General features: G+C 56.7%; 79 protein-coding genes and 1 pseudogene. 33 read left to right on the top strand and 47 right to left on the bottom strand.

Going from position 1 to position 101,243, the window contains the following annotated elements; all coding sequences use genetic code 11:
• Positions 1-202: 202 nt before the first annotated feature.
• From HY868_11205 to HY868_11080, 26 genes are all read right to left on the bottom strand, one after another.
• Positions 203-991 carry an endonuclease/exonuclease/phosphatase family protein gene (locus HY868_11205; protein MBI5302696.1) on the bottom strand — a complete coding sequence of 263 codons (789 nt, stop codon included), beginning with the start codon at positions 989-991 and terminating at the stop codon, positions 203-205.
• Positions 992-1,021: 30 nt separating this feature from the next.
• The gene (locus HY868_11200) at positions 1,022-1,813 is read right to left on the bottom strand and encodes an ABC-2 family transporter protein (GenBank protein ID MBI5302695.1); all 792 of its coding nucleotides are present in this window, start codon (positions 1,811-1,813) and stop codon (positions 1,022-1,024) included.
• A 2-nt stretch (positions 1,814-1,815) separates the two neighbouring features.
• A complete protein-coding gene (locus HY868_11195) occupies positions 1,816-2,628 on the bottom strand; it encodes an ABC-2 family transporter protein (protein MBI5302694.1) in 813 nt (270 codons plus the stop codon).
• Positions 2,625-3,653 (bottom strand): ATP-binding cassette domain-containing protein, encoded by a 1,029-nt coding sequence (locus tag HY868_11190; protein MBI5302693.1) that lies wholly within the window; start codon positions 3,651-3,653, stop codon positions 2,625-2,627. The genes HY868_11195 and HY868_11190 overlap by 4 nt, the downstream gene beginning before the upstream one ends.
• Positions 3,654-3,664: 11 nt before the next feature.
• Positions 3,665-5,581: an alpha-glucuronidase gene (locus tag HY868_11185; protein ID MBI5302692.1), complete on the bottom strand. Its 1,917-nt coding sequence runs from the start codon at positions 5,579-5,581 to the stop codon at positions 3,665-3,667.
• 242 nt (positions 5,582-5,823) lie between these two features.
• Positions 5,824-6,402, bottom strand: a complete 579-nt coding sequence (locus HY868_11180) for a DJ-1/PfpI family protein (protein ID MBI5302691.1) — start codon at positions 6,400-6,402, stop codon at positions 5,824-5,826.
• A gap of 63 nt (positions 6,403-6,465) precedes the next feature.
• Positions 6,466-7,245 (bottom strand): class I SAM-dependent methyltransferase, encoded by a 780-nt coding sequence (locus HY868_11175; protein MBI5302690.1) that lies wholly within the window; start codon positions 7,243-7,245, stop codon positions 6,466-6,468.
• A 115-nt stretch (positions 7,246-7,360) separates the two neighbouring features.
• On the bottom strand, positions 7,361-9,172 hold the full coding sequence (locus HY868_11170; protein ID MBI5302689.1) for a hypothetical protein: 1,812 nt from the start codon (positions 9,170-9,172) through the stop codon (positions 7,361-7,363).
• Positions 9,173-9,219: 47 nt separating this feature from the next.
• Entirely contained in the window at positions 9,220-10,050 is an 831-nt protein-coding gene (locus HY868_11165; GenBank protein MBI5302688.1) for a fumarylacetoacetate hydrolase family protein, read from the bottom strand.
• A gap of 161 nt (positions 10,051-10,211) precedes the next feature.
• On the bottom strand, positions 10,212-12,182 hold the full coding sequence (locus tag HY868_11160) for a YjhG/YagF family D-xylonate dehydratase (GenBank protein MBI5302687.1): 1,971 nt from the start codon (positions 12,180-12,182) through the stop codon (positions 10,212-10,214).
• Position 12,183: 1 nt separating this feature from the next.
• The gene (locus HY868_11155) at positions 12,184-13,221 is read right to left on the bottom strand and encodes a GNAT family N-acetyltransferase (protein ID MBI5302686.1); all 1,038 of its coding nucleotides are present in this window, start codon (positions 13,219-13,221) and stop codon (positions 12,184-12,186) included.
• A gap of 42 nt (positions 13,222-13,263) precedes the next feature.
• Positions 13,264-14,103, bottom strand: a complete 840-nt coding sequence (locus HY868_11150) for an amidohydrolase family protein (protein ID MBI5302685.1) — start codon at positions 14,101-14,103, stop codon at positions 13,264-13,266.
• 36 nt (positions 14,104-14,139) lie between these two features.
• On the bottom strand, positions 14,140-16,779 hold the full coding sequence (locus HY868_11145; GenBank protein ID MBI5302684.1) for a hypothetical protein: 2,640 nt from the start codon (positions 16,777-16,779) through the stop codon (positions 14,140-14,142).
• Positions 16,780-16,851: 72 nt separating this feature from the next.
• Complete coding sequence (locus HY868_11140; protein MBI5302683.1) at positions 16,852-18,012, bottom strand: aldo/keto reductase; 1,161 nt, start codon at positions 18,010-18,012, stop codon at positions 16,852-16,854.
• 201 nt (positions 18,013-18,213) lie between these two features.
• Positions 18,214-19,953 carry a radical SAM protein gene (locus tag HY868_11135; protein MBI5302682.1) on the bottom strand — a complete coding sequence of 580 codons (1,740 nt, stop codon included), beginning with the start codon at positions 19,951-19,953 and terminating at the stop codon, positions 18,214-18,216.
• A gap of 15 nt (positions 19,954-19,968) precedes the next feature.
• On the bottom strand, positions 19,969-21,648 hold the full coding sequence (locus tag HY868_11130) for a hypothetical protein (protein MBI5302681.1): 1,680 nt from the start codon (positions 21,646-21,648) through the stop codon (positions 19,969-19,971).
• 138 nt (positions 21,649-21,786) lie between these two features.
• Positions 21,787-22,446, bottom strand: a complete 660-nt coding sequence (locus HY868_11125; protein ID MBI5302680.1) for a hypothetical protein — start codon at positions 22,444-22,446, stop codon at positions 21,787-21,789.
• Positions 22,447-22,606: 160 nt separating this feature from the next.
• On the bottom strand, positions 22,607-25,180 hold the full coding sequence (locus HY868_11120; protein ID MBI5302679.1) for a hypothetical protein: 2,574 nt from the start codon (positions 25,178-25,180) through the stop codon (positions 22,607-22,609).
• Between the two features lie 23 nt (positions 25,181-25,203).
• Positions 25,204-25,647 carry a hypothetical protein gene (locus HY868_11115; protein ID MBI5302678.1) on the bottom strand — a complete coding sequence of 148 codons (444 nt, stop codon included), beginning with the start codon at positions 25,645-25,647 and terminating at the stop codon, positions 25,204-25,206.
• Positions 25,648-25,791: 144 nt separating this feature from the next.
• Positions 25,792-26,826, bottom strand: a complete 1,035-nt coding sequence (locus HY868_11110; GenBank protein MBI5302677.1) for an ABC transporter ATP-binding protein — start codon at positions 26,824-26,826, stop codon at positions 25,792-25,794.
• Positions 26,827-26,923: 97 nt separating this feature from the next.
• A complete protein-coding gene (locus HY868_11105) occupies positions 26,924-28,090 on the bottom strand; it encodes an ABC transporter permease (GenBank protein MBI5302676.1) in 1,167 nt (388 codons plus the stop codon).
• A 3-nt stretch (positions 28,091-28,093) separates the two neighbouring features.
• Entirely contained in the window at positions 28,094-29,083 is a 990-nt protein-coding gene (locus HY868_11100; GenBank protein MBI5302675.1) for an ABC transporter permease, read from the bottom strand.
• 78 nt (positions 29,084-29,161) lie between these two features.
• On the bottom strand, positions 29,162-31,255 hold the full coding sequence (locus HY868_11095) for an ABC transporter substrate-binding protein (protein MBI5302674.1): 2,094 nt from the start codon (positions 31,253-31,255) through the stop codon (positions 29,162-29,164).
• Positions 31,256-31,386: 131 nt separating this feature from the next.
• Complete coding sequence (locus HY868_11090) at positions 31,387-32,409, bottom strand: dipeptide ABC transporter ATP-binding protein (GenBank protein ID MBI5302673.1); 1,023 nt, start codon at positions 32,407-32,409, stop codon at positions 31,387-31,389.
• Positions 32,410-32,428: 19 nt separating this feature from the next.
• Positions 32,429-32,809: a hypothetical protein gene (locus tag HY868_11085; GenBank protein ID MBI5302672.1), complete on the bottom strand. Its 381-nt coding sequence runs from the start codon at positions 32,807-32,809 to the stop codon at positions 32,429-32,431.
• A gap of 326 nt (positions 32,810-33,135) precedes the next feature.
• Positions 33,136-36,759 carry a substrate-binding domain-containing protein gene (locus HY868_11080; GenBank protein MBI5302671.1) on the bottom strand — a complete coding sequence of 1,208 codons (3,624 nt, stop codon included), beginning with the start codon at positions 36,757-36,759 and terminating at the stop codon, positions 33,136-33,138.
• Positions 36,760-36,982: 223 nt separating this feature from the next.
• Here HY868_11080 and HY868_11075 point away from each other — a divergent pair, with 223 nt between their 5' ends.
• The 7 genes from HY868_11075 to xylB all read left to right on the top strand — a co-directional run bounded on the left by HY868_11075 (position 36,983) and on the right by xylB (position 46,981).
• Positions 36,983-38,437, top strand: coding sequence for a hypothetical protein (locus tag HY868_11075; GenBank protein ID MBI5302670.1), 1,455 nt, complete (start codon positions 36,983-36,985; stop codon positions 38,435-38,437).
• Between the two features lie 111 nt (positions 38,438-38,548).
• Entirely contained in the window at positions 38,549-39,883 is a 1,335-nt protein-coding gene (locus HY868_11070; protein ID MBI5302669.1) for an alpha-glucosidase/alpha-galactosidase, read from the top strand.
• A 138-nt stretch (positions 39,884-40,021) separates the two neighbouring features.
• Entirely contained in the window at positions 40,022-41,047 is a 1,026-nt protein-coding gene (locus HY868_11065; GenBank protein MBI5302668.1) for a Gfo/Idh/MocA family oxidoreductase, read from the top strand.
• Between the two features lie 65 nt (positions 41,048-41,112).
• Positions 41,113-42,312 carry a Gfo/Idh/MocA family oxidoreductase gene (locus tag HY868_11060; GenBank protein ID MBI5302667.1) on the top strand — a complete coding sequence of 400 codons (1,200 nt, stop codon included), beginning with the start codon at positions 41,113-41,115 and terminating at the stop codon, positions 42,310-42,312.
• The gene (locus tag HY868_11055) at positions 42,287-42,904 is read left to right on the top strand and encodes an HAD family phosphatase (GenBank protein ID MBI5302666.1); all 618 of its coding nucleotides are present in this window, start codon (positions 42,287-42,289) and stop codon (positions 42,902-42,904) included. Before HY868_11060 ends, HY868_11055 begins: the two co-directional genes overlap by 26 nt.
• Before the next feature lie 149 nt (positions 42,905-43,053).
• Positions 43,054-45,327 (top strand): glycoside hydrolase family 3 C-terminal domain-containing protein, encoded by a 2,274-nt coding sequence (locus tag HY868_11050; protein ID MBI5302665.1) that lies wholly within the window; start codon positions 43,054-43,056, stop codon positions 45,325-45,327.
• Positions 45,328-45,439: 112 nt separating this feature from the next.
• On the top strand, positions 45,440-46,981 hold the full coding sequence (gene xylB, locus HY868_11045) for a xylulokinase (GenBank protein ID MBI5302664.1): 1,542 nt from the start codon (positions 45,440-45,442) through the stop codon (positions 46,979-46,981).
• A 303-nt stretch (positions 46,982-47,284) separates the two neighbouring features.
• On the opposite strand, the gene HY868_11040 is transcribed toward xylB, so the two are convergent.
• On the bottom strand, positions 47,285-47,608 hold the full coding sequence (locus HY868_11040) for an L-rhamnose mutarotase (GenBank protein MBI5302663.1): 324 nt from the start codon (positions 47,606-47,608) through the stop codon (positions 47,285-47,287).
• Between the two features lie 323 nt (positions 47,609-47,931).
• Between HY868_11040 and HY868_11035 the strand changes: the two genes are divergently transcribed.
• The 9 genes from HY868_11035 (at position 47,932) to HY868_10995 (ending at position 57,908) form a co-directional block, all read left to right on the top strand.
• Positions 47,932-48,675 (top strand): Crp/Fnr family transcriptional regulator, encoded by a 744-nt coding sequence (locus tag HY868_11035; GenBank protein ID MBI5302662.1) that lies wholly within the window; start codon positions 47,932-47,934, stop codon positions 48,673-48,675.
• 578 nt (positions 48,676-49,253) lie between these two features.
• Positions 49,254-50,750, top strand: a complete 1,497-nt coding sequence (locus HY868_11030) for an anion permease (protein MBI5302661.1) — start codon at positions 49,254-49,256, stop codon at positions 50,748-50,750.
• A 155-nt stretch (positions 50,751-50,905) separates the two neighbouring features.
• Positions 50,906-52,660, top strand: coding sequence for an adenylyl-sulfate reductase subunit alpha (locus tag HY868_11025; protein ID MBI5302660.1), 1,755 nt, complete (start codon positions 50,906-50,908; stop codon positions 52,658-52,660).
• 64 nt (positions 52,661-52,724) lie between these two features.
• Positions 52,725-53,051, top strand: coding sequence for a 4Fe-4S binding protein (locus tag HY868_11020; protein MBI5302659.1), 327 nt, complete (start codon positions 52,725-52,727; stop codon positions 53,049-53,051).
• Between the two features lie 157 nt (positions 53,052-53,208).
• Positions 53,209-55,542, top strand: coding sequence for a hydrogenase iron-sulfur subunit (locus tag HY868_11015; protein ID MBI5302658.1), 2,334 nt, complete (start codon positions 53,209-53,211; stop codon positions 55,540-55,542).
• Positions 55,542-56,054, top strand: a complete 513-nt coding sequence (locus HY868_11010) for a 4Fe-4S dicluster domain-containing protein (protein MBI5302657.1) — start codon at positions 55,542-55,544, stop codon at positions 56,052-56,054. The genes HY868_11015 and HY868_11010 overlap by 1 nt, the downstream gene beginning before the upstream one ends.
• Complete coding sequence (locus tag HY868_11005) at positions 56,051-56,857, top strand: CoB--CoM heterodisulfide reductase iron-sulfur subunit B family protein (GenBank protein MBI5302656.1); 807 nt, start codon at positions 56,051-56,053, stop codon at positions 56,855-56,857. Before HY868_11010 ends, HY868_11005 begins: the two co-directional genes overlap by 4 nt.
• Positions 56,854-57,393: a chromate transporter gene (locus HY868_11000; protein MBI5302655.1), complete on the top strand. Its 540-nt coding sequence runs from the start codon at positions 56,854-56,856 to the stop codon at positions 57,391-57,393. The genes HY868_11005 and HY868_11000 overlap by 4 nt, the downstream gene beginning before the upstream one ends.
• Complete coding sequence (locus tag HY868_10995; GenBank protein MBI5302654.1) at positions 57,378-57,908, top strand: chromate transporter; 531 nt, start codon at positions 57,378-57,380, stop codon at positions 57,906-57,908. The genes HY868_11000 and HY868_10995 overlap by 16 nt, the downstream gene beginning before the upstream one ends.
• 240 nt (positions 57,909-58,148) lie before the next feature.
• On the opposite strand, the gene HY868_10990 is transcribed toward HY868_10995, so the two are convergent.
• The 8 genes from HY868_10990 to HY868_10955 all read right to left on the bottom strand — a co-directional run bounded on the left by HY868_10990 (position 58,149) and on the right by HY868_10955 (position 66,802).
• Positions 58,149-59,138: an MBL fold metallo-hydrolase gene (locus HY868_10990; GenBank protein ID MBI5302653.1), complete on the bottom strand. Its 990-nt coding sequence runs from the start codon at positions 59,136-59,138 to the stop codon at positions 58,149-58,151.
• Positions 59,139-59,387: 249 nt separating this feature from the next.
• Positions 59,388-60,275 (bottom strand): ABC transporter permease, encoded by an 888-nt coding sequence (locus HY868_10985; GenBank protein MBI5302652.1) that lies wholly within the window; start codon positions 60,273-60,275, stop codon positions 59,388-59,390.
• A gap of 2 nt (positions 60,276-60,277) precedes the next feature.
• Positions 60,278-61,204: an ABC transporter permease gene (locus HY868_10980; protein MBI5302651.1), complete on the bottom strand. Its 927-nt coding sequence runs from the start codon at positions 61,202-61,204 to the stop codon at positions 60,278-60,280.
• Between the two features lie 51 nt (positions 61,205-61,255).
• On the bottom strand, positions 61,256-62,980 hold the full coding sequence (locus tag HY868_10975; protein MBI5302650.1) for an ABC transporter substrate-binding protein: 1,725 nt from the start codon (positions 62,978-62,980) through the stop codon (positions 61,256-61,258).
• A gap of 169 nt (positions 62,981-63,149) precedes the next feature.
• The gene (locus tag HY868_10970) at positions 63,150-63,941 is read right to left on the bottom strand and encodes an amidohydrolase (protein MBI5302649.1); all 792 of its coding nucleotides are present in this window, start codon (positions 63,939-63,941) and stop codon (positions 63,150-63,152) included.
• A 3-nt stretch (positions 63,942-63,944) separates the two neighbouring features.
• Positions 63,945-65,228, bottom strand: a complete 1,284-nt coding sequence (locus tag HY868_10965; GenBank protein MBI5302648.1) for an aspartate aminotransferase family protein — start codon at positions 65,226-65,228, stop codon at positions 63,945-63,947.
• Between the two features lie 13 nt (positions 65,229-65,241).
• On the bottom strand, positions 65,242-65,985 hold the full coding sequence (locus HY868_10960) for a creatininase family protein (protein MBI5302647.1): 744 nt from the start codon (positions 65,983-65,985) through the stop codon (positions 65,242-65,244).
• Positions 65,986-66,013: 28 nt separating this feature from the next.
• On the bottom strand, positions 66,014-66,802 hold the full coding sequence (locus HY868_10955; GenBank protein MBI5302646.1) for a GntR family transcriptional regulator: 789 nt from the start codon (positions 66,800-66,802) through the stop codon (positions 66,014-66,016).
• Between the two features lie 241 nt (positions 66,803-67,043).
• Here HY868_10955 and hutU point away from each other — a divergent pair, with 241 nt between their 5' ends.
• From hutU to HY868_10930, 5 genes are all read left to right on the top strand, one after another.
• Positions 67,044-68,687: a urocanate hydratase gene (hutU, locus tag HY868_10950; protein ID MBI5302645.1), complete on the top strand. Its 1,644-nt coding sequence runs from the start codon at positions 67,044-67,046 to the stop codon at positions 68,685-68,687.
• Between the two features lie 116 nt (positions 68,688-68,803).
• A complete protein-coding gene (gene ftcD / locus HY868_10945; GenBank protein MBI5302644.1) occupies positions 68,804-69,700 on the top strand; it encodes a glutamate formimidoyltransferase in 897 nt (298 codons plus the stop codon).
• Positions 69,701-69,807: 107 nt separating this feature from the next.
• A complete protein-coding gene (locus tag HY868_10940; protein ID MBI5302643.1) occupies positions 69,808-70,434 on the top strand; it encodes a cyclodeaminase/cyclohydrolase family protein in 627 nt (208 codons plus the stop codon).
• Between the two features lie 45 nt (positions 70,435-70,479).
• Positions 70,480-72,714, top strand: a complete 2,235-nt coding sequence (locus tag HY868_10935) for an ATP-dependent RecD-like DNA helicase (GenBank protein MBI5302642.1) — start codon at positions 70,480-70,482, stop codon at positions 72,712-72,714.
• 286 nt (positions 72,715-73,000) lie between these two features.
• The gene (locus HY868_10930; protein ID MBI5302641.1) at positions 73,001-73,672 is read left to right on the top strand and encodes an SOS response-associated peptidase; all 672 of its coding nucleotides are present in this window, start codon (positions 73,001-73,003) and stop codon (positions 73,670-73,672) included.
• Positions 73,673-73,915: 243 nt separating this feature from the next.
• On the opposite strand, the gene HY868_10925 is transcribed toward HY868_10930, so the two are convergent.
• The 9 genes from HY868_10925 to HY868_10885 all read right to left on the bottom strand — a co-directional run bounded on the left by HY868_10925 (position 73,916) and on the right by HY868_10885 (position 83,267).
• Entirely contained in the window at positions 73,916-74,962 is a 1,047-nt protein-coding gene (locus tag HY868_10925; protein MBI5302640.1) for a PD40 domain-containing protein, read from the bottom strand.
• A gap of 195 nt (positions 74,963-75,157) precedes the next feature.
• The gene (locus HY868_10920; GenBank protein MBI5302639.1) at positions 75,158-76,354 is read right to left on the bottom strand and encodes a VWA domain-containing protein; all 1,197 of its coding nucleotides are present in this window, start codon (positions 76,352-76,354) and stop codon (positions 75,158-75,160) included.
• A 37-nt stretch (positions 76,355-76,391) separates the two neighbouring features.
• The gene (locus tag HY868_10915; protein MBI5302638.1) at positions 76,392-77,252 is read right to left on the bottom strand and encodes an FHA domain-containing protein; all 861 of its coding nucleotides are present in this window, start codon (positions 77,250-77,252) and stop codon (positions 76,392-76,394) included.
• 47 nt (positions 77,253-77,299) lie between these two features.
• Positions 77,300-77,956: a Mov34/MPN/PAD-1 family protein gene (locus tag HY868_10910; GenBank protein MBI5302637.1), complete on the bottom strand. Its 657-nt coding sequence runs from the start codon at positions 77,954-77,956 to the stop codon at positions 77,300-77,302.
• Positions 77,957-77,974: 18 nt separating this feature from the next.
• A complete protein-coding gene (locus tag HY868_10905; GenBank protein MBI5302636.1) occupies positions 77,975-79,093 on the bottom strand; it encodes a Mov34/MPN/PAD-1 family protein in 1,119 nt (372 codons plus the stop codon).
• 112 nt (positions 79,094-79,205) lie between these two features.
• Positions 79,206-79,472: an EsaB/YukD family protein gene (locus HY868_10900; protein MBI5302635.1), complete on the bottom strand. Its 267-nt coding sequence runs from the start codon at positions 79,470-79,472 to the stop codon at positions 79,206-79,208.
• A gap of 123 nt (positions 79,473-79,595) precedes the next feature.
• Entirely contained in the window at positions 79,596-80,459 is an 864-nt protein-coding gene (locus tag HY868_10895) for a hypothetical protein (protein MBI5302634.1), read from the bottom strand.
• A 108-nt stretch (positions 80,460-80,567) separates the two neighbouring features.
• Positions 80,568-81,497: a hypothetical protein gene (locus HY868_10890; protein MBI5302633.1), complete on the bottom strand. Its 930-nt coding sequence runs from the start codon at positions 81,495-81,497 to the stop codon at positions 80,568-80,570.
• Positions 81,498-81,599: 102 nt separating this feature from the next.
• Positions 81,600-83,267, bottom strand: a complete 1,668-nt coding sequence (locus tag HY868_10885; protein MBI5302632.1) for a ThiF family adenylyltransferase — start codon at positions 83,265-83,267, stop codon at positions 81,600-81,602.
• Between the two features lie 320 nt (positions 83,268-83,587).
• On the opposite strand from HY868_10885, the gene HY868_10880 reads away from it, so the two are divergent.
• The 12 genes and pseudogenes from HY868_10880 (at position 83,588) to HY868_10825 (ending at position 98,496) form a co-directional block, all read left to right on the top strand.
• A complete protein-coding gene (locus HY868_10880) occupies positions 83,588-84,664 on the top strand; it encodes a LacI family DNA-binding transcriptional regulator (GenBank protein MBI5302631.1) in 1,077 nt (358 codons plus the stop codon).
• Between the two features lie 62 nt (positions 84,665-84,726).
• Positions 84,727-86,415 carry an extracellular solute-binding protein gene (locus HY868_10875; GenBank protein ID MBI5302630.1) on the top strand — a complete coding sequence of 563 codons (1,689 nt, stop codon included), beginning with the start codon at positions 84,727-84,729 and terminating at the stop codon, positions 86,413-86,415.
• A 209-nt stretch (positions 86,416-86,624) separates the two neighbouring features.
• Positions 86,625-87,587, top strand: coding sequence for a sugar ABC transporter permease (locus HY868_10870; GenBank protein ID MBI5302629.1), 963 nt, complete (start codon positions 86,625-86,627; stop codon positions 87,585-87,587).
• 101 nt (positions 87,588-87,688) lie between these two features.
• Positions 87,689-88,576 (top strand): carbohydrate ABC transporter permease, encoded by an 888-nt coding sequence (locus tag HY868_10865; GenBank protein MBI5302628.1) that lies wholly within the window; start codon positions 87,689-87,691, stop codon positions 88,574-88,576.
• Positions 88,577-88,669: 93 nt separating this feature from the next.
• A complete protein-coding gene (locus HY868_10860) occupies positions 88,670-90,433 on the top strand; it encodes a hypothetical protein (GenBank protein MBI5302627.1) in 1,764 nt (587 codons plus the stop codon).
• A 59-nt stretch (positions 90,434-90,492) separates the two neighbouring features.
• Positions 90,493-91,263: a sugar phosphate isomerase/epimerase gene (locus HY868_10855; GenBank protein MBI5302626.1), complete on the top strand. Its 771-nt coding sequence runs from the start codon at positions 90,493-90,495 to the stop codon at positions 91,261-91,263.
• A 1-nt stretch (position 91,264) separates the two neighbouring features.
• Positions 91,265-92,368: a Gfo/Idh/MocA family oxidoreductase gene (locus HY868_10850; GenBank protein ID MBI5302625.1), complete on the top strand. Its 1,104-nt coding sequence runs from the start codon at positions 91,265-91,267 to the stop codon at positions 92,366-92,368.
• Positions 92,365-93,446: pseudogene (locus HY868_10845) on the top strand (alginate lyase family protein). Before HY868_10850 ends, HY868_10845 begins: the two are co-directional and overlap by 4 nt.
• Before the next feature lie 10 nt (positions 93,447-93,456).
• A complete protein-coding gene (locus tag HY868_10840) occupies positions 93,457-94,563 on the top strand; it encodes a glycoside hydrolase family 88 protein (protein ID MBI5302624.1) in 1,107 nt (368 codons plus the stop codon).
• A gap of 92 nt (positions 94,564-94,655) precedes the next feature.
• Positions 94,656-95,936 (top strand): alpha-L-fucosidase, encoded by a 1,281-nt coding sequence (locus HY868_10835; GenBank protein MBI5302623.1) that lies wholly within the window; start codon positions 94,656-94,658, stop codon positions 95,934-95,936.
• A 181-nt stretch (positions 95,937-96,117) separates the two neighbouring features.
• Positions 96,118-96,942 (top strand): class II aldolase/adducin family protein, encoded by an 825-nt coding sequence (locus HY868_10830; GenBank protein MBI5302622.1) that lies wholly within the window; start codon positions 96,118-96,120, stop codon positions 96,940-96,942.
• Positions 96,943-97,032: 90 nt separating this feature from the next.
• Positions 97,033-98,496 (top strand): rhamnulokinase, encoded by a 1,464-nt coding sequence (locus tag HY868_10825; GenBank protein MBI5302621.1) that lies wholly within the window; start codon positions 97,033-97,035, stop codon positions 98,494-98,496.
• A 53-nt stretch (positions 98,497-98,549) separates the two neighbouring features.
• On the opposite strand, the gene HY868_10820 is transcribed toward HY868_10825, so the two are convergent.
• The 3 genes from HY868_10820 to HY868_10810 form a co-directional block, all read right to left on the bottom strand.
• Positions 98,550-99,629, bottom strand: coding sequence for a PAS domain S-box protein (locus tag HY868_10820; protein MBI5302620.1), 1,080 nt, complete (start codon positions 99,627-99,629; stop codon positions 98,550-98,552).
• Entirely contained in the window at positions 99,613-100,533 is a 921-nt protein-coding gene (locus tag HY868_10815; protein MBI5302619.1) for an iron-containing alcohol dehydrogenase, read from the bottom strand. The genes HY868_10820 and HY868_10815 overlap by 17 nt, the downstream gene beginning before the upstream one ends.
• A 228-nt stretch (positions 100,534-100,761) precedes the next feature.
• Positions 100,762-101,028, bottom strand: a complete 267-nt coding sequence (locus tag HY868_10810; protein ID MBI5302618.1) for an iron-containing alcohol dehydrogenase — start codon at positions 101,026-101,028, stop codon at positions 100,762-100,764.
• Positions 101,029-101,243: the final 215 nt, after the last annotated feature.

The raw sequence follows: 101,243 nt of genomic DNA, 5'->3' as shown, positions 1-101,243 counted from the left end.
GTAGCACCGTTACTGATACGTCGGAAATTTTACCGCCGAGGCGCGGAGCACGCTGAGAACGCAGAGTTCTTTTGATTTTTCTCTGCGCCCTCTGCGTCTCGGCGGTAAACACCAAATTCGCAGTAGCAATGCTACAGTCTCTAAAATTTTCCTGTTTTTCTTTGTGCCCTTGGTGTCCTTCGTGGAAAAATCTATTGACTTTTTATTTGCAGAATTGCAACACCGCCGTGAGCGGAAAGTGATCGGAGGGATACAAACCGCGCTCGCAGAATCGGTCAATCTCAGCGGCGATGGTTTCGAATTGGTGCGATGCCAAAAGCCAGTCAATCGCCGCTTGTGCGCCGGGCTTGCCATAGCCGTGATAAGTTTCTTCCTGGTTTCTGCCTGCGTGTGCTTTGCGATACACATCGTAGAGCACGTCGCCGTTCACCAGACACTCATAGGCAAGGGTATCTTTGCCGGTGTTGAAATCGCCGGTCACAATCACCGCGTGTTGCGCGGCGAATTGTTGCGCCCACTTGCAAACGAGAGCAGCGGACTGCTCTTGCGCGGTTACGGAGCGGTGATCGAAATGCGCGTTTAGGAACACGACCGAGTGAGTGGAGTTTTTGCATTGCAGTTTCGTCCACGTTACCGTGCGCGGAAAGAGACTGCCCCAGCCCTTGCTTCCCGGCACATCGGGCGTTTCGCTCAACCAGAAATTTCCACGCGCGATTTCTGCGAATACCGTTTTCTTGTAGAGGATGGGCGTCATTTCCAGCGTGGTCTCGCTGTTGCCGCCGCGCCGCACGCCGATAAATTCATAGTTGGGCAAACTGTTTTTCACGTACGCGGCTTGCGCGTCGTCCCGACATTCTTGAAGACCGACCAAATCCGGATCGAACGATTGGATTCGGCGAATCACCATCTCTTTGCGATTCTCCCACCGATGTTCGCCATCATCGGCAGTGCCGTACCGAATATTGAAACTCATCACTTTCACTAGAGACATTCTTTCCAACAGAATCCGACGTTGCTTGATCTAGGATCCCGTACTCTGATAATGCCGAATCGCTACCCGCCAAACCAACAACGATAATCCCAAAAAGAGCCAGCCCATCAGCGGCGCGAGCAAACCATAGAACTGATACTCGTCGCCGCGCAGTAGAAAAGCCGCCGGATAAAAACCCATCATGGCATAAGGCACGATCCAGGTAAAAAGAAATTGCAGTGGCAGACCAAAGATATTCACCGGGAACCGCCCGAACTGATTCATCCAACCCATCGTCTGCATCAGCGAGAAGGTACTGACATACCAAAAGCTCAGGCAAGCCATAAGCAGTTGCACACTGAACATGATGAGCGTACCACTAAGGATGGCGAGCAACAAATAGTACATTCCCCACCAGGGCAGTGGAGTGGGTAACGCCGCCAGAGCCGTCGCGATGGCGGCTACTCCGACCAATACTCGTCCCAGGGCTGGCAAAGTGATCCCGCCCTCGCCGGCAATTTGAAAGAGCGGCGCGGGCGGGCGGACTAGCAAACGATCCAACTCACCGCTTTGGATGTAATACAGAATCCGGTGTGGTACATCGAGAACGCCATTCGCCACATTGGTGCCCGCCGTTATCAGACCCCAAATGAGTAGCACTTCGTGAAAAGACCATCCCTCGAGTTGGCGAATACTGGCGAAGATAATCGTCAGAAAGACCAAGCTTGATCCGGTGTGGAGAATCGAAGACACAAACGTGATCGCAAAATCGGCGCGGTATTGCGACCAGGCTTTGAAGAGACATCGAACATAGACCACATAGAGTTCCGCATAGTAAGCCATCGTCAGCCCCCCTGGATCTCCATGCGCTGTTTAGCCTTCAGCCAGATCAACCGCGTGAGCAGGACCAAGCCCACACCCCAGGCGAACTGATTCAGGATACTCGTCCAAATCGCGCTCCCCTGGATCGCGCCAACGTAAATCGCCAGCGGCGTGTACGCCATACCCTGGAATGGCAGAGCCAGGGCAATGCCGCGCAGCCAATCGGGAAAGAGACTCAACGGAACCATGGTCCCGGCGAGTATATCCAGCACCGCGATCTTGGCATAAGCCAACCCCCAAATACTATAGGTCCAGAAAGCCATCAGTCCGATCAAAAAATCAACCGAACAGACCAGGAAGAATGCGCCAAAGAGACTGACGATAAAACCCAGCGCGGCTTGCGGCGAAGCCGGCGGGTTGATGCCAAAGAAAAGAAATGCCAATAGATAAGAAGGCAACGAGACCAAGAGTGTCTCCACGACATACGCGCCCAAGGTATCCGAAAAGGTAAGCAGTTGATAATCGGTCGGTCGAACCAAATCAATCAACACATCGCCACTGCGAATGCCGCCGCCGATTCGCGTGATGATCCGCCGTTGACCGGGACGCGCAAAACTGAACGCCTGCCCCAGACAAACGTAGGTGATCAACGCCGGATAGGACATTTCGATTGACGTGGCGTTGTGATAAATCGCCGTCCAGAGATAGTAGAGTAATGCCATCATCAGCAAAGCACCCAGAATGGCAGTAAAGGATTCGAAACGGTAAGCGAGTTCTTGCTTGATCGCCGCCGCGACAACGCCGATCTGCCGATTGAATGCTTCGTAGATTTTCATCGGGTTGTCCCTTGCTGATAAATCTCTCGAATGATCGCCTCTAAATCTGCTTCTTCAACCGACAGATCATTGACCGGAAAGTTGTTGACGATATGCCGGGTGATTGTCGTCGCGGCAACTTGCTGTGGATCGAAACTGACAACCACACTGCCATCATCCCTGGTTTGTATTCGCAAACCAGGGCCGATCTGTTCCAACGATGCCATCAAATCATCGGGCTTGGCGCCATCACTCAAGGAAAAAACCACTCGCCGCAATCGCCCATAGCGCCGCTTGATCTCCGCGAGTGTGCCATCGTAGATGAGCCGTCCTTTGTCAATGATGATGACGCGTTTGCAGAGTCGCTCGATGTCGTTGATGTCATGTGTCGTCAGAATGATCGTCGTCTCACGCTCTCGATTTAGATGCAGGATAAATTCGCGAATGCGCTCCTTGGCGACAACATCCAAACCGATCGTCGGCTCGTCCAGATAGACGATCTTGGGATCGTGCAGCAGCGAAGCCACCAGCTCACAGCGCATCCGCTGACCCAACGACAATTGTCGCACCGGTCGCTTCAAAAAACTTCCCAGCTCGAGCAGTTCGACAAACTGCTTCAGATTGGCTTGATACCGCGCCGTCGGAATGGCGTACATCTTGCGCATCAACTCAAAACTGTCACTGGCGGGAATATCCCACATCAGTTGTTTGCGCTGACCAAAGATAACCCCGATCTTTTTGCTGTTACGCACACGCTCACGCTGCGGGACCAGACCATCTACCACGACCTCGCCCGCCGTCGGGTGGAGAATGCCGGTAAGCATTTTGATCGTGGTAGATTTGCCCGCGCCGTTTGGTCCGATGTAACCAACCAGTTCGCCGGGTGCGATGTCGAAGGAGATGTTGTTTACCGCTTTGATCTCTTCATAGTCGGTCGAGAACAGGTTCTGAATTGCGCCAACAAACCCTGGCTTGCGTTTCAACGTCCGAAAGGTTTTGTAGAGATCGGTTACGCGAATAATCGGCGCTGCCAATGGCGGTGCCATTGAGTTTGAGATCATGGGGTTTGGTTGTCTCCTTCCCCAAAAACCCTGGGCTGAAATCTCAAATTTGCAAACCGACTGAAATAACCAAGGCACACCTCGCGCCACTCGCGTGCGTTTTCGAGCTGATGAGCGAGCCGCGCGGCAACGTGCGCGTGCCGCGCCGGATCAATCTTGGGTTGCAAACTCTGCCATGCGTCGCGCATCGTTTCGACAAAGGCGACGCCCGCATCGTACCGCTGTTGTAACTCTTGCCACAACGTTCTACCGGACGCGAGGAGATGATCCCAGGATGCGTGATGAAACCACAGCAAGAATTTTTCCGGGCACGTGTCGAGATTGTCGAACTGCTCGCGCAACGGGCTGTGATACTGACTGACGTTGTTACTGCCGGCGCGCGTGCGATCAAAGCCCAGCCCGTGCGCATCCGCGCGATGATAGTACACGCTGTTCCAGTCCGCGCGCGGCGCGCCGTCGAATCCTGGGTCGGGTCCATAGTGATGTCCCTCTTGCATCAAGTGATGCAGACCCAGCGGCGTCATGTAATTGATGCACGCTTCCCACGAGCCGAGCATCATCGTCTTGAGCGCGTCCACGACGCGCGGCGCGTTCGACCAGGTCATCCGAATCCATTCATCCGCGATGATCCCCGCGCTCAAAGTGTGATCCCAGGTGAGTCGTCCGAACGCGTACCAGTTCGCTTGCGAAAAATGATGCCCGCACCAGTTGCGCTCCGTGCCGGTATTCGCTACGCCGACGACGCACGAGTTGGCTGGCTCGCTAACAATCTTCGCAACCGTCATGCCCGCGCCGTTCGCGTACGTGTCCGAATCCAAAACCTCTTGCCACATACCGCCGAGGTAAACCAGGTGCTTGGATTGCCCCAGATATTCCTGCGTGATTTGCAATTCGAGCGCGAGCGCAGTTCGCGGCGCCGCGCCGAAGAGCGGGTGAAACGGTTCGCGCGGCTGGAAATCAATCGCGCCATTTTTCACTTGCACGACCACGTTCGCGCGAAACTTGCCATCGAGCGGCACAAACTCCTTGTTCGCACAGTTCGCGCGGTCGGCGTCAACAGTTGTATCATACACAAATGCGCGCCACAGCACAATGCCGCCATGCGGCGCGAACGCGTCGGCGAGCATGTTCGCGCCATCGTCATGATTCGCGCCGTTGTCTTGCGGTCCGGGTTGTCCTTCGGAATTTGCCTTGACCTGGAATCCGCCAAAATCCGGAATCAGCCGGTAAATCTCGTCCACCTTTTGCTGCCACCACGCGGCGACACCTGGGTCGCGCGGGTCGCTCGTTGTCAATCCGCCAAGTCGCATCGGCGCGGAAAAATTCGGCGACAGGTAAACGCGAATGCCGTACGGTCGAAACACGTCCGCGAGTGCGGCAGTTTTTTCGAGATACGCGGTCGTCAGACTCGTCGCGCTCGCGTTGACGTTGTTGAGACACGTGCCGTTGATGCCGATGGACGCGCACGCGCGCGCGTAATCGTGATAGCGCGGATCAATCTTGGGTAACTCGTCCCAATTCCACAACGAACGCCCCGCATAGCCGCGTTCAATCGAGCCATCCAAATTGTCCCAGTGCGCGAGGATGCGATGCCGAATCCTGGGACGACCCGTGACATCGAGCACGCGAATGTCTTGGTGCGTTTGAAGCAAGCGCAGGAAATGAAACGCGCCGATCAAAACAGCAGGCGCGGAGTTCGCGGTGATGAGAATGCAATTGTTTTCTGTCATTGCGAGGGCGTTCTGTGCCCGAAGCAATCCCCAATCCGATGTTGGGGATTGCTTCGCTCCTTCGTCGCTCGCAATGACAGAGTAAGAGCGAATCAAAAATCCATCACTCCCCAAATTACGACAATCATTCTGCGGAATGGACACGTCAATTGTTTTGAGTTCGTCAACCGTGCCGACAATCATCGCGTTGCCCGTAGAGACATTGCACGCTTCGCGAACGTCTCTACGATCTTCCAAAATCGGCACCGCGCGGTCGAGTAACGCCGGCAATGCGCGCGCGAGTTCGCTCTTGATGATCGCGGCGGTGGCGTCCGCGCCGAGCACGACGACACTGTTAATCGCGTCGCGATACTGCGCCAAGCGTTCCGCGTCATCCACGCGGCGATAGCGCAACCAGAGTTCGTAGCCGTCTTCGGCTTGCATGTTCATGTTTTCCTGTTGACGATATCCTGAAATAGGCGCAGTTGTTCCTGTGGATTCGCTTCATAAATGTGAAGATATGTGAAAATCTCAAATGCAAAATCAACAAAAGCCCGACCTTGTGCGGTGATGACATGTCCATCTCGAACGACGCGTTGGTCAAGATAATTTTGTCGGGGAAATGGATCACTGACTTGAAGTTCAGCAATCTTTTCGGGAGAACACGACGTGGTGAATTTGCGATGCGTGAGAATGCCGGCGCGCCCCAAGTATTGCGGACCGTTACAAATTGCCGCGAGTAATTTTTTCTCTGCATCCAGTTTCCGGATAATGTCCGTCAGCGCCGGTTCTTGAGAGTGAATGGGTCCGCCTGGGATGAGCAGACCTTGGATATGGTCAAGCTGGAATGCCTCTGCCAAAGTGATATCCGGGAGATACCGTAATCCTGACTCGCTACAAATCGGATCAAGCGTGTACCCAACGGCGACGATGTCTCGTCTACCGATATTCTTTAATTTATGGAGCACAAGCGTAATTTCAAAATCAGCCATATCCTCAGAAATAAAACATAGGATTTTGCTCATGCGATTCCCTCTCTCAAATCGCTAGTCAAGACTTAATCAGACGATGTTTGGTTTGCACAAAACCTACGAACGATAGACCGCCCAAACAGTTAGCCAGGGTGGCGCAATCGCAGTAAAGTGTTCCCAGGTTCCGGGCGCGGCGTTCGCATCGGGAGAGAAATCGGTCGAGTCCGAAACGTGGCGAATCACGAAACCTTGCTCGATCAATCCGTTGATCAACGTGCTCAAGGTGTGCCGATATTCGCGCGGCATGGGAACCGCCGCGCCCGATTCGTAAACCCAGGACGAGTCCGCATAAGTGATTGCAACGCCTTCAAGATAGGGTTGTTTCAGCGGATAGCCCACGCCGTTCCAATCATGCTCGGTGAGTCCACTGACGAATGGATTCGCGCAGTTGAAACGATAAACGCCATCGCGCCGCAAGACGCGCGCGACCTGGGCGAACACCTGGCGCGCATCGGGCACAAAGTTGATCGAGTACGGTTGCCAAACGATGTCAAAGCAATCGGCATCCAGGAATGACAAATCGCGCATATCGCCTTGATGCGTTTGGAGGTTGACTTGATAATGCGCGGCGGCTTGGCGATCCTTTTGCAATTGCTCTTCCGACAGGTCAACGACGGTGACCGCCGCACCCAACAAGCTGAAGCAAGCCGATTGTTGCCCGCCGCCGCCGGCGAGACACAAGACGGATTTGCCGGTAAGCTCGCCCAACCATCCATCGGGATCAATCCTGGCGCGCGCAGAAGCCGCGTCCAGATTCAAATACGGACGCGTGAAAAGCGCGTTGGCTTGGGCGAGCGCCTGCCAACGTGCGATGTTGTACCGCGCGATTTCATCCATGGTGGTGGGTTCTCAATTGATTCGCGTTATTTACGCGGCGATAACGCAACCAGAGTTCATAGCCGTCTTCGTTTGGTGGATTCATTAATATGTTTCGTTGTTCTTCTCGCTACACTCACTTCGCTTGGTTTGACGGTCTAAAGAGTTGCCCTTGTTTGAGGATTGCAAATGTATGTTCGATTTCTTTGGCAATAGCATCAAGCAGAGCGTCCATAACAGTGCCCCAACCGGTTGCAGTCAAAGCTGGATCAACATTCAAAACTTTCAAAGCATCGCTAACTCTCTTTTGATGACTTTCATTGCCGCGATGACTTCTGACAATTCGCAAATCGTGAAGTGTCGCTAAGACTGGGAGTTGGACTATGCGCGCCGGTTGGGGCGTACGCGCATGTATCTCTTGGAAATCTGACCCTAGCCATAACCCAGATTGATTAGCCACAGTTGATAGTTCTAGAAGTCGACCCAAAAGCCTAATAGACTTGTATTGGAGAATATCTTTGTCACCTTCACCGAGCCCGAGTAAAATCTCGCGTAATATGCGTTCTTGGAGTCCCTCTACAACAAGTTGGTCCAAGGACTCGCATCGCGCGAGGAAATCGTCTTTGCTCATACTCAAAGGGATAGTACGTGTTACCGGTTCGACGATAGGATCATTCCACCAGCCACGATAGTTCATCTCTTGGCGAGACAGACCAACTATTTCCTTCGAGTTAAGAGCCCGTTGGAATACTTCAGTAGCCATTTTCGCAAGAGCTTCACCTACCGAGACTAAGGCGTATGTAATTCGCTTGGCACGTGTTGCTACATTAGGAGTTTGTCGCAGTCTGTCCAGATTTTCGGCTGAAGGTAATACCGCATACCGGTGCCAATAGTGAACCACATTAGGAGGACATCCTTCATAGAGTTTCTTGAGTTCGACTAAAATTAGGTCCCTACCTACCCTTTGTGTATTTCCAGTACTCCATTGATTTCCATAACTCACATTCCCAGACTCCGGATGGATTTGAAACTGAGGATTGCCCTCGTAATGTGCCAGAACAGCATCTGAGACGAACGCCACAAGCAACATGGATGGTAGAGCGCGCTCATTTGTGACCGGATCCTGTATGCCGGGCCACACCAGTTCACCGTATTGCCATCTTCCTGCTATCACGGGAGAATCGTTGGGCTCGATCAGTGCTCTTGTCCCCCATACTTTTGCCAAATGGCTGGGTCGAGAATTTGACATGTTGCGAATCTCAATCAGTCTACCTGGAAAAGTGAACTCGCGTGCTTCACGTCCAGCGAGAAGAGAAACAATATTGGAAGATGGTTCCCCCCATCTCTCAGCATAATAAACCTGGATAATATGGCAATCGCGAATAGTAGCGTAATCATGCAAATAGTCGCGTTGAATTGTAACGAAGGCACGAGTGTAGTTAGGAAAATCATATACTGAGACATTGCGCGACACAACGACATCATGCTTTGGTACCGATGGATCATCCCAATGTAACTCAGGTCCTGTTTCAGTAGTCACTATTCGTGGAATAAGACCATAAGTCATTAGGAAACCCTGATCTGGGGCAATAAAGTTCTGATTAGCCGAACGCCAAGAAATAACGAGTGGTTCTAGCCCCTCGGGAACTACTTCGGCTGCAAACACCCAAAACCTGGGCACGTAGTTGGAATCTCGCTGAGATGATGAGATATCCGGGTGTGGACCAGTTGTGGAAATTTCGTGACCTATTCCGCCAGGATATTCAAGTAGTTTTGATACTGTTTCAGATGGGGCTAACGCTGAGTAAAGGTGACGATAGCTACGTGGTCCCCAAGGGTGACCAATCTCAGCGACTAAAACCTGCTCATGGTCGAGTGGTCTTTCAGCTAAAATAGGTCGAAGTAATTCTGGCCACCAATCATTTGGCACTTCCTGAGTTTGCACCATTTCATTTCTCCAATATATTTACTTAATCTGCAAGCTATTTTGATGGATCACACATTACTCGTATAACTTGCCACTCTATTCTCCATCCTCACCTCCCCCACCTGAATCCGCACCACATCCTCCGGCTGCAACGAAAAATTATCGCCGGGCACAACGCACGTCCCAGTCATCAGAAAAACGCCGTGCGGAAAAGCGAGTTCGCGCGTCAAGTACTCTGCCAACTCGGAGAGCGTGCGCTTCATCATCGCCGTCGTCGCCTCGCCCGCAAATAATTTTGCGCCGCCACGTTCGATTTGAATTCGCACCGGCACGTTGACGATTTCGTTGGCGTCACACAGCACGATTCCGTGTCCTAGCGCACACGAGCCAGTGTACACTTTTGCCTGCGGCAAGTAAAGCGGGTTCTCGCCTTCAATGTCACGCGACGACACATCGTTCCCCGCGCAATAGCCGACAATCTCGCGGTGACGATTGATCACGATGACCAATTCCGGCTCCGGCACATTCCAGCGGCTGTCCGCGCGAATGCGAATCGGCATTCCCGTTCCAACGACGCGCCAGCCCGCCGCTTTGAAAAACAGTTCGGGACGCGCCGCATCGTAGACGCGCTCGTACACGTCCGCGACCTGGGATTCGGCGCGGCGCGCATCGCGGCTACGCAAGTACGTGACGCCCGCCGCCCACACTTCTTGCAGCGCATCAATCGGCGCGAGCAATGCGTCGTTCGCGGATTCGTCGCGCGGCAACGTCGCCAACAATTGCATCATTGCATCGCGGCGCAATTCGAGGAGCGCGCTCAGCGCGAAACTCGGCGGCAGAAAAAATCCATCCATCGCCCAGCGCGCGCCAGAGTTCGTTTGATGTCGTGTTAGTTTCATCGTTTACCTTATCAAAAAAATTGAACCGCAAAGGCGCAAAGAGCGCGAAGAAAGAATTCAATGATATTTGGTGTCATTTCGAGCGAAGCGAGAAATCTCTACATTCGGATAGATTTCTCGTCGCTCCGCTCCTCGAAATGACAGATGGCGCACAGACTCAATTATAAAATCTTGGCGTCCTTTGCGCCTTCGCGGTTAGATTCATTCAACCGTTTGATGATCTTGTCCACGTCGTACACACAGCCGCCCCAGGTTCCGCCGCCGACATTTTGAAGCGCCGCCCACAAGCGCGTGTCGTCCGGCAAATCGGCGTGGCGTTGCAAATCGGGATGCGGCGGACGCGTCGCCAACACATCATCGCCGCCGAGCAAATCAATTCGCCCGACCAGGTTGACGCGGTCCACGATGATTTGAATCGTGTCGCCATCGCGCACGCGACCGAGCGGACCACCGGCGAGCGCCTCGGGTCCAACGTGCCCGATGCACGCGCCGGTGCTCACGCCGCTGAATCGCGCATCGGTGATTAACGCGATCTGTTTGCCTTCGGGCAAATGACGCAACGCCGCAGTTAGTTGGTATGTCTCTTCCATACCCGTGCCCATCGGACCCGCGCCCATCAACACGATAATGTCGCCCGCCTTGACCGGTCGCGCGCTCGTGCCCTTGACCGCGGCAATTGCATCGCGCTCCAATGTGAACACGCGCGCGGAACCGACCTTGCGATAAACGCCATCCGCATCCACGACACTGGGATCAATCGCGGTGCTCTTGATCACCGCGCCTTGCGGCGCGAGATTGCCGGTCAGAAATGTGATCGTGCTCGTCAGTCCGCGTTCGCGCGCCTTGTGCGGATTCATAATCACATCGTCGGGATCAACGCCGTCGAGCGATTGCAATCGCGCGCGCACTTTTTGACGCCGCTCGCTCTGCGCCCACGCATCAAGCGCCTCGCCCAGCGTGCATCCGTTCACCGTGCGCGCGTTCAAGCGCAACAATCCCAGGTCGCGCAGATGCAACATTACTTCGGGCACGCCGCCCGCGAGAAAAACCTGGACGGTGCCAAACCCCGTCGGTCCATTTGGTAGAACGTCCACGAGGCGCGGCGTCTGCCGATTGATGCGCGTCCAATCCTCAATGGTCGGGCGCGCCAGACGCGCGGCGTGCGCAATCGCGGGAATGTGCAACAATAAATTCGTACTGCCGCCGAACGCCGCGTGCGTCACCATCGCGTTGTGAATCGAATCCTGGGTCAGAATATCGCGCGTCGTGACGCCTTGCGCTTCGAGCGCGATCAATGCGCGCACCGAACGCCGCGCCATATCGAGCCAGATCGGTTGACCCGATGGCGATAGCGCGGAATGCGTGACCGCGAGTCCCAACGCTTCGGCGACGACCTGGCTCGTCGCCGCCGTGCCGAGGAATTGGCAGCCGCCGCCCGGCGACGCGCACGCGTGGCATCCCAGTTCGCTCGCTTCTTCGAGCGTGAGCAAGCCGTGCGCAAAACGCGCGCCGAGCGATTGAATTTTGCCGGCGTCTTCGCCATGCTCCGGCAACAATGTGACGCCGCCGGGAACGATGACGCCCGGCAACGCTTTCTGCGCGGACAGAGCGAGCATCATTGCGGGCAAGCCCTTGTCGCACGTCGCGATGCCGAGCACGCCGCGCCGCGTCGGGAGCGAGCGAATGAGGCGGCGCAAGACGGTTGCCGCGTCGTTGCGATACGCGAGCGAGTCCATCATGCCGAGCGTGCCTTGCGTGCGACCGTCGCATGGATCGCTGACAAATCCCGCGAACGGGATCGCGCCGAGTCGCGCGAATTCTTCGGACGCGGCTTGCGCGAGCAGTCCAACTTCCCAGTGTCCGGTGTGATAGCCGAGCGCGATGGGCGTGCCGTCCGGCGCGCGGATGCCACCCTGGGTGCTGAGAATCAAAAATTCTTTGCGACCCAGTTGGTCGGGCGACCAGCCCATCGCCGCATCCATCGTCCAGCCGAACACATCGCCGCTTGGCGAGTTGATCAGCCAATCGGCTTGCAGTGGCAATCGTCCCGCCGGACCGCGCGCGTGGGTTGGAACGTCGTACAGATTTGGATCGGAAGATTCAAATTGGATGTGTTTCATTCCCGTCTTCATCCTAAACCTGGCGAATAAATGTATAACAAACCGCCGTGAAATACCTCAACCAAAAACGCCTCGCCCAATGATTCATCGGTTCAAAATCCACCGCGCAACGTTCATATCCTTGAGCACGCACCCAGTCCAGCGATTGATTGAGTAGAGCGGTGGCGATGCCGGCTCCGCGCGAATCGTCTCGAGTAAATGCGCCGGTGATGCTAGTGGTCTTGTCATCGTTGATGATGGTGCAGGCATCCGCGTTGGCTGGACCGATTCTTAAAAAAGCAATTGGCTCTTTTTCTTGGCACGCCAACCAAATCGCCTTCCCAGGATTCTGCAACCACTCTTCGTAGTACGCGCGTTCCGGCGGATTGCCTCCCGCGAGAAAAATCGGAGAGCTCGCGACATGATGGCGCAGCGCAGTGTCCAACGCGATGACCGCTTCGATGTCGCTCAAACCGGCTTGGCGAATCTCCGCTTCACAGCTATTCTCTGACACTGGTTGCATATCGCGGACGGCATCGGCGGCAATCATTCCAAAGCCAAGCCATTGCCAAGTTTCGATGGCATGATGATCGTTTGCAAACAGACTAATCAAATGAGTATCGTAGCCATCTGCTTTCCAATCCGCCGCAAGACGGGTATACATCGTCTCGTAAATGCGCCGGCCATTCGGTTGAATCACAGCGTTCGCCCATTCGGGAGAAAAGACGCTTCGCTTTCCCCTGAATGAAGCCAGTTGCCATGCCGCCAGAAAACCTTTGAGCTTGCCATTCTCAAGCGCGACGACACCCCGCCCTTTTTCGATGAGATTATTCAGGAGTGGCAATAACGTCCCGATCTTGGCGTAACGGCTTGGCAATAGCGGCATCTGCTCACGAAATTGTCCATAGCGCAGAGCGACCAGTCTTGCTGCATCCTCAAGATGTTCTTTGTTGAACGGGACTACTTCAAGCGACATTGATGTTTCCTCACTCCAAGTATTTTTTCCAACAGTTGCTCGTGAACGCCTCTCTGAAACCGAGCGTCTGGTAGAATTCCTGATCGGATCCGACAAACGCGATGCTCGCGCCTAATTCGCCGCACCGCCGGATGCCTTTCACCAGCTATTCGCGCTCACCAGGTTCAGCATCCTTGCCAGGGTGGTTCCCAGGATCAACTCTTTATCATGCTCCGAGATTTCCAACGCGCGTACGCGCCGAATATTGCGCGCGAGGTTGGCTTGTCCGTACGGTGTGTCTGAACCCATGATGAATCGCTGGGCGCCGAAAAAGCCAAGCGCCTTTTGCAGACGTATGTCGGAGATCAAATCGGGACAAGAAATATCAAAATACACATTCGGCATGGGCTGGCGCGCATTGATAAATCGCTCGATGTCAAAGAGATGACCAACGATGAACTTGACCTCTGGATTTTTCCCGGCGAATTCGACGAGCGCCGCGGCTTGCGTCGAATTTCCCAGATGAATGAAAATCGGCAAGTCGTAGGTCTTGGCAAAGCGAACCAGACTTGCAAACGCTTCGGCTCCGATCCTGAAATCATCCCAGCACTGATGCAGTTTCAATCCTTTGAATTTCCACGAGCGATAACAATCGTCTAATTTGGCAAGATCAAATCCAGACTTGAGCGTGACCCAGTAAAATTGGAGAATTTTGTCTGGATGAGATTGGCAATAGTTGAATACTGTTTGGTTGCCTTGATCCAAATGCCGCGCCGCGCCGCTCACACGAACAACCATCCGCGTCATCGCATTCGTCAGTTTGGCGACCTCCCAGGTTGGAAACATTTTCGCCAGATTGAGAAGACGGTAGTTTTTCGCGCTGCCATGTTCGCCGGGCAACAACACGAGTTTGTCCACCCCATTTGCATCCATCGCGGCGAGAATCCCTTCTGCAGTCAGGAAATCTCCGCAAGCATGCGCGTGTCCGTCAATGATCATTCCCCGTTCTCCCGAATGGTGTCCGACAATACCCGCCTACTGATTGAACCACAACTCGTACACTTGCTCGCCGTACTTTAACACCATCTCGCCCGATCCGAAATCGGAATGCGCCCACGCGCTGTCCACGAGCGGATAGCGATTCAACTGAATCGGCGCGCCATTCACGGTTGGTTTGACATCCCAACCGGTGACAAACCTGCCAATGGACGGCGATTCAAATGTGATCAGATCGGACAATTGCGAAATAACTGAACGCGGCGAATGGGTTTGTCCGTTCATTTCGGTTTTGTCCGTTGTGATCTTCGCCGCGCTCACCGCATTGACAAACGCATCGAACGATTGCCAGTCCGCTTGGCGTCCGCACTCGACGAACCAGGTATTTTCCTTCGCCCAACATTGCAACTCGCGTCCGGCGTACTGACCTTCATCGCCAATCCTCATTCCATTCTGCGAATAGATGCCGACGTAACCTTGCCTGACGCGCACAAAGACCCAGTTTCCGGCAAAGCGCACTTCGTCGAATAATTCTTGCGGAAACCAGGCATGGCTCATCCACGTGAAATCGTTCAAGCGAAACGTGAGCGACATGACGTTCTGGTATTGAATGACGCGCGGCATCACGCTCGTGCCCGACCAATAGTCCGGGCGCAAGCCCGATCCTTCGCCGGTCGTGTGCGGGCACGACCAAAAAATATTTGCCTTGTTGCCGAGCGTGATTTGCGCGGTGTGCGTCGAAGATTCAAACTCGCCCTTGCGATGGTCTTGCAAACCGGACAACAAATAATCGGGCGTGCGATAGACGACGAAATCCGCGTGACGCATCGTCGTTCGCAAAATACCGTGCCGCTCTTTCGCTTCAATCACACTCGTGTTGTCGGTCGCCATATCGAAAATAATTTTCGGCGGCTGGTACGTGCTCGTGCCCAAACAGACCGGCGCCATGCCCGATGTTCCTTTCGTCAGCGAGCCATTGCCGAACAGCATCCAGCACAAAGCCGCCGTGCCTTCGAAATCCGGATACTTGATGTAAACGCCGTAACTGCGTCCGTGCGTCGTCCCCCAGATGCCTTGGTACGAATCGGAACCCAGGTTGAAAAACATTTCGTCGAGCACTGCGCCGACCATCTGCCGCAATTTGTATTGCCCTTCAATCGTCGCGAAATCGTACACGTTCAAGAGCGGCGCGATGCAAATTGGAAAGTACGAATTCGAGTGCCATTCGTCGAAACCGAATCGTCCGCGCTGGCGCAGCCATTCGGTGATGTACGTGAACGCCTTGTGATAGTGGAACAACCCGTTCTGCCGGCTGTTCGTGAACTCGTCGGTCGGGAACAAGAATCCCGCCAGCCACTCGGCGACGTGAAACAGCAAGCGATGATTCTCCGAACCCATGTACATCACCGTGTCGCCGGGTTCGTCAATCCAATACTTGAATCCCAGGATTGTGTCCTTCATCAGCGCGTTGATTTCGGGACTGAGACGGCGTTGCTCGCGTTCCCAAAACATCAAACGCAAAATTCCTTGAATGACAAAATCGGCGCAGTCGTTGCGCGCGGCGATGAACTCGCACGTCCAGCGAATCGCGCTTTCGTCCACGCGGTCGAATTGCCCCAACGCATAGCGCGCGACCGGCGTCCAGATGCGATGGATGCCGGTCTCGACGTTGTCGGCATAGTGCTCCAACGCGAGACGACGCCGTTCGTCAATCTTGGCGTACCCCTGCGGTGCGGCGACCGGCGTGACCTTGTGGAGATTATTGAACGACGTGGTCGTGAACGGTTGTCCGTCGCGTAACCACGCGCAGTGGAGATGATACACGCCATCGGCAAGGAACTTGCCTAAAGCCAACGTCACTTGCCCCGCGACGGTCGGCATCACGGTTTGCAACACCTTGCCTTCTGACGATACGAGATCGACCTTCAACTTGAATCCACTGTTCGGATCGCCACTCGCGGCGGCTTGACCCAGGATCAGACCCAGGTCGTGCTCAGGATAAATAATGTCGCGCGGTAAACGTAGCCGGCTCAATTCCTCTTCGACGAGCGCGCGCGTTTGCAGCGTCATCTCCGGCGCAAGCGGCGCGCGCACAGTCGCATCGCTATCGGTGATGACGAGTTGTATGCCAACCTGCGCCATGCGCGCGATGCGGAACAAGCCGACGTTCACCACGTTTTCGCCCGATTGCAACGCCGCTTGAAAATGAAACGCGTTGACCATGCCTTGGCGCGTCGGCGACGCGTTCGCGCTATCAAAGACGAGCGTGCCGTTGATGAACACGATGGCGCGACAATCGTTGATAATCAAACGGCATTCGCGCGTGCCGGCTTGCGCGGGTGTGACGAGCGTGGACAACAACGCCGCGCCGAGATGATTCTTGATGTTGTACGTGCCCCACGAAAGATATTTTTCCGGACCGCGCACCAGGTTCCAGCGCGTCGTCTCGCCGTGAAACGTAGTCGTTTGTCCTTCGACTGGCGCGAGCGCGAAAAGTTTCTGCGCCTCATCCACAATCTCATTCATCGCGGTGCGTCCCACCGGCGAGGTCTTGTTTTCAAAGTACGACAAGCCCACGACTTTATCCGACACATCGTGATTGAACGCGCCAAGCATGATCCAGGGTTTGAGTGTATCGCCGGCGTGAACTTGACGAACCAGGTTTTCGGTTGCAGACATGGTAACGCGCTCCATTGGCAAGTTGGTAACTTGCCCCACGTGGCGCAAATTTCCAATTTGCGTTACGATTTTTTAGTTGAGACGTTTGACGTACGGCTTGCCCTCGGCAAGCACCTCGTGCACGATGGGCAGCCACTGGCTGATCGGGATATTTTGCGGGCACTTGTTTTCGCAATCGAGACATTGCAGGCACGCGCTCGCTTGGTTTTCGGCGGGAACCCATTGCTTGTACCAGCCGCGCATCGCATCCGGTTTGTCGTACATCATCCCTTCGTTGTACGCCGCAAAGACGCGCGGAATCGCGACGCCGTTCGGACACGGCAAGCAGTACTCGCACTTGGTGCACGGAATCGGGGAGAGTTCGCCATACTTGGCACGCACCTGATCGAACAACGCGAGTTCCGGCGCGGCGAACGAATTGACGCGCGATGCGGATGCGCTCGCGATATTTTGGACGACCTGCTCCATTGTGTTCATGCCGCTGAGCACGACCGACACTTCGGGTTGATTCCACAACCACTGCAAAGCCCAGTCAGCGGGCGCGCGCTTGGCAACAGCCGTGTCCCAAATGTCCTGAACCGGCGCGGGCGGGTCAACGAGTTTGCCGCCAAGCAACGGCTCCATGACGACGACCGCCATGCTCTTCGCCGCCGCGTATTTCAAACCCTGGGTGCCGGCTTGATTTTCAATGTCCATAAAGTTGTACTGAATCTGACAGAACGTCCAATCGTACGCGTCCACGATCTCTTGAAAGACCGGCAACTTGTCGTGAAACGAAAAACCGAGATGCCGGATGCGTCCATCCGCCAGCGCGCGCGCCGCCCATTTGAGCGTGTCCATGCCGCGCAGTTTGTCCCAGCGTTCGCGATTGAGTCCGTGCAACAAATAAAAATCAATGTGGTCGGTCTGCAATTTTTGCAATTGCTCGTTCAAGATCGGGTCGAGGTCATCCGCGCTCTGAACTTTCCAGACGGGCAACTTCGTCGCCAAGCGAACTTTTTCGCGATAACCGTCCTTGAGCACGCGCCCAACGAACAATTCACTGTTGCCGCCGTGATAAGGGTACGCGGTGTCAATGTAATTCACGCCGCGATCAATCGCGTACCGCACCATGCGCGTCGCTTCGGGTTCGTCAATGTTCGCGCTGTCCCCATTCTTGATCGGGAGCCGCATACACCCAAAGCCCAACGCCGATGCGTGCCAGTCCAATTTTCCGAATCTACGATAATTCATCTGGGGTTGCCTCCGGTTTTTGTAATATTCGTCGCGAAGAACGATCAAAACCGTAGAGATGTTTGGGACGCGGACGAACGCGGAATACGCGGATAAAAACAAAAAATCCGCGTTTATCCGCGTTCATCCGCGTCCAAATAATTTTGGTTGCGGTCTTGCCGCGTTATGTGGTTGATTGCCATGCTGTCGCGGTTCTCGCGATCAACTTTCCTTCATCAACCAGGGCGGAAATTGTTTGCCTTGCGCGCGCAGATGGCTCGCGTACAAAAAACGATGCACGTCGTGCGTATAGTACTGACCGAAGCGTTTGCCCGGCAACACATCGAGCAAGCGCTCGACGACGGTCTGCGCCGTGTCTTCATCCAGACCCGACTCGAGTTCGTAATCGAAATAGATTGCCAGGTCGCGCGCCGGGTTTTCGATGATCCGCTTGACGCCGTACTGGTTTGGATTCAAATGCACCGGCGAGTAGCGCTCCAAAACAAACGTGCCCGGCGATGCGGAATGAATCGCATCTTGATTGGCGTAGATAAAGTTGACCGTGTCTTGCGCGTCGTCCATCGTCTCGGTTGGAAAACCGAAAAAGAAAAACGTGTGATTCCAAATGCCGGCTTGCGTGCCCTCTTGCAAGAGACGGCTCATCGTTTCGCGTTGCGTGCCCTTGACCATGAGTTGAATCATGCGCTCCGATGCCGTCTCCAAACCAAAGAGCAACATGACACAGCCGCCGCGCGCCAGACTGTGCAACAACTCGGGCGTAATCACTTTTTCGAATCGCGCGCAACTACACCAATCAATCGGCGTACCGAGTTCTGCAAGGCGCGCCGAAAGCAGGCGCATCGTGCGCGGCGGAATCGCTTCGTCGGCGAAAAAGATGTGGCGCGCGCCGTACTTGTTATGCAACGTCAGCATTTGCTCGACTAACTGCTCGACCACGACCGGCGCGAATCCCTTGCCCGCGCCGTAGCCGACATTGCAAAACGCGCAGAGACCGTGATAGCATCCGTGTGCGGTGATGAGCGGCAAAACCAGGTCGGGCGCGAGGTAACGCTCCAGCGGCAGTCCATCGAAATCAGGCAGGGTTGCGATGGACGCGTCGGGATGCATCTGCGCCGGGTTCGCGTGAATCGCGCCATTCGCGTGATAGATCAAGTTGGGCACGTCTGCCAAATCGCCGCGACCATCCAACGCTTCCGCTAATCGGAGCAACGGCGTTTCGCCGTCGTAGATGATCGCGCTGTCAATCAGTTCGAACAACGCCGGCACGTGCGGAATTTGTTCGCGCAACATCGAGATGTGCGGTCCGCCCACGGTGACGTGGCACTTTAACCCCGTTTGCTTGACGAGATGCGCGAGCGTCATCGCCGAAAGCATCTGTCCCATCGTCGGAATCGAAATGCCGACGATGTCGGGTCGCTCGCGCACAATGTCGGCGATGATGCCGCGCTGGTAGATGTCGAGGAACATGTTGTGGCGCGGATCGCGCACCGCTTGCAACAAGGTGCGGCTGTTATCTACCGATTGCGCTGGTTGATAATTCAACAAGTCGAGTCGCGCGGGATGGAACGGCAACGAAGCCAGGTCGAAGGATGGCGCGATGACGGTGAACGCGTCCAGACTCTTCTCGCCGTCGTAGAACGCGGGACTGCGAAACACGGCTTTCGCGGCTTGTATTTGCGCCGCGAGTTGTGGACCTTTATCGAATGCCCATTGAATTTTTTCGGGGAGGTCATGCTTGCGACTGGGCGGGAAATCGGCACGGAGACGCTCGATTGATTGCTCGAGATAGGCGCGACTCAGGACGGTGTCGTACGTTTCGAGATTGAGATCGCGTTGAACAACGTCAACTCCGTGCGACCGCAGAAAAGAGGTCAACACCGGCAGCGCCAGGTATGGCATCGCCGGTGTCCAGGGTGGCGGAAAGACGAGATATATTTTCATCGGTGGTCGAACTTTCTAGGTATGCCCCCTGCTCACGCGAATCGAGAACGCGTGGTCAATGGGCGTGACAAACGTCATCAGCACGCGAACGTGCTGCGGCGCTGGCTCGGCGTCGCGCATATTCCAGATGCGATGCGCGACCGCGCCGGGTTCGATGCGAATCACGTCGTCGCCGTAGCGCATCGCGCCGAAACCCTGCTTGAGAAAAATGATTTGCCCGGCGTGCGGTTTCAAACACGAATCCTGGGTCTCCCAAATTCCGCCCGGCGGAAAATCAAACGCGATTTGCGACACGACGCGGTCGAGTCCGTCGAGTGTTTGGTAGCGAAAATCGAAACCCTGGGTTGTCTCACGCGCGATGAGTGTGCTCGTCAGCGGCGGCAGCGTGCGAAGCGCGCGCTGTGGAATCATCGCTTCATATTGATCCGGTGGCACGGGACGACCGAGCGGTTGTTCGTACCCTGGTCGGCGCGGACGCCCCAACCCTTCTGAACGAAACGTCGCCGTGTCACCTTGCACATCGAGCGCGTCGCCGATGAACCAACCGCCGGCGGTGCCAAAATAATTCGCCGAGATTTTGACGGACGATAACTCGGCTTGCCCAAAACGCAGCGTCATCAAACGTGTCACGCCGCGAAAGAACGATGCGCTCAGCGCGTCGCGGCGTACGCGCCAGATGCCGTTGTGTGAAAAGAATCGAGCGAAATTTTCCGGCAGTGGCGCGCTCGTTTGCGCCGGCTCGCCGAATTTGAACATCACGTACGTCATCCATACTTCCGCACCCACGCCGCGCGCAGATGCCTTGTCCCACAGCCACTGTGCTGTGCGCGCGAACACCGGATTCGGAACGACCGATGCGTAATGCAAATACGCCGCCGCGAGTCCGAGCGGAACAATTGCCGTGCCATAATCTTGCCGGTGCGAAAGACCGGTCTCCATTGTGCCATCGGCGTGGAACAAATGCAAATTAAAATTTAGATTCGCGGCGACGGTTGGGCGCGCGGCGGGGCAATCCCAGTGGTCTGCCAACAACAACAACGAACGGTCGCACACGGAATCGTAAATACCGGAACTGCGTTCGATGTACGCGCCGTCGGCGTCAATATCGAATCCTTCGGCGAGATACGCTTCGATGACGGACCTGACCGGCAAATCGGGAAACAGCGCGCCGGCTTGTGCGAGCGCGGACGCGATCACCCAGCGATGGTTCGGCGTGTGAAATCCGCCGGTGAGCAATCCCGGCACGGCGAGCCGGACAAAGCGTTCGACCTTGCCGAGAAAATTCGCCCACGCTGAATCGCGTGGCGCGAGCGGACGACCCAGTTCGATGACCGCGCACAAACTCTGGACGGCAAAGCCGGTGTCGGGGCTGGAATCGTAATTGCAATCGCGCAGATCAATCAAGCCGCTGGGACGTTGCACGCGCAATAGGTACTCGATTGCCATCGTCGCGCGCGCGAGCAAATCCGCCGGCGCGATGCTGGGAACGTGGCGCCGCGCCTCGGCTTGATCGAGATACAAGTACGCGCACCCGGCGATAAACGGCGTGGTCGTGACGTGGCTGGGATCCGCCAAGCCCCATTCCGGGCGAATGATCCCGCCATAGTCGGGATGAGCGGGATCGGTGATTTGGCGCGGCAACGCGGCGACGATAGTTTGTTCGAGCGATTCAAGTACGTTAGTCAGAGTCAGCATCATTACAAGTGTTTACCACCAAAGATGAAAATGCCCACGAAGGTCACGAAGGGCGCCAAGAAAAAACTTTCGTGCGTCTTCGTGTCCTTCGTGGATAAGATTTCTACGCCGCCGCCAAATTCAGCCGCATCGCCTGCTCTACTTTTGGTAAAGTGCGAGCATCAAAATCAAGAACCCAAGTAAGAATGCAATGGGTATGATGATTATGAGCGCAAAACGCAACAGGTTCTTGCGTGCCGCAGGCGAGTTAGTCTGAGTTTGTGCTGCAATGAGTTTCTGCAATGAAGCCACATCGCCGGTGGAAAAGTTTTTTTCCAATTGCCCAAGTTCATTGATTGCCTTGATCCCGCGCCATAATCCCGATAAAGCCCAAGCATGAAAGACAACGCCTAACCATTCGCCAACCGCCAGGAATATCACAGCATCTAAAGCGTACAAAACCATTCCAATTACAACGATCCCTTTGAACCGCTTTCGTCCCAGCACTCCGCATATCGCAAAAATACCAGCAATGAAGAGATCCAAGCCAAAGCCAACAACGCGTATGGCTGTTCCTATCCCAGGGCTAAACTCGCGCGCAAGTGCTGAACTGAAAACATCAATAATCTGGGTCGCACCTAATCCAATTACGAACGTTAAGGAAACACCTGCAAAAAAGGTTGCCGAATTGATCAAGGACAATCCTGCGATCCAGAAGAACCAACCGATACCACCCTTTATTTGATTTTGTAGGGTGAGCATTTTTTGAACGACGGCAATTTGTGTCGCGTCTACAGAATTGGCAACGAGCAGCTCCATGGCATCCTCCAGTTTTTAATTTTTTCGTTCAAGCTTTGGTAATACGAACAACTCCTAACGAATTCTGACTCAAAGTTTGTCACGCTGCTAGGGAACGCTCTCCGGAGCGTTCCCGTTTGCACGACGGAACCAGGGAACAGAACGGCGTCTGTTCCCAAACTCACCCCGCCGCCAAGTTCAGCCGCATCGCCTGCTCGCCGTAGCGGACCTCCAACTGCGATGCCGGCAAATCGGCGACGCAGTACGGGTTATCGTAATGCTTGAATCCGGTGATCGCCGCGACCTGACCGTTGCGTTTGAAATCGCCTTGCCAACCAAACTCCAATGCCTCGCCGCGCAAGGTCGCGCAACGCACGGACAATCCGTCAAAGCGCACGTCGAGCGCGAGAATTTTTTCTTGGAACGCCGCGAAATCGCCGTCGAGCGCGGCGCGTCCCATGTGGCACACCCACACGTTTTCGTGACCGTACGAGCGCAACTCGCGGAACGCATTCTCGCCGCGCGTGATGAACTCCAAGCCGCGCGCCGCGGTGAGCGCGAGATAGCCATCGCCTTTGCGCGCGAACGCCCATCCGTCGCGCAACACGTACTCGTCGAACGCCCACACCGGAAAATACGCGTGCGTGAATCCCAGCCAATCGTTCGCCGGCGATTTGTGCACCGCGATAAGCACATCTTTCCACTGCGCGACGCGCGGCAGAATCACATTGCCGTGCCAAAAGCCGGGGCGATGTGAATTTTCTTCGCTGATGCAAGGCGGATGCGTGACAAAGACGACCGCATCGGGTCCCATTGTCGCTTGCCAAATGTGTTGCTGATACCCAGGTTCACCGGGATGATAGTCCTGCGCCGAGCAAAGCATATAGTCCGGCGTTTTGTACGTCACCTTGTTCACTTCCCAGTTGCCGGTTTCGCGGTCGCACCACGCTTCGAGTTGCCCGGCATGTCGTTCGCGATTCCACATTTCCCCAGAGGGGGGCAGGTCGGCGGCGATGTCGCCGATGATGAGCGGAAAGCCATAGTTCGACATACATGCCAAACTAACGGTCGCCAAAATCTTGTCGTTGAATGCGCCCATGCCCCACATCAAGCGACTGACGCCGGACGTGGATTCGCCGCGCGCGCCCTTGATATGTTGCGTGTACGTGCGTCCATGCGTCGAGCCGAACGCGCCCTTGAACGAATTGAGCGCCATCGTCAAAAACAGCTTGTCCATGATGACCGAAGCCAGGTCGAACACGGCATGGCTCTCCGCCAAATCCGCCAGATGCGCGAGCGCGAGCAGATCTTCTTCGAAATAACAATTCGAATCCCATTCGCGGAATCCGCCCGCGCCGCGCTTGCTCAACCAGGACAGCGCCATGCGTTCGCCTTTTTCGCGATGCCATTGTCCGGTCTGTCCGGCATTCGTAAAAATTCGATCTGGATAAAGTTGCCCCGCCAAAATTTCGCACGCGTGAAATAGAATCTGGTGGTTCTCGGACCAATAACACATCGCGTCGTCGCCTGGCTCGTCCATCCAATACTTGAAATTGAGTACACCGTCTTCAAACGGCTGCTTGAGCGATTCGGGAAAACTGGGATTGTTGCCGTACCGATACATCATGCCGAGCAAACCGACGAGAAAAAAGTCGCTGCAATCTTTGCGTTGATTGATCCCTTCAATCGTTTGCAGGATGACGTCGGTTGTCACGTCCGCCCAATAGCCCAGCGCCATCTTGGCGATTTCGGAAAAGACATTCGTCTCGCGTTGCGCCGCATCGGTCAACGCTTCGGTCCGGCGTTGTTCAAAATCGCCGTAGGGCGTTTCCGCGTATTTGTTTTTCACGGCAGTCAGCGCGATCTTGCGTTCGAGCCGCAGGTTGCCCTCGTAGTACTCGCGCGGTGACGGGATCAAAAAGATGTGGAACGCACCTTCGGGGACTTGGAACGGTGCGGCAAGCGCCAACGCGTGTCCCGCCGACGCGGTTGGGCATCCCTCGGAGTGAATCCACGCCGGTGGTTTTTGCAAACGAACTGTCAGCTCTGCCGAGGTTGCCAGATCGGGCGACCAATGCACCGTGATCTCGTCATCCCACACGAACGTATCGCGATCCAGGTAAGCCGCGACGATGGCTTTTTCGACGACCTGACGGCGCGCGACGCCTTCGTGCACGGTGGGGATGAAAACGTACGCCTCCAATGGCAAACCCAGGATTTGCAGCGCCATCGCGTACGGACATTCGCGCGCGGCGACTTCTTCAAAGCGTACCAGGATTTCGTTGTGCCCTTCGCGCAACTGGGCTTGAAACGAAACGCTGTGTGGAATCTGATGATGGAAATGTTCCTGGCGATGAACATGTTCGCCGCGCCCCGCGACCCACACATCCGCGGGACCATTCGTCGTCAGGATACACGTTACCGTTGTTGCCGCCGGACTCACGACGCGAGTGTACGCCCAGGTGCGGAGGTAATGGCACGTGTGATAAAACGCGGTGCGCTCGACAAAATGATCGTCGTCGCACCGGAAATAATTCCACTCGAGTTTCGCATCGCCGATCTCGAAAGGTTCAGTCTCCACCGGCGCTTGGGTCACGCCCGAATCGGTCTCGTGATAATGCCGGGCAATCTGCAATTTCCAATCCTCGCCTTGATAGCGTTCTAGGTCGAGCACAGGAATCGCTTGCGGACCAGCGACGAGCCAGTTGTGAACGTAACCTTTTTCGAGTTCGTAACGCGCATAGTGTACAGGCATGGATTCCTCTTCCTACGAGTAGTTTACTGCAAGGCGCGCAAGGCGATTTCGAGTCCGCCCAGCGACGCGAGCCACGCGGCGAGTGGAATCGCGGTGGTAATCGCGAATTTCTTCAATAATATGACAAGTCGCGAATCCGTCAAACTTGGCGCGCGTCGAGTTTGCGGTTGCGCTAACGCTTGCGCGGCAGATTTCTCATCGCGATGCGTGACGCTGGTGCGATAAACACTCTCCAGGAACATCACGTACACAAACGCGGCGAGACCACCCAGAAGAATACTCAACTGATTGACCAAGCCGAGCGCGTAACGGTCGCCGCCGAACACGGGCCACAGCGCGTTGACCGCCGAACGAAATTGGAGCAGTGCCACCATACACACCACGATGTTCATCAACCAGAGCAAATAGGCAAGAAAGAAAAGCGCAATGTCTTTCCACATCGGTGAGGAGTTGATCTCTGTTTTCATGGGGATGCCTCGCTCAAAAAAAATAACTGTGGATCGTGCGCCGCGTGGAGATAGGGCAGAGAGGGAAATGAAGGAACTGAGGGAAATCGGCGTGACTTTATTTCCCTCAGTTCCTTTATTTCCTTTTGTTTTCCCTGCCGCCTTCTACGCGCGATAGAGAACGCACCGCACTTTGTGCCCCGCCTCGACCTGGATGTTCGGCGGCTCTTGTTGGTCGCACACTCCACGAATCCGCTTGCCACACCGGGGATGAAACGAGCAACCCTTGGGAAGGGAATACGGGTCGGGTACCGTGCCGCGAATGGACTCGAGCCGTTGGTGCTCGCGCGCTTTCAGTCCCAAGCGCGGAATCGAACGCAAGAGCGCGGAGGTGTACGGGTGCTTGGGATTATGGAAAATCGTTTCCACATCCGCTTCCTCGACGACCTTGCCCATGTACATCACAATCACGCGCTCGCACATCTGCGCGACGACGCCGAGATTGTGTGTGATGTACATGATCGCCATACCCAGTTCTTGTTGCAACGAACGCATCAATTTCAAGATCTGCGCTTCGGTCGTCACGTCGAGCGCAGTCGTCGGCTCGTCGGCGATCAGCAAACTGGGATGGCACGAGAGTGCCATTGCGATGACCGCGCGTTGGCGCAATCCACCCGAAAGTTGGTACGGGTACGCGTCCACGCGTTGTTTGGGTTGCGGAAAGCCAACCAGGTTGAGCATCTCAATGGCTTTGGCGCGCGCCTCGACTTTGCCAACCTTTTGATGGAGCAAGATGGCTTCCATGATTTGATTGCCAATCGTGTGAACTGGACTAAGCGACGCCATCGGCTCTTGAGGCACGAGCGCAATCTCGCGTCCGCGAATACTCCTAATCTCGCTACCCATCGGATTGAGTTCAGTGAGTTTCACCAAATCGGTTACGGTAGAACCAGGTCTGGAATCAGCGGTGCGATGCAGCGTGATCTCACCTTCGACGATCCGTCCCGGCTTGGGCACAATCCGCAAGATCGAGCGCGCGGTGACACTCTTGCCGCAACCGCTTTCGCCCACAACGCCCAAAATTTGTCCGCGCGGGATGCTAAAGTCAACGCCGTCTATTGCTCTGACCGTACCTTCGTCAAGGAAAAAGTAGGTCTTGAGATTCTTGATTTCAATCAGTGTATTGTTTGCAATTGTCATTGATCGCCTCTTATCTCAAGGTTGAAGGATGAAGGACATAATTTCCCCTAGTTCCCCTAGTTCCCTTCTCCATCCTTCAATCTTCATCCTTCATCCTTTATCTCGCGTACGGATCCGCCGCGTCGCGCAAGCCGTCTCCCACAAAGTTGAATGCCAGAACCGACAAGACCACCGCAAAGCCCGGCACCAACACCCAGGGCGACAGCACCAGCGAGCGCACGTTCATCGCTTCTTGCAACAACACACCCCAACTGATCGCCGGGGGACGCAATCCCAGACCGATAAAACTCAAGCCCGTCTCTGCCAGAATCATTTCTGGGATTCGCAACGTCAGCGCCGCGATAATATAGCTCATGAACGATGGCAGCATGTGGCGCAAAATGATGCGCATCTCACTCGATCCGTTCAAGCGCGCGGCGAGCACGAAATCTTCCTCGCGCATCGCGAGGAATCGCCCGCGCACTACGCGCGCCAGCCAGGTCCATCCGACCAATGAAAGGATCACCGTGATGCCAAAGTACGTCTGCTCGACGGACAATCCTGCCGGCAACGCCGCACTGAGCGTCATCCACAGTGGAATCGTGGGAATGGTGCGGATGAACTCGATAACGCGTTGAATGACAATGTCCGCGCGACCGCCATAATACCCGGAGATGCCGCCCAGGACAACCCCAATTGCCAGACTGAGGAACACGCCGACCAAACCCAGCGATAGCGAAAGGCGCGCGCCGTGCGACACGCGCGAAAACATATCTCTGCCCAAGCGGTCCGTGCCGAACAAAAAGACGCCTTGCTGATCTTTTGCCTGAGGAACCCCAAATAGATGAATGTCCGTCTGCCACTGTCCGAGCAACTTGTATTGATATCCATGCACCCAGAATTCGATCGGATACCGGATACTGGTATCTTCCGTGTAGGTGATCGCGAGCGTTTGCGGATCCATCGCGCGCGTGTGCTGATAGACAAAGGGCAAATGAAAATCGCCCGCCGCGTCGCGGATGTGAATCGCCGTCGGCGGCACTTGCTTGAAGCGGAGCAATGCCTCGTCCGGGTCGTAGGGTGAGACGAACTCGCTAAAGACGGCAGTAAAATAAAATACAATCAGAACGACACTGCTGATCAGCGCCATTTTGTGTTTACGATAGCGCCACCACATCAGCTTCCATGGCGGGGCGACGTAAACCTGTTCGGCGGCTTTCTGAAGGTCTTCTTCCTCGAAGCCGATATCTTCGATTTCTTTTTCTGTTTTTCCTAGAACAGCCATGGCTTACCCCTCCACCCGGATACGCGGGTCCACCCACGCCAACAAGATGTCTGAGATGAGCGTGCCGACGACCGTCAATGCGCTCAACAATACCAAGAAACTGCCCGCCAAGTACATATCCTGTGACAGCAACGCGCGCAACTGCATCGGTCCCGTCGTTTGCAGACTGAGCACCACCGACATCAACGTGATGGATGAAATTCGGTTCGCCAGCGACCAACCGACCGTGCTAAAAAATGGATTCATCGCGACGCGCACCGGATATTTCCAGACCAAGCGTCCCTCCGTCAACCCTTTCGCACGCGCCAATTCCACGTAGGGTTTGTTCAGTTCATCGAGCAGATTAGCGCGTGTCGTTCGGATTTCACCCGCCGTATTTTCAATCGCGACGATCAAGCCCGGAATCCAGATGTGCTTGAGCAAATCCACAACTTTATCCCACGACCACGGCGCTTCCAAGTACTGCTGCGAGTATAGCCCGCCGACGTTCAAGCCAAGTTGAGTCTGTGCGAAATACATGACAATCAGTGCCCAGAGAAAAGCGGGCACGCCTACACCGACAAAACTGATCACCGACATGGCATAATCGGGTATTGAATACTGGTGCGTGGCAGAATAGACGCCGACCGGGATCGCGATCAACCAACTGACCAATAGCGAAAAGACCGCGAGCAGTACGGTCAAACCCAACCGCTCCCAGATCAGATCGCCGACCGGCTTTTGCCATTCCATGGATTGTCCCCAGTCGCCGCGCAGCACAATGCCTTCGACCCACTTCAAGTACTGCACATAGATCGGCTCGCCCAAGCCATAGCGATCCCGCATCGCATCAATCGCCTCTTGTTGAATGTTATCGCCCATGGTGCGTAACTGCGCGACATACGAGGTCAGGTAATCGCCCGGCGGTAGTTGGATCAGAACAAAAGAGATGATAGAGATCAGGAACAAAGTGGGAACCATGATCATAATTCGCCGCATTATATAAGCTACCATATACTGCCTCCATCAAAACCCTAAAGGTTGCGTAGGGGCGGGTAACCCCGCCCCTACTTGGGTCTGTTTCTCCAACAACTAAGCCATGTGCTTGCTGGGGTCGTCCCAGTAGTACGTCTCACTGCTGGCGAATTGCTCATCACCGGTTGGATCGTCATTCGGTAGACCGGGCGGATAGCCCTTGAAGCCGTTCTTCACGATGGTGGGCGTGGGCTGCTCGCCAAGAATGCCGATGTAGGGCAACTCGGTCGCCCAGACGTCGAGCAATTTCTTGAACGCCGTCGTCTGTTTCACGGGATCCGGTTCGACGATAACCTCCTCGTCCCAGATCTTCCAGATATTGCGAATCCAGTGATCTTTCGGCGGCTCGACCGCGTTCGGGTCCTGTGGGTTGAGATACCAGAGACCCCAAGCGACAGCCCATGGTCGGTCGGCGTTAAGACCGCGGAAGAGCTGAGCTTCTGGCACGATCGGCAACACCGTGCGGTCGCCGCCCCACCACGCCGCCTCGATGTCGTTGGCAGTATAGTGTGCGGTGTAGAGTGACCGCTCGGCATACTTGTAGGTTGCTTTGATGCCGATCTTGGCGAGGTCCTTGCTCACGAGCAACGCGGCATCTTCGGTTGGTGTACCGGCTTGGTCAGTTCCCTCGACAGTGAAGGTGATCGGTCCACTGCCATCCCTGTAGAGCCGGAAACCATTCGCATCTTTCTTGGTGTAGCCGGCTTCGTCCAGCAATTTGTTCGCCGTGTCGGGATCGTACTTGATGTAGGCATTGGACAGTTTTTCATAGTACTGCGGCGACATGGGGATCGGGCTGTACTGGCGCGGCTTGTACATGCCATTAAAGACCAACTGGTTGACTTGTTCCCGGTTGATCGCATGCGAAATGGCGATACGCGCGTTCCGTTGATTGAAGAATTCGGCAAGTGGCTTGTTCTTCGTCGTCAGGTTGAGCTGCATGGCAACGTGACCGGCGCCAATTCCCATGACCGTTTTGTAATCGCCCTTGGCTTCGCCGCTCTTGTAAAGCGCCAAGTTGGCGATGGTCATGTGACGATATTGCATGTCAATTTCGCCGTTGGTCACCCACAGATTGAGCACCTCAGGAGATTCAAACAGGCGATGCGTGACCTTGTCAATGTAGGGGAGTTGGTTGCCCTGCGGGTCTACGCCGAAGAAATAGGGATTGCGCTCCATGACGAAAAGCTCTTTTGACATTTCGCCTTTTGCGACCCATCCTCCGAGGTGCGGTCTGGCAATATTGAGATACCACCACTGCGCCCGATCCACGTAGAACTTTTCCCAACTGGCAAACCCGGCTTTTTTGTACTCTGCTTCCAGCGCCGCTTTGTCGGTCGTCGTATCTTCGTGGAATTTTGTCATAAAGTGGCTGGGTGTAACCGGACCCGCCGAGGAAGTGCCTCCCTGAGCGCCACGAACCATGTTGTAGATGAACATTGGCTTGGGCTTGTTGTACGTAAACTTGGCGGTGTACTTGTCCACGACTTCGAACTTGGCATAGGTCTTGTCGGGGTTCGCCCAGATCGTTTGCAGGCTGGCAGTCACCTTCTTGTTCAGCAACTCGTTCTTGTACCACCAGGCATAATCTGCGGTGGTGTGCTCCACGCCATCCGACCACTTGAGTCCCTCGCGCAGTTTGATGGTCCAGGTGGTGCCATCCTTGCTGACCTCCCAGGATTCAAGGACGCGCGGAACCAGGTTCAGGTTCTTGTCGAACCAAGCCCACCCACGGTCTACCAGTTTGGTGGGACCCCAGCGGTCCGAGACGCCATTGAACGCGCGCCGCCAGGTACCGCCGTGCTTGCCGGTGCCTTCGTACGATGCGACGACCCAGGGTTTCTTGGGCAGCCGGTTAGCAATAGCGGGCAACTTGCCGGCTTTCACCAAATCAGCCAGCATTGGAGCTTCCTTGTACTGCGCCGCCGGGGCTAGCGTCGGGGCGACGGTCCCCGGGGGCGCTACGGTTGCAGCGGGCGCGGTGGTCGGGGCTGGCGCACTGGTTGGGGCTGGCGCACTGGTCGGCGCCGGCGCTTTAGTGGGCGGCACCGGTGTCGCGGTTGGCGGTGCGGCGCAAGAGGCGATCACGGCGCCGGCTGCCACGACTCCCGACAACCGCAAAAACTCACGTCGAGTAATCTCGCGTTTCATTTTTCTTTTCCTCCTTTGGAAATCCTAGCGGTTTGCTTATCTTTAACGCGCTTGCCGTTTATTCTTTCGATTTGATCCTTGCCCACCTCCTTTCGCGATGACTTGGTTGCGCGTCTTGCGCAGGCAAACGCTCAGTTCGCCAATTTAGTTTGACCGAGAACGCCGATCAACTTTAATTCATCCGCGCGATGACAACTGACAAAATGATCGCGCGCGATTTCTCGCAAAGCCGGTTCTTCTGTCACGCACCGTTCGATTCGATATTGGCAACGCGGATGGAAATAACAGCCGCTTGGCGGATTCGCCGGGTCGGCAACTTCGCCTTGCAACACAATCGGCTCGGTCCGCAAGCGCGGGTCTGGTTTGGGCGCCGCCGAGAGCAACGCTTCGGTGTAGGGATGCCGGGGATTGATGTACAATTCCGTTGTCGCGGCGCTCTCCACCAATTTGCCCACGTACATCACTGCAACGCGGTCGCTGATATGTTCGACCACGCTCAAGTCATGGGAGATAAACAAATAAGTCAGCCGAAATTTTTCCTGGAGTTCCTTGAGCAGATTGAGGATTTGCGCTTGGACTGAAACGTCGAGCGCCGAGACCGGTTCGTCACAGACGACCAGTTGGGGATGCAGGGCGAGGGCGCGCGCAACGCCGATACGTTGGCGCTGTCCACCGCTAAAGGCGTGCGGATAGCGAGTCATGTATTCGGGACGTAAGCCGACGACGCGCAATAGTTCGGCGACGCGGTCTCTGAGTTCTTTGCCCTGCGCTACTTGGTTGACGTACAATGGCTCGCCAACAATTTCTAAAAGCGTCATGCGCGGGTTGAGCGAGGAATACGGGTCTTGGAAGATCAATTGCATATTCTGTCGCAACTGATTGAGCTGCGATTTGTCGAGCGCGGGAATGTTGACGCGTCCCAGGTTGCGATCGGTGAACCAAACTTCGCCGGCGGTTGGCTCATAGGCGCGCAACACCAATCGCCCGGTCGTGGTCTTGCCACACCCGCTTTCGCCGACTAGCCCAAGCGTTTCACCTTCGCGGATATAGAAACTCACCTTATCCACGGCTTTGACGTGTCCCACGGTTTTGGTCGCGAAAAAACCTCGTTTGATGGGAAAGTGCATTTTGAGGTCACGCACTTCGAGTAGCATCTTGTCGCCTTGTACATTCTCAGCCAATGGATTCCTCCTTGTGTGCCGCGCGCGCGCGTTCTAACACCGCAACGAAATCAGCATACATAACCGACTTGAGCAGATAACCATCCACGCCTTCTTGCCAATCTTCGGGCGGCTCACCCAGACACGAGTAAATGACAACGGGAACATGGCAGATGGCAGGTTCGGCTTTCAATCGGCGCACCACCTCCCAGTCCGTTGTCTCGACCAGTTCGATGTCCAGGATGATCAGAGTAGGTTCGAGGTGAAACGCCATGGCTAAAACGTCACCGCTCCGCGATACGTGGCTAGTCTCGAATCCACTCTCTTCGGAATAGCGTTTCAGGAGATAAGCGATATTGGGGTCATTGGCGCCAATTATGATTGTCTGAGACATAGGATTCTTCTCTCAAGAGACCAACCTTCGCCGTATCCCCAACTGAGGCAGAACTCAGCCCATAGGATCGGGTATTGCTGAGTACTCGCAGATAAATCGGAATGACGAAAAACGAAGACAATCAATTCTTCGCGCTACAGGAAAATACCAATACAAGTTTAATCTAGTTTCGCGTCCGAATCCTCTGTTTTTAGGACATTCACTTGGGATTTTGGAACAAGAATGTGCGTGAGAGCCAAACAAAAAACTGACCCGTCCGTGGGTCAGTTGTGAAATATTTTCAGTTCTTGGCTATTGCCGTGACGAGCAGTGTGTAGATTGTCGGCTCATCGTAACGCCGCGTTTTGCCGCCGCTGATAATCGCGGGGAGACATTCCAATCTCACGCCGAAAAGCGTCTGTGAAATAGTTGCTACTCGAAAAACCAACCGCTTCGGCAACTTGCGTGATGTTTTGATCTCCCGCTTCTAGAAGCTGTTTGGCTTTTTTAACTCGAAAGCGGTTGAGATAGGTAATCGGGGAGATGCCCATTTCCAAATGGAAACAGCGCGTCAAATGCCGCGCACTGACGCCGACGTAGGAAGCCATATCGTCGCGTGAAATGGATTCGGCGTAATGTTCGTGAATAAAAGCCATCACTCTGCCAACCATGCGCCGGGTTTCACTGCCGAGTCGCTTGTTCCGCGCCAAGGTTTGCTTGATGTGCTCCAGCGTTTCCTCGGCAGTGAACAACCCCTTTTGCAATACCGCGGCGACACCGCGATTCAATTGCGCCATTTCTTTTAGAGTCAGCGCCTGCGCGGTCAATACGATCACCGGAATGCCGCGCGATTTTTCGTTCTCTTGCATCTCCGCCAGAACGCCCATTCCATCCAGTTCAGGCATCATCAGGTCAAGCAAGACGAGCGCCGGCATTTCTTGGCGCATGATCTCCAATGCGATACGTCCGTTCGCCGCCTCAAGCACGCGGCAATCCGGCAAAAAGGTCCGCACGATGCGCGTGTGCATTTCCAAAATACTCGGATCGTCATCTACGACCAGGATCACGCTTTTTTCATCGCGCTGGTTGACCCTCAGCCCGTATCGTTGTAAAGCGCGCGCCAATGCCGCCGTGCCCATCGGCTTGGACAAATAGTCCAGGGTCAGCATCGCGCCGGTATCTGGCTCTTGGAGCGAATAGAACAACACCGGAATGTCTTGGGTAACCGGATTGTCCTTGAGCATTTCGATGAGTTGCCAGCCGCGATCTGAAGCCGGTTCATAATCCAACACCACCGCGCCGGGCAATTGCGCCAACACCTGGGCTAACCAATCCGGGTTCGCGTCAATGTCCAGGCGACGGACTTGAAATCCTTCGCGCGCCAAGTATTCTTGCAATCGCGTGCCACTGGCGGCGCGTTCATTCAACAACAAGACCGCGTCTGGGTTCGCTTTCGGGAGCGCGCGCTCCGGCGACGGCTCACGCATGACCGGCAAGGTAAAATAGAAAGCAGAGCCGCCATTTTCGTCGCCCGATGAATGAACCCCAATCTGCCCGCCGTGGAGTTCCACCAATTGCCGGCAAATTGCCAGCCCAATGCCAAGTCCGCCATATCCGCGCGCGACGGTCCGCTCCGATTGCCGGAATTCGTCGAAGATCGCTTCTTGCTCTGACTTGGGCACACCCAAGCCGGTATCGCTCACTCTGACCGTGATGGTCGCGTCGTGGACGGCGACCTGAAGCTTGACCCAGCCATGCGTGGTGAACTTGACCGCATTCGCCACCAAATTCAGCGCCACTTGTTGCAAACGCGATGGATCGCCGTACACCATTGGCAGTCGCTCCGGCATCTCGATCTGCCAAGCCAATCCCTTATCCCGCGCCATCTGTTCGCCCACCAGTGCGACCGTCTTCAGGGTCTCACCCAGGTTGAGCGGCTCTTTCGTCAATTTCAATTGTCCCATCTGACTGCGGGTGAGATCCAACACATCGCGCACCAGGTTGCCCAGATGTTGCGCGCTGAGATGAATGCGCGCCAGGTCCGACCGATAGGGTTCCGGCAAGGGTGGGCGATTGCTGGAACCTTCGCGCAACATCATCTCGCTCAAGCCGACGAGCAACACGAGCGGCGTCATCAATTCATGGCTGACCATCGAAAGAAAACTACTCTTGAGACGGTCGGCTTGCTCCGCCAAATGCCTGCCTTCTTGCGCAGCTTGTTGCGCTTCCAGGGCTTGCCGGTAGAGGCGCGCATTTTGCTCTGCCAGCATTACGCCTTTGAGTGTGGTACTGATTTCGTCGCGTAACACCTCGTACAGGTCGCCGATGGGTCGTTGCGCGAACATGATCAGACCCAGTTGCTCGTCTTGAAAATAAAGCGGCGCGATCAACATGTGCCGCGGTTTGTTGATGAGCAGATCGTTGCCCATTGCTAGTTGCCGCGACTGCACGCGCCGCCCACCTAATCCCAGGTCGCGACGCCCGTTCTCATCAAACGCCAACACGAGGCGACACCACTCGGTCGGATTGGCGGGGTCCTCGTACAACGCGAGATAACAGCTCGCGATGCCGAGATGCGGTAACTCTTCCGCTAAGACATTCATCAACTCGGGCACGCTGGTCATCGTCGCGAGTCCGTGGTTGATTCGGCGCAGACGGATGGTTTGCTGACGCGCCAGCCATTCTTGATACGCGCGCGTTCGGCGCGAGCGTTCGCCAATCATGACCCTGGCTTGGTGCCAAAGGTCTTCGGCGCGCATCAGTGTGGGCTGATCGTTCAGCAAGGTCGGGAGGAGTTGATGCCGCAACGCCGACACCGCCATTTGCCAGACGGAAATATCGCCTCCGAGCGTGACGACTTGGCGCAAGATTCTTTCCAGGGTCGGCAAAAAGATGTCCGGTGCTTTGCCCTCCAACTCATCCCAAAATGCGTCGAGGAATTGGGCAAGTGATTCCGGCAAACGTTCCTTTTCCTCAATCGTTTGCTCAAGGATTGCCAAACACTGTTCACGTGTGACGTTCCCAGGTGTCATCATCGTCGTCTGCTCGAACGAAGGCGACTTGCCCCTGGCTTGCATCACCGCGGGATCTTGGCAGCCGCACGATTGGCGCACGACCAGGTGTGTGGGCAACAGGACTTGATCGGGAACCGGCTCGCCCGCCAACATGGACAACATCAACTTGGCGGCTTGGCGTCCGCGTTCGTACATGCGCCAGGGCACAGTCGTCAACAGCGGTGTGACAACTCGGCTCAGTGGTGTATTGTCGAAACCGACGACCGACACATCCTCCGGCACGCGGATTCCGCGCGCATGCAAAATCTCCATGGCTTCGACCGCGAGGTTATCGTTGACGCCCACCACCGCGTCAAAACTCGTGTGGTGTTGATCGAGCAGCGTGTGCATCATCGCCGCGCCACCCGAACTAAACCATTTGTTCGGCGGCGAAACCAATTCGGGGATGAAAGGCAAGCCGTATTCTTTCAACACATCGAGATAAGCGCGATAGCGTTCCTGGGCATCGCGGTGACCTTCTGGACCGCGAATAAAAACGAGACGGCGCCGTCCATGGATCGTAATCAAGTGAATCAGGGCTTCGCGCATGCCTTGATAACTATCGAGGAGAACACTGGGGATACCGTTCACCACGACGCCGATGCTCACCATCGGGAGTGGACGATAACGCGCGCAAAACAGTTCGACGCTCTCAAGACCGACGTAGCTAAATAACGACGAAGTCCAGATGATCAAACCATCCAGACCAGTCTTGTCAATCATATCGTAGACGACATTGCCGCGCTTGGAGAAATCGAGAGGATCGTCAAGATAGCCGCCGGTAAAGCACAACAAGTCGCCGCCCTGCGCTTGAATCGTATCGGCGATGCCGGGCCACAGACTGGAGCGCGAATCACCCGCGACATTATCCAAAATAACGCCAATCGTGAGGCGTGTGCGAGCAGAAGAGTCGGTCATGGATTTATTCTCGTTCGCATATAAACTATCTCTATGCGCGATTTTGTTCCAAAATCTCGAATGAATGTCCCAAAAACAGAAGACTCGCACCGCAAACCGCGCTAAACTTGGAGCGAATGCGTCTTGCGCCGATTCCCTTGTTCTTGAAATCTGCTAAAAGTATAAGGCAGAATATAGAGCGTGTCAAAAACGACGCGACCGAATTGTGCGACGGAGTATGCCGGTGAAAAAACATTTCGACTTGCTCGACGCGAACGCACGCGACTTGTTCGTCGCTGCGATGCGATGGATGGAAAGCCATTGGGACGAGGCGGCAGGTCTGTTGGGGAACCCAGGCGACGACGATCACGCCACACCGTACCATTCGATTCGCGGGAGCGTGTGGTACGCGTTCGGCTTGCTGATGCGAAACAGCGCCGGCGATGTCGCGCGCGCGGTGCGCGTGATGGACACGGTGCTCGATTACCAGTTCGATGCGCCGGGGCGCGTCTTTCACGGCACATTCTTTCGCGCGCCGGAAGAACCGTACCCGCCCGCCGATGCCGTGATCTGGCGCGATTACGATCCGAACTGGCGCGAATTCATCATCACCGCGCTCGCGCTCGTACTTTTTGAGTACACGGAGCAATTACCGGAAACGCTGACGCAAAAAATGGACGGCGCGATTCGTAAAGCAGTCGCCGGCGCGCTCGCGCGCGGATTGAGCGCGTCGTACACGAACATCGCGCTGATGTACGCGTTTATGCTTTGCTTCGCCGGCAAACGCTTTGACGAACCGGCGTGGTTTGCCGAAGGCGAACGCATGGCGCGCGAGGTGTACCGCCTCTTCAAGCAACACGACGCATTTGCCGAATACAACTCACCGACGTATTATGGCGTTGATGTGTACGCGCTCGCGCTGTGGCGGTCATATCCCGCGCTCTCGCCTCTGCTCGCGCAACTCGGCAGTGAGATGGAAGCGACGCTCTGGCGCGACATCGCGCAATTCTATCACGCCGATTTGCGAAATCTCGCGGGTCCGTATGATCGCAGTTACGGCATGGATCTCTGTCGCTACATCTCCGTCATTGGAATTTGGATGCGGCTGGCAACGGATAAACAACTCGCGCCATTCCCGAACACGGATCATCCTTTCGATCACGAACACGATATTGGCTTCGTTCCGTTGGTCGCGTTCCTCGGCGCGAATGTGCCCCCCGATGCGCTCGAACATTTCGTCGCGTTTCGCGGCGAACGCCAGGTCGAGCACGTTCTTGCGGATGCGCCGCGTTGCGTGGCAACCGCGTGGCTCGGCAAAGACCGGATTATCGGCGGCGAGTTTACGAGTCGCACCGCGCCGCAATCGAATCAACTGCATCCCGCGACGATCCATTGGCGCGTGGATGCCGAACACGTTGGCTGGGTGCGCGCGTTCTATCTCGAACCGGTGGATGCGCGCGCGAGCAAAAATCGTTTGGAGATGACGACGACGAGCGAGATCGCGTTTCTCGTTCACGCGCCCGGCGCGCGCATCGCACAAATTGCGCGCGATACCTGGGATTTGCCCGGCTTGTCCCTGCGCGTCGAAACGAATGCCGCCGAGTTTGACGTTCAACCGCGCGAGGATTGCTTCGAGGTGCGTTACATCGTCGCGCCGGGGCAGGCGATCAATTGCGTGTTGAACTGCGAAAGCAATTAGCTTATCGGTATCAGATTTCTTTTCGCCGCCGAAGCGCGCACACTTCGCAACACGCAAGATTTCTTCTGCGAATTTCTGTGTGGTTCTGCGGCGACAAGGGGTATTCCTTCCATGACCAAAATCGCCTTGATTGGCGCGGGTAGTATCGTCTTTACGCGTAACCTGTGCAGTGATATTCTGCTCACACCCGTACTCCAGGATTGCACGCTCGCGCTGATGGATATTGACCCAGTGCGACTCGAACGCAGTCGCAATCTCGTGCAAGCGATGATTGACCAGCGCGGACTCTCCGCGCGCGTCCAAGCCACACTCGACCGGCGGCAAGCCGTGCAAGACGCGCAGTACGTGATCACCACTTTTCAACAGGGCGGACTGGATGCGTACGCGCTCGACATCGAGATTCCGAAAAAGTACGGCGTCGAACAATGCGTCGGCGACACGTTGGGACCGGGCGGCGTCTTTCGCGGCTTGCGAACGATCCCAGTTCTCCTGGATTTGTGCGACGAGATGGACGAACTTGCCCCCGACGCGTTGCTCCTCAACTACGTCAATCCGATGGCAATCAACTGCTGGGCAATCGCCGATGGTACTGGTCGCCCGCACGTGGGACTGTGCCATAGCGTGCAAGGCACCGCGGAGATGTTGGCGCGATGGATTGACGTGCCGTTCGAGCAAGTTTCGTTCTTGTGCGCGGGCATCAATCACCAGTCCTGGTTTCTCGAATTTCGCGATGGCGCACAAGACCTTTACCCGCGCATCTCGCAAGCACTGGAACGTCAAGAAATTATGGACGAAGAACCGGTGCGCGGTGAGTTGATGAAGAACCTGGGTTACTTTGTCACCGAGTCGAGCGGTCACGCGAGCGAGTACGTGCCGTACTTTCGCAAAACCGCGCGCAATGTCGAAGAAGAACTAGCGCCCCGTTTCAAAAACTCGGCAGATGCCTGGTTCGACTTTGGGCGCACGGGCGGCTACTTGCGCCACTGCCAAGCCCGCGTCCATCGCGCCGAGCAAGAATTTCAAGAACTGATCCAAGGCGTCAAAAATCTGCCGACCCAGCGCACGCACGAGTACGGCTCGTACATCGTCGAAGCGATGGAAACGAATCAGCCCGCGCGTATCAATGGAAATGTGCCCAACACCGGTCTGATCACAAACTTGCCTGACGGTTGTTGCGTTGAAGTGCCTTGCCTGGTAGATTGCAACGGTGTCCAAGGTGTGGTCGTGGGCAATCTGCCAACGCAATTGGCGGCGGTCAACCGTACCAATATCAACGTGCAAGAGCTGGCGGTCGAGGCATCCTTGACCGGGAACAAGGACGCGGTGCATTATGCCGTGATGGCGGATCCGCTCACCGCCGCCGTTTGCACCCTGCCCCAAATCCATGCGCTGGTGGACGAGATGTTAGAGGTGCAAGCCCGGTGGTTGCCTCAGTTCCAAGGTTAGCATCAAGCCCTGAGTACGTTGGCGATGTCGGATTAGCTATAGAGCACATAGACGCTTCGCACATGGAGAAATTCATTTTGTTTTCTCTATGCTCTCGATGTTCTCTATGGCGAAAAAACAATTCATAACGGAGAGTTTATGAAACCTTCACCCATCGTCCGCTTTTCTGCGATTGGCATCAATCACAACCACATCTACGGTCAGGCGCGCTTGCTTTTGCGCGCGGGCGCAGAATTCGTTTCGTTCTACGCGCCGGAACCAGACCTCATCCCGGAATTCGCCAAAGCATTTCCGCAAGCGCGCCTAGCTTCGAGCGCGCAAGAAATTTTGGACGACGAAAGTATTCAACTCGTCATCAGCGCGGGCATCCCGTGCGACCGCGCGCCGCTCGGAATTAAAGTCATGCAACACGGCAAGGATTACATGACTGACAAGCCCGGCTTTACCACGCTCGAACAACTTGCCGAGGTGCGCCGTGTCCAAGCCGCAACGAAACGCATCTACTCGATTTGTTTCAGCGAACGCTTGGAAGTGCGCGCCGCCATCCAAGCCGGTGAATTGATCCAAGCTGGCACGATCGGCAAGGTCGTGCAGACGGTCGGCTTGGGACCGCATCGCATCAATCCACCCGTACGTCCCGACTGGTTTTATCAGCGCGCCAAGTACGGCGGCATCCTCGCCGACATTGCGTCGCACCAAGTTGACCAATTCCTGTTCTACACCGGCTCGACCCAAGCCGAGGTCGTCGCGTCCCAGGTCGCGAATTTCAATCACCCGCAATTTCCGGAATTGGAAGATTTCGGCGATATGCTGTTGCGAAGCGACCAGGGCGCAGGGTACATTCGCGTGGACTGGTTTACGCCGCAAGGGCTAGGCATGTGGGGCGATGGTCGCCTGACGATCATCGGCACGGACGGTTACATCGAATTGCGAAAATACATTGACATTGCCGGGCGCGCGGGCGGCGATCACCTCTTCCTCGTTGATCAAAAAGGCATTCGCTATTTCGATTGCAGCCAACACGATTTGCCGTACGGTCCGCAACTCATCGCGGATGTTTTGAATCGCACGGAAACCGCGATGCCGCAAACGCATTGCTTCCTCGCGTCGCAACTCGCGCTCGAAGCCGAAGCCAACGCGCAGAGATTGGGATATTTGTCATAGAATCCAGGTTTCTTTAAGAAACCTGGATTCTGGAAGATATTGATTCACGAAAGGAATAAACGATCATGGTTCAAGTCGCAATCATCGGAACCGGCGGAATTTCGGACAGCCACATTTGGGGCTATCTCGAATTCCCGGAAAAATGCGAAATTGTCGCGCTCGTGGATATTTATCCGGAGAAAGCGGTTCAGAAAGCGGAAAAGTATGGACTGAAAGCCAGGATTTACAACGATCATCGTTTGCTGTTGAACGACGGCGATTTCGACCTGGCTTCGATCTGCACGCCGCCGTACGTTCATGCCGAGATCGCGATCAATTCGCTCAATGCCGGCAAGCACGTGCTCGTCGAAAAACCGATGGCGACCTCGCTGCAAGAATGCGATCAGATGCTGAACGCCGCGCAAGCGAACGGCAAACTGCTTTCGATTGTCGCGCAAAATCGCTTCAAGACTCCGAACTGGAACTTGAAAAAGATGGTCGAGCAGAATGTCATCGGCAAAATCGTTCACGCGCAGGTGGACTCGTTCTGGTGGCGCGGACAAAACTATTACGACCTGTGGTGGCGCGGCACCTGGGGCAAGGAAGGCGGCGGTTGCACGCTGAATCACGCCGTTCATCAGATTGATCTTTTTCAATGGATCATCGGGATGCCCGCCGAATTGCAAGCGGTCATCGCGAACGTCGCGCACGACAATTCCGAGGTCGAAGATTTTTCGACGACCGTGCTCCGATACGCGAACGGTGGCATCGGACAGATCACCGCATCGTTGTTGCATCACGGCGAGCCGCAACAATTCGTGATTCAAGGCGAGCGCGCGACCATCGCCGCGCCCTGGAAAGTCGTCGCGTCCAAACAAAAAGAAAACGGTTTTCCCGAACCCGATCCGGCATTGGCGACAGAAATCCAAGCGCGGTACGACCGATTACCCGAATTGGCTTACACCGGTCACACCGGGCAAATCGCGAACGTGCTCGCGGCGCTGGAAGGCAAAGAGGATTTGCTGATTGATGGTCACGCCGGGCGACGCACGATTGAATTGATCACCGCGATTTATTATTCCGGCACGCACGGCGAAAAAGTAAAATTGCCGCTGACGCCGAGCAATCCGTTCTACACGACCGAAGGCATTCTCGCGCACGCGCCGCGCTTTCACCCAAAGACCAAGAGCGTCGAGAATTTTGCGGACGATGCAATCATCGTCGGCGCATCGAGCGACCAACCATCCCAGGAGAAACCCAGTGCCGATTCGCGCGATCATTCTTGATGTGGGCGGCGTGATTCTGCATGAGCGCGATCACACCAAGCGATTCGAGTGGGAGGCGCGTCTCGGATTGTCCCAGGGTCAATTGACGCGCCTCGTACTCGATTCCGAACCGGCGAAACACGCCGCGTCGGGTCTAGTCGCCGAACCTGAGGTGTGGCGCGCGGTCGGCAGCCAACTCGGATTGAGCGATGAACAGACCTGGGAATTACAACGCGATTTCTGGTCGAGCGAGCAACTCGATACTGTCTTCGTCCAGTTCCTCCAGGGTTTGCGCCCGCCGTACAAGGTCGGCATTTTGAGCAACGCGTGGTCGGACGCGCGTTCGATCCACAATTCCAAATTCAAGTTCGATGCGTGGATGGATGGCGCAATCTATTCTGCCGAAGTCAAACTGCTCAAGCCCGACCCGCGCATCTACGAACTTGCCTTGTCGCAGCTCAATCTGCCGGCGGATGCGTGCGTGTTCGTAGACGACAAGTTGTCGAACGTGCAGGTCGCGCAGACGCTGGGTATGTGCGGCGTTTGGTATCGCGACACGCCGCAAACGATTCACGACATCCAGACATGTCTGAATGGACACGTCGCACCATGAGTACTAGAAACCAGGTTTCTTGAAGAAACCTGGTTTCTAGTACAAATCTGACACGAGGAAACATCATTGTGAAAGAGAATCTGTCAACGCCAATTTATCAAGCCGCCGCGTATTCGACCGCCGAGCGCGTCCAGGATTTGCTCGCGCGGATGACGCTCGCGGAAAAGATTGCGCAACTCGGCTCGTGCTGGGTGTACGAATTGCAAAACGAACAACAGGGTTTGGCGGAAACCAAAGCATCGTCGCTGATCGCGCAAGGCATCGGGCAAATCACGCGCGTCGGCGGCGGCAGCACGCTCGCGCCGCGCGCCATCGCCGAAATGTCGAACGCGATTCAAGCGTACCTCGTCAATCACACACGACTCGGCATTCCCGCCATCGTCCACGAAGAATGTTGTAGCGGCTACATGGCGCTCGGCGCGACGTGCTTTCCGCAAATCATCGGACTGGCAAGCACGTGGATGCCGGAACTCGCCGAGCAAATGACCGCGATCATTCGCACGCAGATGCGCGCAGTCGGCGCGCACCAGGGTCTCGCACCCGTGCTCGACATCGCGCGCGACCCGCGTTGGGGACGCGTCGAAGAAACGTTCGGCGAAGACCCGGTGCTCGCGTCGCAAATGGGCATCGCGTACGTGCGCGGTTTGCAAGGTGCGAATTTACGCGAGGGCGTAATGGCGACCGGCAAACATTTTCTCGGACACGGCATTTCCGAAGCCGGGATGAACTGCACGCCGGTGCATATCGGTCCGCGCGAATTGCGCGATGTGATTTTGATGCCGTTCCAAGCCGTCGTGCAACAAGCGCACCTTGCCTCGATGATGAACGCGTACTCGGAACTCGATGGCGTTGTCGTCGCGGCGTCGCGCGCGATCATGACCGATCTCTTGCGCGGCGAGATCGGCTTTGATGGCTTGGTCGTTTCGGACTATCGCGCGATTTCGATGCTGTACAATTATCATCGCGTCGCGACCGACGCGGCGCACGCCGCGCACCTCGCGTTGAATGCCGGCATTGATGTCGAACTGCCGACGATAGATTGTTACGCCTCGCCGTTGTTGCAAGCAGTCCAAGCCGGCGTGATTCCCGAATCCCTGGTTGACATTTCGGTCGAGCGCATCCTGCGAAAAAAATTCGAACTGGGTCTGTTCGAAAATCCGTACGTGGACATTGATCGCGTGCTGTCCGTGTACGACACGCCGGCGCAACGCCAACTCGCGCGGCAGATTGCCGAGCAAAGCATTGTGCTGTTGAAGAACGATGGCAATGTCTTGCCGCTATCCAAGACGTTGAAGAGCATTGCCGTCATCGGACCGAATGCGAATGAGGCGCGCCATTTGTTCGCCGATTATTCGCATCCCGCGCACATCGAAACGTTGTTAGAAAAGCAACCCGAACTCGCGACGCTTCTCAAATGCGATCCGCACTCGAACGGCATCGTCCCAGGATCGGTGCAAACGCAAACGATTCTCGACGCGATTCGCGCGCGCGTATCGCCGGACACGCGCGTGCTCTTTGCGCCGGGCTGCGCGATCAACAACGCCGACCACTCTGGATTTGCCGAAGCGATTCAGGTCGCGCAATCCGCCGACGTCGTCGTCCTCGTCGTCGGCGACAAGTCCGGTTTGGCACTGGGATGCACATGCGGCGAATCGCGCGACAGCGCGGATTTGCTTTTGCCGGGCGTGCAACAAGAACTCGTCGAGAAAATCGCGGCGGTGGGCAAGCCGACCGTCGTCGTGCTCGTCAACGGTCGTCCGCTCGCGATTTCGTGGATCGCGGAAAATATTCCGGCGATTGTCGAAGCGTGGTTGCCGGGCGAAGAGGGCGGCGCGGCAATCGCCGAGGTTTTGTTCGGCGAGGTGAACCCAGGTGGCAAATTGACGATGACGTGGCTCCGCTCTGTCGGTCAAGTTCCCCTCTTTTACAATCACAAACCATCGGGCGGACGCTCCAACTGGCAAACCGATTACGTTTCGCTTTCGGTCACGCCGCTCTTTCCGTTCGGTCACGGTTTGAGCTACACGCAGTTCGAGTACTCGAACTTGCAAATTGATTCGACAGACGCGCGCGCCACGATCAGCGCGCAAATCAAAAACATCGGCGCACGCGCTGGCGACGAGGTCGCGCAGTTGTACATCCGCGATGAGGTCGCTTCGGTGCCGCGCCCGGTGAAGGAACTGAAGGGATTCAAACGCGTCCATCTCGCGCCCGGCGAATCGCGCACAGTTGTATTCGAACTGCCGCTGGACTTGCTCGCGTTCTACGACGAAGCGATGCAACTCGTCGTCGAGCCAGGGACGATCCAGGTGATGCTCGGAAGTTCATCGCAAGACACTCGCTTGAATGGCTCGTTCGAAATTCTGGGAAGCAAACGCATCGTTCCGCAGCGCGTGTTCGCCGGCGCAACCCAAGTTCGCTAAAGACCTGATCTGTCATTGCGAGACCCGAAGGGTCGAAGCAATCTCCTCGCAGGTTGGGGATTGCTTCGTCGCTTTGCTCCTCGCAATGACAAGACGACCAGGAGTCTAATTGATGTCCAGTTATCTTCTAGGCATTGATGTTTCGACGACGGCGACGAAAGCGTTGTTGATTGACGAACGCGGCGCGGTCGTCGTCGTTGCCGCGACCGAGTATCCTTTCGAGACGCCGCACCCGTTGTGGAGCGAGCAGGACGCCGCGCTATTTTGGAACGGCACCGTGCAAAGCATTCGCGGGGTGCTCGAAAAATCGCGCGTCAATCCCGGCGACATTGCCGCGATTGGGTTGACCGGGCAAATGCACGGCGCGACCTTGCTCGACGCGCACGGCGAACCGTTGCGCCCGTGCATCTTGTGGAACGATCAGCGCACGCAAAAACAATGCGACGACATCACCGCACGCGTGGGCGCGGCGCGCGTATTGCAACTCACCGGCAATCCCGTACTCACCGGTTTTACCGCGCCAAAAATTTTGTGGGTGCGCGAAAACGAACCGGACGTGTATCGCCGCGTCGCGCACGTTCTGTTGCCGAAGGATTACGCGCGCTACAAATTGACCGGCGAATTTTTCAGCGACGTGTCCGATTCGTCCGGCACCTCGCTGTTCGACGTGGGCAAGCGCGCGTGGTCGGATGAGATGTTGCGCGCGCTCGACCTGCCGCGCGCATGGATGCCGGAGGTGACCGAGTCGCCGGTCGTCAGCGCGAAAATTTCCGCCGACGCCGCGCACGCGACCGGGTTGCTCGCCGGCACGCCGGTCGTGGGCGGCGGCGGCGATCAAGCCGCGGGCGCGGTCGGGACCGGCATCGTGCGCGAGGGCATCGTCTCGGCGACACTCGGCACATCGGGGGTCGTGTTCGCATCGAGCGATGCGTATCGCGTCGAGCCGCAAGGACGCTTACACGCGTTCTGTCACGCGGTTCCGGGCAAGTGGCACTTGATGGGCGTGATGCTTTCGGCGGCGGGAAGTTTTCGTTGGTATCGCGACGCGCTCGGCGCGCACGAAAAAGAAATCGCGGCGCGAACGAATGAGGATGTGTACGATGTGCTGACGCGCGACGCGGCGACTGCGCCCGCCGGTTGCGAGGGCTTGCTCTTTTTGCCGTACCTCACCGGCGAACGCACACCGCATCCCGATCCGAATGCCCGCGGCGCGTTCATCGGCTTGACGGTGCGGCACACCAAAGCGCATCTCACGCGCGCGGTGCTCGAAGGCGTCAGTTACGGCTTGCGCGATTCGTTGGAGTTGATGCGCGCGCTCGGCGTCACGCCGACCCAGGTTCGCGCGTCGGGCGGCGGCGCGCGCAGCGCGTTGTGGCGACAGATTCTCGCCGATGTGTTCGAAGCGGAAATCGTCACAGTGAACATAACCGAAGGCGCGGCATTCGGCGCGGCATTGCTCGCGGGCGTGGGCGCGGGCATGTATCGCGATGTCGAATCCGCGTGCGATGCGGTCATCCAAACGAACAGCGCGGATAAACCCGGCGCGGCAAGGTCTGTGTACGCCGAGTACTATCCGCGCTATCGCGCGTTGTATCCCGCGCTCAAGAACGAGTTCGACGCGATCGCGCGCGCGGCGGCAAAGGCGCGCGGATAGTTCGTCGCTCAGCATCCGCCTCTGAAAAGATTTTTTGGACGCGGATGAACACGGATGAACGCGGATATTTCTTATCCGAAAATCCAAGACTTGGCAATTGAAATTGCCCCGCGTGAGCCTTCGGCTGGTCGCCCGCCCCCACTCCGCTTCGCTACGGGGCTATAAGTGCGCGGGCGAAATGCGTCCACGTAGGTGGACGCCCGGCGGAACGCCCATCAAAGGCGATTTGAATCGCCCCATCGGTCACGATGATACAGTGTCGAAAATCCGTGTTCATCCGCGTCCTGTATCTTCCTGTCTCGCTCAATCGAGGTGAAAGACCTCTTCCAACTCGATCATGCTTTCGTCCGCGTGCGCGCCGCCCAGGTTCTCGAAATAGGGCGCCATAAACACTTGCCACTTGGCGTTGATCTCTTCTTTCGCCATGCCGGCGAGCGCGGCTTGAAAACTTTCGGGTGTTTCAAAGTACCCGAACAACAAGCCATCGTCACGCATAAAGAGCGAATAGTTGTGCCAGCCGGTTCGGCGCAGCGCGTCGAGCATCTCAGTCCAGACTTGTTGGTGATGCGCCTTGTACTCTGCGAGCTTGTCCCGGCGAACTTGAAGCAAAAATCCAACGCGACGCATGGAAAAACCTCCTCGGAATCAGAATTAACCTCGGACGCTATCGTGCCACAAAACAAACGATAAAGCAACTTGTACCTGAGCGAAAGCGCGCAGAGTTTTGCCTATCCACTCGATTGGGAATATAATGAAATCATCCTCCAGTTTTTGGGGAGCAGTCCACAGAACGACGCACGCGAGGTAAAACACCAATGAGCATCACGCAACGCTCGAGTTTGGTGTTCCGGCAAATCAATCGGACGGGGCAAACCCAACGCCATCATCACGATGGTCCATCACTGCCGTGAGGTTGGCGTTTTATATTTTCAACTGAGAAGTGAAACGCGATGTCAAACGATCAGAATGCGATCCCAATTAAATTAACGACCAACCCGAGTGAAGCGCAAGCGCATTGGCATCTCGTCGAACAAGATGTCTTTGAAGGACTGGCTTTAGAAAAAGCGAGTTTTATTGCGCTCGCCACCCAGCGCGTAGTCGAACCCCATGCGTTCATCTTCTTCCAGGGCGATGCGGCGGACGCGGCGTACTATCTCGCGCGCGGCGAAGTACGCATTTGTCGCATCAATCCGTTCGGCAAAGAATCCGGAATTTTTACGCGTCGCGAGGGTGAGCTGTTTGGTTTAGCAGAAGTCGTCGGCGAAGGGCACAACAAGCGCGAGTGCAACGCGCAGGCGCAAATCGAGTGCTGTTATTACGAGATCAGCAAAGATAATTTGGATGCTTTGTTGGCGCGTTCGCCGCTCCTCGCCAAACGCGTGATGCAATCGCTGGGACAGCGCATTCGCTTTCTCTGCGAGCAAATCGAAAACTTGATGGTGTGTGATGTCACGACGCGTCTGCTCAAACTCCTCGTCTATCTCAGTTATTCCAAACTCGTGGATCCCGCGTCCTGGAGCGCGCCGGTCCAAGTGCCGGTGCGCCTCACACAAGAACAAATCGCCGCGATGATCGGTTCGTGCCAACAGACCGTCAGCGAAACATTGGCGCAACTGGAAAAAGATGGGATCATCCACGTTTCCCGTAAAGGGATCACTGTTCTCAAACCCGCCGAAATGCTCAACCGCGTGTAAGTATAGCCATTCCCTCAAGATTTTCCCCTTCACACAAGTCTCAGAGCTTGTCTTCAAAGGGGCACTGGATTCTCACGCAAAGGCGCAAAGGCACAAAGAGAACAAAAAATTGCGCTCTTTGCGGTTTGGCGTGAGACTTTACAGACAGCCTCTCAGGGCTTGGACAGTTCGGCGAAAACCCTTGCGAAGGTTGATCAGAAACGCGTTGGTCATAGACGCGCCGACCGTTTGCAAACCACACTTGATTTATCGGCTAAACCTTCGCAAGGTTGACTGAGTTTCTCAACAACCATTCCGTTTGAACTTGTCCGCGTACTATCGTCTGGACGATAGAGCTTGCCGTCCGCCTACCGTATAATCTCCTGGGTTGTAAAATAGTTCACAACCACTCGGCAGACAAGGAGGAGGCAAGCACACGCGTTTCTGATTTTCCCTGAATTGAATCGTGCAAGGTTTGACAGATTGGCTCATGTGGGTTGCCTTGGCGCTGACGCCCCGATCACACGCAACGTGTGTTCGCGTCATTCGGCAACCTAGCATGAGCCAAAATTTTTTCTCATCCATGAGAGGTAATTTCAATGGCGACTCAAACTGTAGTTCAGGCGCTCGCGCAGGCAGATGCGGAGGAGCAGGTCGCGCTCAAAAAGCAAATCACCGCGCTGGCAATTGCCTTCGGCGTCTTGTTTGTTTTGCATTTCGCGCCCGCCTGGACCGGCATGACTCTCGTCGGTTTGAAACCGCAAGGGCAAACGGTGCTGGCGGTTTTCCTGTGGTTCATCATTTGTATGATCACAGACGCGCTGCCGAAAGCCGTCGTCGGCTTGGTCGGTCCGGCATTGATCGTAATCCTGGGAGGATTCAAAATTCCCGACGCGTTCAAAGCATTCACGAGCGACAGTTTCTTTTTGGCGATTGGCGCGTTTATCATCGCCGCGATTATGATGGGCACGCCTCTGGGCAAACGAATCGCATTGAACATCACGACCGCGCTCAAGTCGGCGCGCGTGACGCGAATTCTGTTGGGGCTGTCCTTGTCCGATTTGGCGATTGGCGGCGTGCTGCCGACCGTAAGCGAGACCGCGCTCTTTCTCCCGATCGCGAAAGGCGTGTCCGGGCTGATGCGCGGCAGAGAACATCTCGCGGAGAGCAAACGCATCAACACCGCGATCTTGTTGATGATTACCGGTTTGGTGCCGCTCTTTACCGGCCCCCTGATTCTCACCAGTCATTTCCCGAATCTGCAACTCGTTGCGCATTTTCAGCAAACGCAAAAACTCGCGATCACGTGGATGGACTGGTTCATCTACAACATTCCGCTCTGGGGTCTGCTCCCGGTGCTGTTCGTCTACGTCGTCTGGTTTTTCAAACTGAACAAATTGGAAATTCCCGGCGCGGAAGTTGAATTGCCAAAATTGCGTCAAGAACTGGGTCGCATCACGCGCCCGGAGATTTGGGCGATTGGGTGCATCCTGCTCGGCTTGGCGATGTGGGTGACGGAAGGTTCGCTCCACACGATCACCGCCGGCATCGTCTCTTTGATCGTCGTGCTGTTATTGTTCTTGCCGTTCGGCAAACTCGACTTTAAAGAAATCAACAAGCACATCATGTGGGACGTGTGGGTTTTGCTCGGCGGCGCGATTTCACTCAGCGGCGCGTTGGAAACGAGCGGCGTCGGTCAATGGCTCGCCGGCTTTATCGTGAATCCGCTCAAGGGCGCGGTGGGTTTGAATGCCGTCGTCGTCCTGGCGATCATGGTGTTCGGTTTCCACATCGCGCGCGCGGGCATCGTCAGCGCGGTTGCGACCGGCGCGATCTTTATCCCGTTGACCGTCGGCGTGGCGCAACAACTGGGCATGAACTTGCTGCCCTTTACGCTCATCACGACCAACTGCTTGAGTTACGCATTCTTCCTGCCGATCTCGATCACCGCGTTCATGATCGCGTGGGGCGCGTCCGGCGAATCGGGTTGGAAGGTAATGAAGTTCGGCATTCCGCTTTCGATCATCGCCAACATCTACGTCATCATCGCGCAAACCGCGTGGATGGCGATGCTGGGATTTCCGTTGACCAAGTGACGCGTCGTTGTCATTGCGAGCGCAGTGTGCGAAGCAATCTCCCATTTGCTTGTTGGAGATTGCTCACTTGCTCTGGCGGGAACGCAAGTGTCAGGGTCGTCGCTCCACTCCTCGCAATGACACTATGTGTCTGGATACATGAAGGAGTTTAGTCCATGACTGAAAAACTGCCAAGCAGTGTAGACCAAGTTCAAGAAGTTGTCCTCGATACCGATTTGCTCATCATCGGCGCGGGCAATTCGGGATGCTTTGCCGCGATTGAAGCGAAAAAGCAAAATCCGCAACTGCGCGTGACCTTGATGGAAAAAGCGCACATTGATCGCAGTGGTTGTCTCGCCGGCGGAATGGACGCGATCAACACCTACATCAAGAAAGGGCGCACCGTCGAACAATTCGTGCGTTGGAGTCGCAGTCAAGCCGGTGGCATCATTCGCGAAGACTTGATGACGACGCTCGCTGAGGTGTTGAATCAACCGACCGAAGAATGGGAAAAGTGGGGCTTGCCGATTGACAAAGAGGAAGACGGCGACGAGTACCACACGCGCGGCAAGTGGGACATTACGATCAAAGGGTCGGAGATGAAAGTGATCCTCGCGGAAAAGGTGCGCGAGTACGGTTGCGAAATTCTCAACCGCGTCGTCGCGACCAACTTTCTCACCGACGGCGCGCGCGTGATCGGCGCGATGGGCTTTAGCGTGCGCGAGAACAAATTCTACGTCGTCAAAGCGAAAGCGACGATTGTCTCGACCGGCGGCGCGGCGGGCATCTACAAACCGTACCAAGCCGACAGCATCGACAGTCATCACCAACTGTGGTACTGCCCGTTCAACGTCGGCACGGGGTACGCGATGGGCATTCGCGCCGGCGCGGAGATGACGACGTTCGAGATGCGCTGGTGCGCGACGCGCACGAAAGATTTCAACGGACCGATTGACACGATTTCGGTCGGGTACGAAACGCCGATGATCAACGCGCAAGGCGAAAAGGTTTTGCAAGAACGCTACGCGCATCTCGGCGGTGAATCCGCGCCGCGTTTCATCCGCGCGAATGTGCCGATGGAAGAATGGCTCGCCGGGCGCGGTCCGTGTTACGTGGACACACGCGGCATGACGCCGGAACAGATCAAAGATATGAAGGTGGACTATCTCAACGAGCGCCCGGCGTTCGTCTTGTTCCTCGCGAGTCGCGCGCAAGATGTGAGCCAAGAGCCGATCGAAATTTACGGCAACGATCCGTACATCGTCGGCGGGCATACGGCGAGCGGGTACTGGGTGGATGTCAAACGCAGTACGACGATGCAGGGTCTCTTTGCGTCCGGCGATGTCGCCGGCGGCGCGCCGAACAAGTTCGTCGGCGGCTGCGCGGCGGAAGGAATGCTCGCGGCGCGCGGCGCGGTCGAGTACATCGCCAAGCAAAGCGCACCACACGTGGACGCGCAACAAATCGCGTATGAAAAGGCGCGCGTGTTCGCGCCCGCCGTGCGCCAGGTCGAGGACGATGGCGTTTCACCGCGCGAGATGGAAGAACGGATGCAACGATTGATGGATGAGTACGCCGGCGGCATCCATCAATTCTTCCGCATGAATCGCCAGGGGTTGGAGTACGCGCTCAAGAATATCCGCATCCTCCAAGACCAGACGAAATATCTCGTCGTCCACAATCTGCACGAGTTGATGGAGGCGCACGAGGTTGTGGATCGCCTCGACGTTGCCCAGGTTCTCTTGCATCACTTGTTGTTTCGCGAAGAGACGCGCTGGCCCGGTTGGCAAACGCGCACCGATTTTCCGGAAAAGAACGACGCGAAATTCGATTGCTTTGTGAACTCGAAACGCGACCCGGCAACCGGCGCGGTGCATGTGTTCACGCGACCGTACGAGCAGATGGTGCCGGGGGATCGGTATAAACCGTAGACAAAGGTGCCAAACATGCCAAAATTCTGCTTTGGCACCTTTGGCAATTTTATGAAGGAGAGCTATGCCGCCACGAGTAAATGTAAACAAATGCGATGGGTGCAAAGCCGAACACGAACCGCTCTGCGAGCAAGTCTGTCCCGGCGATTTGATGACGCTGCACCTAGAGACGAAAAAAGGATATTGCCATTCCCCGCGTGATTGCTGGGATTGTATGTCGTGCGTCAAGATTTGCCCGCAAGGCGCGCTCGAAACCAAAGCGCCGTATCAACTGGGTTACTATCGCGCGAAACTGATTCCGCTGATGGGCACGAACAAGATCACCTGGACTTGCGTGGACATCAACGGCAAGGTCGAACGCTTCGTCGTCCGAACACGCAACGACGAGTAAAAATTTGGACGCGGGTGAACGCGGACAAACGCGGATGTTCATTTGAAACCTGTCGGGTGTCATTGCGAACGCACTGTGTTTGCAATGGCAGGATGAACTGAATGCTTACGTTTATTTTTATCCGCGTTAATCCGCGTCCTATTTTCAGGAGTACTTGATGCCCATCGGTCTGTACATTTGCCAGTGCAACGGACGCGTGTCGAATGTCATCGTCACGGCTGCGCTCGCGAAAGAACTGACGAAAGCGAAAGGCGTCGCGCTTTGTCGCGAGCACGCGAATGTTTGTAGCGCCGACGGTCTCGCGCTGGTGCGCGCGGACATGCAGAGCGGTGCGATTGATCGCGTCGTGATCGCGGGGTGTTCGCCGCGCGCGCACAAAGAGGCGATTGAGCAAGCATTGGCAGATGCTGGACTGAATCCGTACCTCATCGAACGCTGCAACATCTTGGAGCAGTGCGCGTTGCCGCACGCGGACGCGCCGGAGCAAGCCACGCGCAAAGCCAAAACGCTGATCGCGATGTCGCTGGCGAAAGCGCGTTTGCTCGAACCGTTAACGCCGCTCACTTTTCCCGGCGTCAACCGCGCGCTCGTCGTCGGCGGCGGCATCGCCGGGTTGAGCGCAGCATCCGATCTCGTTGCCGCCGGCGTTCAAGTGACGCTGATCGAAAAACAACCGTATCTCGGCGGGCGCGTCGTCGGTTTGCACAAGTATTTCCCGCGCATGTGTCCGCCGCAGTGCGGCGTGGATTTTATCGTCGAACGGACCAAACGCGATGCGCGCGTTGCGATGCACACGCAGACCCAGGTCGAGACGATTGCCGGCTCGCCGGGAAATTTCGATGTTACCTTGCGCCGCGAGCCGCGCTATGTGGACGCGGCGCAATGCAACGCGTGTGGCAAATGTGCGGAGGTGTGCCCAGCCACGCGGAGCGATCCGTTTGAATTTGGACGCCGGACGACCAAAGCGATTTACCTGCCGCACGCGTTCGCCAACCCGCGCGCGTACGTGATTGATCGTGAACTCTGCCCGCCCGATTGTAACGCGTGCGTCGGCGCGTGTCCCACGCACGCGATTCAACTCGACGCGACCGCGTCGCGCGAGAATGTGAACGTCGGCGGCATCGTGATGGCGACAGGGTGGGAACCATTCGACGCGCGCGCGGTCGAGCGGTACGGCTATGGACGATTCGCCAACGTCGTGACGAATCTCGAATTCGAACGCGTCGCGTCGCGCGATGGCTTCACCGATGGCACACTCGCGCGCGTGTCCGACGGCGCGCCGGTCGGCGACATCGCGTTTATCCAGTGCGTCGGCAGTCGCGATGTCGCGCACTTGCCGTACTGCTCGCAGATTTGCTGCGCGGTCACGCTCAAACAAATCGCGTACATCAAAGAACTGAATCCCGATGCGCGCGTGACGGTGTTCTACATGGACATGCGCGCGATTGGCGATGCGGAATTACTCTATCGCGAAGCGCAAGAAAAGCATGGCGCGATTTTCGTGCGCGGCAATCCATTCGAGATTGTCGAAGACGCGACGACGAAACAACTCACCGTGCGCGCGGAGGACACCTTGTCTGCGCGGCAAATCGAACTGTGCGCGGATATGGTTGTGCTGGCGACCGGCATCCAACCGAATGGCGCGTGGACGCAAACGATTTCGCCAACCGCGCAATCGGCGGGCGGATTCGCCGCCGGGCATGTCCAGTGTTTTCCGTACGATACGCAACGCGCCGGCATTTACGCCGCGGGCGCGACCCAGGGTCCGATGGATGTGATGACCGCGGTGAAAAGCGCGGGTGGCGCGGCGATGAAGGCGATGGCGTCGTTGCGCCAGCAAATCGAAATTCGTCCGACGGTGCCGGTGTTGGACAAGACCAAGTGTGACAAGTGCAAACGGTGCATGGAAGAGTGTCCGTTCGACGCGTACTACTGGGACGCGACCGGGTACCCCGCGCCGGATTATTTGAAATGCCGGCAGTGCGGCATTTGCCAGGGCGCGTGTCCGATGCGCGTAATCTCGCTCAAGAATTTCAGCATCAAGCAAGGCGCGCAAATGATCGCGGCGATCAATCCAGGGTTTGCCGGCAAGGAACAACCGACGATCCTCGCGTTCCTCTGCGCGAACGACGCGTATCCCGCCGCCGATCTCGCCGGGCAACAAGGGCTTGTATATCCCGCGAATGTCGTGACGATCCCGGCGCCGTGCGCCGGTTCGATCAACGTCGCGTGGGTGACGGATGCGCTCTCCGCCGGGATTGACGGCGTGATGATTTTCGGATGCGATTCCAAGCAGTGCCATTTCGTCCAGGGGAGCGATCTCGCGCGGACGCGCTTGGCGAATATGCAAGAGACGCTCAAGCGCATGATGGTCGAGCCGGAGCGAATCAAGATGTTGAACCTGGGCATCAACGATGCGGCGGCGTACGCGCAACACATCCGGACCTTCGTTACTGATTTACTCCGTTTGGGACCGAGTCCGTTCAAATAATGGATGCCCAAATCACCAACATTGCGCGAGCGTGTTACCAGTGCGGGCGCTGCGCGGGCGGATGCCCGATGGCGTTCGCGATGGATCACACGCCGCGCTTGCTTATTCGACTGATTCAGCTCGGTTACATGGACGACGCACTCAACGCGAATACGTTTTGGCTGTGCGCGACCTGCTACAGTTGCACGACATATTGTCCGCGCGGGATTGACATTGCGGACTTGATGATGCGGCTCAAACGCGTTGCGGAAACGCGCGGCATCCTCAATTCGAACGTGTGGTTCTATCGCGAGTTTGTCGAAAACGTTCGCAAGCGCGGCATCGTGTTCGAGCCGGAGTTGATGCTAGCATACGCGCGGCGCGTCGGCATGAGCGTGTTGTTGCCGCACGTCGAGATGGGACTGCGGCTCGCGCGGCGCGGCGAACTCGCGCTCGCGCCGGGTAGGATTGACGATGCCAAATCGCTCACGCGCATGATTCAAGAAATTCTCGCTCAGGGGTCGGCGCGATGACCCAGTATCAATACGTGCCGGGATGCTCGCTCCACGGAATGGCGCGCGCGTACGATCAATCGTTTCAACTCGTCGCGAAACATTTGGGAATCGAACTCGCCGAGGTGCGCGATTGGGCGTGCTGTGGCGCGACCGCCGCGCGTTCGCTCGACGAAACGTTGGGGTTGGCATTGGCGGCGCGCACGCTCGCGCTCGCGCAAAAAAAATCGGCGCGACTTTTCGCGCCGTGCAGTATGTGTTACAATAATCTCGCGCACACCGCGCACGCGTTGCAAGACACCGGGACGCGCACGCGCGTGAACGCGGCGTTGAAATCGCTGGGCTTGGAGTACACCGAACCGGTGCGCGTCGCGCATCCGCTCGAAATCTTCGCGCGCGAGATTGGATTCGCGCGCATCGCGGAAAAAGTGACACGACCCTTGCGCGACCTGCGCGTCGTGGCGTACTATGGCTGTCTGCTCACGCGCCCGCGCGACATCGCGATTGAAGCGTCGGACGCGAATCCGATGATGCTCGACGATTTGCTGAACGCGCTCGGCGCGACGGTGTTGCCGTTCGCCGCAAAGACGCGTTGTTGCGGCGGCTCGCTTTTGCTTACGCATCCCGACGCGGCGCTCGTCGCGAGCAGACGCGTGTTAGACGAAGCGCAGAACGCCGGCGCGCGGCGCATTGCGGTGGCGTGTCCGCTGTGCAAAATGAGTCTAGACGACAAGCAGAGTACGATCGAAAAACGCTTCGGGGTGAAATACAACATCCAGGTTTCGTATTTTACGCAACTGATGACGGCGGCATTTGGGATATGACCTCATTGCAACTCGCGCACGCGTTTCTCAAACTGGGCGCGACCAGTTTTGGCGGCATGGTCGCGCACATCTCCAACATCCAGAACGAAATCGTCGAACGACGCGGCTGGCTCGCGCGCGACGATTTTCTGGCGGGCTTGAGCATGTGCCAAATGTTGCCGGGACCCACCGCGACGATGGTCGCGGTGTATTGCGGCTATCGCCTGAAAGGATTGCCCGGCGCGCTCATCGCCGCGTTCGGTTTCCTCTTTCCGGCATTCGCCATTCTCCTCGTTTTGAGTTCGTTGTATTTCGAATATGGCGACACCCCGGCGGCAACGCGCATTTTGTGGGGGATGAATCCGGTCGTCATCGCGCTCATCCTGGTTTCATGCTATCGGCTGGGACGCACTGCGATCGCGCAACGATTTCATATCGCCGTCGCGCTTTTAGTGTTTGCGGCGATTGTCGCGTTGAACGCGAATATCGTCGTCGTGTTATTGCTCGCAGGTGTGGCGGGGATCGGTTGGGAGTGGTGGCAATGTCGCCGGAGTTGATGACACTCTGGGAACTCGCGATCACGTTCGCCAAGATGGGCGCGCTGATCTTTGGCGGCGGCTTGGTCATCGTCGCGTTGATCGAAGATGAAATCGTGATCGGTCAGCAATGGCTGACGCACAAGGAATTTCTGGACGGTCTCGCGCTCGGTCAGGTCACGCCCGGTCCGATCACGATTCTGGCGACGTTCGTCGGTTACAAGGTCGCCGGCATCGGCGGCGCGCTTGTCGCGACGATTGCGATTTACGCGCCAGGTATCTTGCTCGTGATTCTGACGACGCGATACTTTCAACGCGTCCGCCATTCGCGCTGGGTGCGCGCGTTTCTCAACGGCGTCAAGCCAGCGGCGGTTGCCGTGTTGGTCGCGGTCTCGTTGCGCCTGGCGACGACGATGATCCAGGAACCGCTGTCCGTGCTCCTCGCGCTGGCGGCGCTGGGCATTCTGTTGTTCTCGAAAATCGAAGCGTGGATGCTCATTCTCGTCGGCGCGTTGATTGGCTTGCTGTGGCGTTAAAATGATTTTTCGCTCGAAGAAGCGCAAGGGCATACCGGGTTCGGTTTGCCCTTTTTGATTCATCGCGCGGCGGCATCCACGCGCTCAATCCACGAACCACAGTTCGTCCTGCGCGTACGGAATGTACGCCAGACGTGGAATTTGTTGTTGAATCACCGACCAAGGGCGACGAGCAAGCGATCACGTTCGAAAACAAATTTTAACGTCTCTCCGAGATCGCAAACCAAACCGGCATTCGCGCTAAAACGCGTACGTCGTACCCACGAGCGCCTGCACGAATGCGTCTGGCATCTGTTCGGCAAATTGCATGGTCGTCTTGAAGCCACTGCAGTGCGACGGCGCAACGAGTTGAGGATCGAGCGCGCCAATTTCCGAAATAGTTCGTTGAATAAGGTCTGCTTTCGCCCGGGCAAGATGGAAACCACCGATGATGGCAAATACCTGCTCTACGCCACTGATTTCACGCGCGTAATTCACCGTGTTGACGATGCCCGAATGCGCGCAACCAGAAAGCACCACCAATCCTTTGTCTCGAAGATGAATCACCAATGCCTGGTCATCTTCCATCTGATCTTTAACGAAGGTATTTCCTTCTCGATAGTACAAAAACGGAGACACACCGATAGTTTCAAAACTGCGTCGCGGAATCGCGCCCGTTGTCCAGACACCCGGCGCAAGTTGGCAAGGTCCTTCCGAGAGAACGATTTGTCCGCCGAGGGCTTGCCATTCATCGCGTGGAGGAATTGGCAGCGGTCCGCGTCGCGTACCGTCGTCGCGCAAAATCCACCGTTCGCGGAAAGCGGCAGGGTGCGCGATGATCGAAACCCGGCGACCGACTGCCCACGCGCGCATCGTTTCGGATGTTGCGTCGGCATTCCATTGGCGCGGTTGCGGCTTCAAGTCCATCGCTTTGAGAATTTCCGTCACGGCAGTTGTGTGATCGTCGTCGCCGTGACTAAGCGCGATTTGATTGATCGTCGCCGGATCCATTTTCATCCATCGCAAATTTTCCAACAAGGCGATGCGTGTGTAACCGGCATCCCAGAGAATTCGTGCGCCGCTCTCTTTGAGATGAACCAGGGCGGCAAAACCGTGTTCTGCCAGCAGAGGCGCATCCGTAAATCGCTTGACGGATTCCGTGGACTCGACCAACTGATCCGTGCGGTTGTCTACCAGGATAGTTAATTCGACGTTGGCTGTATCTCCAAAACTTTCGATTCTTGTCGCCATTGAAATTCTCCAGACTTGAATATAAATTCGGACGCGGATATTTTCTATCTGCGTTTGTCCGCGCGCGAAGCGTCCGCGTTCAAAAAGTCTTTGCTTTTACAACACCTTCGCCAAAATCATAAATTCATCCACGAATAACGCGAATGAATTTAAAAATTAGCGGAGATTCGCGTTATTCGCGGATAAAAAAACGGGCGAAAACGATTTGGCGACGGTATTGTTTTAGCGGAACAATTTCGTTGATGGGTCCTATTCCCTCCGCATCCGCGGGTCGAGCGCGTCGCGCAGACCATCACCCAAAAAGTTGAACGCGAGCACCGTCACGGCTAGCGCGATGCTGGGAAAAATCGCGAGGTGTGGATAGACCTGCAAGAACAAGCGCCCCTTGTCAATCATCCCACCCCAACTCGGCGTGGGTGGACGAATGCCGATGCCAAGAAACGACAAGCCCGATTCCGCCATAATCGTCCCGGCAATGCCAATCGAAAAACCGACGATGATCGGGCTGAGCGAGTTGGGCAAAATGTGTCGCAGCATAATCCGCCAATTCGACGCGCCGACGACGCGTGCCGCAGTGACGTACTCGCGTTCCTTGAGCGACAACACCAACCCGCGCGTGACGCGCGCTTCCCAGGGCCAGCCGACGAGCACAAGCACGAGCACAATACTCCACACCGACGGCGGCAAAATCGCCGCCATGAACACCGCGAAGAGAAACGGCGGAAACGCGTACATCGTATCCACCACGCGCATGATGATCGTGTCCACCGTACCGCCGTAATACCCAGCGATCAATCCGAGCAACATGCCGATGCTCGCCGTCGCAATTTGCACGACGAGACCGACCATCAAGGACACCTGCCCACCGTGCACAACACGACTGAGTAAATCGCGTCCCAGTTCATCCGTGCCAAACCAGTGGTCCGCGCTGGGTTCTTCGCTGATGCGTCCCAGGTCTTGATCGAGCGGCGAGGGCAAACCCAGCATCGGCGAGAGAACGATAAATAAAATCAACGCGATGATAAAAAAGAACGACACGACCGCCGCGCGATTTTTTTGCAGACGATACCACGCGTCCATCCAGAGGTTGGACGCCGCCGGTTTGCGTGGGGAAGTTGGCAGAATAGTCTGAGCCATAATCACGTGTACCGAATCCGTGGATCCAAAAATCCGTACAGCAAATCCACGATGAATGTGACGAATAAGAACGCGACCGAGAGTAAGATCGTGACACCCAGGATGACCGGATAATCGCGATGCACGACGGCTTGCACGCCGATGCGCCCGATGCCCGGAATACTGAACACCGTTTCGATCAAGAACGCGCCAGCCAGGATGCGTCCGACCATAATGCCGAGTACGGTGAGCGTCGGGAGCAATGCGTTCTTGAGCGCATGCCGCACGATCACCGCCGATTCGCGCAGACCTTTGGCGCGCGCGGTGACGACGTACTCTTGGTTGATCACTTCGAGCATCGAAGCGCGCAACATGCGTGCGAGCAATGCCGACGGTTGCGCCGCCATCGTGAGGCACGGCAGAACATAGTGCGCCGGACTCGTTAGTCCGGCGACTGGAAGCAAATTAAAGTAAAGTGAAAAGATCACAATTAAAAATGTGGCGAGCGCAAAACTGGGCAGTGAAATCCCGGATAATGCTACGAACATGATCGCGTTGTCGAGCCAGGTGTTGTGCTTGATCGCCGAGAGCGTGCCCAGCACGAGTGCGCTCGCCACCGCGAGCAACAGCGCGATGCTCTCCCACTGCAACGAGACGAGCACGCCCGGCGCGATCACCTCCATCACCGGCTTGCCGATGTAATAGTACGACGTGCCAAAATCGCCGACGAGCGCGTTGCGAAGAAAATAAAAATACTGAACTGGGATTGGTTGATCGAGACCGTACTGTGCCTGCAACTGCCGAATCACCTGCGGTGCGATGTTTTGATCGCCGACCATCATCCGAATCGGATCGCCCGGCGCGAGACGCGAGGCAAGGAACGCGATGAGCGTCGCGGCGAACAGACTAAAGATGGTGGCAAAGATTCGTTGAACGAGAAAGCGTGACATTGAAAACACAATCGGGGTGGTAGGAGCGGGGTGACCCCGCCCCTACGGATTTCATTTTACGATCTCAACAGTTTCGAACCGACGCGGTCCGAGCAAGTCCGCGCTAAAACCCTTGACGTATGGCTTGACCAAGAACAGGTGCTTGGCAAAACCGAACGGGATCAGCGGCGCTTCATCGCTCGCCATCTTGGCAACCTCACGCCACGCGGCAAGACGTTTGGCGGGATCCGTTTCCGCGAGCGCCATGTCCACGAGTTTGTCGTACTCGGGATTGCTGTAACTGGCAAAGTTACTTTCCGCTTTGCTGTACAACAATTCAAAGAGCCAGACTTCGGAGGCGGGGCGATCCGCCGACCAACCCCACGAGACAATGTCCCACTTGTCCTTCGCCCACAAACCGTTCAACACATCGCCACTCTCGCCGATGCGAACGGCGACATCCACACCCAGGTTTGCTTTCAACTGCGCGGTGATCGCTTCGGCGAGCGTTTGCTCATCCGCAGTCGTCACAAATTCAATCTTGGGGAAACCTTTGCCATCCGCAAAACCGGCTTTTGCCATCAGCTCTTTCGCTTTTGCGGGATCGAACGCGTAACCGGTCTCGTTCGGAATCGCTTCGGGAATGCCCACCGGCACATAACCGGTCGCCATGTTGCGGTCGTTGCGCAACACTTTTTCGATCAGGTCTTTGCGATTGACCGCATAGTTGAACGCTTGGCGCACATTCTTGTCTTTGAATGCGGGCACGCGCTTTTCGTTCAACGCAAAGAAGGTCAGTTGACCGCGTGACCATTGATTCAATTCTTTGCTCAACGTCGCGTCGCGTTCGATCTGCGCGAGTTGCGCGCCGGTCACACCCAGGATGTCGAGTTCGCCTTTTTGGTACTGTGCGAGCGCGGTCGCGGCATCCGGCACCGTGAGATATTCGATGCGGTCCACTTTGGGTTTGCCCAGGAAAAAATCCGGATTCGCTTCGAGCACGACCTTGACGTTCGGCTGCCAATCCACGTACTTGTACGCGCCCGCGCCGACCGGTTTGTCTTTCCACTTGGCTTCGCCGTCAATCACGGCTTCCTTCGGCACGACCGCCATAAAGTTCGTGCCGAGACGCAACATCAACGCGGGATCAGGTTGCGCCATCACGATTTTGAATGTCGTCGCGTCTGGCGCTTGCAATCCTTCGACGCTCGTGACTTTGCCATCAATGAAATCTTTGACGCCCTTAACTTTGGCAAGGTTCGCCGGACCAGCGGCGGCTTTGACTTTGGGATTCAAGATGCGCGTGAACGTGTACACAAAATCGTCCGCAACCACTTTGCGCCCGTTGTGGAATTTGACGTCATCGCGCAGTTTGAACGTGTACGTCAAACCATCTGTCGAGACCGACCATTCCTTCGCGATGAATGGCACGAGTTCCATTTTTTCGTTATAGCGCACCAACCCGGCGTGCAAATCTTTGGCGATGTAACCGGTGATGAGTTCGAGGAACAACCCAGGTTCGAGTGTGCGCGGATCGCGCGTCAGACGAAAGCGCAAGACAGTTGGCGCGGCGGGTTTCGGCACATCGGTTGGTTTGGGCGCGGCAGTTGCCGGAGCCGTAGTTGGTTTTGGTGCTTCAGTCGCCTTCGGCGCATCTGTCGGCTTGGGCATATCCGTTGGTTTCGGCGCCGCGGTTGGCGGCGCTAGGGTTGGCGCCGGCGTCGGTGTCGGCGCACACGCGGCAATCATCATCAACATCGTGACGAGCGCGAGTGAAAGCAGAAAATACTTTTTCATCTTCTCCTCCAAGGGTGAGACAAATCCAGACAACCGGATGTAGGCATCGTTCGTTTTACTTTCGAACCACCTCCTTCTGTGGGGCAAATTTCTAATTTGCCACTCTGCATCAACATCGCACATTGGAAATTTGCGCTACAGTTCGCGTGGAGCAAATTTCTTATTTGCTCTACAGTTCCAACAAGCGCAGAATATTTTGTCCGAATATTTTCTGCGCCACGCGCGGCGCAAGGTTCGCGCGCCGAATCACGTCGAGTTCCACCGCGAGCGGATCAGGGTCCTGGTACGAGTTGAACGGAAAATCGGAGCCGAACAACACGCGATCTTCGCCAATCAATTCAACCGCACGCGCGATGATTGCCGGATCGCGCACCGTCGAAGTCTCAAAGTACACATTCGCGTCATCGCGCAACGCGAGCAAATTCTCTTCGACGTGTTGGCGCGTGTTCGGCGTGTGGCGTCCCATGTGCGCGACGATGACCTTGAGCCGCGGCGCATCGCGCAACATGCCTTTGATCTTGTCCGATACTTCGCTCGGCGTGCGCGAACGTCCGTGCAAAAGTAACGGCTTGCCGGTCTCGGCAACCATCGCGTACGCGCGCTTGAGATTGAATCGCTCCGGCGCTTGGAGAATGTCCTGCTCCTTGAAACCGCGCGCGCCCGCCTTCGCCCAGCGTTCGACATCGTCGCCGATCAGCGCGAACGGAATGATGCGCGCGGGGTACGCGCGCTGGGCGGCGAACACGTACTCGTTTGCCATCACCGCGTCCACCTCTTCGAGCGGATACGCAAACGTCACCGCGCGCGTGACGCCATTCGCATCCATCCGCGCGATTAGATTCTTAATCGAGTTCTCCATTGGATCGCGGAAAGCCGGGCGTTTGAGTTTCTCTTCCGAGATCGGCTTGGTGATGAATGAAGCAAGCCCGATATGCGTGTGCGTGTCAATGACTGTTGGCATCGTTCACACTCCCGTCAGTTCGCGCAGCGTTTCTTCGATCACGTTGGCGACACGTTCGGCTTGCGCGAACGTGATGACGAGCGGCGGACGAATCGTCAAAATGTGATCGCTGCCCGGCACGAAAACGCCTTTGGCGTAACACGCCTCACCCAGTTTGTTGGCAAATCCGCGCAACGGCTCTTTCGTCATGCGATCCTTGACGAATTCCATCGCGAGACACACGCCGCGCCCGCGCACATCGCCGATGATCGCGAATTCGTTCTGCCATTCGCGCATCCGTCCCAACCAGTACTCGCCGATCTCGAACGCATGCGCGTTCAGTTTTTCGTCTTCGATAATGTCAATCACCGCGAGCGCGGACGCACACGCGAACGGATTGCCGCCGTTGCCGCCGGACAATTCGCCGGGCTTGAGCGACGCGATGAGTTTCGCTTCGGCGACGAGCGCGGCAATCGAAATGCCGCCGCCCAGACCTTTGCCCAGGCACAAAATTTCCGGGCGGAGATGCTCCCATTCGAGCGCGAGCATTTTGCCGGTGCGACCGAACGATGATTGAATTTCATCAAGGATGAATATGATGCCGCGCTCGCGCGCCCATTTTTCCAATCGCGGCAAATAACCTTCCGGCGGAAAAATAATCCCACCGACACCTTGATACGGCTCGACGATCAGCGCGGCAAGATCGCCGGTGCTCGCGGCGTCGAGCAGGCGGTCGAGAAACTTGATACAGTAGAAATTACAGTCCTCAAATTTTTTCTCGAACGGACAGCGATAGCAGTACGCGTACGGCGCGTGAAAGACGCCAGGCAACATGGGTCCGAATTGGCGCTTGCGCCGCTGTATGCCGGTGAGACTTTGCGCGCCGATTGTGCGACCGTACAAGCCGCCCCAAAACGAAAGAATCTCATGGCGTCCGCTCGCACGCCGCGCGATGCGAATTGCCCATTCGACGATCTCACTGCCGCTCGTCGCGAGAAAAACCTGGACGAGATTATCCGGCGTCAGTCCGACCAGGCGCGTGATCAGTAAAGCGCGACTCGGGTTCGCGAGACTGCCTTTGCCGGTGATCATCTGCGTGGCGGCTTGCTGTAACGCCGCAACGTGGCGCGGATGACAATGCCCGACGCTCGCGATGATGTCGCTCGCGTCAATCGTCTGATGCCCGGTCGTATCGGTGAGCACTGCGCCCGCGCCGCGTTCGATGACGATGCGCTGATTCGCCGGGTTGAAATCGGCGTCATATTTTTCCGCGAGCGCGAGATAGTCTGGGTTGTTTGTTAGAGTCATGGTTGATCCCAGGTTACGTTTTTGCGAATTCATTGCAAAAATCAATAATGTCTTGCGCCATTGCCGCGAGTAGTTTCTCGCCTTTGGCGCGCGTGGCAAGCGTAGCGTCGCCGTTGATGCCGCTCTGGGTGGTCATTCTGCCGGCGACGTAGATTTTTTGCGCGCCACCTTTGCCGCGTGTATGCGGGATGGCGGGCAGCACTTCGTTCACAGCGCGCTCCATCTTGACCAGATTGGGACGAATGAACAGCATGTTCGAGGTTTCCATCTCGTCCGCGTGTCCGCCGGATGCTTGCTCTGCGATTTCTTTCTCGACCTCTGCGCCCAATCCCAAAATGTTGGTGACCGCGACCTGGATTCCCAGCTCATTGTGCAATTGCATCGCCAGGGTCCGCATCGGCGGAAATGTCGAAACGCCGCCGTCGAGGATCAGGAATTTTTTTGTGCCATGCCGCGCGAGCGAGCGAATAATGTCGCCGACGACGCCCGTAAAAGTTTCCGGTTGCAGCGAGACACTGCCGGGAAACTCTATGAACGCGGGGAAATAGCCGTAGGGCAACGCGGGCATCAGGAGGATCGGACACACTTCGACGACGCGCCGCGCGAGTTCTTCGACGACCATCAAATCGGTGCCGCACGGCAGATGCGGTCCGTGCTCTTTCGTGCCCGCGCCAATCGGGATCACGGCAAGCGGATGCGTTTTGATCGCCGCCGCCGCTTCTTGCCAGGTCAACTCGGATAAACGCACGCCTTTCATCTTCCCTCCATTGGTCAAAGCATCTCCGCTAACTGTCCGGCGCGAAACGACCAAGATTATCTTGCTGGCGCAAGATATTTTTCGTCGGTTCGCGATTCAGTTCGGCGGTCAGTTCGTACGAATCGCCGCGATGAAAGAACAGAATATACTCGACGGGCTTTTCGTCGCGCGCGTAGGTGATGCGTTCGACCATCATCACCGGCGCGCCGCGCGGTAATTTGAGGACCGTCGCCGCGTCTTGATCCGCGCCGATCGCGCGCACGACCTGGGTCGCGCGTTTGATTTCGACGCGCGCCTTTTCGGTCAACAAGGAATAGATCGGCGTCTGGGAAACCTGGTTGATCGTGAAACGCTGCCCCAACTCACGCGGCAAGTAGATGATGGCATACGCAATCGGGTTGCCTTTCAACAAATGCCGCCGTTTGATCCGCAACACCTGTTCGCCTGACGTCACGCGCAGTGACTCGGCAACACGTTGATCCGGCAACACCATCTCGAATGCCAATACCTGCATCTTTTGTTCCGCGCCCCGCGTCGCCATGAGTTCGGCGAATCCTCGCAGTGAACTTAGGTCTTGCTGAATCTTGGGAGGACAAACAAACGTGCCCTTACCTTGCTTGCGGATAATCAATCCTTCTGCCACGAGCAAGTCAAGAGCTTGGCGCGCGGTGATGCGGCTAACTTGAAACTGGCGCGTGAGAATGCTTTCCGGGGGCAACATCGCGCCGGGCTTGAGTTTCCCGGTTTCAATTTGATGGCGTAACGCACTCGCCAGTTGCTGGTAGAGCGGGAATGCGCTATCCCGTGTGATCTTCATAGGCAACCGACCTTTGCGGAGGAGGAGAAAATAAATCTTAATACATCTTAAGATGTTTAGAATGTACCACGAAATAGGGCGGGTGTCAATTCGGCTTGCCGGGCTTCGCGTATCTTGACACTACTGAAGACGCGTGTATTATCCAAGCACCTCACGTTGCAATATCACAACGTGCGCGATACCACGCAAGCATTGACGCAAAATCCGCGCGTCAAAGCGGCGTATCTGGGAGGATGATAAGATGTCGAGAATAATCCGCGCGCCGCGCGGCGCACAAATCACGTGCAAGTCCTGGCTCACCGAAGCGCCGCTGCGCATGTTGATGAACAACCTCGATCCCGACGTCGCGGAAAAGCCGGACGAACTCATCGTCTACGGCGGACGCGGGCGCGCCGCGCGTAACTGGGAATGTTTCGACGCGATTGTGAAATCACTGCGCGAACTCGAAACGGATGAAACGTTGCTCGTCCAGTCGGGCAAGCCGGTCGGCGTTCTCAAATCACACCCGGACGCGCCGCGCGTCTTGATCGCGAACTCGAACATTGTGCCGGCGTGGGCGACCCAGGAAAATTTCGACGAATGGGAACGCGCTGGGCTGATCATGTACGGACAGATGACGGCGGGCAGTTGGATTTATATCGGCAGTCAAGGCATCGTGCAAGGAACGTATGAAACGCTTGGCAGTCTCGCACAACAACAGGGCTGGGGTTCGCTCCAGGGCAAATTCGTTTTGACGGCGGGACTCGGCGGGATGGGCGGCGCGCAGCCGCTTGCGGTGACGTTGAACCAAGGCGTCGCACTCGTCGTCGAGGTTGACCCTCAGCGCGCACAACGTCGTCTCGAAACGCGCTATCTCGACGAACTGACGGACAATCTCGAGGACGCGATGACGCGCGTCGAAGATGCGCTCAAGCAAAAACAAGCGCGCTCTATCGGTGTGATTGGCAACGCGGCGGATGTGCTGTCCGAACTCGTCGCGCGCGGCGTTGTCCCGGATGTCGTCACCGATCAAACGCCCGCGCATGATCCGTTGATGTACGTACCCGAAATGCCGCTCGAAGAAGCGAACCAATTACGAATTACTAATTACCTCGATTACCAGCAGCGCTCGATGGCATCCATGGCAAAGCACGTCGAGGCGATGCTCGATTTTCAAAAGCGCGGATCCATCGTTTTCGATTACGGCAACAATTTGCGTCAGCGCGCGTATGACGCCGGCGTCAAGAACGCGTTCGATTATCCTGGGTTCGTGCCCGCATACATTCGTCCGCTTTTCTGCGAAGGCAAGGGACCGTTTCGCTGGGTCGCGCTCTCCGGCGATCCGCAAGATATTTATCGGACCGACGAAGCGATCCTCGAACTCTTTCCGGAAAACGAACACCTAGCGCGCTGGATTCGCATGGCGCAAAAACGCATCGCGTTCCAGGGTTTACCGGCGCGCATCTGCTGGCTGGGCTACGGCGAACGCGCGCGCGCCGGTTTAAAGTTCAACGATCTCGTCGCCAAAGGCATCGTGTCCGCGCCAATTGTCATCGGACGCGATCATCTCGATGCCGGTTCCGTCGCGTCGCCGCGCCGCGAAACGGAAGCGATGCGCGATGGTTCGGACGCGATCGCGGATTGGCCCCTGCTCAACGCGCTCATCAACGCGGTGAACGGCGCGACCTGGGTTTCGATTCATCACGGCGGCGGCGTGGGCATCGGCTATTCGATTCACGCAGGACAGGTCATCGTCGCCGACGGCACACCCGAAGCGGCGCGACGTTTGGAGCGCGTGCTGACGAGCGACCCAGGCATGGGCGTGATTCGTCACGCAGATGCCGGGTATCCCGAAGCGATTCAATTCGCCAAGCGAACCGGCATCAAGATACCGATGATGCGGTGAATCGCCCAAAAACAAATAGGGCGCGGATGAACGCGGATGAACACGGATTATTTTTTTATCTGCGCTTGTCCGCGTTCGTCCGCGTCCCATAATTAACATCCGAGTTAAGGAAAATCATGGAAAAGATTGTCGAATGCGTGCCGAATTTTTCCGAAGGTCGGCGCGTGCAAATCGTTGATGAAATCGTCAGCGCGATGTTGTTGCCCGGCGTCAAACTGCTCGACCGCGAGATGGACGCGGATCACAACCGCTGCGTCATCACACTCGCCGGCGCGCCGGACGCGCTAGAAGACGCCGCGTTTCGCGGGATCGGGACCGCCGCGCGCTTGATTGATCTCGACACGCATCACGGCGAACATCCGCGCATCGGCGCAACCGATGTCGTGCCGTTCGTGCCGGTCAGCGGCGTGACGATGCAGGAATGCGTCACGATGGCGCAACGCTTGGGCGCACGCGTCGCGCGCGAATTGGATATTCCCGTGTATCTCTACGAGAGCGCGGCAACGCGCCCCGAACGACGCGACCTAGCGTACATTCGGCGCGGACAGTACGAAACGCTCAGGCGCGAAATCGCGACCGACCCAGCGCGCGCGCCGGATTTCGGACCCAGTCGCCTCGGCAAAGCCGGTGCGACGGTGATCGGCGCGCGACCATACCTCATCGCGTTCAACGTCAACCTGGCAACGAGCGATTTGCAAATTGCCAAAGACATTGCACGTGCAATCCGCGAACGCGGCGGCGGATTGAAATCGGTCAAGGCAAAGGGATTCATGTTGCGCGAACGCAACCTCGCGCAGGTTTCGATGAACCTGACCGACTTTAACGTGACCGGTATGTTGACCGCGTTCAATGCGGTGAAAGCCGAAGCCGACAGGCGGGACGTCCAGGTGTTGGAAAGCGAACTCATCGGACTCGTGCCGCTCGAAGCATTGACCCAGCTCGCGGCGCACGCGCTCAAGTTGCCGGCGCTGAACGCGAACCAGGTCGTCGAGATGAAAATCCACGGCGAGTAAATTGACAATCCCTTCGCCAGAATCCAGGTTTCTCGAAGAAACCTGGATTCTATCTCCGCTTGCTGATTGCATTTGCGTAGATGTTAAATTGATCCAGGAGGTTTTCCATGTCCTTCGCATCTGAATCCGTGCAAACATTTTTAGACCAGGTTGCCTCGGCGGAACCCGCGCCGGGTGGCGGCACCGTCGCCGCGCTCAGCGGCGCGCTCGGCGCGTCGCTCGTCGCGATGGTGTGCCGTCTGACTATCGGCAGAAAAAACTATGCGGCGGTGAATGACGAAATGCAAACAATCCTCATACGCGCCGAAGAACTGCAGCGCGAACTGCGCGACTTGATGCAAAGCGATACCGACGCGTACGCGCGCGTGATGGAGGCGTACAAACTGCCCAAGCACACCGACGAAGAAAAAAACGCGCGCGCGAACGCGATTCGAGACGCGCTGAAACATGCCACCGATGTGCCACTGCACGTCGCTGAACAATGCGCGCAAGTGCTCGAACTGGCGCGCGTCGTCGCGGAAAAAGGCAACAAGAATGCCGCGAGCGACGGCGGCGTGGGCGCGTTGATGGCGGAAGCGGGCGTACGCGGCGCGGCGTTGAACGTCGCGATCAATCTTGGTTCGATTGACGACGCGATGTTCACCCAGGATCGCCGTTCGCGCGCGGCGCAACTCGTCGCGGAAGCCGAACGACGCAAGCGCGAAATCCTGGCGATTGTCGAGAAAAGATTATAGATAGACCACTTGTTCGGTCTTGACATCTGCGCTATAATCCCCGGCGTGACTCCCTCATCTGTTCCGCTACAATCGTTGCGCGGCACCATCGAGCGCATCACGTTCTACAACGAAGAGAACGGTTATACCGTCGCGCGCTTTTTGCCCGAAGGCAAACCGGACACGATCACCATCGTCGGCAATCTGATGGGCGCGAATGTCGGCGAATCGTTGTCGCTCGATGGCATCTGGACGAATCATCCTCAACATGGTCGCCAATTCGAGATCAAACATTTTTCCTTGCAATATCCGGCGACCGTCCAAGGTCTACGCAAATACCTGGGTTCCGGTCTGATTAAAGGCGTCGGTCCGGTCACCGCGGAACGCATCGTTAAACATTTCGGACTCGACACGCTCGACGTGATCGAAACCGATGTCGCGCGTCTGCGCGAGGTGGATGGCGTCGGACCCAAGCGCATCGAGATCATTCAACGCGGCTGGGCGGAGCAGAAGCAGATCAAAGAAGTGATGCTCTTTCTCCAGAGTCATGGCGTCAGTACGTCGCTCGCGGTGAAAATCTACAAAGCATACGGCGACGGCGCGCTCAACATCGTGCGCAACGATCCGTATCGTCTCGCGCGCGATATCTGGGGCATTGGATTTCTCACCGCCGATAAAATCGCGCGCGCGATGGGCATTCAGCCCAGCGACCCCGCGCGGATCGAAGCCGGCGTGCGCTACGTCCTGGGTCAATTCAGCGACGATGGACACGTGTTCGCGTTGCGCACCGATCTGATTCGCGCGGCGACCGAGGCGCTGGATGCATCGGCGCAACTCGTCGAAGAAGCCATCGCGCGACTGGCGCAAGCCGAAGAAGTGTTCGTCGAAGATGAAGCCGTCTACTTGATCCCATTCTATTACGCCGAGATCGGCGTCGCCAATCGCTTGAAGGAATTGGTCGCACAGCCGCGCACGCGCCTGGAGGAATTTCGCGCGCTCGATTGGGCGAGCGCGTTCGAGTGGGTCGCGCAAAAGAATCGCATCGCGTTGACCGCGAAACAACAAGAGGCGGTCAAGACCGCACTCACCTCCAAAGTCTCTGTCCTCACCGGCGGACCTGGCACCGGCAAGACGACGAGCGTGCGCGCGTTGATTCAGCTCTTGAAAGCCAAACGCAAGACGTTCAAACTTGCCGCGCCGACCGGACGCGCCGCGAAACGTTTGAGCGAAGCGACCGGCGAAACCGCGCAGACCTTGCATCGGCTCCTGGAATTCAAACCGTATGAAGGCAACAAGTTTCTGCGCGACCGCGACAATCCGCTCGACGCGGATTTGATCATCGTGGATGAACTCTCGATGATTGACCTATTGCTGATGAACGCGTTGCTCAAGGCGCTCGATCTCTGGAGTCACGTGCTCTTGATCGGCGACCCCGATCAACTGCCCTCGGTCGGCGCGGGCAGTGTGTTGCGCGATTTGATCGCGTCCCAGTTCGTGCCCGTCGTCGCGCTCGACGTGATCTTTCGCCAAGCGGAAGAGAGTCTCATCATCACGAACGCGCATCGAATTAACCAGGGTGAGATGCCGCAGTTCACCCAGGTCGCCAAGGATTTTTTTCTCTTCAAAGAAAGCGAACCGGAGCAAGCCGCACAGCGCGTTGTCGAAGTGGTCAAGACGCGCATCCCGAACAAATTCGGCATGGACGCCATCGAAGACATCCAGGTACTCAGTCCGATGCACCGCGGGACTGTGGGAGTGGGTGCGTTGAATCAATCGCTCCAAGATGCACTCAATCCGGCGGCGGAGCGTAAGAAAGAGCAGCGTCACGGTAGCCGCGTCTTTCGCGTGGGCGACAAGGTTCTGCAAACACGCAACAACTATGACAAGCAAGTGTTCAACGGCGACCTGGGTCGCGTCGTGTCAGTAGATAGCGAGGACCAAGTCCTGGGTGTGGATTTCGACGGCGCGCGCGTGGAGTATGAATTCGGAGAATTGGATGAACTCGTGCACGCGTTTGCAATGAGCGTTCACAAATCCCAGGGGAGCGAATATCGCGCGGTGGTGATCCCCTTGCTCACGCAACATTACTTGATGTTGCAACGCAACCTACTTTACACCGCCGTGACGCGCGCCAAAGAACTCGTCGTCCTGGTCGGCACTCCCAAAGCGATCGCGCTCGCGGTCAAGAACAACAAGATCGTGCAACGCAATTCGCGGCTGGCTAAACGCTTGCAGGAACCGGCTCAAACAAAAAACGCGCCGACGAAGAAATCGTCGGCGGTATATAAAACTGGATCGTAGGGCAAGTTTCCAACTTGCCGTACGCAAATTGGAAATTTGCGCCACGTAGCCGCGTAGGGCAAGTTTCCAACTTGCCAACGCAAATTGGAAATTTGCGCCACGTAGTCGCGTAGGGCAAGTTTCCAACCTGCCGTACGCAAATTGGAAATTTGCGCCACGTAGCCGCGTAGGGCAAGTTTCCAACTTGCCGCACGCAAATTGGAAATTTGCGCCACGTAGTCGCGTAGGGCAAGTTTCCAACTTGCCAACGCAAATTGGAAATTTGCGCTACTGGAGGAGGTACCTTATGTGCGGTCGGTTTATCATCCAGTCGGATCTCGAACAGATTCAACTGGCGTTCAATATCGCGCAAGTCAATGCCGAAGTGAAACCCAACTACAACGTCGCGCCAACCCAGCAAGTCGTCGCGGTCGTGCAACGCGACGGACAGAATGTGCTTGACGCGATGCGTTGGGGCTTGATTCCGGTGTGGGCAAAGGACATGGCTATCGGCTCCAAGATGATCAACGCGCGCGCCGAGACCGTCGCGGAGAAGGCGAGCTTCAAACGACCGTTGAAAAGCCGGCGTTGCTTGATCGTCGCCGATGGATTTTACGAATGGCAAAAGACCGGCGCGCAGAAAATTCCAATGTTCATTCAGCTCAAATCGAAAAAGCCGTTTGGCTTTGCCGGCTTGTACGACGTGTGGAAATCGCCCGACGACGAGTGGATCGCTTCGTGCACGATCATTACCACATCGGCGAACGAGTTGATGAAACCGATTCACGAGCGGATGCCCGTTATCCTACCCAAGACATCATACAAATCGTGGCTCAACCCAGCCAACCAAGACCTGGGTGAATTGGTGACGCTTCTGCAACCGTATCCCGCCGACAAGATGATTGCCTACCCAGTTTCATCGCTCGTCAACTCGCCGCGCAATAACTCCGCAGAATTGATTCGCCCCGTTAGTGACTGACACGTTTTCTGCCACAGAAACACACAGAAATATTTGAGCAAAAAAGAATCCAGGTTTCTTGGAGAAACCTGGATTCTCTCGATAGTGTTGTATGCCCACCGGAGAGATGGCAATTGAAATTGCCCCGCGTGAGCCGGTGGCTGGTCGCCCGCCTACGCCGGCGAATCGGCGTCCACGGAGGTGGACGCCCGGCGGAACGCCCGCCCGCGGCGATTTCAATCGCCCCATGCTGCTGCTTTGGATTTACTTGCCGACCGCTAACCGCTCGTATGCCCAATCCACTGGTGCGACATCCTGGATGAGACGCGTTGGATTGCTGCCATCGGCGTTCATGCGATAAATGCCCCAGTGATTGTTGTCGGTCGCACGATAGAAAATAAAATTTCCGTCGAGCGACCACGTTGCGCCGACGTGTTGTTCTTTGCCGGTCGTCAGTTGCCGCTTGCCCGATCCATTCGCGTTGACGACGAACAATTGCTTGACGCCATCCGCTTCGGCTTGATAGACGATGCGTTGTCCATCCGGCGACCACATCGGATTCGCGCCCAACTCGCCGACGATCAAACGTCCGCCATCGTTGCCCAACGAACTCGCGATCAAAATTCCGCAGTTACTTCCGCGACACGACGAAAATGTGATCTGCGTATCGTCCGGCGACCAGGCAGGCAACGTACCGCCGCCGACAATTGTGCGCCGCAGACTGCCGTCCGCGAACACTGCGTCAATGTTCACATTCATGCCTTCTTTTTGAATCGGCTGGGATGCGAACGCGATCCATTTGCCGTCATGCGACCACGCGAGATATTTTGCGTTCGTCTCGCCGAGAATTTTCTGCGCGTTCGATCCATCCGCGTTCGCGACAAAGATGCCATTGTTCCACTGATAAAACGCGATGCGCTTGCCGTCCGGCGAAAACGTCGGCGAGGACGCTTTGGGCAGAATTTGTTTTGGATTACTGCCATCCGCGTTCATCACCCAAATCGTTTTGCCCTCCGGCGAATCGCCGGTAAAAACGCTGTACGCGATTTTACCGGTCGCGCGCGCGGACGATGACGCCGCGGGCGCGGTTGTCGCGTCCGACGTCACGCTCGTTGACGGAGATGTCAAACCGAGTTTTTCCGGCAAGGATGACCCAGGTCGCTGCAACCAAAATGTCCCCGCGCCCAAACCTGCCAGCGCGAGGCAAATCAGCAACGCGACGAGCGCAAGCAGACCGACCACGATTGGCGCGCGCCGATTCGACGAACCTGGGTTCCCTTTCTTCCCGACATTCGGCATATTGTCAAACATGTTTTGCTCCGATATAGACGTTACCCGAATTTAACTTTTCCCCCACGAAGAACACGAAGGACACGAAATTATTCAGTTTTGCTTTGTGATCTTGGTGTCCTTCGTGGGCATAATTCTCAATTCAAATATCGTCTAATTTGAAAGGGCAAAGCATTACTCTAAACTCTGGAAAATGCTTCGCCCTTTCGTCACGAATCAATGCTTGGATGGCTCCTCGTCCCACGGCAACTTTTGCCGCGTCGCATCCGCGGTTGCCGGCTTCTTGATCTTGATGCGCGAGGGACGCGGTGAGCTTGGCGCGGGGGTCGTTGCGCCCTCCGTCAATCGCACTCGCGACTTTGGTGCGGGCGCGGGCGTCGCGCGCGCGAACACCCAACGCGCTCCTTGCGGCGCAAAGAACAGCGCGACGAGCAGAATCAACGCGAGCATAAACCACACCCACGACCATCCTTGCGGCTCAACTTCGGGAATCACGCCGCCCGGATTGTAATCCGCGCGCGTCGTGCCCAAGCCCGGCGCGGTCACCACAATCGCGCGTTTCAATCCATCGCGCAGCGCGGCAGTCGAGGTGTACGTCAACTTGTACTCGTTTTGAATGCGCGACGCGATTTGCTGATACAGCGTGCCGAGTTGACTCGCGTCCGGCGCGTAATAGTATTCGCCCAACGACGCGCGCGCGATCTCTTGGAGCACCGGCTCGTCAATGCCTTCCTGACTATTCGTACCCACCGCTTGCGCGCCCAGACCAATCGTGTAGATCGAATAACCGCTCGAATTCGCGGAATTCAACATCGCATCGCGGCTGAGGTTGCTCGCGTTGTCCATGCCATCCGTCACGACGATGACCGCTTTGCGTCCCTGCGCCGATTCGAAAAACCTGCTCGCTTGACCGAGCGCGTCGTACATCGCCGTGTTACCGCGCGGGACGAGTTTTGGAATTGCGGCAAGCAGCGCGTTCTTGTTGTCGGTCAATGATTGCAGAGTTTCGATTTCCGTGTCGAACTGCACCAACGCGGCGCGATCACCCGAACGCATTTGATTCACGAACGTCGTCGCAGCTTGCTTCGCACCGTCCATCTTGCCGCTACGCGCCATGCTACCGCTGCGATCTACGATGAGGATCGTACTCACTGGACCCAGGTCGCCGGAGCGCGTCGTCGCCGTTGCCGCGACCGTCTTGCCGTTTTCTTGAACTTGCAGCGCGCTTGCCGGCACATTTCGTACCGGATTGCCATTCGCGTCCGTCACCGAAATGTACACATCTACTTGCGGAAAGCGCGAGGTGTCCACTTGGGTCACATTGATGACGACCGGCGTTTGCGCGTATGTGTTTATCGTCGCGACGAGCGCCATCGTGCACGCGAGGATGAATGATCGAAACCAGGTTTTCATTTTCATCGTCCTTTTAGCCACACCCTTAAGGGTGTGGCTAATGTCGTTCGTGATAAATCATCATCGTGTTGCCGACCCGGATGGACGCGTTGTTCGCCAGACGCGCGGCCTCAACTTTTTTTCCATCCACGAACGTACCTTTGCCAATGCTCATATCTTCGATGACAAAGTACGCGCCCGCGCCTTTCAAGCGCGCGTGCTGCGGCGCGATCCCAGGATCGGGCAACGCGATGTCCGCTTTGAAATCGTTGCTCCCGATGATCGCCGCCGGTCCGTGCGCGTGCAGATACTTGTCGAGAATGAACTCGGTGCCTTTTAACTTGCCGCTCACCACTTCGAGCCACGCGCGCGAGAGCAGAACGACGATCAACGCGATGAACACGCCGACTGCCGCGCCGAGCAAGACGAGTCCCAGCATCTTGCCGATGACCGTCGCGCCGATGAGCGATTGCAAAACGAACAGCACAATGCCGCCGAGGAGTCCACCCAGCACGCCGCCGACCGCGCCTTTCCACATTTGTGTTCCACTCGTGACGCCTTCGGACAAACCGATGAGCGCGCCAAACAACGCCCACCCCAGCGCGCGTCCGATCAATTCGCCGCCGGTGATTTGGAAGACGAATTCGCCAACCGGCAAACCAATCGCGCCGGCGAGCAATCCAATGCCACCGGCGAGCGCGCCCGCACGCGCCGCGCGATACCACGAGCGCGCCAACAATCCCTCGCTCGCGCCGATCAAGAGACCCAGGCACAAGCCGATGATGCCGCCCAGCACGAGATCGTTCACGTATACATTCACGCCGCGCATGAATCCAAGCGTGTCACTGATGCGCCAACCGATGAGCGCGCCCAGCGCACCCAGCACCGCGTAATAATAAACGCGCATTCGCAAACTCATCTTGTTCTCCTTTCAGGCAAGTCGCAATTTGCAATTCGCGATTCGCTTCACGCCACCGCCACCAGATCCAACTCCGCGCCATTCACGACCGGCGACACGTTCGTCCATCCGATAATGCTGTCATCGTTCCGATCACTCCACTCGTAAAACCCGGTGTAATTGACCGGATCCAAGTCGCCTTGCGCGCTCCAACAGAAAAAGCCGCCTTGGTTGCGCTCGGGGTCTACGACGAGCGCGACCTGGGTCGAATCGTGGAAGAAATGCCGATGCAACCAGGTATCGTAACCGGACATGAACACGCCGAGACGCGGATGCGTGTGGTACCAACCGACCATGCGTTTGCCGGGAAAGCGGTCTTCCAGTTCGGTGTTCAGGTGGATCAACGTTTCGTGCGTAAAGGTCACGTGTGTTTCGCCGGCTTGAGTGTAGAGCGCGGGGATAACGTCCTGAATCAGAATGTATTGCTGTTCCGTTTGCGGGTCTATGCACACCTTGCCGATGAGCGCGCCGCCGACCTCGCTATCCATATCGCTGCGCGTGTGTTCGATGCACTTGATGTACGCGGACTGGGCGAAAAAGATTGCGATACGCGGGTTCACCGCGGCTTCGTATCGTGAATTCCAACGCAACGCGTCGTCGAGCGGCATCGGCGCTTCGCAGATGGTCGCCGGTTCCCAGTCGAGTAACTTGATTCGGGTTGTCATGGCAAAACTCCTTCACTTTCATTTGACCTTGGATGCGCCATGCGGATCGGTCAACTTGATCCGCACGCGTGGTCGCGCGATATCCGACCATTCTACTTCGGCGAGTCGAAACGGCTCAACCGGGGCTTGCGGGTTGCAAACCTGATTATCTTTCCACACAAAGAAACCGGCGCGATCTAGCGATGGGTCTATGACGAGCGCGACTTGCCAGGGTTGTTTGAAAAAATTTTGATGAATGAATAAATCCCAGTCCGATAGAAAAATGCTCCACCCTGGATGCGTATGGTACCAACCGACAATCAGTTTGCCGGGAAATTGCGCTTCCAACGTGTGATGAATCTTGAGCCAGGTGTTGTGTGTAAAGGTCAACTGTCCACGCGATTCTTGCGCGAATTCGGCTTTGATCGCGTGCGACGCGACGACGAACAGATGCCCATCCTGGTCGCGGCAGACCTCGCCAATCAACACGCCGCCCACTTCGCGATCACGATTCTGGCGCGCGTGGCGCGTGACATCCACGTTGACGCGCTGATGCAAAAAGATCGGAAACGGCGCCTCCGCCGGTTGCCAACGCCACAGATTCGAATCATCGGTCGGCAAGTCCTGGGTCGCGATTTGCGGTGCAGTCGTCGGAATCGCGATTTTACGCGGTCGGTCAAAGGCATCGCGCGGGGGAACTTGGCGCGGCGGCAGTTTGGTTTGATTCGCGCGTTCTGGCACGAGATACGTCGCGCGAAACGCGCGTCCCACGTCGAACGCATCCCCCGGTGTGAGCGGACGCATCAACCACAGCGAGCCGCGCCGCGTGCGGCATTTCGCGCACCAACCCCGCGCATCGAGCCGCGCGATACTGCCGTGACGCGGACACCAATACGCATCGCCCCGGCGATATTTGAACCAGGTCAGGTCGCGCGCGCGCCGCCGTTCGCTCAAGTTGATGAGCAAGTGATCGCGCCCATCTACGCGGCGCACTTCGAGATGATGCAGCGCGACGTTGGGATTCGCGAGCACAATCGCGTTGTCGTCCGCCGAACCAATCTCGGTCGAATCGCCGATCAATTCGAACAAGACCGGCGCGGCGTTCTCTACCTGGGTCGGCGCGATGGACAGCGCGCGATACGTTTCAATCTCAGTCATTTCGATTCAAGGGAGCCGGGCGGCTGGCTCGATCCGGGGTAAGACCCAGCCAGCCGCGCCGGCATAGTGGTCGCCAAGACGAGTTACCAGCTCATCTCGACGAGACAACGTTTTAGCCCGCGGTCACATCGGCGGTCAGCATCAGGCGATCATTTTGCGGAACGCCCGCGGCGGAAAGCGTCTCGTCTTCGCGCAGTTCGCGTCCGAGCGCCTTGCTATCCATCCGATATGCCATCGGTCTGCCGTCCGGTCCCGTCGTCGGCAATTGCAGTGACGACGCGAGTTCCGGCATCAACTCACGCACGGGCACATCGCTCGGCACTTCTGCCGTGCGCGATCCGCCTGCCGGCAAAACGAGAGTCACGGGTACATCAGCCATTCTGTTCCTCCTACTTGAATTTCGAGATTGGAAGTTGGAGTGGACACGTTCAATCTCGATACTTGGTTCCTCTGGCAATTTCCATTTGCCATTTGCCATTTGCTATTCGCCATCCGCCGTTCGCTACTTGAGTTTGATCTTGGGACGCGCTTTGAGCTTTGCAACCGGTTTCTTCGCCGGCTTGGCGTGTTCCGGGCGCAACAATTCGCGCGTGTCCACCGGAAAACAACCTGCGTGTGTGCGACGATAGTTCATACTCCACTTGGCGGCTTCGGCGTCCCAGGGAAACGGCGGCTTGGTCGGGTCGTCGTGGAAATTTTTCCATTGCGCCATTTCGCCGAGCATGATCACGAGCCGGTCGAGCGAACGCGCGGCAGTCCACCATGCAGCGTCAATGCAGACGCTGCCATTCGCGCCTTTGATGTTGGGATGCCAAATCGGTGTGAGCCATTTCAAGCCGGGCCAGCGATGCGGATATTCGTTGTGCAGATAAATCGCGACCTGGTGTTTGTCGGCGAAACGCGGATTGCCCTGCGCGTCCACCGCGACGATGCTTTTGCATTTGAACGTCACGAGATATTTTTCCGGCGGAAACCCAGGTTTCGCGTCCACCACTTCAAAGTCAATCAACTGGCTCTGCTTTTTCAGTTCGAGCATCTTGTCGTGATCGGCTTTGAGGCGGCGAAAGCGCGGCGTCGCGCTAACCAGGGAGGGCTTGCCCGCGCCGGCAGTGACATCCGCCGTAATCATCAAGCGATCATGTTGCGGAATTTTCGCGTCGTGCAGTGTTTCCGCTTCGCGCAATTCGCGTCCCAACGCCTTGCTGTCCATCCGATAACCCATCGGTCGTCCATCGGGACCGGTCGTCGGCAATTCGAGAACGGAAATAAGTTCCGGCATCAATTCGCGCACGGGCACATCGTCCGGCACTTCAGCCGTGCGCGCGCCGCCGGCGGGTAGAACGAGAGTCACACTGAGATCAGGCATAAATTCCTCCAACGAGGTTGCGTTCCTTGATTTCCCAGAGTTCCCTCCGCCCAAGCAAGGGGAATCAAGGGAAATGAGGGAAATAAGGAAACTCTGGGAAATTGTGAACTAGGTATTGAGATGCGGCACCTGGCATTTGCCGGTGATCGCCCAACAATCCGCGTGATGCGGCGTGTGACACACCTCGCACACTTTAATCCCGCGTGGATCATTGCGCTTGACCACATCGAGACAGTACGGACATCGCTCTTCGACGACGGCTTTGATGCGTGCACTGCCATTCGCTTGAGGCGCGGCGTGGCGATGGAATAACGATGGTTTGGGCAAACGCACGCGATTTCGTCGCGGAATCAAACGAACGATCCCAATTCGCATGGCGCTAAAAAATGACGCGATCCCGTTTATCAAACCGCGCACGAGCGCGATGATCTTGAGCGGCAGCCACAGAATCGCGCGACCGATACTGGCGATGACTCGTGTGACAAACTCGAACAGCGCCGAGAAGAAACGCGTCGGACGCTCGAGCAGAGCCGCGATGCCACGCGCGAGCCAACGTTGCGGCGGATGCGCCCAGCCCGTCCACGTCCCGGCGATCAGACCCAGGATCGCGATGCCAAATTCGATTTCCCAGAGTTGTTCTCCCGTCACCGCGAGCAACAAACTCGCGTCGAGTTCCCACTCGCGCAACGCCCACCCTAATCCGAGCGGCAACGCCAACGCCGCGAAAAGTAGAGCCGCCAGTAATCGCACGAGCGTGTGCCATTCGGGAAGTGCGCGCTGGAAAGCGAAACACGCGAGCGCACTGCCAAAGAACGCGAGTGGGATGACTGCGCCGACAAACCAGAATGAGAGCGTCGCATTCGCGCGCAAGAGTGCAACGCCGAGCAGGAAACCCCAGCCGAGCGCGATGATCGCGCCGAGCGCAAAGCGAATGCGAAAACCCCATTTGGATCGTGGTTCGGCGCTCATGCGATTTGTCTGCGTGCGGCGCGTCGGTGATGAACCGCGCCATGGAATAATTTGGGCATCGAATTGCATTTCGAAATCTCACCCCTCCGATTCCCTCCCCTTAGTAAAGGGAGGGTAGGAGTGGGGTTGGTGATTGCTTGCGATTTTTTCTCGGCGTCGCGGTTCCAGGTTTCAGTGGACGACGACTCGCGGACGTGTGACCGGCGGCGGTTCGTCCGGCAACACATCGCCGAGTCTGATTTGCGGACGCGGATGGAGACGCACACGCGAGGCGTGCGCCGATCGCGCGCCGCCCTCAAAGTGTGACCAATGCAACGTATCCGCCAGATCGCCGGTGAGTTCAAAGAAACGATATTCGTTTTCATTACGCGCGCGCACGATATGCAGCGGCGGCACGCCCACGGCGAGCAAGGGACGATTCAAGAACGGTTCATCGCCGGCAATCGTGTGAATCATTTGCACTTCGCGCATCTCGCCGCAACCCGGGCACAAGCCGTCGTTGAAATTGACTTGCGAGATCGGCTTGAAAATTTCGGCGACAGTCCCGCATTGATGACATTCGAGCCGCGTCACAAATTCCTGGTCGAGTTCGAGAATCGCATCATCGCCCAACGCTTCGCGCGCGAGACGCAGCATCTCGGCGACCGTGGTCGTCGCCGCTTGGCGATCCAGTTCGAGGATGTCACCGTAGACCCAATGGCTCTCGCAATTTTCGTCCGGCGTGTACGCCGTCGCGTGGAAATCGTTCGTCAATCCGTTGACGTGCAAAACCTTCCCCGCCTCGACCGGCATGTTGTGAATCAACTTGAGCGCTTCCTGGGATTGCATGCCCGCGACAATCGCGGAAATCGTCGGCGTCGTCGGCACCTTGCCGAGCAAGATATTCTGCCGCGCCAGGAGGGGACACGAATAACGCAACGACATTTCGCGGCGCGCCTGCTCGGTGAGCGTGCATTCATAGCACGCGCCTTCGCCCGGCTTGAACACGCGCACGAGTCCGAACAGTTCCTGGATCGCGCCGTCCACCCAGGGTTTGTTCAGCCGATACGCGAACCGATTGATCGAGAGCCGCGCTTCGCGGTTATCGAGACAACCGATGATCGCGTCCATCCGGCGAAAGACGCCCAGCCCGAGCGCCGTATTCACATCGCCTTGAAAATATTGCACGTGAACGTCGGGATTGAGTTCCTTCACGCGCCGCGCCGCGACTTCGGCTTTGGGTTTGCCATTATCCTCCGCGCGAAACAAAACCGAGCGCGAAAGATTCGCGGCTTCAATCGTGTCGAAATCCACGACGAATAAATTGCCGACGCCCATCAGCGCGAGATTTTTCAAGACTTCATTGCCGAGCGCGCCCGCGCCAATCACCATGACGCGCGCGGCTTGAACTTTATCGCGTTCCCACCACGAAATAAAATCGAATGTGCCGAGCCGATCTTTTTTGAGATTCGGAATGTGAATCGGTTTTTCCGGCGCGGGAGGAATCGGCGTGATGCCGAGAAGATGATCGCGTCCGTTGCCATTGCCCGCCGGCAGAATTGTTTTCGTCGGGCGCGCGTCTTTCGGCACGCGATTTTTGGCGAGCGCGCGCGGAATCAAATCGCGGGCGTGCGCGTGGACGAAGGTACCGACGCCGGGGCGAATCTCGACGATATGGCTCGCCGACAACGCTTGCAACGCTTCGCGAATCGTCGAACGCGAGACACCCAGCTTTTTCATCAGCGTGCGTTCCGACGGCATCTTGTCGCCGGGTTTGACGGTGCCATCGCTGATCAAGCCGAGCAAACGTTCGACGACGGAATGCGTGAGTGTGTTGGACGAGACGGGGCGGATTTTCATGCGACTCCAGTATTGTGGTATTCTGGTCAGACCAGAATACCGCTCACGATGAGCGTATCCGATTTGAGCCGTTGAAACAATAGTACCTCGGTACTGCCTATCGTCGTTTTGGCTCGAACGACTTGCCCACATTGTTAGTTGATTTAGTAAACATAAATACAAATATGTGGTATCGTTTTCAGTATATCAGTTATCAACTACAAAATCTTGGCTTTATTTTCATTGACAAGCGGAAATATGTACTGTATTATGATAACGCTATCACATATTCAGTCTGCAACCGTGATTTGTCCTCGCCACATAATTAGGAGAAAGCCAACGTGGTCACAATCAAAGATGTCGCGCGCGAAGCCAAGGTCTCGGTCCCGACCGTCTCGCGCGCGCTCAGTGAAAATGGATACGTGAGCGATGCGGCGCGCCGCAAGATCGAGCTTGCGATCAAGAAACTGGGTTATGTCCCCAATCGTCTTGCCAGCGGACTTGCCTCGGGTCGCACGATGTCTATCGGCATGATCGTTCCAGACATCGCCTCCGTTTTCTTTGCCGAAGTCGCGCTGGGCGCGGAAACGACGGCAACCAAAGCCGGTTATATCCTCACCGTTTGCAATACGAATGGCAGTCTCGATCAAGAAAAACATCTCCTCAATTTTTTGCATCAAGCGCGCGTGGACGGCATCATCCTCGCCGGCGGACGCTTGCCTGATAACGAGTTGTTGCCGGCGGTTGCGCGTCATCCCACGTTTGTTTCGATCAATCGCCCTGTTCCGCCCGACCTGGGTGGCAGCATCGTCACCGAACATGCCAAGGGCATGGTTGCCGCCGTCGAACACGTGGTTCGCCTCAAGCGCAAAACGATCGCATTCATGGCGGGACCCGAACATTCCTATTCCGCCGATGAACGTCTGCGCGGTTTTCTCCAAGCGATGAAAGCGTTCGAGCTTCCGATCAACCCAGGATTGATCGTTCCCAACGAAGCCAATTATGAAAACGGTTGTCGCAATCAGTACGAATGGTTCAACTCGGTAGACGCGGGGTCATCGCGTTGGCACGAACTGCGCGCGCAACTCGGCGCGCGCGGCGCGCACGGGTTGCTCGCGAACCATCCCGAAGTGGATGCGGTCGTTTGTTTCAACGACAACCTGGCATTTGGCGCGCTGCGCGCGTGCGCGGAACTGGGGCGTCGCGTGCCGGAAGATGTGGCGATCATCGGCTGCGACGACATCTCGCTCGCCAGCCAGGTGACGCCCACACTGACCACGCAACGTGTGCCCCGCTACGCGATCGGCAAACGCGCGGTGCAAATGCTCATCGAGCGAATCAACGGCAATCGCGAACAAGCGACCGTCGTCTTCCCTCACGAGTTGATCATTCGTGAGAGCGCGCCCGTCGTATCGTGAACGAGCCGATGGTTGGCATCGGCTAGAATAAATCTATTCCAAGGAAGGGAAGGAAGGTACTGATGAATTCGGAAATTACTCGTCGCGAATTCTTGCGGTGGCTGGGCTTGAGTTCAGCCGCAGCGGTGCTGGCTTCTTGCGCGCCGCCGGTCGCGCCGACGGTTGCGCCCGCGCCGACCACTGCCGCCGGCGCGCCCACGGTGGCGGCGACTGCCGCGCCCAAAGCGGCTGAGGCGCTGACGCTTCCCATCGTCAAAGAACCGTTGACGTTGACGTACTGGGTTGATCTCAACACAGCGGTGTCCGCGACCAAGAAGAGTCTGGGCGAAGTTGGATGTTATCAGGAAATCGAGAAAAAGACCGGCATCCACATTGACTTTCAACACCCACCCGCCAATCAAGCGACGGAGCAGTTCAACCTGGTGGTGGCTTCTGGCAAATATCCGGACATCCTCGAACATAATTGGTTGTCGGCTCCCGGCGGACCAGCCAAGTACGTTAAGGATGGCGTCATTCTTCGTCTCAACAACTTGATTGATCAATATGCTCCCAATCTGAAAAAGATTCTGACCGAACATCCGGATTGGCGGAAGCAAGTCGTCACGGACGAAGGCGATATTTTCGCGTTCCCGTTCTTGCGCGGCGATCCATTCCTGGTCGTCTTCCAGGGTCCGATCATTCGCAAGGATTGGCTGGACAAGGTTGGCTTGCCAATCCCGACGACGATTGACGAGTGGCACAATGCGCTCGTCGCCTTCAAGACCAAGGATCCGAATGGCAATGGCAAAGCCGACGAAGTCCCCTTTACCTCTTTCTGGGTCGTCAATCCATACTATCGGGGCGCTTTCGAAAGTCGGGCGTTCATCGGCGCGTGGGGCATCACGACGACGTTCTATCAGGACAAGGGCGTGATCAAATATGGACCGCTCCAACCCGAGTACAAAGAATTCCTCAAGACCATCGCACAGTGGTACAAAGAGGGCTTGATGGATCCCGATTTTGTGGCGGCTGACCGCAAGCTCTTCGATGCTAAGGTAACGGGCAATCAGTTGGGCGCGTTTATCGCGAATACCGGCAACGGCATCGGCAGTTTTACCGCGCTGATGGCGCCCAAAGACCCCAACTTGAAACTGGCAGCAGCGCCGTACCCCGTGCTCAAGAAAGGCGACAAGCCAATCCTGGGACAGAAAGATAACGAATTCACCGGTGTGGGTGCGGCGATCACCACCGCCTGCAAGCGCATCCCCGAAGCCGTCAAGTGGCTGGACTATGCGTACAGCGACGAAGGCAAGATGTTGTTCAATTTTGGTATCGAGGGTGTCTCCTACAAAATGGAGAACGGCTACCCCAAGTACACCGACTATATCACCAAGAACCCGCAAAAACTGCCGATGAATCAAGCGATGGCGCAATTTATGCGCTCCAATTACAACGGTCCCTTTGTGCAAGACCGGCGGTATTTCGAGCAGTTCTCGGCGCTGCCCGAACAACAAGACTCGGTCAAGGTCTGGGGCAATGCAGTCAACGAAAAAGCGCTGCCTCCAATCACGCCGTCGCAAGACGAAGCAAAAAAGTATGCGTCCATCATGAACGATATCAACACACGTTACGATGAAACCTTCCCCAAGATCGTCACCGGCGCGTTGCCGGTGGACGCGTGGGATCAGTTTGTCAAAGATATCAAGAGCATGGGGATTGACGACGCCATCAAGATTCAGCAAGGCGCACTCGACCGGTACAACAAGCGTTAGCTGAGTCAGTGAACAGTATTCAGTATTCGGTGTTCAGATAAGTTTTCTGAATACTAGACTTTCGGAAACAACTTTTACCTCTCGCCAAGACGCAAGGCACGCAAAGAATCATCTTAAAAAACTTGGCGTTCTTGGCGGCTTGGCGAGAGATGTCTTATTCCCGATAATGTCTACTGGACACTGAATACTGAACACTGGAAAGGCAACACATGGCAACAGCCGAACAAATCGCGGCGCACCCCGTCATCGCAGCGTCCCGACCCAGATTGTGGCAACATATTAGCCGGGATTTCGCGCGCAACCGATACATCTATTTGATGCTCGCGCCGGTCGTGTTGTACTATCTCATCTTTCACTATGGTCCGATGTACGGCGCGCTAATGGCGTTCCAAGATTTCAACATTACCAAAGGCATCTGGGGCAGTCCGTGGATCGGATTTGAAAACTTTACTGCGTTCTTCAGCGGCGCGTACTTTGCGCGTCTGATCCGCAACACGCTGGCGATCAACGTCCTCGATTTGCTGTTCCACTTTCCTGCCCCCATCATTCTGGCGCTGTTGCTCAATGAGATCACGACGCCGTGGTTCAAACGCACGGTGCAGACCATCACCTATCTGCCGCATTTTATCTCGATCGTCGTCGTCGTCGGAATGATGGTGGATTTCTTCGCGCGCGATGGACTCGTCAACAACTTGCTGGGTACCTTCGGTTTCCCCGCCACGCCGTTCATGCAGCGCGCCGATTGGTTCTGGATGCTCTACGTTGGCTCGGCGATCTGGCAGACGATTGGCTGGGGCTCGATCATTTATCTCGCCGCGATCACGAACATTGACCCGACGCTGTACGAAGCCGCAACCGTGGATGGCGCGAATCGCTGGCAACAGATTCGGCACATCACGATCCCAGGTATTCTGCCGACGATCATCATTTTGCTCGTCATTCGCATCGGTCACATGATGAGCGTGGGGTACGAAAAAACGCTCCTGATGTACAACCCGTTGACGTACGAGACCGGCGACGTGATTTCGACGTACGTCTATCGCAAAGGCGTGCTCCAAGCGGACTATGGTTTCAGCGCCGCCGTTGGGCTGTTCAACTCGGTCATCAATTTTGGCTTGCTGCTTTTCGCGGATCGCTTTAGCAAGCGGATGAACCAGACGGGCTTGTTTTGATTGGATGTTAGAAGTTGGATGTTAGAGATTAGAGGTTAGAGGTTGAGCTGGCTCCAACTTCCAACCTCCAACCTCTGATCTCCAACATCCAAAGGAACACTATGGTTGGCAAACGAACTTTGAGCGAGCAAATGATCTACATCATCATCATCCTCTTTATGGTCGGGTTGATGATCGTGACGCTGTATCCGTTCCTGTACGTGGTTTTTGCTTCGTTCAGCGATCCAGCCGAACTGATGAGAACGCGCGGCGCGATCCTATCGCCGGTCGGCAATGTTACACTCGCGGCGTACAAAGCGGTGATGGAAAACCCGATGATCATGATCGGTTATCGCAACACGCTCTTTTATGTGATCGCGGGTACGGCGCTGAACATGCTGTTGACCGTGCTGGGCGCGTATGCCCTATCGCGCAAGAACGTGATGTTCAAGACGCCAATCATGTACTTTATCGTCTTCACCATGTTCTTTGGCGGCGGAATGATTCCGCGCTACTTGCTCGTGAGTCAAACATTGAATCTGCAAGACAATCCGCTGGCGCTCATCATTCCGGGCGCGATCAGTACGCTGAACTTGATTATCCTGCGGACGGCATTTGAAGCCGTGCCCGTCGCGTTGGAAGAAGCGGCGCGCATTGACGGCGCGAATGATTTTCAGATTTTGTGGCGAGTGGTCCTCCCGCTATCTGTGCCGGCGCTCGCGGTCATCACGCTCTTTTACGCGGTAGGGCACTGGAACGCGTGGTTCGATGCGATGTTGTTCTTGCGCACCCGTGAGTGGTATCCCTTGCAATTGATCCTGCGCGAAATCCTCATCAGCAATAGTACGGACAGCATGATGACCGGCGTCTCAAGCGGCGACGTGATGCCGATTGGCGAAACGATCAAGTTCGCGACGATCATTGTCGCCACCGTGCCCATCCTCTTTATCTATCCGTTCCTCCAAAAATATTTCGTCAAGGGTGTGATGATCGGCGCGGTCAAAGAATAAGGATGAAGGACGAAGGCAGAGGAATGAAAAACATTCTCTTTTCGATTTTCATCCCTCATCCCTCATCCTTCATCCTTTTGTTAGAAAGCTCCAATGACTGACAACAAACGCATCACTCAATTACTCCACTCAATGACGCTCGAACAAAAAATCGGTCAGATGCTCGCGCTCGGTTTTTCCGGGACGTATCCCCACCCGGACATTCTCCGGATGATCGAGCAATATCACGTCGCCGGCTTGCGCGTGACGCCCGGCTCGCGCAAATTCGTGCGCGAGTTGAAACCGGGGAGCGCTGGCGAACCGCGCGTGCGCCGCGCCCTCGAAGCAGACGAGCGCGTTTATGGCGCGAAAATCGCCGCGCCGAATGTGTCGCCGCAAGAGTACGCACACACACTCAACGTCTTACGCCAACGCGCGCTCGACACCGGCGCGGGCATTCCGCTCTACTTTGCGCTCGATTGCGAGGGGAATCAGAGCAGTGATTATTACACACCCGGCATGTCCGGCTTTCCGCATCCGATGGGCTTGGCGCAATCCGGCGATCCGACTCTGGCGCGTCGCGTCGCGCGCGCGCTGGGCGCGCAGTTGAATGCGGTCGGCATCAACTGGATTCATTCGCCCGTACTCGATGTGAACACCGATCCGGCGAATCCAGAGATCAACACGCGCAGTTACTCGCCCGATCCAAACATCGTCGCCGAGTACGCGTTGCAGGCGTTGTCTGGATTCGACGATGCGAACCTGATCGCGACCGGCAAACATTTTCCGGGGCGGGGAGCATCGGCGCAGGACGCACACTACGATGTGAATGGGATCCGCGAATCACGCGCGCGCATGGAGGCGATTCACTTCGCGCCGTATCGCGCATTGATTCAGGCGGGCTTGCCGGCGATCATGCTCGCGCATTCTAGTTTTCCCGCGCTCGACCCCAGCGGCACACTCGCGACAATTTCCAAACCGATCGTGACCGACGTTCTGCGCGGGCAACTGGGTTTCGACGGCGTCGTGATGACCGATTCGTTCACGATGGGCGGCTTGGCGAATCAGTACGAAATCGCCGAGGCGGCGGTGCGCGCAATCCAAGCCGGCGTAGATTTGATCTTGCTCAAAGACGAGAATGCGTTGCGCGGACAAGTGTACTGCGGCTTGCTCGAAGCGGTACGCGCCAAACACGTGAGCGAAGACCAGGTCAACGCATCCGTGCGCCGCGTGCTCATCGCCAAAGCGCGCGTCGGTCTGCTCGACGGCGCGCGCGGCATCGTTGATCTACAACGCGTCGCGGAAAATTTATTCGACCCAGACCACGCGCGCGTCGCGCAACAAGCCGCCGAAAAATCCGTCGTCATCCTGCGCCAACAGGACGGCATCCTACCGCTCAAACCTGGGACGCGCGCACTCGTCGTCGAGCAAGTCAACGGCTTGCATCGTCGCTTGAACGATGCGGCGGCATACCCTGGCGCGTTGTACCACGCGTTGCTCGAGTGCGGCGTCAACGCGGTCTACACCGATTTCGACGTGACGACATTTGAGGACGCGTGGCAAATCGTTCAAGCGCGTGCGCGCGAGGTGGAGGTCATCGTCCACACGGGCTACTATGAACGCGCGAGCGCAAACCTCGCCGGCGCGGGCGCAGCGGGCAACGCCGTTTCGAATATCGCGCACGACCGATTTCTTTCGCTCGGCAAGCCGACGATTTTCGTCACGAACAGTCCGTACGATTCCATCGTCTCGCCGCAGATGCCAACGGTCATCGTCACCTTCTCGTCGTTCGCGGTTTCGATGCAAGCGGCGGCGCGCGTGTTGTGCGGAACGCTCTCGGCGGGACGAATGAAATTCGATCCGAGCCAGGTTTATTGACAGATTCGGCAGAATCCAGGTTTCTTTGAGAAACCTGGATTCTATAAGAACAAGGAGTAATGATTGTGAAACCGGTTCTCGCCGCGCAACTCTACAACGTCCGTGAATTTACCAAGACGGCAAGCGATCTCGCGGTCACGCTGAAAAAAATTCGCGCGATCGGTTACACCGCCGTTCAGATTTCAGCCATCGGTCCGATTCCCGATGCCGAGGTCAAGTCCATGCTGGACGATAATGGCTTGACGGTGTGCATCACGCATGTGCGCCTGCCCTGGGTCTGGCAAGACCTGGACACGATCATCGCGCAGCATCGCCTGTGGAATTGCAAGCACGTCGCTATCGGCAGTATGCCCCCAGAGTATCGCGCGAACGAAGACGGCTTTCGCCGATTTTCCGCGCAAGCCAACGCCATCGGTAAAAAACTCCATGCCGCTGGACTCACGTTCAGTTATCACAACCACAGTTTCGAATTCGTCCGATTTGGCAAGCGCACCGGTCTGGATTTGATCTTTGAAGAAACCGACCCGCGTTACGTGCAAGCCGAACTCGATACGTACTGGATTCAGCACGGCGGCGGCGACCCGATCGGCTGGATCAAAAAAATGAATCGGCGCATGCCGGTCGTCCATCTCAAAGATATGGTGATCCTCGACGGCAAGCCGGCAATGGCAGAAATCGGCGAAGGCAATCTCAACTGGCGCGGCATTTTGCAAGCGTGCCGTGAAAGCCAGGTCGAATGGTACGCGGTCGAGCAGGATGTATGCCAACGCGATCCATTTGAAAGTTTGAAAATCAGTTTTGAAAATCTCAACGCGATGGGACTAAACTAAAATGTCGAACACTCATTCACTCCGCTACGCGGTCATCGGCGCCGCCGCGTCTGTTTTCAAAGGCATGCATCGCCCCGCGCAAATCGCCGAAGGCATCCACGTTATCGCGGCGTGCGACATCAACGCTCAAGCCGGCAAACTCCAAGCCGATGAAATCGGTTGCGCGTTTTACGCGGACTATCGTGCGATGCTCGCCGAGCACAAGCCGGATGTCGCCGTGATCGTTACGCCGCATCCGTTGCATCCCAGCATGACGATTGATTGTCTGCGCGCGGGTTGTCACGTGTTGCTCGAAAAGCCGATGGCGGTAGATGTCGCGTCCGCCGATGAAATGATTGCCACCGCCGAGAAAGAAGCTCGCGTCCTGGCGATCAACTTTCAACATCGCTTTCGTCCCGCGATTGAACACGCGCGCGCGCTGATCGCGGAGGACGCGCTGGGTCCGCTCGTCCGCACACTCAGCGTCGAACCCTGGTATCGCACCGAGCATTACTATCGGACTGCCAGCTGGCGCGCGAAATGGACAACCGAAGGCGGCGGCGTGTTGATGAATCAAGCGCCGCACACACTCGACCTCCTATGTTATCTCGCCGGACTACCGAGCAAGGTCTGGGGGTTGACGCGCACGCGCTATCACGCGATTCAAGTGGAAGACACCGCGCAAGCGATGTTCGAATATCCAAACGGCGCGCCCGGTTATTTGACCGTGAGCACGGTCGAGGTCGGTGTCAAGCCGCGTTTGCAAATCATCGGCGAAAAAGGCGCGCTCGAACTCGAAGGGAATCGCTTGACGGTTTATCGCACGACGCCCTCCTCGCGCGAACACATGCTCACGAGCGACGCGATGTTTGGCAAGCCAGAGACGACGAGCGAAACGTTCGACCTGGAGCCAGGTCTGGGACACCAAGCGGTCTATCGCGATTTGGAAGCGGCGATCCGCGAAAAGCGCTCGCCGCGCGCGGATGGTCGCGCGGGAATCCTGTCGCTCGAACTCGCGAACGCGATCACCTTGTCGTCGTATTCCAACGCGCCGGTGACACTGCCCGTCAATCGCGCGGCGTACAGCGCGTTGCTCGCCGATTTGCAAGCCGGGCGGGTCAAATGAATCTCGGAGATTTCGAGCGCGATCGCGTTCTCACGCGCGCGCGCAAATATCTGAACGCGCCGCCGACACCAATCACGTCGCTCGTTTGCGCGCGTAGCCCAGGTGCTCCCCAGGATTATTTCTCCGAAGGCGATTACTGGTGGCGCAATCCGGACACAGCAGAGGGCTTGCCCTACATCCGTCGCGATGGCGAAACCAACCCGGACAATTTCTTCGGACATCGCCGTTTGATGATCACGTTGTCGGTGCAGGTGGGCGCGCTCGGCGCGGCGTACGCGTTGACGCGCGATCCTGGGTTTAGCGATGCCGCCGCCGCGCACCTGCACGCGTGGTTCGTGAATTTGCAAACACGATGAATCCGCGTCTTGAGTACGCCCAAGCCATTCCTGGGATTTGCGCTGGGCGCGGGATCGGCTTGATTGACACGCTTCACCTCGTCGAAGTTACGCGCGCGATTGAAGCGATGCGCGACGTGTTGCCCGAGTTCCGCGCCATTCAATCCTGGTTCGCCGACTATTTGCGTTGGTTCACGACGCACCCGTACGGCATGGACGAGCGCGACACGCAAAATAATCATGCGACGTGCTGGGTCTTACAAGCCGGCGCGTTCGCGCATCTCATTGGCGATGAACCGGTGATGGACGATTGTCGTCGCCGCTTTAAAGAAATTCTATTGCCCGATCAAATGACGTCTGATGGGTCGTTCCCGCGCGAACTCGCGCGCACCAAACCGTACAGCTACTCGATCTTCAACCTCGACGTGATGGCAGGCATCTGCCAACTGCTTTCGACGCCGCGCGATGATTTATCGCGCTTTGAAACGCGCGACGGGCGCGGGATGAAACGTGGCATGGAATTTCTCTATCCGTTTCTGAAAGACAAATCATCGTGGCGCTGGGCGCGCGACGTGATGCACTGGGACGGCTTGCCCGCGCGCCAGCCGTCGCTCTTGTTCTGTGCACGCGCGTACGCCGAATCGAAATACCTGGAACTTTGGCAGACGCTCGACGCGGACCCGACCGATGAAGAGATCATCCGCAACATGCCGATTCGCCAGCCGGTGTTGTGGATCAACTGAGGAGACTAGAGTGGATTGGACACACGAAGCATTGCAGTACAGCATTGTCGTAACGCGCCAGAACCTCGCACGCGTCACCGATTTTCCGGAATTGACGAACGACGGCGTGTGGGAATCTACGCGGGTCAAACCGGGCGGCTGGGTCGGCGGGCATTGGGCTGGCTTGCTCTGGCTCGCGTTCGCGCACACCGGCGACGCGGCGCTCGAACGCGCGGCGCGCGCATGGACCGCGCAACTTGCGCCGCGCCAAAACGACACGAGCACGCACGACCTGGGTTTCCTGTTCGAGCTATCGCACCTCCTCGGCGCAACACTCACCGGCGATGCGACGCTCAAAGCGCCCGCGCTCAACGCCGCGCGCTCGCTCATTCGGCGCTACAACGCACAAGGTAAATTCATCCGCGCGTGGGGCGCGCTCGAATCGGATGATCGGCGCGGGCGCGCGATCATTGACACGCTGATGAATCTCGATCTGTTGTACTGGGCGAGCGTTGAGACCGGCGATCCCAGGTTCGCGGAGATCGCCACCGCGCATGCGCGCACCGCGCTTGAGTACAACACGCGTTCGGACTGGTCAACGTCGCATGTGATGGATTTCGATCCGGACACCGGCGCGTTCATCATGCAAGATACTCACCAGGGCTTGAGCGCATCGTCGTGTTGGTCGCGCGGGCAAGCATGGGCGGTCTACGGTTTCGCCGAATGTTATCGCAATACCGGCGACGCGACATTTCTTGTTGCGTCGCGCAACCTTGCCGAGTATTGCCTGCGCCGTTTGCCGCCCGATCACGTCCCGTACTGGGATTACGATTCGCCGTTGATTCCAAATGACGTGCGCGATAGTTCTGCTGCGTCCACGCTCGCCTCGGGCATGATGCTTCTCGCGACGCTTGAATCGGACGCGACCAAAGCGGAACACTGGCGCAACGCGGCAATCACGATTCTCGAATCGCTGTGGCGCGATTATTCGAGTCGCGGCACACGCGAGCCATCCATCTTGATTCACGGAACGCGCAGTAAGCCGCACGGCATGATGGAGCACGGTTTGATTTACGGCGATTATTATTTTGTCGAGGCGTTGACGCGCTTGATCGCGCCGGATAAAGCGGTCGTGTAAATTGGCGTGGGGGCGACCCTTGTGGTCGCCCCTACAAATTCAACACCGTGCTATATTGAGACACATTATCGAACGAAAAGGAGAACATCCGTATGTTGAAACCAGAACCGACCCAGGGTGACACATCCTGGTTCATCCAGGATCGCTTTGGCATGTTCATCCACTGGGGCGCGTACGCGGCGGCGGCGCGGCACGAGTGGGTGCGTAATCGCGAAGAGATGGACGACGCCGCGTATCAAAAATATCTGGATCACTTTGATCCCGACCTGTACGATCCCAAGGAATGGGCGCAACGCGCCAAGGACGCCGGGATGAAGTACGCCGTCATCACGACCAAGCATCACGAAGGTTTTTGTTTGTGGGATTCCAAGCTCACGGATTACAAAGCCACGAACACGCCGGCGCGCCGCGACCTGCTCCGTCCCTGGGTCGAGGCGTTCCGCGCCGCCGGGTTGAAGCTCGGATTCTACTATTCGCTGATTGACTGGCATCATCCCGAGTTTACGATTGACGTGTTTCATCCCTTGCGCAATCATCCCGCCGCGTTGGAAATGAACAAAACGCGCGACATGCGGAAGTACGCCGAGTACTTGCACGCGCAGACGCGCGAACTGCTCACCGAGTTTGGCAAAATTGACGTGATGTGGTTCGACTTTTCGTATCCTGGGCGCGAGTACCGCGGAATGCCCGGCAAGGGTCACGACGATTGGCAGAGCGACAAGTTGCTCAAGATGGTGCGCGAGTTGCAACCACACATCATCGTGGACAACCGGCTCGATCTGCCGCCGGAGCAAGCCGACATCTACACACCGGAGCAAGTGCAACCGCGCGGCTGGGTGCACGTGAACGGCAAGCCGGTCGTGTGGGAAACGTGCCAAACATTCAGCGGTTCGTGGGGATATTATCGCGACGAATACACCTGGAAAAGTCCGGAGCAACTGATTCAAATGCTCGTCAACTCGGTGTCGCGCGGCGGCAATCTGTTGATGAACGTCGGACCGACCGCGCGCGGCGCGTTCGACGATCGCGCGATCAAGGCGCTGGACGTGTATCGCGCTTGGATGAAACTCAACGCGCGTTCGATCTATGGCTGCACGATGAGCGAGTTCACCGCGCCGCCAGATTGCCGACTCACGCAAAACGGCAAGCGACTCTACATTCACGTCTTTGCTTGGCCCTTCAAACACATTCACCTGGAAGGACTGGCAGGCAAAGTGGAGTACGCCCAGTTATTGCACGATGCGAGTCAAGTGCCTTTCGCCAAGTTCAATCACCCGCAACTTGCCGGCGTCACCGAGGACATGGTGAGTCTGGAATTGCCGGTTCGTAAGCCGGATGTCGTCGTGCCGGTCATCGAGTTATTCCTCAAGTAACGCGTCACAGTTATCACTCCGCATCGAAATCACGCAACTTGACATGAAATTGCTTGCGGATATGCTAAACAAAAAACAGTTCCTCAAGTTACCACTTCGCTAAAGATAGAATCCAGGTTTCCCCGAAGGGGAGAAACCTGGATTCTGGCGATGGGGGTACAAAGCAGAAAGGCGGGTTACGATGTCCACTGATTTACCCTATCCAGAGTTTGACGAACTCTTGACCGCAATCGGCGATGCCGGCGAACGCTTGTCCGAGATCGAAGCGAGTGAAGGCGCGGCGGGCAACATTTCCGTGTACATCGGCTGGCAGATCGAAGTGCGCCGCAAGTTTCCAATCGAAGATGTAGTCGAGTTACCGGAAGCGTCACCTGAACTAGCCGATGGTATTTTCTTGGTCACCGGTTCCGGGCGACGCCTGCGCGAAATCAAAGCAGACCCCGCCGCAAACCTGGGTTGCGTCGCGGTCAACGCCGACGGAAAAACCGCGCGGCTCTACACGTCGCCGCGGCGGCTCTTTACGCGCTTGACGAGCGAGTTCAACTCGCACCTCGCCGTGCATCGCGACCAGGTGGTCAACAGTCGCACGAACTTTCACGCGATCATCCACGCGCAACCGTTGCATCTCACCTACCTCAGCCACATCCCCGCGTATCGCGATGAAACGTATTTGAATCGTCACCTGTTGCGCTGGCAGCCGGAAACGATCGTCAATTTGCCGGAAGGGCTGGGGGTCGTGCCATTTCGCGTCCCAGGTTCGCCGGAGTTGATGGCGGCGACGGTCGCGGCGCTCCGCACGCATCGCGTCGTCGTCTGGGCAAAGCACGGCACGATGGCGCGCTCGGACGCATCGGTCAAACGCGCGTGCGACCGCATCGAGTACGCCGAGACGGGTGCGCGCTACGAGTACCTCAACCTCGTGAATCACGAACAGGCAGAAGGGCTTGCCGCGGATGAGGTGCGCGCGATCTGCCAATCGTTAGGCATTCAACAAAATGTTTTTTGATCGTACGCAAACAAGAAACCAGGTTTCTCGGAGAAACCTGGTTTCGGTCGAACGACAAGATGCAATTGTGTTTTTTGAGAGGTGACGGCAATGACTAGAAATTTTGTCGCGATTGACCTGGGGGCGGAGAGCGGGCGCGCGATCGTCGGCAGTTTCGACGGCGCGCGTTTGACGTTGCGCGAAGCGCATCGCTTCCCGAATCGTTCCGTGCGCGTCGCGGGACATTTGCACTGGGACGTGTTGCGCTTGAACGACGAAATCCAAAATGGACTCGCGCGCGCAGCGCAACAGTTCGGCGATATCGCGAGCGTCGGCGTGGACACCTGGGGCGTGGATTTCGCGCTGCTCGACAAAACCGGCGCGCTCATCGGCAATCCGTACCATTATCGCGATCAGCGCACCGATGGCATGATGGCGCGCGCGTTTGAACGCGTCCCGCGCGACGAAATTTTTAGTACGACCGGCATCCAGTTCATGCAAATCAACACGCTGTACCAACTTTACGCGATGCGCGGCTCGCCCGCGCTCAACATCGCGGACACGCTGTTGATGATCCCCGACCTGATCAACTATTGGCTCACCGGCGAAAAGGTGGGCGAGTACACCATCGCGACGACGACCCAGTGTTTCGATGCGCGCCAACGCGCGTGGGCGCGCGCGCTGTTGGAACGCCTGAGTCTGCCCACACAAATCTTTCCGCGCGTCATCCCGCCCGCGACCATCATCGGACGACTCGGCGCGCCGCATCAAGCCGGCTTGAACCACACCCAGGTCATCGCGCCCGCCTGCCACGACACCGGCTCGGCGGTTGCCGCGATTCCGGCGCAGGACGCGAACTTTGCGTACATCAGTTCGGGGACGTGGTCGTTGATGGGCGCGGTCGTCCCCGAACCGCTCATCAACGATGCGACGCGCGATGGGAATTTTACGAACGAGGGCGGTGTGGCAGGCACGATTCGTCTGCTCAAGAATATTGCCGGGATGTGGCTCGTGCAGGAATGCCGCCGCGCGTGGGCGCGCAATGGCGAAGAATTAAGTTACGATGCACTTGTCGCGCTTGCCAAGCAGGCGCAACCGTTCCAAGCGTTTGTGGACGCAGACCACCACGCGTTTATGAATCCCGACGACATGCCGCGCGCGCTCCAAAATTTTTGTATCGAGGCGGGGCAATCCGCGCCGCGCGACCAAGGCAGTCTCGTGCGCGTGATCCTGGAAAGTCTCGCGCTCAAGTATCGGCTCACGTTGGCGCGGCTCGAAAAAATAATCGGGCATCGGCTCGACGTGATTCACATCGTCGGCGGCGGTTCGCAGAATGAGTTGCTGTGCCAGTTCACGGCGGATGCGTGCGCGCGTCCCGTGTTCGCCGGTCCGGTCGAAGCGACCGCGCTCGGCAATCTCGCGGCGCAACTCATCGCGTCCGGCGATTGCACTTCCTGGGATGACGCACGCGCGATCATCCGCGCAACCTTCCCGCTGAAAACGTACACCCCAGGTGATCCCGCGCACTGGGACGAAGCGTATGAACGATTCACACGAATAGCGGACAGCAAATAGCAGATGGCGGATAGCAATTCGCTATCCGCCATTCGCCATTTGCCATCCGCCGCTCAACCCGCGCCAAGCATCTGCAAGAATATCTGAACGATCTGCGGATCAAAAGCGACGCCGGAACAAACCCTCAATTCTGCCACGGCTTCGGCGTGCGTGCGCGCGCTACGATAGATGCGTTCGTCGGTCATCGCGCTGTAGCAATCCACCACCGATAAGATGCGTCCGCCGAGAGGAATCGTTTCGCCGATCAATCCATCTGGGTATCCACTGCCGTCGAATTTCTCATGGTGCGTGCGGATGATTTCCGCTACGCCGTTGAGTTGCTTGATCGGAGCGACAATCGCCGCGCCGATTTCAGGGTGGCGTTTCATAATGCGCCATTCTTCGGCAGTGAGCGATTCGGGTTTGCGTAGAATTTCATCCGGCACCCCGGTCTTGCCGATGTCATGCAACAGAGCCGCCCAATGAATGGTGCGGATTTCACCCTGGCTACAGCCCAATCGCTCGGCGACAGCTCGCGCCCACGCCGCAAGATTCTGACTGTGCGTTCCCGTGTACGCATCCCGGGCATCCATCATCCGCGAAAGCGCGAGCACTGTATCGAGGTACGCGTTTTCCAAGGCGGATTCGGACGCGCGGCGCTCGGTCACATCGCGCACCACGCCCATATACAAACGCCGACCATCCAAGTAAACTGGCGCGGCGTTTACATCGGCATAAAAAACGCTCCCGTCGCGTCGCTTCACGGGCACATCGCGAACGATCTTGATTTCTCCGCGAACCTGCTTGGCGAATTCTTCCCGCAGCCAAGGCGTCTCCTCCATCGGCACAATGTCCGAAATCGCGCGACCTTGCAACTCATCCTGGGAATAACCGGTCATTTGGGCGATTGCTTGGTTGCCGAGAATCAACACGCGCGTTTCAATATCCACCAGCACGATGCCGTCCGAGATGTGCTCGAATAACGTCCGGAACTTGTGCTCATTCGCCTCGGCTTTGCGTCGCTCAACTTCCAGGGCTTGGATCTGTTGCAAGAGTTGCGGGTAATAACTTTTGCGGAAAGATCGTTCCCCCAAGCCGATCACTTTTTCTCTCAATTGATCCCAGTGCGGATCGGCGCTAGAGGACTTGCTCATATAGTTTCTCAATCTCGGCAACGGTTGGCTGGACGGGATTGGTTGCGAGGCACGGATCGCGATGGGCGGCGCTTGCCAAGTGAGGGAGATCTCGTTGCGTCACCCCCAGTTCGCCCAGGGTCTGGCGGATTCCTACGCGGTGACGAAGATCGGCGAGGGTACGTTGTAGCGCGTACTTTTGTTCCTCGGCGTCAAGCCCGCGTAGCGTCAAGCCCATCGCTTCTCCGATGCGAACATAGCGCTCGCGTGTCGCGTGGAAATTGAAGGCGACGACTGGCTCGAGCAAGATCGCGTTGGAGTCGCCATGCGCCAAATCCAAGAGACCGCCCAGACTGTGACTCATGCTGTGAACCAATCCTAAACTCGCGTTGGAGAAAGCAAGACCTGCCATGAGACTGCCCAGCATCATCTGGTTGCGCGCGAACGCATCGTGCGGCTGATGCACGGCGTTCGCGAGGTGACACGTCACCAGTCGGATCGCTTCCAGGGCGTACAAATCGGTGAGCGGGGAACTGGCATTCGAGACGTATGCTTCAAAGCCATGCACGAGCGCATCCACGCCGGTCGCGGCGGTCAGTGCCGGCGACATCGTCGTCGTCGTCTGCGGGTCAATCAGCGCGACATCGGGGACGAGCGTTTTGCTGATGATGGCAATTTTGACGCGGCGCGTGGTGTCGGTAATGATCGCGAATTGGGAAACATCGGCGGAGGAGCCGGCAGTCGTGGGGATGCAGATCAGGGGCAGACCAGGGATGGCGACTTGGTCAACGCCTTCAAACTCAAGAATATGTTTTTCGTTGGACGAGACGATGCCGATGCTTTTGGCGCAATCCATCGGGCTACCGCCGCCAATCGCAATGATCAGATCACATTTTTCAGCGCGGCAAAATTCAGCGCCTTGCATCACTTCATAGTTGTAAAGTCCATTAAGGTTCAACCCCCAACAGTCCAGCGATAAGTGTACCCCTTAAAGAGGGAAATCCACTACGCAGATCCTTGGGATAGTTGGAGAATTCATTTCGTCCCTGCATTACAGGTTCACTCAGCCTTCAGAAATTGTCCAGTGTCTCAACTTCCCATAGTCGTATGGGGGTGGGGGTACAGTTATCTCTGGACAACTGGGGGTCAAACCTTAATGGACTCTACAATAGTCTTTGGGATTGCTCGTTAGACCGTCGAAGATCGCGTACGGAATCGCGGCGCGTTGCAGCGCCGCCTCCACGCGCCCAGTCCATCCCGCCACGCGGATGCCCGGGTCGGTCACGATCAGCGCCTTGCCCGCGCCAAAGTTGACGGCGTACTGACTAACCATGTCGAGCGCGCCTTGCCCAAACACGAACTCGGGCGACACATACTTGCGTAATTCGGTCTGCATTGAATTCGTCGTTTCGGTGCTCATGACATCCTCATCTTGGCAACGTTCCGACTTTATGATAGACCGATGTCATAGCGATGTCAAGCCGCTTGCTGTGTGCGGGTGTGCGTCAGATTTTCGGATTGGTCAGTTGCCGGGATGATTTGAAACGCGCGCGCCCAATCGGTGAACGCCGCCACGGATGATTCACTGACGGGCGATTGGGTGGTTTCGGTTGGTCCGAGGTTGACGTGTGAGAT

Source organism: Chloroflexota bacterium, assembly GCA_016219275.1.
In the GTDB taxonomy this organism is placed as follows: Bacteria; Chloroflexota; Anaerolineae; order UBA4142; family UBA4142; genus JACRBM01.
The sequence above is the reverse complement of the archived record's forward strand: the minus strand, read 5'-3'. Positions and strand labels throughout refer to the sequence as shown.

What these genes read in the sequence shown, in the direction of transcription:
- HY868_11205 (MBI5302696.1), bottom strand. Translation starts at nt 991, where the DNA reads ATGTCTCTAGTGAAAGTGATGAGTTTCAATATTCGGTACGGCACTGCC.
- HY868_11200 (MBI5302695.1), bottom strand. Translation starts at nt 1,813, where the DNA reads ATGGCTTACTATGCGGAACTCTATGTGGTCTATGTTCGATGTCTCTTC.
- HY868_11195 (MBI5302694.1), bottom strand. Translation starts at nt 2,628, where the DNA reads ATGAAAATCTACGAAGCATTCAATCGGCAGATCGGCGTTGTCGCGGCG.
- HY868_11190 (MBI5302693.1), bottom strand. Translation starts at nt 3,653, where the DNA reads ATGGCACCGCCATTGGCAGCGCCGATTATTCGCGTAACCGATCTCTAC.
- HY868_11185 (MBI5302692.1), bottom strand. Translation starts at nt 5,581, where the DNA reads ATGATTGTCGGCACGGTTGACGAACTCAAAACAATTGACGTGTCCATT.
- HY868_11180 (MBI5302691.1), bottom strand. Translation starts at nt 6,402, where the DNA reads ATGAGCAAAATCCTATGTTTTATTTCTGAGGATATGGCTGATTTTGAA.
- HY868_11175 (MBI5302690.1), bottom strand. Translation starts at nt 7,245, where the DNA reads ATGGATGAAATCGCGCGGTACAACATCGCACGTTGGCAGGCGCTCGCC.
- HY868_11170 (MBI5302689.1), bottom strand. Translation starts at nt 9,172, where the DNA reads ATGGTGCAAACTCAGGAAGTGCCAAATGATTGGTGGCCAGAATTACTT.
- HY868_11165 (MBI5302688.1), bottom strand. Translation starts at nt 10,050, where the DNA reads ATGAAACTAACACGACATCAAACGAACTCTGGCGCGCGCTGGGCGATG.
- HY868_11160 (MBI5302687.1), bottom strand. Translation starts at nt 12,182, where the DNA reads ATGAAGACGGGAATGAAACACATCCAATTTGAATCTTCCGATCCAAAT.
- HY868_11150 (MBI5302685.1), bottom strand. Translation starts at nt 14,103, where the DNA reads ATGATCATTGACGGACACGCGCATGCTTGCGGAGATTTCCTGACTGCA.
- HY868_11145 (MBI5302684.1), bottom strand. Translation starts at nt 16,779, where the DNA reads ATGTCTGCAACCGAAAACCTGGTTCGTCAAGTTCACGCCGGCGATACA.
- HY868_11140 (MBI5302683.1), bottom strand. Translation starts at nt 18,012, where the DNA reads ATGAATTATCGTAGATTCGGAAAATTGGACTGGCACGCATCGGCGTTG.
- HY868_11135 (MBI5302682.1), bottom strand. Translation starts at nt 19,953, where the DNA reads ATGAAAATATATCTCGTCTTTCCGCCACCCTGGACACCGGCGATGCCA.
- HY868_11130 (MBI5302681.1), bottom strand. Translation starts at nt 21,648, where the DNA reads ATGCTGACTCTGACTAACGTACTTGAATCGCTCGAACAAACTATCGTC.
- HY868_11125 (MBI5302680.1), bottom strand. Translation starts at nt 22,446, where the DNA reads ATGGAGCTGCTCGTTGCCAATTCTGTAGACGCGACACAAATTGCCGTC.
- HY868_11120 (MBI5302679.1), bottom strand. Translation starts at nt 25,180, where the DNA reads ATGCCTGTACACTATGCGCGTTACGAACTCGAAAAAGGTTACGTTCAC.
- HY868_11115 (MBI5302678.1), bottom strand. Translation starts at nt 25,647, where the DNA reads ATGAAAACAGAGATCAACTCCTCACCGATGTGGAAAGACATTGCGCTT.
- HY868_11110 (MBI5302677.1), bottom strand. Translation starts at nt 26,826, where the DNA reads ATGACAATTGCAAACAATACACTGATTGAAATCAAGAATCTCAAGACC.
- HY868_11105 (MBI5302676.1), bottom strand. Translation starts at nt 28,090, where the DNA reads ATGGCTGTTCTAGGAAAAACAGAAAAAGAAATCGAAGATATCGGCTTC.
- HY868_11100 (MBI5302675.1), bottom strand. Translation starts at nt 29,083, where the DNA reads ATGGTAGCTTATATAATGCGGCGAATTATGATCATGGTTCCCACTTTG.
- HY868_11095 (MBI5302674.1), bottom strand. Translation starts at nt 31,255, where the DNA reads ATGAAACGCGAGATTACTCGACGTGAGTTTTTGCGGTTGTCGGGAGTC.
- HY868_11090 (MBI5302673.1), bottom strand. Translation starts at nt 32,409, where the DNA reads ATGCTACTCGAAGTGCGTGACCTCAAAATGCACTTTCCCATCAAACGA.
- HY868_11085 (MBI5302672.1), bottom strand. Translation starts at nt 32,809, where the DNA reads ATGTCTCAGACAATCATAATTGGCGCCAATGACCCCAATATCGCTTAT.
- HY868_11080 (MBI5302671.1), bottom strand. Translation starts at nt 36,759, where the DNA reads ATGACCGACTCTTCTGCTCGCACACGCCTCACGATTGGCGTTATTTTG.
- HY868_11070 (MBI5302669.1), top strand. Translation starts at nt 38,549, where the DNA reads ATGACCAAAATCGCCTTGATTGGCGCGGGTAGTATCGTCTTTACGCGT.
- HY868_11065 (MBI5302668.1), top strand. Translation starts at nt 40,022, where the DNA reads ATGAAACCTTCACCCATCGTCCGCTTTTCTGCGATTGGCATCAATCAC.
- HY868_11060 (MBI5302667.1), top strand. Translation starts at nt 41,113, where the DNA reads ATGGTTCAAGTCGCAATCATCGGAACCGGCGGAATTTCGGACAGCCAC.
- HY868_11050 (MBI5302665.1), top strand. Translation starts at nt 43,054, where the DNA reads ATGACGCTCGCGGAAAAGATTGCGCAACTCGGCTCGTGCTGGGTGTAC.
- xylB (MBI5302664.1), top strand. Translation starts at nt 45,440, where the DNA reads ATGTCCAGTTATCTTCTAGGCATTGATGTTTCGACGACGGCGACGAAA.
- HY868_11040 (MBI5302663.1), bottom strand. Translation starts at nt 47,608, where the DNA reads ATGCGTCGCGTTGGATTTTTGCTTCAAGTTCGCCGGGACAAGCTCGCA.
- HY868_11035 (MBI5302662.1), top strand. Translation starts at nt 47,932, where the DNA reads ATGTCAAACGATCAGAATGCGATCCCAATTAAATTAACGACCAACCCG.
- HY868_11030 (MBI5302661.1), top strand. Translation starts at nt 49,254, where the DNA reads ATGGCGACTCAAACTGTAGTTCAGGCGCTCGCGCAGGCAGATGCGGAG.
- HY868_11025 (MBI5302660.1), top strand. Translation starts at nt 50,906, where the DNA reads ATGACTGAAAAACTGCCAAGCAGTGTAGACCAAGTTCAAGAAGTTGTC.
- HY868_11020 (MBI5302659.1), top strand. Translation starts at nt 52,725, where the DNA reads ATGCCGCCACGAGTAAATGTAAACAAATGCGATGGGTGCAAAGCCGAA.
- HY868_11015 (MBI5302658.1), top strand. Translation starts at nt 53,209, where the DNA reads ATGCCCATCGGTCTGTACATTTGCCAGTGCAACGGACGCGTGTCGAAT.
- HY868_11010 (MBI5302657.1), top strand. Translation starts at nt 55,542, where the DNA reads ATGGATGCCCAAATCACCAACATTGCGCGAGCGTGTTACCAGTGCGGG.
- HY868_11005 (MBI5302656.1), top strand. Translation starts at nt 56,051, where the DNA reads ATGACCCAGTATCAATACGTGCCGGGATGCTCGCTCCACGGAATGGCG.
- HY868_11000 (MBI5302655.1), top strand. Translation starts at nt 56,854, where the DNA reads ATGACCTCATTGCAACTCGCGCACGCGTTTCTCAAACTGGGCGCGACC.
- HY868_10995 (MBI5302654.1), top strand. Translation starts at nt 57,378, where the DNA reads ATGTCGCCGGAGTTGATGACACTCTGGGAACTCGCGATCACGTTCGCC.
- HY868_10990 (MBI5302653.1), bottom strand. Translation starts at nt 59,138, where the DNA reads ATGGCGACAAGAATCGAAAGTTTTGGAGATACAGCCAACGTCGAATTA.
- HY868_10985 (MBI5302652.1), bottom strand. Translation starts at nt 60,275, where the DNA reads ATGGCTCAGACTATTCTGCCAACTTCCCCACGCAAACCGGCGGCGTCC.
- HY868_10980 (MBI5302651.1), bottom strand. Translation starts at nt 61,204, where the DNA reads ATGTCACGCTTTCTCGTTCAACGAATCTTTGCCACCATCTTTAGTCTG.
- HY868_10975 (MBI5302650.1), bottom strand. Translation starts at nt 62,980, where the DNA reads ATGAAAAAGTATTTTCTGCTTTCACTCGCGCTCGTCACGATGTTGATG.
- HY868_10970 (MBI5302649.1), bottom strand. Translation starts at nt 63,941, where the DNA reads ATGCCAACAGTCATTGACACGCACACGCATATCGGGCTTGCTTCATTC.
- HY868_10965 (MBI5302648.1), bottom strand. Translation starts at nt 65,228, where the DNA reads ATGACTCTAACAAACAACCCAGACTATCTCGCGCTCGCGGAAAAATAT.
- HY868_10960 (MBI5302647.1), bottom strand. Translation starts at nt 65,985, where the DNA reads ATGAAAGGCGTGCGTTTATCCGAGTTGACCTGGCAAGAAGCGGCGGCG.
- HY868_10955 (MBI5302646.1), bottom strand. Translation starts at nt 66,802, where the DNA reads ATGAAGATCACACGGGATAGCGCATTCCCGCTCTACCAGCAACTGGCG.
- hutU (MBI5302645.1), top strand. Translation starts at nt 67,044, where the DNA reads ATGTCGAGAATAATCCGCGCGCCGCGCGGCGCACAAATCACGTGCAAG.
- ftcD (MBI5302644.1), top strand. Translation starts at nt 68,804, where the DNA reads ATGGAAAAGATTGTCGAATGCGTGCCGAATTTTTCCGAAGGTCGGCGC.
- HY868_10940 (MBI5302643.1), top strand. Translation starts at nt 69,808, where the DNA reads ATGTCCTTCGCATCTGAATCCGTGCAAACATTTTTAGACCAGGTTGCC.
- HY868_10930 (MBI5302641.1), top strand. Translation starts at nt 73,001, where the DNA reads ATGTGCGGTCGGTTTATCATCCAGTCGGATCTCGAACAGATTCAACTG.
- HY868_10925 (MBI5302640.1), bottom strand. Translation starts at nt 74,962, where the DNA reads ATGTTTGACAATATGCCGAATGTCGGGAAGAAAGGGAACCCAGGTTCG.
- HY868_10920 (MBI5302639.1), bottom strand. Translation starts at nt 76,354, where the DNA reads ATGAAAACCTGGTTTCGATCATTCATCCTCGCGTGCACGATGGCGCTC.
- HY868_10915 (MBI5302638.1), bottom strand. Translation starts at nt 77,252, where the DNA reads ATGAGTTTGCGAATGCGCGTTTATTATTACGCGGTGCTGGGTGCGCTG.
- HY868_10910 (MBI5302637.1), bottom strand. Translation starts at nt 77,956, where the DNA reads ATGACAACCCGAATCAAGTTACTCGACTGGGAACCGGCGACCATCTGC.
- HY868_10905 (MBI5302636.1), bottom strand. Translation starts at nt 79,093, where the DNA reads ATGACTGAGATTGAAACGTATCGCGCGCTGTCCATCGCGCCGACCCAG.
- HY868_10900 (MBI5302635.1), bottom strand. Translation starts at nt 79,472, where the DNA reads ATGGCTGATGTACCCGTGACTCTCGTTTTGCCGGCAGGCGGATCGCGC.
- HY868_10895 (MBI5302634.1), bottom strand. Translation starts at nt 80,459, where the DNA reads ATGCCTGATCTCAGTGTGACTCTCGTTCTACCCGCCGGCGGCGCGCGC.
- HY868_10890 (MBI5302633.1), bottom strand. Translation starts at nt 81,497, where the DNA reads ATGCAATTCGATGCCCAAATTATTCCATGGCGCGGTTCATCACCGACG.
- HY868_10885 (MBI5302632.1), bottom strand. Translation starts at nt 83,267, where the DNA reads ATGAAAATCCGCCCCGTCTCGTCCAACACACTCACGCATTCCGTCGTC.
- HY868_10875 (MBI5302630.1), top strand. Translation starts at nt 84,727, where the DNA reads ATGAATTCGGAAATTACTCGTCGCGAATTCTTGCGGTGGCTGGGCTTG.
- HY868_10870 (MBI5302629.1), top strand. Translation starts at nt 86,625, where the DNA reads ATGGCAACAGCCGAACAAATCGCGGCGCACCCCGTCATCGCAGCGTCC.
- HY868_10865 (MBI5302628.1), top strand. Translation starts at nt 87,689, where the DNA reads ATGGTTGGCAAACGAACTTTGAGCGAGCAAATGATCTACATCATCATC.
- HY868_10860 (MBI5302627.1), top strand. Translation starts at nt 88,670, where the DNA reads ATGACTGACAACAAACGCATCACTCAATTACTCCACTCAATGACGCTC.
- HY868_10855 (MBI5302626.1), top strand. Translation starts at nt 90,493, where the DNA reads ATGATTGTGAAACCGGTTCTCGCCGCGCAACTCTACAACGTCCGTGAA.
- HY868_10850 (MBI5302625.1), top strand. Translation starts at nt 91,265, where the DNA reads ATGTCGAACACTCATTCACTCCGCTACGCGGTCATCGGCGCCGCCGCG.
- HY868_10835 (MBI5302623.1), top strand. Translation starts at nt 94,656, where the DNA reads ATGTTGAAACCAGAACCGACCCAGGGTGACACATCCTGGTTCATCCAG.
- HY868_10830 (MBI5302622.1), top strand. Translation starts at nt 96,118, where the DNA reads ATGTCCACTGATTTACCCTATCCAGAGTTTGACGAACTCTTGACCGCA.
- HY868_10825 (MBI5302621.1), top strand. Translation starts at nt 97,033, where the DNA reads ATGACTAGAAATTTTGTCGCGATTGACCTGGGGGCGGAGAGCGGGCGC.
- HY868_10820 (MBI5302620.1), bottom strand. Translation starts at nt 99,629, where the DNA reads ATGAGCAAGTCCTCTAGCGCCGATCCGCACTGGGATCAATTGAGAGAA.
- HY868_10815 (MBI5302619.1), bottom strand. Translation starts at nt 100,533, where the DNA reads ATGCAAGGCGCTGAATTTTGCCGCGCTGAAAAATGTGATCTGATCATT.
- HY868_10810 (MBI5302618.1), bottom strand. Translation starts at nt 101,028, where the DNA reads ATGAGCACCGAAACGACGAATTCAATGCAGACCGAATTACGCAAGTAT.